The following is a 110817-nucleotide window of genomic DNA, read 5'->3' as shown; positions in this document are numbered from 1 at the left end:
TGGCCGGCGGTGAATGCCCGCTACCATGAGCGCATCAAGCCGCTGCTCGCCGAGATCCTCGACTTCTACGCCCGTATCGACGCCCCCCTGACGGCGTCACAGCAGGCGCGCCTCGAGTCGCTCCATGCCCGTACCCTGCGCATGGTCGAGGCGGTGCGCTTCGGCGAGGTGCTGCAACGCAGCCTGCTGCGTCATGCGGCACCGGCCAGCCCGTTACGCGAGGCACACGACGACCTGCGCCTGGCGCTGGCCGAGGGCCTCAACCGGCTGGCCAGTGACCCCGAGGCCCGGGACATCACCACGCCACTCGACGAGGTACGCCGCCACTGGCAGCAGGAACTCGCCGAGCGGCTGCGCGAGCATCGCCTCGATCCCTGGCACGCCTCCTCCCTGATGAACGACCTCCACCAGGCGAGCCGGCTGATGGCCGCCCTGGTCGGCCCTCCCCCGCCCGCCTGACGAACCGTGCGGATTTCCGCACATTCCATTGCTGGTCGAGTGCGGGGTTCCAGCCATCATCCGCCTGCCGCCTTTAGACCTTCGTCGAGAACGAATTCTGCAATACATTGATATTAAGCGGCTTTCAGATGCCTGGCCCACACCTTGCTATATTTACTGGTGTTGAATGCATCACCTTGTCTGGTTCCAGGCAGGCTTCGGCGACAGCTGCCACAATGACCTGGCGACTTGCCCATCGCCTGCCGATCGGATGAATAACCACAACCGCAACGGGAGATACGCCATGCGTAATGTCACCACCACTGCACTCGCCGGCACCCTGGCCGGCGCCCTGCTGGTCGCCGCGGCCTCGGCCCACGCCGACCGTTCCGAGTGGCCGGAGAACTTCACCGTGGGCACCGCCAGCCAGGGGGGGACCTACTTCGTGTACGGCTCCGGCTGGGCCAACCTGATCGCCGACGAGCTGGACCTGTCCGGCGGCGGCGAGGTCACCGGCGGCCCGACCCAGAACCTGGCACTGGTGCACAGCGGCGACGTGGCCTTCGGCCTGACCACCATGGGTCCGGCCTCCGACGCGGTGAAGGGCGAGAGCCCGCTGGCCCCGGGCGTGCCCATGGACAACGTCTGTGCGCTCTTCCCGATGTACGAGACCCCGTTCTCCATCACCGCCCTGTCCAGCACCGGCATCACCTCCATTTCCGACATCCCCGATGGCGCCCGCATCGGCTTCGGCCCGGCGGCCTCCACGTCCGATACCTACTTCCCGGCGATCCTCGAAGAGCTGGGGGTGGACTTCGATCGCCGCAACGGTGGCTGGACCGATCTCGGCGGCCAGCTGCAGGACGGCCTGCTCGACGTCATCGCCTTCGCGGCCGGCATCCCGATTCCTGCCGTCAGCCAGCTCGAGGTGCAGACCGACGTGAACATCATCGAGTTCACCGAGGAGGAACAGGCCAAGGTCCTCGAGAACTTCCCGGTCGCCCCCTTCCAGATCCCGGCCAGCACCTACACCACCCTGGAGGAGGATGCCCGTGCCGTCTCCATGTGGAACTTCGCCATCGCCCGCTGCGACCTGCCGGAAGACTTCGTCTACGAAGTGACCAAGGTCACCATGGAGAACAACGACAAGATGCGTAACGTGCATCGCAGTGCCGAGACCACCATCCCGGAGAACGTGGTACACAACAGCGTCCTGCCCTTCCACCCGGGCGCCGCACGCTGGTACGAGGAGAACGGCCACGAGATCGACGCGTCCCTGATCAAGTAAGCCGCCGCACGCTCCTGCCATCATGCCCCGTACCGGCCCGCCCGGTGCGGGGCATGCTCAGCTTCCCACCGCTTCACACTCAAGGGTGCATCCCCCATGAGCAACACACCCGACACCCGCCCAGGTGGCGAGGATGAACTCCACGACAAGGCGCCAGAGACCATCGCCGACGGCGTCGACGAGGAGGTCGTCGAGTCCAACCGGCGCATGTACACCCACTGGCGGTGGCTGCTGTTCGCCGCCCTGGCCATCGCCTACTCCAGCTTCCATCTGATCTCGCTCAACGTCTATCCGATGGAGACCTGGTCGTTTCGCATCGTGCATATCGCCGGTGCCCTGATTCTCGGCTACGGCCTCTATACCGGCGCGCGCTTCGCCGAACCGCACGAGGCCCGCCCGGCCGGCCGCTGGCTCTCCCTCGCCAGCTATGCCCTGCTGCTGCCGGCACTCTATGCCCTGCTCCAGGTCTTCCTGATGCAGCGCGAGATGAGCGGGGGGGCCATGCGCATCGACCCCGCCGTCGAGACCTGGCACTTCGGCTATCCGCTGATCTTCGCCACCGCCGCGGCCATCGTCATCTCCTGGTTCCATCGCCAGGCTCGCGAGCGGCTCTGCCCGGCCGACCTGGTGCTGATGGTCGCCGCCCTGGCCAGTGCCGGCTACCTGCTGGTGATGTACAACAGCCCGCTGCGCGCCTCCACCGGCACGGCCTTCGCGCCCATCGGCATCTCCTGGGCGGCCATCGCCGGCTCACTGCTGATCCTCGAGCTGACGCGCCGCGTGGCGGGCCTCGCACTGGTGGTGATCTCCGCGATCTTCCTGATCTACGTCTTCGCCGGACCGCTGCTGCCCGGCTTCCTCGGCTATCCGGGCCTGTCGCTGAACCGGTTCTTCAGCCAGGTATACACCGATGCCGGGATCCTCGGCCCGACCACTGCGGTGTCGTCGACCTACATCATCCTCTTCATCATCTTCGCCGCCTTCCTGCAGGCCTCCAAGGTGGGTGACTACTTCGTCAACTTCGCCTTCGCCGCGGCCGGCCGCGCCCGGGGCGGCCCCGCCAAGGTGTCGATCTTCGCCTCGGGGCTGATGGGCATGATCAACGGCACCAGTGCCGGCAACGTGGTCTCCACCGGCTCGCTGACCATCCCGCTGATGAAGAAGGTGGGCTATCCCGCCAGGAGCGCCGGGGCCATCGAGGCTGCCGCCTCCACCGGCGGCCAGATCATGCCGCCGATCATGGGCGCCGGCGCCTTCATCATGGCCGAGATCACCGGAATTCCCTACACCGAGATCGCGGTAGCGGCCCTGATTCCCGCCATTCTCTACTTCGCCTCGGTCTACTTCATGGTGGACTTCGAGGCGGCCCGCAAGGGCATGCGCGGCATGCGCAAGGAGGAGATCCCGCTGTTCTCGAAGCTGGTCAAGCAGGTCTACCTGTTCGCGCCGATCATCATCCTGATCGCGGCCCTGTTCATGGGCTACTCGGTGATCCGTGCCGGCACCCTGGCCACCGCCTCGGCCGCCGTGGTGAGCTGGTTCTCGCCTAACAAGATGGGCATTGCGGCGATCCTCCGGGCCCTGCAGCTGGCCGGCACCATGGCCATCCAGATCATCGCGGTCTGTGCCTGCGCCGGCCTGATCGTCGGCGTCATCTCGCTGACCGGGGTCGGCGCGCGCTTCTCGTCGCTGCTGCTGGGCCTGGCCGGCGTCAGCCAGCTGCTGGCCCTGTTCTTCGCCATGTGCATCTCGATCCTGCTCGGCATGGGCATGCCCACCACCGCGGCCTACGCCGTGGCCGCCTCGGTGGTCGCCCCGGGCCTGATCAATATCGGCATCCAGCCGCTGGTGGCACACTTCTTCGTGTTCTACTTCGCGGTGGTGTCGGCGATCACGCCGCCGGTGGCGCTGGCCTCCTATGCCGCGGCGGGCATCTCCGGTGCCAACGCCATGCAGACATCTGTGACCTCCTTCAAGGTCGGGCTGGCGGCCTTCATCGTCCCCTTCATGTTCTTCTACAGCCCGGCGATGCTGATGGAAGGCACCTGGATACAGATCCTGCGCGTGGGCGTGACCGCCACCCTGGGCATCGTGCTGCTGGCCGCCACCGTCCAGGCCTGGTTCTTCGGGCCGGTCAAGGCGTGGATGCGCCTGGTGATGCTCACCGGTGCCATGTTCATGATCTACGGCGGCATCTACACCGACATCGCGGGACTGGCCATCGGCGGGGGGCTGTTCATGCTGCAGCGCGGCTCCCATGGCGGTGGAGCGAAACCGGTCGCCTCCGGCTGACCTCACGGCAACACCGATGCAGCAGCAGAAGGGCTCCGCCGATGGCGGAGCCCTTCTGTTCATGGCATGCCCGGCGGCGTGTCAGCCGGTGATATTGTCGAGGACCCTCAGGGTCGGCCTGGCCTGGTTGAGGCCGGCGCAAAGAGGGAAGTGCAGCCGGGCTGCACACCCGGCCATGCCCGGTTCAACCGCAGATATTATCCAGCACCTTCAGGGTCGGCCTGGCCTGATTGAGGGTATAGAAATGCAGGCCCGGGGCACCGCCATCGAGCAGCCGCTGGCACAGCCGCGACACGACCTCCTCGCCGAAGTCGGCGATGGCCTCGCTGTCGTCGCCGTAGGCCTCGAGCTGCTTGCGGATCCAGCGCGGGATCTCGGCACCGCAGGCATCGGAGAAGCGTGCCAGCTTGGTGTAGTTGGTGATCGGCATGATGCCCGGCACGATCGGCGCCTCGACACCCAGGGCACGGGCGCGCTCCACGAAGTGGAAATAGGCGTCGGCACTGAAGAAGTACTGGGTGATGGCGAGGTCGGCCCCGGCCTTCATCTTGCGCGCGAAGTTCACGAGGTCATGCTCGAAGCTCGGCGCCTGGGGGTGCGACTCCGGATAGGCGGCCACGGCGATCTCGAAGTGGTCGCCGGTCTCCTCGCGGATGAATTCGACCAGCTCGTTGGCGTAGCGCAGCTCGCCGATCCCCCCCATGCCCGAGGGCAGGTCGCCGCGCAGGGCCACCAGGCGGTCGATGCCCTCCTCCCGGTAGCGGGCGAGCAGCTCGCGCAGCCGCGCCTTCTCGCTGCCGATGCACGACAGGTGCGGGGCGGTGGTGATGCCCGACTGGCGAACGGCCTGCACGGTATGCAGGGTACGGTCCTGGGTGGAACCGCCCGCCCCGTAGGTGACCGAGAAGAATCGAGGCCGCCGCTCGGCCAGGGCATCCCGCACCCCCATCAGCTTGTCGCGCCCCGCCTCGGTATTGGGCGGAAAGAACTCGAAGCTGATGCCCAGTGGATGCTGCTGTGTGCTCATCGATTCAACCCTCATCGGCCGCCGGTCTCGGGCGACCCTGCTCTGTCATTGACGTAACCGTATCGGTGATAGGGTCGCATTGTGCCGACCGGGGGCTCCCCCGGCCAATGAAAGTTTCCGGCCGGCTGCATGAATGAAATCGATACAACCGACCGGACGACCCTCAACCGGCCCGGGGCCAGCGCAGCCGCCCGCTGCCGACCAGCATGCCCAGGGTGATCAGCGCCGCGGCCACCGCCAACAGCGGCGAGGCGGAGGCATACCCCGCCGCGATCAGCACCAGGGTCGAGAGCAGCGGCGTGAAGTAGGCCAGCAGGCCCAGCAGGCGCAGGTCGCCATGCTTCACCCCCAGGTCCCAGGTGAAGAAGGCGCTGCCCACCGGCCCCAGGCCCAGACCGATCACCCCCAGCCACCCGATCCCCTGGGGCCAGCGGCTCGGCTCGAAGAGCAGATGGCACAGCCCCGCCAGCAGCGCCGTGGCCAGGCAGAAGCCGCCGACGGCGGCGGTCGGCACGCCACGGGTGGCCCGCGACAGCACCGAATAGCCGCTCCACACGAAGGCGCAGGCGAAGGCCGCGGCGTAGCCCAGCGCGCTGCCGCCGACATCCACGTCGCCGCCGACCAGCAGCGCCGCCCCGGCGAAGCCCAGCAGCGCGCCGACGAGATGAATCGCCTTCAAGCGCTCCCCGGGCAGCAGCGCCACGAGGATCACGATCAGCAGCGGCCACAGGTAGCTGATCAGCCCGGCGTTGGCCGGGGGTGCGTTCTGCTGGGCGACGAAATAGAGCGCGTGGTAGCCGAAGAGCCCGCCCACCCCCAGCGCCCAGATCGCCGGCGGCTGCCGGAGCGGCGCCACCAGCGACTCGCCGCGCAGCCCGAGCCACAGCGCGAAGCAGGCGAAGGCGATGGCGAAGGCCAGGGCGGTGAGCAGGAAGGGGGGCACCGGACCGGCGAGCTGGGTCAGCGTCGCCAGCAGGGCCCAGTTGAGCACGGTGGTGGCGCCGATGAGGGTGGCACGGGAGTCGGGAGCGGGGAGGCTGGCAGCGGTCATGATGGCATCGTACAACAGGCAAGGGAGAGGCCAGCCTGCCAGACGCGGCGCGCCGGCGACTTGTCGAATCCTGATCCCTTGCCTGCCCCCTGACAGCGTGGCCGTCGACAGGCATGATGGGCCTCTTTACATGCGAGATTTGCGATCGTGGAACTCGACCTCGGTGCCACCCTGCTGGGCCCCCTGTGGATGCTGCTGGCCTTCGTCGGCCTGGGCTGGCTCTGTGCGCGACGCCTGGCCATCGACCCGCGGCCCATCGCCACCCTGCTGATCTACATCATCGCCCCGCTGACCTTCTTTCGCGGCCTGACCCTGGGAGGCCCCACGCCGGGATACCTGCTGCTGACCCTGGGGCTGTTCCTGGTGGCCAGCCTGATCGCCATCACGGTCAGCCGCCTGGCGCAGCCCTTCTTCCCCGCCCAGGAGGCCGCGGTACTGGCGTTTTCCGCCGGCACCGGCAACACCGGCTACTTCGGGCTGCCCATCGCCATGGTGCTGCTGCCGCCGGAGGGCGTGACCCAGTACCTGTTCTGCCTGCTCGGCATCACCCTCTACGAATTCACGGTGGGCTACTACCTGAGTGCCCGGGGGCAGTTCTCGGTGCGCCAGAGCCTGGCCAAGATCGCCCGCCTGCCGCTCGTCTATGCCTTCCTGGCGGCGCTGCTGGTCAGCGGCCTGGGGCTCGCGGTACCGGCGGCGGTGATGGCGGGCCTCGACGTCTTCCCCTCGACCTACACCCTGCTGGGCATGATGATCATCGGCATGACGCTGGGCCGGGTCTCCATCCGGGAGTTCGACATGCGCTTCATCGGCGCCTGCGTGGTCGTGCGCTACGGCCTGTGGCCGCTGCTCGCCGGCGTCGCGGTGCTCGCCCTGCAGGCCACCCTGGGCATCTCCGAAACGCTGGCCCTGGCGCTGTTGCTGGTCGGCGTGGTGCCGATGGCCGCCAATGTGGTGGTGGTGGCCATGGAACTCGCGATCCGCCCGGAGAAGGGCGCCATCGCCGTGCTCCTGACCACCCTGGCCGCCCCCCTGCTGATACCGCTCTACCTGGCGGGGCTGCTGTGGCTCACCGGCCTGCAATGAAGGCGGCGCCACTGGCGGGGCGAGACGCCATGCCGCGTACGGAAGACCCGAGAGAAGTGCGCCGCGTCGGCGAAACCGCAGGCCAGGGCGATCTCGGTGAGGCTGGCGCTCGACTCGCGCATCCGTTCCCGCGCCAGCCGCAGGCGCCGCGCCACCAGCCAGGCATGCGGTGACTGGCCGGTGAGCGCACGGAACTGGCGGGCGAAGGCGGCCTCCGCCAGGTGACAGCGGTTCGCCCAGTCACGCACCCGCCATGGCCTGGCCAGGTCGGCCTCGATCTCGGGCAGCAGCCGCAACAGTCGCAGCCGCGGCTCGTGCACGCACGCTGCCGCCTCCCCCAGCACCTCGCTCAGCCAACCCGCCAGCGCCGGGACGTCGCGGGCCCCGAGCCCCACCCCCCGGGCCGCCAGCGCCGCCGGCAAGCGCCGCGGCCGGCCCTCGAACAGCGCCTCCAGCCGCAGCGCCTCGCACCAGGCCACCGGCAGGTCCAGCACCAGGGTGGCGTTGTCTCGCGGCGCCAGGTAGTGATGCTCGTCGCCCGCCGCGACCGGCGCCAGCACCCCCGGCTCGACCCGCACGCCACGACCGCCCGCCTCGAGCTCCACGCAGCCTTCCAGACCCAGCAGGAGCTGGTGAAAGGCGTGGCGATCGGTGAGCGCGCGGTCGGGGTAGGCACGCGTCTCGATGACGGGGCGGGCCACGCTCATGGGGCAAACCTCTGATGATCGGCCGAACACGAATATCACGGGCGCCGGATGACACCCACGGCCTTATTCTGGCACAGCTCACCGACGGAGGCGCCTCCTCGCAGACCTGTCGACGGATCCGCCTCGAGTGCAAGCTGACAGCGATAGTCCCGGGCCCACCTTGCAGCTCATCTGGGTGCGACTAGCCTGAAGGTGAACCCACGGGGGAGGAATCGACCATGCGACGGCGATCCTTGTTGCTGGCTGTCCTGGGCGCCCTGCTGCTGGTCATCTCGCCGGCACAGGCCCACCACGGCTGGACCGGTGGCGAGACCATCGAGCTCACCGGCACCATCACCGCGGCGCGCCTGGGCAATCCCCACGGCGAGCTGACCCTCGACGTGGAGGGCGAGCCGTGGACGGTGGAGGTGGGCCAGCCCTGGCGCAATGCGCGGGCCGGCCTGGCGGACGGCGACCTCGCCGAAGGCGTCGAGCTACGCGTCTCGGGCGAGCACGCCGGCGAACGGCTGATGAAGGCCGAGCAGCTGTGGATCGGTGACGCCCACTACGTGCTCTATCCCGGGCGCATCTGAGACCCGCGGGTGGAAGAGCTGCTGGCCCGGCTGGCCGACACCCCGCTCGCCGACTGGATGCGACTGTCACGCTGGGGCTATGCCGGCGTCAATGCGCTGCATGTGCTGGGCATCGCCCTGCTGGTGGGCGCCATCGTACCCCTCGACCTGCGCCTGCTCGGGTGGCGGCGCCGGCTGTCGCTGAAGACGCTGGGGCAAGCGCTGCAGCCGGTGGCCGTCACCGGGTTGCTGCTGGCGCTCGGCACGGGCGCACTGCTGTTCCTCGCCGATCCCACCGGCTATGCCGCCACGCCGCTGTTCCTTCTCAAGCTGGCCCTGATCGGCCTGGCTATCGCCAATGCGCTCGCCCTCAACCTGGGCCCGGGGCTGGCCGGCGCCGCGCCCCGGCGGCTGCGCCTCGCCGGGGCGCTATCGCTGGGGCTGTGGATCGCCGCCCTGATGAGCGGCCGTTTCCTCGCCTTCGTCTAATCCCGAGAATAGTCCCTAGTAGCGGTAGCTGTCGGGCTTGAAGGGCCCTTCCGGCGACAGGCCGGTGTACTCGGCCTGGGCCGCGGTCATGCGGGTGATCACCCCGCCGAAGCCCTCGACCATGTAGCGGGCCACCTCCTCGTCGAGATGACGCGGCAGCACGGTGACCGCCAGCGCCTCGCGCTTCTCGTCGCCGGGCAGTTCGGCGAAGCGCCTCTCGAAGAGGTGGAGCTGCGCCAGCACCTGGTTGGCGAAGGAGCCGTCCATGACCCGCGAGGGATGGCCGGTGGCATTGCCCAGGTTCACCAGGCGCCCCTCGGAGAGCAGGATCAGGTAGTCGTCGCTGTCGGGATCGAAGTCGCCCGGAGTGCTGTCGCGGTAGATCTTGTGCACCTGCGGCTTGACCTCCTCCCAGTGCCACCGGCGGCGCATGTGGGCGGTATCGATCTCGCTGTCGAAGTGGCCGATGTTGCACACCACCGCGCCCTTCTTCAGCGCCTCGAGCATGGCGGCGTCGCAGGCGTGGATATTGCCGGTGGCGGTGACCACCAGGTCGATCCTGCCGAGCAGGGCACGGTCGACGCCCTGCGCCCCGCGGTTGATGCCGTCGACATAGGGCGAGACCACCTCGAAGCCGTCCATGCAGGCCTGCATGGCGCAGATCGGGTCGATCTCGGCGATCCTGACGATCATGCCCTCCTGGCGCAGCGAGGCCGCCGAGCCCTTCCCCACGTCGCCATAGCCCACCACCAGCGCCTGCTTGCCGGCCAGCAGGTGGTCCAGGCCGCGCTTGATGGCGTCACTGAGCGAGTGGCGGCAGCCGTACTTGTTGTCGTTCTTCGACTTGGTCACGGCATCGTTGACGTTGATCGCCGGCACCCTGAGGGTGCCGTCGCGCAGCATCTCCTGCAGGCGATGCACCCCGGTGGTGGTCTCCTCGGAGATACCGTGCACGGCATCGAGCAGTTCGGGGCGCTTGTCGTGCAGCAGTGCCGTCAGGTCACCGCCGTCGTCGAGTACCAGGTTGGGCGTCCAGCCATCGGGGCCCTCCACCGTCTGCTCGATGCACCACCAGAACTCCTCCTCCGTCTCGCCCTTCCAGGCGAACACCGGGATGCCCGCCGCGGCGATGGCGGCCGCCGCATGGTCCTGGGTGGAGAAGATGTTGCACGACGACCAGCGCACCGTCGCGCCCAGGTCGACCAGGGTCTCGATCAGCACCGCGGTCTGGATGGTCATGTGGATGCAGCCGGCGATGCGCGCGCCGGCCAGCGGCCGCTGCTCGCGGTACTTTTCGCGGATCCTCATCAGCGCCGGCATCTCGGTCTCGGCGATGCGGATCTCGCGTCGGCCCCAATCGGCCAGGGAGATATCGGCCACCTTGTAGTCCCGGGCCTGCACGGCGGATACGGCGGACTGGCTCATGCGTCACCTCTTCTCCAAGCGAAAAGCGAGACCTTCACTATAGGCAGGGAGCCAGAGCGCGACAATCAACGCGCAAACCCCTCGACACCGGCCTCGCCCAGCCGCCCCGCCAGCCGCTGCACCTCGGGATGGGCGAAGAAGTCGGCCAGTGCCGCGGCCCGTTCCGGCCCCACTCCCGGCAGCGCGAGCCAGTCCGCCTCGCGGCGCTCGGCCAGCCCGGCCCAGTGCGCGTCCTCCCCGGCCCCGACCCCGGGCGGCGGGCCGAGGGCCGCCAGCCAGTCGGCGAAGGCGCGCCGCCGCGCCGCGTGGAAGGCCGCAAGCAGCTGCTCGGCCCGGGTCTCGCCGATGCCCGGCACCTCGACCAGCGTCGTGGCGTCCAGCGCCATCCAGGCCAGCAGGTCATCGAGCAGCCCGGCATCCAGCAGCCCTTGCCAGGTGGCGGGGCCGACCCCCGGCAGGTCGAGCCCCTGCCGACCGGCGAGCCAGGCCAGTCGCTCGAGGAACTGCCCTTCGCAGCCCGGGGTCGGTCGCCAGCAGCTGAGCGCATGGAACGCCTCCTCGTCGGGCGGCGTCACCCCTGGGCGCTCCGCCCCCCGCCATACCACCCCGTCGAGGCGCGGGATGGTCAGCCCCGCCAGGACGATGGCCACCCGGTCGCCGGGACGGATGTCGAGCGCCCGCCAGCGCGGGAGCGACCCCACGCTCACCCGACGGATGACGCGGTCGTCCAGCCGGACGGGGACCAGGTGCAGCAGAGGGGTGATGCGGCCGGTGCGGCCGATGCGGAATTCGACACCACGCACCTCCGCCAGGGCCTCTCGGGGAGGATGCTTCCAGGCCACCGCCCAGTCGGGAGGCTCGGCTCGCCACTCGCTGCCGGCCGGGCGGCTCCCCTGGCGCAGTACCACCCCGTCGGTGGCAAAGGGCAGCGGCTCCCGGTACCAGGCCTCCCGCCACCGTTCGACCTCGTCGAGCGTGGCGACCGGCCGGGTCAGCGTGGCGCTGTCGGCGAATCCCATGCCGGCCAGGCCCTCGAGCCGCTCGACCATGGACGCCGGGCCGGTCGGCCAGTCCCAGACGAAGAGCCCGATGCGGGCGGCGTCGGCGTCGCCGAGGGCGTGGCGGGCCAGCAGCCCGGCCACCTCGCCGCGAGCACCGGCACCCCCCTGCTCGGCCTGCACATGGTCCTCCAGCCGCAGGTAGAGCTCGCCCTGCAGCACCAGCGAGCCGCTGGCTTCCAGGCGCTCGGGCACGGCAGGCATCCGCCGTACCCGGGCGGTCCAGTCCTGGCCATGATGGCCATTGCCGCGACTGATCGCCCTGGCCAGTCGCCCCTCCTCGTAGACCAGGGTCACCGCCACCCCGTCCACCTTGGGCTGGACCCAGGCATCGTCGCGACGCACCAGCCAGGCCCCCACTTCCCGGGCATCGGCGAGCTTGGCCAGGCCCGTCTGGGGCACCGGATGAGCGACCTCGCCGGCCGCCCGGGGCGGCGAGGGCCGCTCCCGGGCGGTCGGCACCCCATCGGGAAAGCAGCGGCGCCAGAGGTCGAAGCGGCCTCGGGCCTGATCATAGAGATCATCGCTGACCAGTGACTCCCCGCGGCGGTAGTAGGCGTCGTCCCACTCGGCCAGCCGCTGCTCCAGCGCAGCCAGCTCGCGTTCGGCGCGTGGCGCCGGCCAGTCGGGGCAGGTATCGGCTCGCGACGGCGTGGCGGCCAGCACGGCGACCAGCCACCAGCCGGCGAGGATCACCAGGGTTGGCATGGCGGACATCCTTGAACGGGCGATGCCCTGACCATAGCAACAGGCCCCGCGCGGCGAAGCCGGCGGGGCCTGTCATCTGCTGTAGGCGATCGCCTACAGTCCCGCGGCCTGGCGCAGGGCCTGGGCCCTGTCGACCTTCTCCCAGGGAAAGGCGGTGAAGGTCTCGGACTGCTCCTGCCCCTGGTTGTCGGTCCAGGTGTAGGTGGTCTCGAAGGGCTCGCGGCCGAAGTGGCCATAGGCCGCGGTCAGCTGGTACATGGGGTGCAGCAGGTCGAGCATGCGGGTGATGGCGTTGGGCCGCAGGTCGAAGTGCTCGCGCACCAGCTCGATGATGCGCTCGTCATCGACCCGGCCGGTGCCGAAGGTGTTGATCGAGACCGAGGTGGGCTCGGCCACGCCGATGGCGTAGGAGACCTGGATCTCGCACTTGTCGGCCAGCCCCGCCGCGACGATGTTCTTGGCCACGTAGCGCCCGGCATAGGCCGCGCTGCGGTCGACCTTGGAGGGGTCCTTGCCGGAGAAGGCGCCGCCGCCGTGGCGCGCCATGCCGCCGTAGGTGTCGACGATGATCTTGCGCCCGGTCAGGCCGCAGTCGCCCACCGGGCCGCCGATGACGAACTTGCCGGTGGGGTTGATGTGGTAGCGGGTCGACTCGGTGAGCCACGCCTCGGGAATCACCTGCTCGATGATCTCGCGCCTGACCATCAAGCGCAGCTCCTCCTGGTCGATGCCCGGGTCATGCTGGGTGGAGAGCACCACGGCATCCACGCCGCAGGGCTTGCCGGCCTCGTCGTAGCGGAAGGTGACCTGGCTCTTGGCGTCCGGGCGCAGCCAGGGCAGCAGGCCGTGCTTGCGCAACTCCGCCTGGCGCTCCACCAGCCGGTGGGCGTAGTGGATCGGTGCCGGCATGAAGGAGTCGGTCTCGTTGGTGGCGTAGCCGAACATCAGCCCCTGGTCGCCGGCCCCCTGGTCCTCGGGCTTGGCCCGGTCCACGCCCTGGGCGATGTCCATGCTCTGCTTGCCGATCAGGTTGAGCACGCCACAGGTCTCGCCGTCGAAGCCGACTTCCGAGGAGGTATAGCCGATGTCGAGGATCACCCGGCGCACCAGCTCCTCGAGATCGACCCAGGCCGAGGTGCTGATCTCGCCGGCGACGATCGCCACGCCGGTCTTGACCAGCGTCTCGCAGGCCACCCGGGCCTGCTTGTCACGGGCGATGATGGCATCCAGCACCGCATCGGAGATCTGGTCGGCGATCTTGTCCGGATGGCCCTCGGAAACGGACTCGGAAGTGAACAGGGAGTATTCGCTCATGGCGTCCTCGACCCTTTTGTAACGGCAATAGGCAGTCGCGAAGTCTACACCCTACCTTTATCTGCTGACAGCCGCCATTTGATGCCGACCGCCAAGTCGGCGACAATAGGCGCCCGATTCGACCGCGCCGCTCCATCCCGCGGCGTCACCCAGCCAGAGCGCCCGCCCGGCCAGCCACCCTGGCCCGGCTGCGCCATTGCATAATCTGCCGCAGGCGAGGAGCTACCCATGCCGTCCCGTTTCGAACTGGCCAATGCCATTCGCGCCCTCTCCATGGATGCCGTCCAGAAGGCCAAGTCCGGCCATCCCGGCGCGCCCATGGGCATGGCCGATATCGCCGAGGTACTGTGGAACGACTACCTGAAGCACAACCCGGCCGATCCGAAATGGCCCGACCGTGACCGCTTCGTGCTCTCCAACGGCCACGGCTCCATGCTGCTCTACTCGCTCCTGCACCTGACCGGCTACGACCTCGACCTCGAGCAGCTGCAGAACTTCCGCCAGCTCCACTCCAAGACCGCCGGTCACCCGGAATTCGGCTATGCCCCGGGCGTGGAGACCACCACCGGCCCCCTGGGCCAGGGCCTGGCCAACGCCGTGGGCATGGCGCTCGCCGAGAAGACCCTGGCGGCCCAGTTCAACCGCCCCGGCCACACCATCGTCGATCATTACACCTGGTGCTTCGTCGGCGACGGCTGCCTGATGGAGGGCATCTCCCACGAGGTCGCCTCGCTGGCCGGCACCCAGCAGCTGGGCAAGCTGATCACCTTCTATGACGACAACGGCATCTCCATCGACGGCGAGGTCGAGGGCTGGTTCACCGACGACACCGCCAAGCGCTTCGAGGCCTACGGCTGGCACGTGGTGCCCAATGTCGACGGCCACGACCCCGCGGCGGTCCAGGCCGCCATCGAGCTGGCACGCCAGCACGACGACAAGCCCAGCCTGATCATCTGCAAGACGGTGATCGGCTTCGGCGCCCCCAACAAGCAGGGCAAGGAGGAGTGCCACGGCGCCCCCCTGGGCGAGGACGAGGTGGCCGCGGCCCGCGAGCGGCTCGACTGGCCCCACGCGCCCTTCCACGTTCCCGAGGAGATCTACCGCGGCTGGGACGCCGAGGAACAGGGCCAGGCCCGCCAGGCCGAGTGGCAGGCGCGCTTCGACCGCTACGCCGAGGCCCACCCCGAGCTGGCCCGCGAGTTCCAGCGCCGCGTCCAGTGCAAGCTGCCCGCCGAGCTCCCCACCGAGCGGCTGGTCGAGCAGGCCCAGCAGCAGGGCGAGAGCATCGCCAGCCGCAAGGCCTCCCTGGCCTGCCTCAACGCGATCGGCCCGCAGCTGCCCGAGCTGCTCGGCGGCAGCGCCGACCTGGCGCCCTCCAACCTGACCTTCTGGAACGGCGCCAAGGCGATCAGCGCGGCCGAACCCGGCGGCAACTACCTGCACTACGGGGTACGCGAGTTCGGCATGGGCGCCATCATGAACGGCATCGTCCTGCACGGCGGCTTCATCCCCTACGGCGCCACCTTCCTGATCTTCATGGAGTACATGCGCAACGCCGTGCGCATGGCGGCACTGATGGGCAAGCGGGCCATCTATGTCTTCACCCATGACTCCATCGGCCTGGGCGAGGATGGCCCCACCCACCAGCCGATCGAGCAGCTCACCACCCTGCGTTCGACGCCGAACCTCTGCACCTGGCGCCCCTGTGATGCGGTGGAGACCGCCGCCGCCTGGGATGCCGCCCTCAAGCGCAACTCCGGCCCCACCGCCCTGGTGCTGTCACGCCAGAACCTGCCGCACCAGGAACGCACCAAGCCGCAGCTGGCCGAGATCCAGCGCGGCGCCTACGTGCTCAAGGACTGCGACGGCACGCCCGAGCTGATCCTGATCGCCACCGGCTCCGAGGTGGCCCTGGCCATGGACGCCGCCGCCGAGCTGGAGCAGGGCGGCCGTGCGGTTCGCGTGGTCTCCATGCCCTCGACCTACCGTTTCAACGGCCAGGACGCCGACTACCGCGAGCGCGTGCTGCCCCGGGCGGTGACCAAGCGGCTGGCCATCGAGGCCGGCCATGCCGACTACTGGTACAAGTACGTGGGCCTCGACGGCCGCGTGATCGGCATGACCACCTACGGCGAGTCCGCCCCTGCCGGCGACCTGTTCAAGCACTTCGGCTTCACCGTGGACAACGTGGTACGCCAGGCGAAGGAACTGCTCGACGCCTGATCCGGCAGGCCTCCCACGAAATGGACGGGCACGGCCACTTGGCCGTGCCCTTTTTCATGCGCGACGGAAAGGCGTCACCGGGGCCTTCGCCCTCGTCAGGCGATGGTGACGTCCCGGGACAGGTAGACGTCCTGGATGGCATTGAGCAGCTCGACGCCCTCGGCCATGGGCTTCTGGAAGGCCTTGCGGCCGGAGATCAACCCCATGCCGCCGGCGCGCTTGTTGATCACCGCGGTGCGCACCGCCTCCCCCAGGTCCGAGGCCCCCTTGGAGCCACCCCCGGAGTTGATCAGGCCGGCACGCCCCATGTAGCAGTTGGCCACCTGGTAGCGGGCCAGGTCCACGGGATGCGCCGAGGTCAGGGTGTCGTAGACCCGGTCGTGGGTGTGGCCGAAGCCGATGTCGCGATAGCCGCCATTGGTCTCGGGCAGCTTCTGCTTGACGATATCCGCCTTGAGGGTGGCGGCCATGTGGTTGGCCTGGCCGGTCAGGTCGGCCGCCACGTGGTAGTCGGTGCCCTCGTGCTTGAAGGCCGGGTTGCGCAGGTAGGCCCAGAGCACCGTGACCATGCCCAGCTCGTGAGCCCGCTCGAAGGCCTCGCTGATCTCCATGATCTGGCGGCGGCTCTCCGCCGAGCCGAAGTAGATGGTCGCGCCCACGGCCACGCCGCCCATGTCGAAGGCCTGCTCGACCTGGGCGAACAGGGTCTGGTCGTACACCGCCGGGTAGGTCAGGGTCTCGTTGTGGTTGAGCTTGACGATCATCGGGATCCTGTGGGCATAGCGGCGCGCCACCGAAGCCAGCCCGCCCAGGGTCGAGGCCACGGCGTTGCAGCCTCCCTCGATGGCCAGCTCGACGATGTTGGCGGGGTCGAAGTAGATCGGGTTGGGGCCGAAGGAGGCACCGGCCGAGTGCTCGATGCCCTGGTCCACCGGCAGGATGCTGAGGTAGCCGGTGCCGGCCAGCCGGCCGTGGTCGAACAGCGCCTGCATGTTGCGCAGCACGCTGGGGCGACGGTCGCTCGCCGCCATCACCCGGTCGATGAAGTCCCCGCCCGGCAGGTGCAACTGCTCGCGGGGGATGCCGCTACAGGTGTGACTCAGCAGGCCCTCGGCCTCGTCACCCAGCAACTTGGCTATATCGGTCATGTCGTTCCTCTCCTTGGGTCATCGAAGACGCTATTCCCAGCGTAGTGCAGGACCCTACCGAAGAGGTTGCCGACTTGGCAAATGCAGCGCGCCCACCCGCATGGGGTGGGCGCTCTGCGGTCAGCGGTCGCTCAGGCCGCCTGCACCTCGATGCGGCGCCGGCGGTGGGTCTCCTTCTTCGGCAGCACCAGGTGCACCACGCCGTTGTCGATGCGCGCCTGGATCGCATCGGTATCGATCTCGCGGCTCAGGGTGAATTGGCGCACGAAGCGCTGGGCACGCACCTCGGCATAGATGGCCGCGAGCCCCTCGGGCATCTCGATACGCACTTCGCCCTCGAGGCTGAGCACGCCATTGTCCACCTCGATGCTCAGTGAGTCGCGTGTCACCCCGGGCATGTCGGCGACGATATGCAGGGCATTGCCCCCCTCGAAGATATCCACCGGCGGCATCAGGGCCTCGGACCGTTGCTCATGGCTTGCCGGTTCCCGGAGGGATTCATCACGCTTGGCGACGTCGTTCATGGCGGTTCACCTCCTCTCTGTTGACCGGGTAGCGTCGGCTCACGCCGCCTGGATCTCGATGCGACGCGGCTTGAGTTCTTCGCGCTTGGGCAGCAGCACCTCGCAGACACCGTTGCGGAAGTGCGCCTCAGCCCGATCGATGTCCAGGCCATCCGGCAGGGCCAGCGACCGGCGGAACTCGCCGCGGTAGCGCTCGCGACGGAAGCGGGTATGCCGCTCCTCGCCTTCCGCCTCGGGCACCACGGGCTCGCGTTTGCCGGTCACGGTCAGCACATTGTCCTGGATGCTGACCTCCAGCTCGGCTGCCGAGAGGCCGGCGGCAAACACATAGACGCGCACCGCGTCGTCGGTACGCCCCACGTTGATCATGGGGAAGCTGCCGCGGGGTACCGAACGGATGTCCGCCGCCCCGGGCTCGGGGAAGAACTCGTCCATCAGCTGCCGGAACCAGTCGACACCCTGGGGACGGGAAGACTCTAAGCTACTGAAATCTCTGAACATATCGAACACCTCCTGTATCAGCCGAATAGCAGGGGCGCCAGGTCGGGGCTGACAAGGCCCCCGTAAACTGCAAAATAGGAGCGCTCGCTGGCGTTTCAAGACCCCCGCGGGCACTTTTTCCACCCGACTCACAAGGACACCTATGCCGGCTCTGCGCGGGTTTCTCTGGCTGGTGGGGTTTCTGCTGCTCGGCGAGACCCTGGTGGGGCTGCTGCACCTGCCGCTCTCCGCCGGCGTGGCGGGAATGCTCGCCATGACGCTGTGGCTGATGCTGCGCGGGCGGGTCGGCGAGGAGATCCAGGCCGCCAGCCAGCCGCTGATCAACGTGCTGGCGATGCTGATCATGCCGGGGGTGGTGGGGGTGTTCTTCATCGCCGAGCGATTCGCCGGCCAGTGGCTCGCGGTGGGCGTGGCCCTGGTGCTCGGCACCCTGCTCAGCGTGGCGACCACGCTCTGGCTGATGCGGCGCTTCATGCCCGCGGAGCGCCACGATGATTGATGCCCTCTCGCCGCTACGCGAGCAGCTGCTGGCGACCCCGATGCTGGCCATCGCCCTGACCCTGGCTGCCTTCCTGGCCGGCAACCGGCTGTTCCTGCGCCTCGACCGACCGAGCTGGTGCCCGGCGGTGCTGATCGCTGCCATGCTGCTGGCGGCCGTGCTGGCACTCGCCGGCATCGACTATGACGACTACCGCCGGGGCGCCGGCTGGCTGATGCTGCTGCTTGGACCGGCCACGGTGGCCCTCGCTGTCCCGCTCTACCAGCAGCTGCCGCGCATCCGCGAACTCTGGTTTCCGATTCTCTGCACCCTTCCCCCGGCCGCCATGCTGGCCGCCTTCTACTCGGTGGCCCTGGCCTGGCTGCTCGGGGCGGCACCGGAGGTGCTCGCCTCGCTGGCGCCGAAATCGGTCACCGCCCCCATCGCCATCGGCATCACCGAACAGCTCGGCGGCGTGATCCCGCTGATGATGGGCGGCCTGCTGATCACCGGGGTGATGGCCACCGCCTTCGTCGGCCTGCTGGCCAGGCTGACGGGGATCAGCGATCCGCGGGTGCTGGGCTTCGTGCTGGGCGTCAACGGCCACGTGATCGGCACCGTGCGCGCCTTCGAGCTCGGTCCCACCGCGGGCGCCTTCGCCTCGCTGGGCATGAGCCTGACCGGCATCTTCAGCGCCCTCTTCCTGCCGCTGGCCTGGCGGCTGGTGGGCCTCTAGAGCAGACGACCGGGGCACAAGTGCGCTAGAATCGCGGGTTCGTGTTCGACCATCCCGGGAGCTCCAGGCACCAACATGGCCCATCGCATCGCCATCAACGGTTACGGCCGCATCGGCCAGTGCGTGCTCCGCGCCCTCGTCGAACGCGACGAATCGGAATTCGAGGTGGTGGCGATCAACGAGCTCTCCGACCTGGCCACCATCGCCTACCTGACCCGCTACGACACCACCCATGGCCGCTTCCCCGGCCGCGTGGCGATCGAGGGCGACGACCTGGTGGTCGACGGCAAGGTGATCCGGCTGCTCTCCGAGCCGTCTCCCGAGTCGCTGCCCTGGGCCGAGCTCGGCATCGACCTGGTCATGGAGTGCTCCGGCAGCTTCAAGGACCGCGCCACCGCCGAGCGGCACCTGGCGGCAGGGGCGGGGCGCCTGCTGTTCTCCCAGCCGGCGGAGAGCGACGTCGATGCCACCATCGTCAGCGGCATCAACGACCACGAGCTCGAGCCTGGCCATCGCATCGTCTCGGCGGCCTCCTGCACCACCAACTGCCTGGTGCCGGTGCTCACCGTGCTCGACGAGGCACTGGGCATCGAGCACGGCGTGACCACCACGGTCCACTCGGCGATGAACGACCAGCCGGTGATCGACGCCTACCACCAGACCGACCTGCGCCTGACCCGCTCGGCGATGCACTCCATCGTGCCGGTGGACACCGGCCTGGCCCGCGGCATCAACCGCCTGATGCCGCACCTGGCCGGGCGCTTCGAGTGCCTGCACATGCGCGTGCCGACCATCAACGTCTCGGCCATGGACCTGTCGATCTGCGTCCGCCGCGATACCAGTGCCGCCGAGGTCAATGCCCTGCTGCGAGCCGCGAGCCGCGAACGACTGGCGGGCCTGCTCGGCTACACCGAGGAGCCCATGGCCTCCATCGACTTCAACCACGACCCGCGCTCCGGTATCGTGGACGCCACCCAGACCCGGGTGGCGGGAGGCCGCCTGATCAAGCTGCTGTGCTGGTTCGACAACGAGTGGGGCTTCGCCAACCGCATGCTCGATGTCGCCCGGCGCCTGGCCACCCTGCCCCCGGCACCACCCGACACCCCCGACAGATGACGTCCCTTCGGCTATCCCCAGACGAGGAACCTGCTTCCATGAACGTGCGCAAGATGACCGACCTCGACCTCAGTGGCCAGCGCGTGCTGATCCGCGAGGACCTGAACGTGCCCGTCAAGCACGGCAAGGTGACCAGTGACGCCCGCCTGCGGGCCAGCCTGCCCACCATCCAGGCCGCCATGGAGGCCGGTGCCAGGGTGATGCTGATGAGCCACCTGGGCCGTCCCACCGAGGGCGAGCCCGCCGAGGAGTTCTCCCTGGCGCCGGTGGCCGAGCATCTCGGCGAGCTGCTCGGCCGTCCGGTCACCCTGATCAGCGACTACCTGGGCGCCGCCCTGGACCTGGCCGACGGCGAGGTGGTCCTGCTCGAGAACGTGCGCTTCAACAAGGGCGAGAAGAAGGACGACGAGACCCTCGCCAGGCAGTACGCCGCGCTCTGCGACATCTACGTCATGGATGCCTTCGGCACCGCCCACCGCGCCCAGGCCTCCACCCACGGCGTGGCGCGCTTCGCCCCCACCGCCTGTGCCGGCCCGCTGCTGGCCGCCGAGCTCGACGCCCTGGAGAAGGCCCTGGCCACCCCGGCACGTCCCATGGCCGCCATCGTCGGCGGTTCCAAGGTCTCCACCAAGCTCGAGGTGCTCAATGCACTCTCGGAGAAGTGCGACCAGCTGATCGTCGGCGGCGGCATCGCCAACACCTTCATCGCCGCTGCCGGGCACAATGTCGGCAAGTCGCTGCACGAGGCCGACCTGATCGACAAGGCCCGGGAGCTGATGGGACGCGTCGAGATCCCGCTGCCCAGCGACGTGGTGGTGGCCACCGAGTTCTCCGAATCGGCGGAGGCCGTGGTCAAGCCGGTGGACCAGGTGGGCGATGACGAGATGATCCTGGACATCGGTCCCGAGACCGCTGCCCGCCTGGGCGGCCTGCTCAAGGACGCCGGTACCATCCTGTGGAACGGCCCGGTGGGCGTCTTCGAGATCGACCAGTTCGGCCGCGGCACCGAGGCCCTCTCGAAGGCCATCGCCGAGAGCAACGGCTTCTCCATCGCCGGCGGCGGCGACACCCTGGCGGCCATCGACAAGTACGGCATCGCCGACCGGGTCTCCTACATCTCCACCGGCGGCGGCGCCTTCCTCGAGTACGTGGAAGGCAAGACCCTGCCGGCGGTGCAGGCCCTGGAAGACGCCGCCGCGCGCTGAGCCCCCTACGGATACCCCCTTGTCGGCGCGCCCCCTGCGGTCGCGCCGCAACCGAATCGACAGATCGCACAGACAGGTGACTTCATGGCACTGATCAGCATGCGCCAGATGCTGGACCACGCCGCCGAGCGCGGCTATGGCATCCCGGCCTTCAACGTCAACAACCTCGAGCAGATGCGCGCCATCATGGAAGCCGCGGATCGAACCGACTCCCCGGTGATCGTCCAGGCCTCCGCCGGCGCCCGCAAGTACGCCGGCGCCCCCTTCCTGCGCCACCTGATCCTGGCCGCCGTGGAGGAGTTCCCGCACATCCCGGTGGTGATGCACCAGGACCACGGCACCAGCCCCGCGGTGTGCCAGCGCTCCATCCAGTTGGGCTTCTCCTCGGTGATGATGGACGGCTCCCTCGGCGAGGACGGCAAGACGCCCATGGACTACGCCTACAACGTCGACGTCACCCGGCGCACCGTGGAGATGGCCCACGCCTGCGGCGTCTCCGTGGAGGGCGAGCTGGGCTGCCTGGGCAGCCTGGAGACCGGCATGGCCGGCGAGGAGGACGGCATCGGCGCCGAGGGCAAGCTGGACATGGAGCAGCTGCTCACCGACCCGGAGGAGGCCGCCGATTTCGTCGAGGCCACCGGCGTCGACGCCCTGGCCATCGCCATCGGCACCAGCCACGGCGCCTACAAGTTCACCAAGCCGCCCACCGGCGACACCCTCTCCATCCGGCGCATCAAGGAGATCCACGCCCGCATCCCCGACACCCACCTGGTGATGCACGGCTCCTCCTCGGTGCCCCAGGAGTGGCTGGAAATCATCAACGAGTTCGGCGGCAAGATCCCCGAGACCTACGGCGTGCCGGTCGAGGAGATCGTCGAGGGCATCAAGCATGGCGTGCGCAAGGTCAACATCGACACCGACCTGCGCCTGGCCTCCACCGGCGCCGTGCGTCGCTTCCTGGCCCACAACCCCGCCGAGTTCGACCCGCGCAAGTTCCTCAAGGAGACCGTCTCCGCCATGCGCGACGTCTGCATCGCCCGCTACGAGGCCTTCGGCACCGCCGGCAACGCCAGCCGCATCAAGCCGATCAGCCTGGAGGCCATGGTCGGCCGCTACGAGAGTGGCGAGCTGGCCCCCAAGGTGAAGTGACCCCGGCACCGACGGACGGCATCGGGGCGGCCCATCGGGCCGCCCTTTTCCCTGGCAGGCTGCTAGGCTTGGAAGCTGCCAACCTCGATCAGGAAGGAGCCCAGATGACCAAGCGTATCGTCGCCTATCGGCGGATCAAGCCCCACCACCTCGAGGCCCTGCGTCGCGATTTCCATGTGGATCACTTCGCCGAGCTCGACTCCGCCGACGACCCGGCCTTTCGCCAGGCCATGGCCGAAGCCCACGGGCTGATCGGTGCCGGGATCGGCGTCACTCCTGCGCTGCTCGATGCTTCCCCGCAGCTGGAGGCCATCGCCACCATCTCGGTGGGCTACGACAACTACCCGGTGGAGGAACTGACCCGCCGCGGTATCCTGCTCTGCAACACCCCCGACGTGCTCACCGAGACCACCGCGGACACCGGCTTCCTGCTAATCATGGCCGCGGCTCGCCGGGCGATCGAGCTGGCCGAGCTGGTCAAGCGAGGTGACTGGCAGGCGAGCATCGACGAGCGGCACTTCGGCTGCGACGTCCATGGCAAGACCCTGGGCATGATCGGCTTCGGCCGCATCGGCGCCGCCGTGGCCCGCCGCGGAGCACTGGGCTTCGGCATGCAGGTCCTCTACGCCAACGCCTCGCCCAAGCCGGCGCTGGAGGCCGAATTCGGCGCCCAGCGGCGCGAGCTGGACGAGTTGCTCGCCGAGTCGGACTTCGTCTGCGTGACGGTGCCACTCACCGCCGAGACCGAGCACCTGATCGGCGCCCACGAGTTCTCGCAGATGAAGCCCTCGGCGATCTTCGTCAATATCGCCCGCGGCAAGGTGGTCGATGAATCGGCGCTGATCGCCGCGCTGGAGAAGGGGCAGATACGCGCCGCCGGGCTCGATGTCTTCGAGCAGGAGCCGCTGTCGCCGGAGTCGCCCCTGCCGCACATGACCAACGTGGTGGCCCTGCCGCACATCGGTTCGGCAACCCACGAGACACGCGATGCCATGGCGCAACGGGCCGTCGACAACATCACCCTGGCACTCAAGGGCGAACACCCCGTCAGCCTGGTCAATGAGGCGGCCTGGGCGAAGCGCCGAGGCTGAGGCGCGAAGTACCGAAAAAAGCCGCCTCCGGCAGAGCCGGAGGCGGTCGAGGTCGCTGACGCCACAGGCGTCAACCGATGGGAGAATCCACCGCCCTTCCCTGGGCAGCCTCAGGGATTACCAGCCCTGATCGTCATCCTCCTCCTCTTCCCACTCTTCCTCTTCATTCTCCTCCTCGTACTCGAACTCCTCTTCCTCGTTCTCGTACTCGGTGGTGGTATCCAGGCCAGCATCCGCTTCGGTATTACCGCCAGCATCCGGCGCCGTCTCTTCCTGAGGAACGCCTTCCTGCTCCTCTTCCTCATGGAAGTCGGCAAAGGCCAGCGGGCTGGCAGCCAGGCCGAAAGTGATACCGACGATACCGAGTTTCTTGAGGAATTCCTTGGACATCATGTTCGCACCTCCAATGGAGTCTGAACTTGAGTTTCCTTGTGAAGCCAGGGGCTTCTCGAGTCATGCCGGCGAGGCCTGATGGCCGGGTCTCTTCCGGCATGTCCTGCTCGCCCTGACGGTTGCAGGGAGCGGGCCAAGGTGCGGCCAGGATCCAACATAAACCCTATAAATCAGCAATTTATGCATTGCAAGGATATCCGGGATGCCAGCCGGGCACCCCCGCAGGAGTGGCGATATCTGGCACATGGGACTCGTGGGCACAGCCAGGCGGATGCGTTTCGACCACCCGCCGGACGCCGTCCTGCGGCTTGCCGAGGGCATCCGGCCATACTAGGATGGGAACGTTCCCATCGGGCTTCATCACCCCCATGCCGACCACGCCACCACGACATGCCACCATCCTCGAGGTCGCCAGGATCGCCGGCGTCTCCAAGACCAGTGTGTCGCGCTACTTCGGTGGCGAACGCGAACGCCTCTCCGGGGCACTGCAGGAGCGCATCGCCGCGGCGGCCCGGCACCTCGGCTATCGTCCCAACCAGATGGCGCGCGGTCTCAAGGGGGGGCACTCACGGCTGATCGGCATGCTGGTGGCGGATATCCGCAACCCCTTCTCGGTGGCCGTGATGCACGGCGTGGAGCAGGCCTGTCGCGCCCGGGGATTCTCGCTGATGGTCTGCAATACCGACAACGACCCTTCCCAGGAGCGCGACCACCTGGCGCTGCTCGCCGCCTACCGGGTCGAGGGACTGGTGGTCAACGCCGCCGGCAGCCCCGACCGCGAACTCCAGGCCCTGGTCGATCAGGGCACCCCGCTGGTGCTGCTCGATCGCGAGCTGGGTGAGGTCGAGGCTGAGGTGGTGGGGCTCGACAATGCCAGGGCCATCGACATGGCACTCGACCACCTGGGAAGCCAGGGCTACGGGGAGCTGCTCTACATCAGCCAGCCGCCGGAACAGGTCAGCTCGCGCCGACGACGCCTCGAGCGATTCCGGCAGGGGCTGGCCGGGCGAGGCCTGGCGGGCGAGGCGCTCTGCCTGGAGCCGGAAGCTTGCAATGGGGCCCTGAGCGAGGGCATCGCCACCTTCCTCGCCCGGCCGGGCCGCACTCCCCGGGCGCTGCTGTGCGCCAACGGCAATGTCACCCTCGCGGTCACCCGAGCGCTCCAGGGGCTCGGCATCCGCCTCGGCGAGACCGGGCTGCTCGGCATCGACGAACTCGACTGGTGCGAGCTGGTCGGCCCCGGCATCAGCACCCTGGCCCAACCCACGGCCATGATCGGCCAGGCCGCAGTCGACCGACTGTTGCACCGCCCTGACGAGGCCGGCGAGATGCCGCCACGCCACCTCCACTTTCAAGCGAGCCTGATCCCTCGCGGCTCGACACGCCTCCCGTCCCAGGAGCGATCATGAACATCACCACGACATCCCCCGAGATTCTCGCCTTCGGCGAGGCCATGACCCTGTTCATTGCCGAGAGCCCCGGCGAGCTGGCCGGGGTCGAGCATTTCCAGCGACGCATCGCCGGCGCCGATACCAACGTGGCCATCGGCCTGGCCCGCCTCGGCTTCCGCGTCGGCTGGCTGAGCCGGGTCGGCACGGACGGCTTCGGCACCTATATCCGCCGCACCCTGGAGGCCGAGGGCCTCGACTGCCGCCACCTGCACAGCGACCCCGCGCACCCTACCGGCCTGGTGTTCAAGGAGCGTGCCGAGGAAGGCGCCGATCCCCGGGTCGAGTACTTCCGACAGGGCAGCGCCGCCAGCCACCTCTCGCCGGCCGATGCCGACGATGTCGACTTCTCGGCGCTGCGCCACCTGCATGCCACCGGCATTCCCCCGGCGCTCTCGACGAGTTGTCGCGAGCTCACCGAGACGATGCTCGAGCGCGCCCGGGCGGCGCGAGCCAGCCTCTCCTTCGATCCCAACCTGCGCCCCAGCCTGTGGCCGAGCGAGACCGAGATGCGCGAGACGCTGAACGCCATGGCAGCCAGGGCCGACTGGGTGCTGCCGGGACTCGCCGAGGGCCGCCTGCTGACCGGCCTCGATACGCCCCACGACATTGCCGGCTTCTACCTGGACCACGGCGCACGCGCCGTGGTCATCAAGCTCGGCCCGGAGGGCAGCTACTATCGGGGAAGCCTCGCCGGTCGCGAGGAGAGCTTCACCGTCCCCGGCTTCGCGGTGCCCGAAGTCATCGACACCGTGGGCGCCGGCGACGGCTTCGCGGTCGGCGTGGTCAGCGCCCTGCTCGACGGCCTCTCGCCCCGGGCCGCCGTGCGCCGCGGCAACCTGATCGGCGCCCAGGCGGTGCAGGTGCTCGGCGACATGGAGGGCCTGCCGGGTCGCGCCCGGCTGAACGAGCTCGAAGGCTCCCTCCCTCCCCTCACCTCATGAAGGAGTTCCCATGACCCCACCGCTCTGCCTGCTCTTCGACTCCGACGGCACCCTGGTCGACAGCGAGATCCTGCTCGCCGAGGTGATGGGCGAGATCCTGCCGGCCTTCGGCCTGCCCTTCTCCGCCCGGCAGTACATGGAGGAGTTCCGCGGGGTGCGCTTCCGGAGCATCGTCGAGACCCTGGAGGCGCGGCATGCCGCCCTGGTCGACGGGCGCTTCCCGGTGATGGAGAGCGAGATGCGCGAGCGGATGGAGGCTCGCATGCGCGCCGAGCTCCGGCCCATCGCCGGCATGTCGGCAGCGCTCGACGCCCTGGCCGCCCACCCCAAGGCGGTGGTCTCCAACGGCCCGGAGCGCAAGATCCGCTGTGCCATGGAGAGCACCGGCCTGGCGCCGCACTTCGGCGACAACCTGTTCAGCGCCTACACCCTGAACGTCTGGAAGCCCGACCCGGAACTCTACCGCCAGGCCGCCGCCGCCATGGGCCAGGCCCCCGAACGCTGCGTGGTGATCGACGACGCCGCCGTGGGCGTCGCCGCCGGGCTCGCCGCCGGCATGCACGTCGTGCACCTCAACCACTTCCCCGAGGAGGAGGCGACTCCCGACGGCGCCATCGCCATCCGCCACGCCAGCGAGCTACCGGCGGTGGTGGCCCGGTTGGCCGCCATCCCGGCCTGACCGGCGATGCGCCGTGCATGGGCAATGCATTCGACCTTGGTCGCACCTTGCAGAACCGCGGAAATGTAGCAATACTGTTCGGAAACAGCGTTCGTAAAGATATGTCGCTCAGACGTTCAAGGAATCCCGGGACCTGCCGATATACAGAACACTGTTCGTACTAGCCCATGACCTGCGCGAGACGTCCGGCGATGGCACATACCCTCTGTCTGCTCTTCGATTGTGACGGCACCCTGGTCGACAGCGAGCCGCTGCTGGCCGCCGAGATGGCCAATGCCCTGAGTGCCGTCGGCCTGCCCTTCCTCGCCAGCGACTACATGGGCGAATTCCGCGGCACCCGTTTCCGCCATATCGTCGCCGAGTTGCAGAGCCGCCATGGCCAGGTCGATCCCGACCATCTCGAGACCATGGAAGGCGAGATGCGCCGCAACCTGATGCGTCGCCTGGAGACGGAGCTGCTGCCGGTCCCCGGTGCCCCCGAGGCACTCGCCGCCCTGGCCGCTTACCCCATGGCGGTGGTGTCCAATGGCCCGGAGCTCAAGATCCGCACCTCGTTGACGAGCAGCGGCCTCGCCGAGTGTTTCGACGATCGCCTGTTCAGCGGCTACACCGCCCGGTGCTGGAAGCCCGACCCCTGCCTCTTCCTCCATGCCGCCAGCATGATGGGGCACGCCCCCGAGGACTGCGTGGCCATCGACGACGCCATCGTCGGTGTCAGGGCCGCACTGGCGGCCGGCATGACGGTGATCCATCTCAACCGCTATCCGGATGCGGAAGAGACACCGGAAGGCGCCATCATGATCAGCAGCATGTTCCAGCTGCCCACCATCATCGCCCGACTGGTCAAGGCCCGGAGCATGGCCGTCTCCGCCTCCTGACTCCCGGCACGCCATGCAAGCCGGCCCCGCAGACGCTATCATCGGCTCGACACTCTCCACTTGAAGGAGCCCGCCATGGCCTCCCTGCAGGACCAGCTCAGCGGCCTGGTGTATTCCACCGAGCATGGCGACATCTGCCCCGATTGCCATCATCCCCTGGACGACTGCCGCTGTGCAGAGCAGGCCGACGCCGCCCGCCTGGCCGAACTCGACGGCATCGTGCGCATTCGCCGCGAGACCAGCGGCCGCAAGGGCAAGGGGGTGACCACCGTCTCGGGCGTGCCGCTGGTGGAGTCCGAGCTCAAGGCACTGGCCAAGACACTGAAGAAGCGCTGTGGCACCGGCGGGTCGCTCAAGGAGGGGGTCATCGAGATCCAGGGGGACCACCGCGAGGTGCTCAGGGCGGAACTGGAGCGCCGCGGCTTTTCCGTGAAGCTGGCCGGCGGCTGAGGAGCCCATCATGCAGCATCCACCACGACCGCCCCTGGGGCGCGTCATCGCCCTGGGGCTGCTGGCCGTGCTCAGCCTCGCGGGCTGTACCGGCACCCCCGACTTCGAGCAGCTGCGTGCCGAGGTGATCCCCGAAACCCCGCTGTCTCCGGGGCCCGACGCCGAGCTGAGGGTACGCCTGGAGGCCACCGACGGCAGCGGCACCCTGGCCGAGACCCGCACCACCGGGCCGGGGAGCTCCCCCTGGGCGGTGGTGCTCCGGGTCGATCGCCGCGCCCTGGAGCGGGCCGGCACCGCACAACTGCATGCCGAGCTGCGCGAGGCGGGTCGGGTGACCCATGCCAGCCCGGAGCCGGTGCCTCCCGCCGGGGGCGTCATCGAACTGCCGCTGGCACCCCGCCGCTGAGCGCCGCCACCAGTGTCGCCAGCCCCTCGTCGGCGGGCGCCTCGACCTTGAGGGCGTAGAGATCATCGGCCCGGGTCCGTCCCAGGTTGAGGCAGACGATCGGCTTGCCGGCCCGGGACGCGGCCCGGGCGAAGCGGAATCCCGAATAGACCATCAGCGACGACCCCACCACCAGCAGGGCATCGCTGGCCTCCAGGAGCCCATGGGCGGCCGCCACCGTCGCCTTCGGCACGCTGTCGCCGAAGAACACCACGTCCGGCTTCCAGATGCCATCGCCGCAGCGCTCGCAGTTCGGCACCCGGAAGCCGGAGAAGTCCCGCTCCAGGTCGGCATCGCCGTCCGGTCCGGCCCGGGTTCCCGTGGTCGCCCAGTGCGGATTGCCGCGCTCCAGTTCGTCATGCAGGGCGTGGCGCATGCGCCGGGCACCGCAGCCCATGCAGCGCACCAGGTCGGCCCGCCCGTGCAGGTCGATCACCCGCCGCGAGCCCGCCGACTGGTGCAGGCCATCGACGTTCTGGGTGATCACGCCCTCCACCAGGCCCATCGCCTCGAGCCGGGCGAGGGCCCGGTGAGCCTCGTTCGGCCGGGCCTCGCTGAGGGCTCGAAAGCCCACCAGGGCGCGTGCCCAGTAGCGCTGGCGTGCCGAGTGGCTGGTCATGAACTGCTGGTGCTGCATCGGTGGCGGCCGTTTCCAGTCACCGCGCGCGTCGCGGTAGTCGGGGATGCCGCTGGCGGTGCTGATGCCGGCCCCGGTCAGCACCGCCAGGCGCGGATGCGCCGCCACGAAGGCCGCCAGGGCCCGGGTATCGGCTGACATCATCGCGGGGGAAGGCTGCTGCATCGAAAGGCCCTGCACTGGCGGTTGAAGCACTCCGGGAGGCCGCCGGGCCCGACCCGAGACGCGCCCGACAGCCTATCAGCATGGCCCTGAGGGGACGAGGTTGTCTAGAATGGGGGCTCTCCCCCCAGGGTAAGGAACCCCGATGGCCTGGCTGGAATACCTGCTGCCCCTGATCTTCCTCTTCCCTCTCGCCGCCACGGCGGTGATCGTGCTGGCGCTGCGCAACCTGCATGACGCCCGGGTGCGCTCCCCCTTCGATGCCCATACCCTGCGCGAGCCGGGCCAGGCCCTGCGTGATCGCCTGGACAGTGCCTTCGCCGGGCTCTTCCTGAACGGCGCGCTCGGGCCCATCGTCACCCTGGCGCCGCTGGTCTACGGCATGGGGCGGATGCTCTTCGCCGACCGGCAGTACTGGGTCGAGTGGGCCCTCTACGGGGCACTGAGCACCGTGCTGGTGCTGGTGTTCTGCCTGCTGCTGATCCGCGACTTCCAGCGTATCCGGCGGATCAAGCTGGGGCTGGCGTGCGAACTGGCGGTGGGCCAGGCACTCGAGGCGCTGATCCGCCCCGAGGCCCACCCCTATTACGTCTTCCATGACGTGCCCACCGACAGCTACACCATCGACCATGTGGCGGTCACGCCCCACGGCGTCTTCGTGGTCGAGACCCGCGCCCGCACCCGCCCCTTCACGCCCGACGGCAAGGAGATCAATGTGGTCAGCGTGGAGCGGGAACGCCTGCGCTTCCCCGGCTGGAGCGAGCGCAAGCCACTGCTGAAGACCCGCCAGGCCACTCGCTGGCTGTCCGCCTGGCTGCAGAAGCGTACCGGCAGGAAGGTGGCGGTGATGGGCGTGCTGACGCTGCCCGGCTGGGACATCGACACCAGCGAGGCGGCGAGTGACCTGATGGTGATCAGCGGCGATGATCTCGCCGCCCGGATCACCCGCACCCACCTGGGCGAGATCGACGACAGCACCCACGACGCCGTGATCGCCGCCCTGCTGGAGCGGGCCGCCCGGCTCGACGAACGCCAGTTGCAAGCCCCCTCGATCTGAGCCCGGCCACCGCCATGCGTCAGTCGAAGGTGGCGATCCGCACCCGGGTCGCGCAGCGGCCGCGGTCCTGGCGCACCAGGCTGCCCGCGGCCGGAAAGTCCTCCAGCCGCGCCGTCGCGATGCCGATCCGTACCTCGGTCAGCAGCCGATTGCCGCGCCCGCGACACTCCAGCCGCAGCGCCCGGCCGCTGCCCTCGCCGAAGGCGGCCTCGAAGGCACCGATCAGGTCGTTGCGGCTCACCTCGCCGCCCTGGTTGAGCGCCACGAAGGCGCTCTCGTTGACCCTCTCGACCAGGGCCACGGAGGCGGCGAAATAGTCCACCTCGTGCAGGTCCAGGCAGGCGGCATGCTTGGCGTACTGGTAGCGGTCGAGGCAGCTGGCGCGCCCCGGCATGGCCGCGTCCAGCGACTCGCCGAGCGTCTCGGGAAGGCCGAAGGGCGGATGGGCGCGACAGAAGCTCCCGTCGGCACGCGGCCGTTCCAGGAAGCAACCCTCCTGCCACCAGCGACGCCGGTCCACCCCCCGGGCAGCGAACCGCTCGGGCAGCGAGGGCCAGAGACCATGCAACACGAACCCCTGCTCGGCGCCCCGCCGCAGCTCGGGCTCCCGGCACTCCCGGGGAGGCGAGCGCCGGCTCTCGCAGAAACCGGGGTGCCAGGTCAACGCCAGGGTATAGTGCGCGAACCCCTCGCCCTGCAGCCGGCTCAGCGGCTCGTCGGCCGCGGCGGTCGCCGCCAGCAGCAGGACGACCACTCCGGCGAGCAGGTGCCTCATCCAGCCCGGTCGCATGCGCTCAGTCTCCCCTCAGGCGCCCGCCCATCTCCTGGGCCAGGTCCACGGCGTAGTGGTCGGTCATGCCACCAATGAAGTCGAGCATCCGCCGATAGCTGGCGTAGAGCGACCAGGAGGGGCGCGGGGTGTTCTCGCCGATCAGCGCCAGCACCCGCTGGTGCTTGAAGGTGGAGCGACCGTGGTGGTGCAGTTCATGGGCCGCGCCGATGAAGGCCTCCAGGAGAATGCCCAGCGTCGTGTAGGCACCGATCTCCAGCTTGGCCTTGCGCTCGTTCTGGAAGATCCGCTCACGGGCCAGCTGCTTGGCCGCCTTCACCCCCCAACCCAGGTCCGGGTGGCAGAGTTCCAGCAGGTCCTGCTGCAGGGTACCGCTGCGCAGCGCGCCCTCATGCTGGACGAAGACCGCGCCCACGTCGTTCACCGCCCGCTCCATCGCCGCCCCGCGCAGCGCGGCGATACGCCGCCGCTGGGAGACCCCGCCGCGCAGCATCTCGTCATAGCCGGACGGCTCGCCGCCGGCGATCTGGGTCAGCACCTCGGCCACCTCGTCGAAACGCAGGATGCCCATCTCCAGGCCATCCTCCAGGTCGAGCAGGGCGTAGCAGATGTCGTCGGCGGCCTCCACCAGCCAGGCCAGGGGGTGCCGACACCAGCGCCCGTCGCCACGGGGCAGCAGCCCCAGCCGCTCGGCCACCTCGCCCAGCAGCTCCCGCTCGCTCTGGTAGCAGCCGAACTTGCCCGCCGCTCCGCCGTGCTCCACGGTCCAGGGGTACTTGAGCAGGGTGCCCAGGGTGGCCGTGGTCAGGCGCATGCCGCCGCGGAACTGGTTGTACTCGATCTGGGTGACGATGCGGAATCCCTGGGCATTGCCCTCGTAGGTCAGCAGATCCTCGCGCTCCCGCTCGGAGAGTCCCTCGAGCAGGCCGCTGCCATCGCCCGCGGCACGGCTGAACCAGTCGCGGATGGCGTACTCGCCGGCATGGCCGAAGGGCGGGTTGCCGATGTCGTGCCCCAGGCAGGCAGCCTGGACGATCACCCCCAGGTCCGCCGGGGTGATCCAGTCGGGCAAGCGCTCGCGCAGCAGCTCACCGACGATCATCCCCAGCGAGCGGCCCACGCAGCCCACTTCCAGGGAGTGGGTCAGGCGGGTGTGGATATGGTCGTTGTCGGTCAGGGGATGCACCTGGGTCTTGCGGCCCAGGCGGCGGAAGGAGCCGGAGAAGACGATCCGGTCATGGTCCTTGTGAAAGGGGCTGCGGCCGATCTCGTCGCGGCCGCCCCCGGGGCGCTCGTCGCGCCTGTCGTGCAGCCGGCTCGGGTCCAGCAGCCGCTCCCAGCTCATCTGCGTCATGGGCAAGCTCTCCTTGAGAACCCCATTCTGGCAGCCGATGGCCCCGCCGCCCAGCCCTGGCGCACGGTACTGGCCCAGCCCCCCGGTTGTCATGGCACCAAATAAGGACTAAATTCAGTTCACTCCCACGCGCGAAGCACGAACGCCATGAAATACTCAGAGAACATCAAGCCGATCAGCTATCTGAAGGCCCACGCCGCCGAGATTTCCCGCTCGCTCAACGAGTTGCGCGAGCCCATGGTGATCACCCAGAACGGCGAAGCCAGGTTGGTCGTGCAGGACATCCGGAGCTATGAGCAGACCCAGGAAACCCTGGCACTGCTGAAGCTCCTGGCGCTGGGTAACCAGGAGGTCGAGCAGGGCAAGACGCTGGATGCCGCCGAGGGCTTCCAGCGACTGCGCCGCGGGGATCGCTAGCCGTGGCGCTGCGGGTCGAGCTCACGGCCTCGGCCTTCGAGGACCTTCGCGAACTCCACGACTTTATCGCCGAAGACTCGCCCCCTGCGGCCGAGCAGCTGCTCGCCGCCATCGAGGCGCGCATCATGTCGCTGGGGCAGTATCCCGAACGCGGCAGTCACCCCCGCGAACTGCTGGAGCTTGGCATCCGCGACTACCGCCAGGTCATCGAGCCACCGGTGCGGATCCTCTACCGGCGGCTCGATGACCGCGTGGTGGTCTATCTGATCGCGGACAGCCGCCGCGACATGCAACGCCTGCTGGCTCGCCGACTGCTCGGATAAGCCCTACGCGTCACTCCCCCTCGGCCAGCGCCGGCAATAGCGTCTTCAATTTGCGCGTCAGGGTGTTGCGCCCCCAGCCCAGCAGCTCGGCGGCCTCGCCCTTGCGGCCGCCGGTGTGCTTGAGCGCGGTCTCGATGAGGATCCGCTCGAAATCGGGAACCGCCTCCTCGAGCAGGTGGGTATGGCCGGCGGCCAGCGCCCGGTCGGCCCAGTCGCGGAAGGCCGTGCGCCAGTCACCGTTGCCGCCCTCGCCGGCGTTGCCGTTGCGCAGTTCCGGCGGCAGGTCCTCGATCAGCACCTCGCGGCCCGAGGCCATGACGGTGAGCCAGCGACAGGTATTCTCGAGCTGGCGCACGTTGCCCGGCCAGGGCAGGCGGGTCAGGTGCGCCTCGGCCTCGGCGGTCAGCACCTTGACGTCGGTGGCGAGCTCCTTGGCCGCCTCGGCCAGGAAGTGGCGGGTCAGCCGCGGGATGTCCTCGCGCCGCTCGGCCAGCTTCGGCAGGTGCACCCGGATCACGTTGAGGCGGTGGAAGAGGTCTTCGCGGAAGCGCCCGTCGTCCACCAGGGTCTCCAGGTTCTGGTGGGTGGCGGCGATGATGCGCACGTCTACCTTCACCGGCGTGTGGCCGCCGACCCGGTAGAACTCCCCGTCGGCCAGCACCCGCAGCAGCCGCGTCTGGGTCTCGGCGGGCATGTCGCCGATCTCGTCGAGGAACAGGGTACCGCCGTTGGCCTGCTCGAAACGCCCCTGGCGCTGGGCGGTGGCGCCGGTGAAGGCGCCCTTCTCGTGGCCGAACAGCTCGGACTCGATCAGGTCCCGGGGGATCGCCGCCATGTTCAGGGCGATGAAGGGGTGGCCGGCCCGCGGGCTGTGCTGATGCAGGGCACGGGCGACGCGCTCCTTGCCGGTCCCCGACTCGCCGTTGATCAGCACCGTGATGTGCGAATGCGACAGCCGGCCGATGGCCCGGAACACCTCCTGCATCGCCGGCGCCTCGCCGATGATCTCGGCGTCGAGCCCCTCGGGCACGCTGACCGGGCGCTTGCGCTCGCGGGCATGGGCCACGGCACGCCGCACCAGGGCCAGCGCCTCATCGACATCGAAGGGCTTGGGCAGGTACTCGAAGGCCCCGCCCTGGTAGGAAGCCACGGCGCTCTCGAGGTCGGAGTGGGCGGTCATCACGATGACCGGCAGGTCGGGGTGGGCGTCGCGCACCCGCGACATCAGGTCCAGGCCGTCGATGCCCGGCATGCGGATATCGGTGACCAGCACGTCGGGCGGATCGTCGAGCAGCCGGCCGAGGGCGGTATCGGCGCGCTCGATGCACTCGACCTCCAGGTCGGGCTGGGCCAGGGCACGCTCCAGCACCCAGCGAATGGCGCGATCGTCGTCGACGATCACGACACGTGCGACATCAGTCATGGCGCTTCTCCAGCGGAATCAGCAGTCGGAATTCGGTACGGCCGGGGGAGGAGTCACACTCGATCAGCCCCTGGTGCTGGTGCAGGATCGACTGGGCGATGGACAGGCCCAGTCCGCTGCCGTCGGCCCGCCCCGAGACCATCGGGTAGAACAGCGTCTCGCGCAGCGCCTCGGGAACCCCCGGCCCGTTGTCGATGATCGCCACCTCGCAGACCAGCCGGTGGCGCTCGGCCCCCAGGGTGAACTGGCGGCGGGCCCGGGTGCGCAGCACCAGCCGCGGCTCGGCGATGTCGGCCTCGGTCATCGCCTCCACGGCATTGCGCGCGACGTTGAGCACCGCCTGGATCATCTGTGACTCGTCACCGGACAGGTCCGGCAGGCTGGGATCGTAGTCGCGCTCGATATGCACCCCCGGCCGCTCGACGATCAGCAGCGAGCGCACACGCTCCAGCACCTTGTGGATGTTCAGCGGCTCATGACGGATCACCCGGTTGGGGCCCAGCATCGAATCGACCAGGTCGCGCAGGCGGTCGACCTCCTCGACGATGATCCGGGTGAACTCCTTGAGCCCGGGGTCGTCGAGGTCTCGCTCGAGCAGCTGGGCGGCACCACGGATGCCGCCCAGGGGATTCTTGACCTCGTGGGCCAGCCCGCGGGCCAGCACCTTGATGGTCTCCTGGCGGGTCAGCAACGCCTCCTCGCGGGAGATGCGCATCAGGCGGTCACGCGGCTCGATCTCCAGCAGCAGCTCATCGGCGCTGAGCGGCGAGACCGTGTAGTCCACCGTGAGCGCATCGCCGGTGGCGATCACCAGTCGCGCCTCTCGCTGGGTGAAGGGGTGGAACTCGTCGCGGGCCTTGCCCAGCACCTCACCCAGACCGTCCGCGCTGCTCACCACGGCTGTCAGCTCGAGACCCTCGACCCGGCTCAGGCTCACGGCCAGCAGCGCCTCGGCCGAGGGGTTCATCCAGCACAGGCGCAACTCGCCGTCCAGCAGCAGCACCGCCGTGGTCAGGTGTTCCATCAAGCGTTGATACATCGGGCCTTCTCGAATCATGGCGTTGTCCCGCTCACCGTCCGTGGAGGGGCTGTGATCTCTCGTCTCGCCGCCCCGTCCGGACATGGCAAGGCGTACTGCCGATAACGTTGCAAGAAGCGCGCCAGCACCACGCGAAGCGCCCTGGCGCCGTTTCGGTGCCTGTCTGCACGCCTGTAGTGCACCACAATAGTGCACGCCGGAATGCGGTGCACGTCGGTCACCCATGGCGACGAGCGAATGCACCAGCAAGGGGAGAGGCCGGTGGAGTGGCCGCACGGCTCAAGGATGAGGGGACTCGAAGCGCCGTTCCGGGTCGGCATGGCGGAACCCGCGCCGTTCGAATCGACGCCCGTCGAACTCGTCACGGGTGGGTGCGCGGCGCTCGAGGCGACGCCTCTCGCGGCGTCGCTCCGCCCGGTCGAGGGACTGGAACTCGAGGTCGACGCTGCGGCGGATACGCTCGGCGCGATCCATGGGATCAAGGGCCCTGTCGTCACGCGATGCTTCACGACAGGGCCTCGGGCTGCCGTCCGGGCACAGCGGCGGATATGCCCGGCGAGGGGGCAGCTAATCGGGCCGGTTGGGGTTCTGGGGCAGGTTCACGCTGGCCCGCTGCACGTAGAGGGTCACCGGCGAGGTGCGATGACGGACCTCGCCATTGGCATCGAGCAGTTCGGCCTGCAGCACACGCTCGCCACGGTCCAGGTTGGTGAGCATGAAGGCGCTGGTGTGCATGGCCGACTGGCTGACCCGGCCATCCAGCAGCAGCCGGACCCGATGGTCCTCACGCAGCTCCGGCTCGATGCCGAGTTCCACCTGGATGTTGCCGGCATGGCCGGTCTCCAGCGTCTCCTCATGGGCCGGCGCCAGGATCCGGAAGCTGTCGTAGGGCATGAAGGGCTGTCCCGGCGAGGCCACCGGGGCGCGGCCCTCGTCCCGGGGCGGGGCTGCCCGCACCTCCTCCCGGGAGGGCACCACGGTGAGGGGGGCGAGCTCGACCTCCTCGCCGCCACGCTCCGGGTTGTCGGTGAAGACCACGTTGCCCTGGGCGTCGGTGGTGCGATAGATGGTCTGCGCCTGGGCCACCAGGCTCACCGAGAGCCCCAGCGCCAGCACTGCGAGTGCCTTGTTCATACGGATTCCCCTGCATCGTGGCCGGCCTGGCGGCACGGCCTGTCATTTGGCATCCCGAACCTGTCCCTTGGATAGTGTACATAAGAAAGGGGTTCCGCCATGGCGGAACCCCTTCTGCGTTCAACGAGCCGGCGCCGCTACCGATCCACGGCGCGGCGGGCGCCATCAGCAGCTGTAGTACATGTCGAACTCGATCGGATGGGTGGTCATGCGGATGCGCTCCACATCCTCCATCTTGAGTTCGATGTAGGCATCGATCATGTCATCGGTGAACACCCCGCCTTCGGTCAGGAAGGCGCGATCCTGGTCCAGGGCCTCCAGGGCCTGGTCGAGGCTGTGGGCCACGGTGGGCACGGCCTTGCCCTCTTCCGGCGGCAGGTCGTACAGGTTCTTGTCCATGGCGTCGCCGGGGTGGATCTTGTTCTTGATGCCGTCGATGCCGGCCATCAGCATCGCCGCGAAGCACAGGTAGGGGTTGGCGGTCGGGTCCGGGAAGCGAAGCTCGACACGCTTGCCCTTGGGGCTGGCGGTGTAGGGGATGCGGATGGAGGCGGAGCGGTTGCGGGCCGAGTAGGCCAGCATCACCGGCGCCTCGAAGCCCGGCACCAGGCGCTTGTAGGAGTTGGTGGAGGCGTTGGCGAAGGCGTTCAGGGCACGCGCGTGCTTGATGATGCCGCCGATGTAGTAGAGCGCCATCTCGGAGAGGCCCGCATATTCGTCACCGGCGAACTGGTTGACGCCCTCCTTCCAGAAGGACTGGTGCACGTGCATGCCGCTGCCGTTGTCGCCGACCAGCGGCTTGGGCATGAAGGTGGCGGTCTTGCCGTAGGCGTGGGCCACGTTGTGGATCACGTACTTGAGTTCCTGAACCTCGTCGGCCTTCTTCACCAGGGTGTTGAACTTGACGCCGATCTCGTTCTGGCCGGCGTTGGCCACCTCGTGGTGATGCACCTCGACGCTCTGGCCGATGGCCTCCAGGGTGTTGCACATGGCACCGCGGATGTCGTGGAAGCTGTCCACCGGGGGCACCGGGAAGTAGCCGCCCTTGACGCGCGGACGGTGGGCCAGGTTACCGCCCTCGATGGGCCGATCGGTGGACCAGGCGCCCTCCTCGGAGGTGATCTTGTACATGGAGCCCTCGATGTCGGACTTCCAGTGCACCTCGTCGAAGATGAAGAACTCGGGCTCCGGGCCGAAGAAGGCGGTGTCGCCCAGGCCGGTGGACTGCAGGTAGGCCTCGGCGCGCTTGGCGATGGAGCGCGGGTCACGCTCGTAGCCCTGCATGGTGGCCGGCTCGATGATGTCGCAGCGCAGCACCAGGGTGGCATCCTCGGTGAAGGGATCGAGGTAGGCGGTACCGTCCTCCGGGCGCAGGATCATGTCCGACTCGTTGATGCCTTTCCAGCCGGAGATGGAGGAGCCATCGAACATCTGGCCGTTCTCGAAAAATTCCTCGTCGACGTCACGGGCGGGGATGGTGACGTGCTGCTCCTTGCCGCGGGTGTCGGTGAAGCGCAGGTCGACCCACTTGACGTCGTTTTCTTCAATCAGGGCGAGAGTCTTGGCAGACATGATGTCCTCCACTGTGAGCTTGGCTCGGTACGTTTGGATGATGATCCGCTGGCGCTGGCTGGTTCCAGCAAATGTTGTAGCACGCGGCAGGCTGGCTGCCCACGGCCACCATGCACGAGCATGGCGCTGCCCAATACAATGCAGGCAGCGTGCCAGAGTTGCACCACCATGACGTGACAAAGACACAACAGAATGATTTTACTTGCATTTTCCAATCATAAAGGGAGGGGAGCCTGCACCATGGCGGCCGTGACTCCTTCCCGGGAGCCACTTGGCGCCCCGCACTCGCACGCGCCTGGTGCATGACGATGCCGTGATGCACCAGGCTGGGGCATAAATGAGATCAACCCCCCCTGAGGGAACGACTCATGCCACGGCAGGGCAGATGTCCTGCCCTCGCTCCATGAATATCATCCTGGAAACGCATTGAAACGCTAAACAACCAAAAGCTACACTCTTTTACATCACGGCACCGGTCTGGGACCCCCCTCCCGCGATTCGCTCCGGCGCCATACCCTGGTGTCCATCGGAGCGCGCCCGAGCATGTTCACCTGCAGCATTTTCCTCGATGCCCGCTCGACGGGGGCCGGACTCCCCCGGCGCCTGGCGGTGCTGCGAGAGCAGCTGCAGCGCCGGGACATCCGTAGCGAGCTGCTGCTGGTCGACGATACCGGTGATACGCGCCTGCCCGGACTGGCCCGCCGTTTCGACGCCCGCCTCTTCCCCTGCTCGGGCGAGCCCCTGGGCAGTCGCCTCAATGCCGCGGTGGCAAACAGCCAGGGGAAGCTCCTGGTCTTTCCCGCCCCGTCCCATCCCCTGCCCGGAGACTGGCTGGCCTGTGTCGCCAAGCCGCCCGAGCACCGCGGCTGGGATGCCTTGGTCCTGCCTTCGCGCCCCCGACACCCCCTGCTTCGCCTGTGGCAACGGCTGTCACGCTCGCCTCCCGCCGATGGCCTGTGCGTGGCACGCGAGTGGTTCGATCGCATCGGGGGATTCGACCCTGCCCTGGGCGCCGCGGCCCTGCCCGAACTGCTGGAGCGACTGCATGCCTGCCAGGCCCGGGTGCAGGCCCGGGCCGTGCGACCCCGGCGCTGCCCGGGGTGACCGCCAGGCCCCCGCCGCCGCCTCCTGGAAACGTCCGGGGGCTTCGCGAACCGGCGAGAGCTGACCCTTGCCCGCCAGCCTGCGAAGCGTGAGATTCTGCGATACTGGAAGGTAGCCTTGCGTACCGCACGCCTCGCGGCAGATCGCCACGGGCCACGACACACCACGACAGCCAGGGGGATGACCATGAAAGCGCTGGTCAAGCGGGAGGCCGCACCGGGCCTGTGGCTGGAAGAGGTTCCGGAGCCGGACATCGGCATCAATGACGTGCTGATCCGGGTGAAGCGTACCGCCATCTGCGGCACCGACGTGCACATCTACAACTGGGACAGCTGGGCGCAGCAGACCATCCCCGTGCCCATGGTGGTCGGCCACGAGTTCGTCGGCGAGATCGTCGCGATCGGCTCCAACGTCAACGACTTCCATCCGGGGCAAGTCGTCTCCGGCGAGGGCCACGTGGTCTGCGGCCGCTGCCGCAACTGCCTGGCGGGACGTCGCCACCTCTGCGCCCATACCAGCGGTATCGGCGTGAACCGCCCCGGCGCCTTCGCCGAGTACGTGGCCCTGCCCATGTCCAACGTCTGGGAGCACAGGCCGGGCATCGACCTCGACGTGGCGGCACTGTTCGACCCGCTGGGCAATGCCGTGCATACCGCCCTGCAGTACGACCTGCTCGGCGAGGACGTGCTGATCACCGGCGCCGGTCCCATCGGCGCCATGGCCGCCGCGGTGTGCCGCCACGCCGGGGCGCGCCACGTGGTGGTCACCGACCTCAACCCGGGGCGCCTGGCACTCGCCAGGCGCCTGGGCGCCACCCGCACGGTCGACGCGCGCCACGAGAAGCTCCCCGACGTGCAGCGTGAACTGGGGCTCAGCGAGGGCTTCGACGTGGGCCTCGAGATGTCCGGCAGCCCTGCCGCCTTCCGCGACATGCTGGCCAACATGTGCCACGGCGGCAAGGTGGCGATGCTCGGCATCCCCACCGAGGAGATCGCCATCGACTGGAACACCGTGATCTTCAACATGCTGACCCTCAAGGGCATCTACGGGCGCGAGATGTACGAGACCTGGTACAAGATGTCGGTGATGGTCGACTCCGGGCTCGACATCTCGCCGGTGATCACCCATCGCCTGCCCCACACCGAGTTCCAGCGGGGCTTCGATGCCATGCTGGTCGGGGAGGCGAGCAAGGTCGTTCTGAACTGGGAGTGACGTGATGTACGGGGACTTTCAACACCACCTGCGCCGCGAGCTCGACGCCATCGAGTCGGCCGGCCTGACCAAGCACGAGCGCCTGCTGACTTCGCCGCAGGGCACCCATGTGGCGATCGAACGGGGGCGCGAGGTGCTCAACCTCTGTGCCAACAACTACCTGGGCCTGGCCCAGCACCCGGCGGTGAATGCCGCCGCCAGGGAAGGGCTCGAGCGATGGGGCTACGGCATGGCCTCGGTGCGCTTCATCTGCGGCACCCAGACCCTGCACAAGCAGCTGGAGCAGCGGCTGAGCGAGTTCCTGGGCACCGAGGACACCATCCTCTACCCCTCCTGCTTCGATGCCAACGGCGGGCTGTTCGAGACACTGCTGGGGGCCGAGGACGCCGTCATCTCCGACGAGCTCAACCACGCCAGCATCATCGACGGCATCCGGCTCAGCAAGGCCAGGCGCTATCGCTACCGCAACCGCGACATGGCTGACCTCGAGGCCCAGCTGCAGGCCGCCGACCGCGACGGCGCCCGCTTCAAGCTGATCACCTCCGACGGCGTCTTCTCCATGGACGGCTACATCGCCCCGCTCGACGCGATCTGCGACCTGGCCGAGCGCCACGGGGCACTCGTGCACTTCGACGACTGCCATGCCACCGGCGTCCTCGGTGCCGGGGGGCGCGGCACCCACGAGCGCCTGGGCTGCATGGACCGTGTCGACATCACCACCGGCACCCTGGGCAAGGCACTGGGCGGCGCCAGCGGCGGCTACACCAGCGGTCGCCGCGAGGTGATCGAGCTGCTGCGCCAGCGCTCGCGCCCCTACCTGTTCTCCAACACCGTCGCCCCGCCGGTGGTGGCCGGGGCCCTGGAGGCACTAGAGCTGGCCGGCGGGTCCACCGGACTGCGCACCCGGCTCGAGGAGAACACCGCCTTCTTCCGCGCCGGCCTCGAGCGGCTGGGCTTCACGCTGCTGCCCGGCGAGCACCCCATCGTGCCGGTGATGCTGGACGATGCCGCCCTCGCCGGCCGGTTCGCCGAGGCCTTGCTCGAGGAGGGCGTCTACGTCACCGCCTTCTCCTATCCCGTGGTGCCGAAGGGCAAGGCCCGCATCCGCACCCAGATGTCGGCGGCGTTCGAGCGCGACGACCTGGAACTCGCCCTGGACGCCTTCGGCCGGGTCAAGCAGCGGCTGGCCATCGGCCAGGCCTGAAACGTCGCCCGCGTGTCGGCCCCGCACGGGCCGACGGGGCCGATCGTCCCGACAACGAGACCATCCCGGCCTTCTCCAAGCCACTGAATTCCCGCATCGGGCCCGTCGTATCGTGAGATAACCGCTGACAATGCTGGCAGGGGCCACCGCCCTGCCCCTATAATGCGTCCCCACTTTTTCCCAGCAGGATCGCGTCGTGATCGAGAAACTTCGCAACATTGCCATCATCGCCCACGTCGACCACGGCAAGACCACCCTGGTCGACAAGCTCCTCAGCCAGTCCGGCACCCTGGACCGCAAGGCCGAGGGGCAGGAGCGCATCATGGACTCCAATGACCAGGAGAAGGAACGCGGCATCACCATCCTGGCGAAGAACACCGCGATCCGCTGGCAGGCCCCCGATGGCCAGGACTACCACATCAACATCGTCGATACCCCGGGGCACGCCGACTTCGGTGGCGAGGTCGAGCGCGTGATGTCGATGGTCGATTCGGTACTGCTGCTGGTCGACGCCGTCGACGGCCCCATGCCGCAGACCCGCTTCGTCACCCAGAAGGCCTTCGACCAGGGCCTCAAGCCCATCGTGGTGGTCAACAAGATCGACCGTCCCGGCGCGCGCCCCGACTGGGTCATCGACCAGATCTTCGATTTGTTCGACAACCTCGGCGCCACCGACGAGCAGCTCGACTTCCCGATCATCTACTGCTCGGCCCTCAACGGCATCGCCGGCCCCGAGCCGGAGGCGCTGGCCGAGGACATGACCCCCATGTTCCAGGCCATCGTCGACATCGTCGACCCCCCCAAGGTGGAGCTCGACGGCCCCTTCCAGATGCAGATCTCGGCACTGGACTACAACAGCTACGTCGGCGTCATCGGCCTGGGCCGCATCAAGCGCGGCGCGGTCAGCCCCAACCAGCAGGTGGTGGTCGTGAGCACCGACGGGACCACCCGCAAGGGCAAGGTCGGCCAGGTGATGACCCACCTGGGGCTGGAGCGCGTGCAGACCGACAAGGCCAGTGCCGGCGACATCATCTGCATCACCGGCATCGACGACCTGGCGATCTCCGACACCCTGTGCGACCCGGCCGCCGTCGAGGCGCTGCCGCCGCTGTCGGTGGACGAGCCCACCGTCTCCATGACCTTCCAGGTCAACGACTCGCCCTTCGCCGGCAAGGACGGCAAGTTCGTCACCAGCCGCAACATCAAGGATCGCCTCGAGCAGGAGCTGATCCACAACGTGGCGCTGCGCGTCGAGCAGGGCGACTCCCCGGAGAAGTTCAAGGTCTCCGGCCGCGGCGAGCTGCACCTCTCGGTACTGATCGAGACCATGCGTCGCGAGGGCTTCGAGCTGGCGGTGGGCCGCCCCGAGGTGATCATCCGCGAGATCGACGGCGTCAAGCAGGAGCCGTACGAGGAGGTGATCATCGACTGCGAGGAGCAGCACCAGGGCGCCATCATGGAGGAGCTCGGCTACCGCAAGGGCGAGCTGACCAACATGAACCCCGACGGCAAGGGCCGCGTGCGCCTGGACTTCATGATTCCCGCCCGGGGCCTGATCGGCTTCCGCGGCCAGTTCATGACCCTGACCTCCGGCACCGGCATCCTCACCAGCCGCTTCGACCACTACGGCCCGCTCAAGCCCGACGCCTCCATCGAGCGTCGCAACGGCGTGCTGGTCTCCATGGTCCCCGGCAAGGCCCTGGCCTATGCCCTCTACGCCCTGCAGGAGCGCGGCAAGCTGATCATCGACCACGGCACCGAGGTCTACGAGGGCATGCTGGTGGGCATCAACAACCGCGCCAACGACATGGTGGTCAATCCCACCAAGGGCAAGAAGCTCGACAACATGCGCGCCTCGGGCAACGACGAGAACATCGTGCTGACCCCGCCGGTGAAGTTCACCCTGGAGCAGGCGATCGAGTTCCTCGACGACGACGAGCTGGTGGAGATCACCCCCAACCATATCCGCCTGCGCAAGAAGCACCTCACCGAGAACGAGCGCAAGCGCGCCAGCAAGAAGTAAGCCTTCGCACCGCCGAGAAGCCCGCCGCCAGGTGGGCTTCTCGCTTTCGCGGCCAGCTCGATCGGCTTGGCATTCCCGTGCGCTCGGCTAGGCTCAGTGGAGCGGGACACCATGACCACCCCGCGCATCACGGGAGGGCTGCACCATGCACAAGCATGTGGACTGGGACGACCCCGGCACCGACAGCGTCATGCACCACTTCGAGCGGGATCCCTCGGGTCACTCGGACCCGGGGCCCGGCGACGTTCTCTCGGCCCGTCACGAGGGCGCCATCGTGCGGGTCAGGGTCGAGGCCTACGTGGAGGGCACCAGCATCGGCGAGGTCGTGGCGCTGATCTCGGCCGACAACGGCCGACGCAAGAAATCCCACGGCAAGCTCGCCCTGGGCGACACCGTGCGCCTGCCCGACGCCAGCCGCGCCCTGGAGCCCCAGCCCGGCGCCGGCGAGGACGACGACGAGCCGGCCTGATCCCCCGGCGCGATACCATAGGGCATCCTAAACGCATCCTAAACGATGGCCCACTAGCCAGGCGGCAGGCAAATGTCGCAAAGTTGGCGCCATTGACTCGATCTACCCGAGACTCGATGCGCTGGTCCAAGAGACCAGGCCAGGGCCCACGAGGCCCGACAGAGACCATCCGGAACCCCCATGAGCACGCACAACGTCTGGACACACAAGGGCACCTTCCTGCTGGCCGCCGTCGGCTCGGCGGTCGGCCTGGGCAACCTGTGGCGCTTTCCCTACCTCACCGGCGAGAACGGCGGCGGTGCCTTCATCCTGGTCTACGCCCTGACCATCTTCGCCGTCGGCATCCCGATCCTGATCGCCGAGACCATGCTCGGACGCAACAGCCGCCAGAGCCCGATCATGGGCATGCGCCACCTGACCCGCACCCACAACACCTCGCGGGCCTGGGAATCGATCGGCTGGCTGGGCGCCTCCTCGGCCTTCCTGATCCTGAGCTTCTACTCGGTGATCGCCGGCTGGGCGATCCACTACACCTGGCAGATGCTCACCGGCTCCCTGGCCGGTGCCGATGCCGAGACCATCGGCGCCGGCTTCGACGCCCTGCTCGCCTCGCCGGCCCTGCTCACCCTCTACCACACCCTGTTCATCATCGCCTCGGGGCTGATCGTCGGCATGGGCATCCACAAGGGCATCGAGAGCAGCCTGCGCATCCTCATGCCGGCGCTGTTCGTGATCCTGCTCCTGGTGCTCTTCTACGGCATCAGCAATGGCAACTTCGCCGCCGCCGCCAGCTTCCTGTTCACCTTCAACCTCGCCGACCTCAGCCTCGAGGGCTGGTTGCAGGCCATGGGCCAGTCCTTCTTCACCCTGAGCCTCGGCATGGGCGCGATCATGGCCTATGGCGCCTACATGTCCAGCGATGCCTCGCTGACCCGCACCGCCATCGCCATCGCCATCGTCGACACCGCGGTGGCCATGGTGGCGGGCCTGGCCATCTTCTCGCTGGTGTTCGGCGCCGACCTGAGCCCGGGCCAGGGCCCCGGCCTGATGTTCGTCACCCTGCCGCTGGCCTTCGCCGAGATGCCCTTCGGCGCCCTGGTCGGCGGGGTCTTCTTCATCCTGGTGCTGGGGGCCGCCATCAGCTCGTCGATCTCGCTGATCGAGCCGGTGGCCGCCTTCCTGGTCGAGCGCTTCGACCTGACCCGCCCCCAGGCCGTCACCCTCATGGTGACGGCCAGCTGGGCGCTGGGGTTGCTCACCGTGGTCAGCTTCAACATCTACGCCGAAGGCACCCTCTTCCATGCCCTGTTCGGCCGCAGCGCCTTCGACGTCATCGAACTGCTGACCAACATCTTCATGCCGCTGGGCGGCCTGCTGATCGCGCTGTTCGCCGGCTGGGCCCTGACCCACTCCGAGGTGATGAAGGAGATGCGCACCAATGAAACCTGGTTCGGCATCTGGCGCTTCCTGGTGCGCTTCGTGGCCCCGGCCGCCGTGGCCTTCGTCTTCCTGCGCAGCATCCCGCAGGTCGAGGGCTACCTGATCCCGGCCATCGGCGCGCTGGTGATCGTCGGCGCCTTCGCCGCCGGGCGCACCTTCCTGGTCGAGGACAGCCAGGAGCAGTGACCCTCGGCACGGCCCCGCGAGGGAGGCCCTCGACACGCACGCCCGGGCAGCACCGGGCCTCGCTACCCAACAACAACGGAACGGGACATGGCAGCCATCATCGACGTTCGACACGTCCACAAGGCATTCGGTGGCCTCAAGGTCATCAACGACTGCTCGATCCAGGTCGAGGAGGGCTCGATCACCGGGCTCATCGGCCCCAACGGGGCCGGCAAGTCCACCCTCTTCAACATCATCGCCGGCGCCCTGCCGCTGGACAGCGGCCAGGTCCTGCTCGACGGTGAGGAGATCACCAACCGCCCGGCCAACGAACTCTTCCACAAGGGACTCCTGCGCACCTTCCAGATCGCCCACGAGTTCTCCCAGATGACCGCGCTGGAGAACCTCATGATGGTGCCGCCGCACCAGGCCGGCGAGAGCCTGTTCGATGCCTGGTTCAAGCCCTCGCTGGTGTCGCTGCAGGAGGCCGAGGTACGCCGCAAGGCGCTCGAGGTGATCGATTTCATCGGCCTGCACCACGTGCGCAACGAACTGGCCGGCAACCTCTCCGGCGGGCAGAAGAAGCTCCTCGAGCTCGGCCGCACCATGATGACCGATGCCCGGGTGGTGCTGCTCGACGAGATCGCCGCCGGGGTCAACCGCACCCTGCTGGGCGACCTGGTCGGCAATATCGAACGCCTCAACCGCGAGCTCGGCTACACCTTCCTGGTCATCGAGCACGACATGGACATGATCGCGCGGCTCTGCGACCCGGTGATCGTGCTGGCCCAGGGCAGCGTGATGGTCGAGGGCACCATCGAGGAGATCCAGAACAACCCCCGGGTGATCGAGGCCTACTTCGGCTCCAACGTCGCTTGAGGGGCGCCGGCGCCGCCTGACGGCGCCCCGATAACAAGAACACCGTCATTACGCAGGGAACCACCGATGCCATTACTCGAAGCACGCGACGTGCACGGCGGCTACGGCGGCATGAACATCCTCAACGGGGTGGACATGGCCATCGAGGCCGACGAGATCGGCGTGATCGTCGGCCCCAACGGGGCCGGCAAGTCGACCATGCTCAAGGCCGTATTCGGCCTGCTCACCGTCAACCAGGGCGAGATCCTGCTGCGCGGCGAGCCGATCCACAACCTGCCCCCCAACAAGCTGGTGCAGAAGGGCATGGGCTTCATCCCCCAGGAGAAGAACGTCTTCCCGAGCCTGACGGTGAAGGAGAACCTGGAGATGGGGGCCTTCCTCAAGCCCCAGAACGTCAAGCGCATGCTGGCGCAGGTCTACGAGTTCTTCCCGCCGCTCTACGACAAGCGCCACCAGCCCGCCGGCGAGCTCTCCGGCGGCCAGCGCCAGATGGTCGCCATGGGGCGGGCGCTGATGGCCGAGCCCAGCCTGCTGCTGCTCGACGAGCCCACCGCCGGCCTCTCGCCGCTCTACATGAACGAGATCTTCGAGCGAGTGAAGCAGATCAACGCCGCCGGCGTCGGCATCCTGATGGTGGAGCAGAACGCCAAGCAGGCACTGGCCATCGCCGACAAGGGCTTCGTGCTGGCCGCCGGCCAGAACCGCTTCACCGACACCGGCGCCGCGCTGCTGGCCGACCCCGAGGTCGCCAGAAGCTTCCTGGGCGGCTGAGCCCCTCGCACTCGCGCCCTCTAGGGACAACCCGCGGAGAACACGTCTTGAACGAACTGGTCTTCTTCATCAACAACGTGGTGGTGGCCGGCAGCGTGACCGGCTCGATCTACGCCATCGGCGCCGTCGGCGTGACGCTGATCTTCAGCATCATGCGCTTCGCCCATTTCGCCCACGCCGACATGATGACCTTCGGTGCCTTCATGGTGCTTCTGCTCACGGCCGCCTTCCCCGGCGCGGGCAGCGCCGTGGGGCTGCCCACCGCCATCGTCATGCTGCCGCTGGCCATGGCGCTCACCGCCGCCCTCGCGGTCGGTATCGACCGCGCCTTCTACAAGCCGCTGCGCGCCCACGGGGTCAAGCCCATCGTCATGGTCATCGGCTCGCTGGGCGTGACCCTGATGCTGCAGGGGCTCATCCGGCTGTTCGCCGGCACCGGCGGCCAGAGCCTCTACATCGGCGAGCGCAAGGAGATCTACCGGCTCGAGCTGCCCTTCGAGGCCGTCACCCGCCCGGTGATCGTCACCGAGCCGCAGGTCATCCTCTTCGTGCTGACCATCGCCGCGGTGGTCGGGCTGCACCTCTTCCTCAGCCGCTCGCGGCTGGGCAAGGCGATGCGCGCCATGTCCGACAACCCCGATCTGGCCCAGGCCTCGGGCATCAATACCACCACCATCGTGGCGGTGACCTGGATGATCGCCGGGGGCCTGGCTGCCATCGCCGGCACCCTGCTGTCGCTGGATGTCACCTTCAAGCCGGACCTGAGCTTCTTCCTGCTGCTGCCGATCTTCGCCGCGGCCATCGTCGGCGGCGTGGGCCACCCCTACGGCGCCATCGCCGGTGGCTTCGTGGTGGGCTTCGCCGAGACGCTCGCGGTGTTCAACTGGTCGGTGCTGCTGCGACCGCTGCAGGCGCACTTCCCCGAGTGGCTGGAACTGCCGCGCAACCTGGCCTTCGTCGGCACCGAGTACAAGATCGTGGTGCCCTTCTTCATCCTGGTCGCCATCCTGGTGTGGCGCCCCACCGGACTCTTCAAGGGCAAGGTGATCTGATGAACACGACACGCACCGACACCGTTGCCACCCCACGCCGCTTCCCGCTGCGCGAGGTGGTGCTGTTCGCCGCCCTGCTGGTGGCCGTGCTCGGCGTCTACGCCGTGATGGGTGCCGCCTACAGCACCCGCATGCTGGTCGAGGCCTCCTGCTACGCCATCCTGGCCCTGGGCCTGACCATCCAGTGGGGCTACGCCGGCCAGTTCAACGCCGGGGTGATGGGCTTCGTCGCCCTGGGCGGCTTCGCCGCCATGTTCTTCAGCGTGCCGATCAACGAGGCCTTCTGGGGCACCGAGCTGCCCGGCGAACTGGGCATCGCGCTGCTCTACCTGATCGGGGCCGTCCTGCTCGTCTTCGGCGCGACCCGGCTCGATCGCCTGGGGGTCCCCCGCAGGCTGCGCACGGTGATCGCCGTGGTGCTGGCGGTGGTGCTGTATCTGGCGGTCATCAGCATGCTGCGCGGCGTCACCGGCGAGATCGAGTCCCGGGCCGGCTTCATCGGCGGCCTGGGCCTGCCGGCCTGGACCGGCTGGATCGTCGGCGGGGCGCTGGCCGGTGGCGTCGGCTACTTCATCGGCCACATCTGCCTGGGGCTGCGCAGCGACTACCTCGCCATCGCCACCCTCGGCATCGCCGAGATCATCAAGGCCTTCCTCAAGAACTCCGACTGGCTGACCCGCGGCACCGCCACCGTCTCGCCACTGCCCTGGCCGACCCCGGGCCCCGCCGAACTGGGTTTCACCCTGAGCCGGGCCCTCTACCTCTCGGTCACGGCGGTGATGATCGCGGCGATCTTCTTCCTGCTGCACCGCGCCTACCATGCCCCCTGGGGCCGCATGATCCGCGCCATCCGCGACAACGAGGTCTCCGCCGCGGCCATGGGCAAGGACATCAACAGGCGGCGCCTGGAGATCTTCGTGCTGGGCTGTGTGCTGATGGGCATCGGCGGGGCGGCGCTCGGCAGCTTCAACAGCATGTTCGACCCCCAGGGCTACCTGCCGCTCAACCACACCTTCCTGGTGCTGGTGATGGTGATCCTCGGCGGCCCGGGCAACAACCTGGGCACCATCTTCGGCGCCGTGGCGGTCTACGTCATCTGGATCATGTCCGAACCGCTGGCGCTGTTCCTGATGCAGCTGGCAGTGAGCTTCGGCGAAGGGGCCTTCGGCTGGGATGCGCCCGGCAACCTGGAGAGTCGCGCCCTGCAGGCCCGGGTATTCGTGATCGGCCTGCTGATCACCCTGGTGCTGCGCTTCGCCCCCAAGGGATTGCTGCCCGAGAAGGTGAAACACCACAGCTGACGGCGACTCGAGCGAGCCCTCCGGCACACGACAAGGCCCCGGCAGCTGAGCTGCCGGGGCCTTTCTCCCTGGTGCCTGCTCGGCGGGTCTCGCCGATCAGAGGTCCACGAAGCCCTTGCTGACGAAACGGCCATCCTCGACGACCATCTCGACCACCACGCCCGGCACGTCACCGTTCTCGTCGAACTCGTGGCTGCCGGACGCGCCCTCGTAGTTGATCTCGGTGCCGGCGGCGATCAGCTCCACGGCCTTCTCCCACTCACCCGGGAGGATCACTTCGCCGGGGGCGCTGGAGACGCTGCGCAGGGCCTGGGAGAGCCCCTCGCGCTCGGCGGAGCCATTCTGCTCGATGGCCAGGGCCAGCAGGAAGGCGGCGTCATAGGCCTGGGCGGCGAACACCGCACTCGGGTCGAAGCCGGCCGCTTCCGCCGCCTCGTTGAAGATGTCGGTGCCCGGCAGATCGGGGCTGCCCGGACGGGTGGCGATCATGCCATCGAGCACGTCAGCGCCCACCGCCTCGACCAGGCTGTCACCGACCATGCCGTCGGCCCCCACGTAGGTGGTGAACATGCCGCTCTCGTAGGCCTGGCGCAGCACCGTCTGGCCGGAGGTATCGGCATAGGCCAGCACCACCAGGTTCTCGACGCCGGTGGCCGACAGCGAGCCCAGCTCGGAGCGGTAGTCGGCGCGGTTGTCCTCATGGGCCAGGTTCTCGGCCACCAGGCCGCCACCGGCCTCGTAGGCGGCGGTGAAGGCGTCCGCCAGGCCGCGGCCGTAGTCGTTGTTGACGTAGGTCACCGCGGCCTCGTCGATGCCCTTCTCCAGCAGCAGCTTGGCCAGCATCTCGCCCTGGAAGGCATCGGAGGGCACGGTGCGGAACACCAGGTCATTGTCGTCCAGCTCGCTCACCGCGGGGGCGGTGGAGGCCGGCGAGACCATCACCACCCCGCCGGGAATGGCGGCGTTGTTGGCCGCGGCGATGGTGGCACCGGTACACAGGGCCCCGACGATGGCGGTGACCTGCTCGGAGTTGACCATGCGGTCCGCCGCGTTGGACGCCGCCGAGGCATCGCTGCAGGTGGTGTCGCCGCTGGGAATCACCAGCTCCTGGCCCCCCAGGATGCCGCCCTGCTCGTTGACCTGCTGCACCGCCAGCTGGGCGCCGTCGAAGATCGGCGGTGTAAGGCTCTCGATCCCCCCGGTGAAGCCGCCCAGGAAACCGATCTTGACCTCGGCCTGGGCCGCTCCGGTCAGGGCCAGGGCGGAGGCCGCCACGGCCATCGACAGTACGCTCTTCTTCATGGTTGTTGTTCCCCTTCGTCATGACAGCGTGCACCCTGGAAATCGCAGTGCGTGCACGTTTCAGGTTGCGTATCGTTCACGACCTAAATCTGGAAGGAGCGAGCCCAAAACACAAGCCCCCACTGCCAACGTTAGGCATCGCCGATACGCCGGCAACCGCCTGAACGACCGTGCCATTTCACGGTCATGGAGAACCTTCCGCCCCTTCAACGCTGACGGGCAACCGGCCGCTCCGGATGCCTATAATGTAGGGCAGGATCCCTACGCCCCTGACAGGAGTCTTCCCGATGCACCCCCTGACCGCTTCCACCGTGCTGCTCGCCACCCTCGGCCTGGCCACCAGCGCCAGCGCCTTCACCCCCGCCGGCAACGACCTGGTCTACGATGTCGGCGACGAGACCTTCGAGGGTTACCTGGTCACCGCCGAGGGTGAGGCTCGGGGCACCGTACTGATCATCCACGACTGGGACGGCCTGGACGACTACGAGCGCCGCCGGGCCGACCTGCTGGCCGAACGGGGCTATGACGCCTTCGCCCTCGACCTCTACGGCCAGGGCAACCGCCCCGCCGAGCTCGAGGCCCGCAAGGCCGAGACCCAGCGCCTCTACGAGAATCGTGCACGCATGCGCCGCCTGACGCTCGGCGGCCTGGCCGAGGCCCGTGCCCAGGGCGCGGCGGAACCGGCGGTGGTGATGGGCTACTGCTTCGGCGGTGCCGTGGCGCTGGAGCTGGCCCGCTCCGGCCAGGCCAGCAATGTGGAAGGCTACGCCAGCTTCCATGGCGGCCTGACCACCCCGGAGGGCCAGCAGTGGCGCGGGGATGCCGGCCCGGTCCTGATCGCCCACGGCGGTGCCGACCAGTCCATCTCGCTGGACGACGTCGCCACCCTGGGCAAGGAGCTCGAGGCCGCCGGCACCCCCTACGAGATCCAGGTCTACTCCGGCGCCCCCCATGGCTTCACCGTGTTCGGCAGCGAGAGCTACCAGGAGCGTGCCGACGAGAAGTCCTGGGCCGCCTTCCTCGAGCTGCTCGACGAGGCCCTGTAGCCATGCGCATCACCGAGCTCTCCGGATCCCGGCACGAGATCGGCGAGACCCACGGCCTGGCCCATGCCCGGCTCATCCATCGCAGCATCGAGGTCTACGACAGGCTGTTTCTCGATTTCGTCGGCATCCGCTGGAAGGAAGCCCGGCAGGAAGCCGGGCGTTTCGCCGCCATGATCAATCGCGGCTTTCCCGAGATCCTCGACGAGATGGCGGGCATCGCCCGTGGTGCCGGCGTCGACCTCGACGATATCCTGACGCTCAATTGCCGCAGCGAGATCTCGCTGACCCGGGCCAGCGGCGGCTGTTCCGCCTTCGCCCTGCAGCGGGAAGGCTGCCAGTGGCTGGCCCAGAACTGGGACTGGCGCACCGACCAGCTGCATAACGTCGTGGTGCTCAAGATCGCCGGCGAGGGCAGCGCCCCGCTGGTCAGCATCGGCGAGGCCGGCATGGTGGCCAAGATCGGCATGAATGCCCACGGCATCGGCGTCTGCCTCAATGCCATCCGCTCCCGCACCTGCGGCGAGGGGCTGCCGATCCACGTCGCCCTGCGCAAGATCCTGGAAAGCCCCGACATGGAGCGCGCCATCGGCGTGGCCACCCGCGACCGGGTCTGCTCCCCCGCCCACTTCCTGATCGCCGGCGCTCAGGTCGGCAACGAGGGGGGCCAGGCCACCGGGCTCGAGGTCCATCCCGGAGAGCCCGGCCGGCTCGAGGCCGCGGGCGGCGTGGTCACCCACACCAACCACCTCTATGCCCGGGCGGCCACCTGCCAGGTCGAGGACTTCCCGCGTCCCGACTCCCGGCCCCGACTGGCCCGCCTGGACGCCCTGCTGGGCGAGCGGCTGGCCACCGATGCCGAGGTGGACGAGGCCGCCCTGTTCGACATCCTCAGCGACCATCACGGTGCCCCGCTGTCGATCTGTCGTCACTTCAACCCCGCGCAGCCGCCCGAGGAGCGCATGGAGACGCTGTTTTCCGTGGTGATGAACCTCACCGAGCGGCGCCTCGTCCTGCGCCACGGCAAGCCCTGCGAGACGCGGGACGCGCTGGTGGTGACACTTTGACGCAGGTCAACCACGGCCCTCCGGGCGCAGCTATCCTGACATTGTGATGAGAATGCTTCTCATCGATGATCAGGAGATCCCACATGAAGAAACTGGCCTTGACCGCCTTGCTTACCGCCATGATGGCCCTCCCGGCCCTCGCCGAGGAGAAGCCCGGCGAGCACTTCGAGGGGGAGCCTTCCGACACCCTGGCCGAGGCAGTGGCCAACTTCTCGAAGTACAACCAGGAGCTTGCCGACCTGCTCGCCAGGGATGAGCTGACCATGCGCGAGATCGGTGAGATCCACGTCCTCACCTACACCCTGGAGAATGCCCTGGAGAAGATCAGCGAGGAGGTGGAGGAGATGGCCGAGGTACTGGAAGAGGTCCACCTCGGGTCGGAGACCGGCAACGTCGAGCGCGTCCGTACCAACGGCGAGATCTATCTCGAATCCGCCCGCACGCTGATCCCCTGATCGCCCTTCCGCCAACCGCAACGCCGCGGGCGGGCCGGGTCACCCAGCCCGCCCGCGTGCTGTCCCGGCGCCGGCGCTACCCGGCCAGCGCCTCCTCCACCAGTCCCCGCGCCTCGGGGGCCATGGGCAGGCCCAGCGCCAGCTCGTGGGCCCGTGGCGACATCTTCCTCCAGGTCTTCTGCACGATGCGGATCAGGTGGTCATGTTCCACCTGCTTCGAGAAGTCGGCGAAGTAGTTCTCCAGGAACACCAGGCAGGCACAGTCCTCCACCGCCTGGGTGCCCTCGTCGCGCCCCAGGCCCTGCTTGCGGATCATCGCCGCCACCCGCTCGGCCTGCTCCGCCGCGTAGCCGGCCTCCTGCATCAGCCTCGCGGTGGTCTCGCCGGCGCGCTTGCCCTGGTCGCGCCGCCAGGTGAGGTAGCCAACCCGCCCCTCGGGGTAGTCGCCGCGCGGCACCTGCCAGCGCTGCAGGTGCTGCGCCCGCACCGCCAGCTGCACCAGCTCGTCCGGCGCCTCCACCAACTGCTCGAGCCAGGCGCTCATCCGCCGGCCATGCCACAGCTCCAGCGGCAGCGACTCGCCCTCGACCTCGACACGGCGCGGGTCCTCCGCGTGCAGGGCATCGATGGCGGCGAGGGTCTTGGCGAAGGGGGTGTCGGGGGTCATGGCACGGTTCCTTGCGATGGATGAGGCTTGCCCGAAGGGTAACAGGAAGCTAGCCGAAGAAGGCCAGGGTGCGGACCTCGATACTCTCGCGCGGCGGGGCACCCGGCGGCGTACGGGGGTCCTGGAAGGCGGTATGGGGGGTGAAGCGGGCACGGCCGTCGCGACGCGAGTCGTAACCCTTGATCAGCAGGGCTTCGTCACGCCGCATGTCGGGAAAGTAGTACCAGCGCTGGCGGGGGTTGTAGGCCAGGTGGTAGATCTCGCCGATGCGATCCGGATAGACCAGGTCGGTGGCCAGCAGGTCGCCGGGATCGAGCGTCGTGGCGTCCAGCAAGGCCAGCGGCGAGCGCTGCACCGGCCCGCGTATCGGGCGCCACAGGTTGATCTGGGCCACCGGCACCGCCTCCAGCGCGGCGGCCTCGTCCCTGCCCAGCACGTCGCGGATACGCTCGGGCCCCGAGTGCTCGGTGTAGTCATTGTGCACCCGGCTGGCCGGGCCGCGGATATCCCGCTGCTCGGCATCGCTGCGTCGGGTGTGATCGAAGATGACCACCCGGCTCGCGCCGGTCAGCGCCTTGATCAGGGCCTCGACCTCGGCATAGTAGGCGGTTTCGACCGACGCATCGTCGTAGAGGTCGTCGACCGCCGTCTCCTGCCGATGCAGCTCGAACCCCTGCCTGTCCAGGGACAAGCCATCCGCCAGCGGACGGCCATCGTGCAGCGTGACCTCCCGCGCCTCCTCCTCGGCGAAGTAGTGCGGCTCGCTGTCACCGGTCAGCGCCTCGGTGTGCACGTAGGGCTTCGCATCGCGCTTGACCAGATAATTGAGTGTCGCGGTGACGCTGGCGGGCATGTCGGTCGTGCGCTGCATGGACTGCCTCCGGGTTGGCCGCATCCGGCGGGGTATCACCGTGGCGGCGCGGTTGCTTGCCTGTCGGCTCCTTCCCTTTCAGGTATATGGCTTCCAGCGGGCGCTTTCAAATGCGTCCAGAGGTGAATGGCACGGGCGGGACACTCGCTGCAAGATCAGCATGCCGCGGGGCCTCTGGCGCTGGACGGCCAGCTCCGGGAGGCCCTAGGGGGTCAGACCCCGGCGGCGTAGAATCCGCTCGCAAGGCGCGCCATGACGGGCTTCGTGACTTGGCTGGGGTCTGACCCCATAGGGGCAACCTCGGCGCCTTCTTCGGCGAACATGCCTCCATCGTCGAGACATTCATGGCTGGCCATCAGCTCAAGCCCCGCGCCTGCGGGGATCGGGCCTTCGACAGCGGCCTCGGCGAGTTCCCGACCGGTTGAGCCCCGCGCCTGCGGGGATCGGCTCTACAGCGTCGAGACCCCCGACGACGAGCGCGGTTGAGCCCCGCGCCTGCGGGGATCGGCCGAGCGCGGTTACCTGCTGGTGTTCAAGGCGCGGTTGAGCCCCGCGCCTGCGGGGATCGGGAATACGCGAAGCTGGTCGAGTGCCATGACGGCGGTTGAGCCCCGCGCCTGCGGGGATCGGGTGCGGCCATTCGAGTTTGCCTGCGACGCCACCGGTTGAGCCCCGCGCCTGCGGGGATCGGCGCACGCTCTAGCAGTTCGCGGTCTGTCATGACGGTTGAGCCCCGCGCCTGCGGGGATCGGGTGCAGAGCCATGTCGATTACCCCGGCATCGACGGTTGAGCCCCGCGCCTGCGGGGATCGGATCGCCGGGCTACCCATCGAGCCCGGGGACGCCGGTTGAGCCCCGCGCCTGCGGGGATCGGGGTGAGGCACAGAGGTTTCTGGCCCAGGCCGGCGGTTGAGCCCCGCGCCTGCGGGGATCGGGCGGCACCGATACCACCATCCTCCAGTATTTCCGGTTGAGCCCCGCGCCTGCGGGGATCGGGCCCAGCCCTCGTTGTCGCGAGGGGGTATCTCCGGTTGAGCCCCGCGCCTGCGGGGATCGGACACACATTCAGACTATCCCCCCACCGCGGTCCGGTTGAGCCCCGCGCCTGCGGGGATCGGGTTATGCTCGGGGATGCGGACGCCGCTGGAGCCGGTTGAGCCCCGCGCCTGCGGGGATCGGCCGGTATTCGGCAGCTTGCAGGAAGTCGAGGACGGTTGAGCCCCGCGCCTGCGGGGATCGGTATTACGGTTCCGCATCCTCTATCGCCAATCGCGGTTGAGCCCCGCGCCTGCGGGGATCGGGGTGTAGTCGTAGTCGATGTAGAGCTTTCCGGCGGTTGAGCCCCGCGCCTGCGGGGATCGGGAGCGCCTCAAAGACTGGATAGGCGTTAAGGACGGTTGAGCCCCGCGCCTGCGGGGATCGGCAAAGCCTACCGAAAGCTGCCCTTCGCTAATGCGGTTGAGCCCCGCGCCTGCGGGGATCGGGTCCCTGCCGTCTAACTCTGAGAGTGTGGCGACGGTTGAGCCCCGCGCCTGCGGGGATCGGCCGGTATTCGGCAGCTTGCAGGAAGTAGAGGACGGTTGAGCCCCGCGCCTGCGGGGATCGGCACCAGGGGCAGGTGCAGAAATACATGATCGACGGTTGAGCCCCGCGCCTGCGGGGATCGGCTTATCGCGTGCGTATCTACGATCCATTATCCCGGTTGAGCCCCGCGCCTGCGGGGATCGGCTCGCCTGGCTCGCCATCCTTGGCGAAAACGACGGTTGAGCCCCGCGCCTGCGGGGATCGGGATGCCTTCAAGAAGTTGGTCATCTCATTGAGCGGTTGAGCCCCGCGCCTGCGGGGATCGGACCTTCCGCTTGCTGTCCATCAGCTTCTCCACCGGTTGAGCCCCGCGCCTGCGGGGATCGGGATGGGCTCCCGCTCCCGGGCGGCCTCGGTTTCGGTTGAGCCCCGCGCCTGCGGGGATCGGGTGAGCAGCACCGCCAATCCCACGAAGGCGGCCGGTTGAGCCCCGCGCCTGCGGGGATCGGTCCCACGCCTGGCCGCGGTGCAGCCGCTCGGGCGGTTGAGCCCCGCGCCTGCGGGGATCGGGCTTCACTCAACGCTGGAGCCATTCGCCAGGGCGGTTGAGCCCCGCGCCTGCGGGGATCGGCCTGATTCTTTCTGCCTGATTCATAAAGATAGCGGTTGAGCCCCGCGCCTGCGGGGATCGGTTTATCCCCTTGTGCCGCATGGCGGCCCTGATTGGTTGAGCCCCGCGCCTGCGGGGATCGGTCGTGCCAGTGGGGGTTGAGCGCCTTGAGCATCGGTTGAGCCCCGCGCCTGCGGGGATCGGTCACCATGGGCAGCATCCGCCGGCTGGGACAGCGGTTGAGCCCCGCGCCTGCGGGGATCGGGCGACAGCATATTTGGTGGTGTCGATGTCCGACGGTTGAGCCCCGCGCCTGCGGGGATCGGTTGGAATCCTGGCTGCACAAGAACCGTGCTGGCGGTTGAGCCCCGCGCCTGCGGGGATCGGGTGCCGAAGGCGTCGCGCTGGATCAGGGTGAGCGGTTGAGCCCCGCGCCTGCGGGGATCGGGACGTGATACTGCATGTACTGCCCTGGCCAGGCGGTTGAGCCCCGCGCCTGCGGGGATCGGGCCGCCAGGTTCTGCACGGTGGGGCTCATGCGCGGTTGAGCCCCGCGCCTGCGGGGATCGGTGTGTTGTCGTTCCGATCGCCTCGAAGGCGTCCGGTTGAGCCCCGCGCCTGCGGGGATCGGCAGCCCGAGCCTGCCGCTTGGCAGCGCGCCTGCGGTTGAGCCCCGCGCCTGCGGGGATCGGCCGCCTATGCCGAGGGCTTCAGCAAGGACAGCCGGTTGAGCCCCGCGCCTGCGGGGATCGGGCTGCAGAGTCTGTCGTGGTGGGGGAGATCGACGGTTGAGCCCCGCGCCTGCGGGGATCGGCGCTGGGTGGCCATGGTCAGGCGGCCGTTGTACGGTTGAGCCCCGCGCCTGCGGGGATCGGCTTTGTCGGTCATGCGCTCAGGTACTCCCCGGCGGTTGAGCCCCGCGCCTGCGGGGATCGGACCCGGTTTCAGGCGGCCGCAGGCGTTCAGGGCGGTTGAGCCCCGCGCCTGCGGGGATCGGAGCGAACGGACAGGGGAAGCTTATGCAGTAAGCGGTTGAGCCCCGCGCCTGCGGGGATCGGATAGTTGCGCCAGCTCATCGCCGCGCCCTCCCCGGTTGAGCCCCGCGCCTGCGGGGATCGGTTGACGAAATGCACCGCCATGAGGCGCGGCCCCGGTTGAGCCCCGCGCCTGCGGGGATCGGGGCCCAAACGCAGCGGGCATGGATGCGTGGGTCGGTTGAGCCCCGCGCCTGCGGGGATCGGGGTCGGCTGTACCCTCTCGCCCCGTCAGCAACCGGTTGAGCCCCGCGCCTGCGGGGATCGGAGGGGGGTACACCAAGCGACACGGGGCGAAGGCGGTTGAGCCCCGCGCCTGCGGGGATCGGTCGCGCAAGTGGATCGAGCAGATGGCCAAGAACGGTTGAGCCCCGCGCCTGCGGGGATCGGACGGGAGGCGGCAGCGGCGGCCGGGGTGGCGGCGGTTGAGCCCCGCGCCTGCGGGGATCGGCTGCTGCTGAATGGGCTGAATCGCGCCATTGACGGTTGAGCCCCGCGCCTGCGGGGATCGGATCAGGTCCAAGTCTACCGGTTGGTCCGTGTCCGGTTGAGCCCCGCGCCTGCGGGGATCGGCTCCACGGAAGCCCACGCAGCCGGTGACCTGACGGTTGAGCCCCGCGCCTGCGGGGATCGGCTGTAAGCCCTGACAGCCCCTGGAGACAGGGGCGGTTGAGCCCCGCGCCTGCGGGGATCGGCTCAGGCCGATCTGTAGCCTGGTCGCCACTGTCGGTTGAGCCCCGCGCCTGCGGGGATCGGGACCTATGACGAATGGCTCAGGGTGCCGAGCCCGGTTGAGCCCCGCGCCTGCGGGGATCGGATTCGTTCTGATTGAGTGCTCATGTAAGCAATCGGTTGAGCCCCGCGCCTGCGGGGATCGGATATGCGCCTGCTGGTCATCGCCGCCCTACTCCGGTTGAGCCCCGCGCCTGCGGGGATCGGCCTCGCCGCTTCATCGCCTCATCCCGGGCATCCGGTTGAGCCCCGCGCCTGCGGGGATCGGCGCCAGCAGGCGCTCGACCGCATCATGATCGGCGGTTGAGCCCCGCGCCTGCGGGGATCGGGTGCTGTCCGGAGGCGCCATCGAGCACAAGCGCGGTTGAGCCCCGCGCCTGCGGGGATCGGTCGGGAGAGCGCCAACGAGCCTCGCTCGATGCCGGTTGAGCCCCGCGCCTGCGGGGATCGGGCCAGCGGCCAGCAGGTGGCGGCCCCGGAGGGCGGTTGAGCCCCGCGCCTGCGGGGATCGGTTCGTGCCCAGCAGCCGGACCCTGGTGGTGGTCGGTTGAGCCCCGCGCCTGCGGGGATCGGTTTGAGGAAGCACGCCAACTGAAGGGTGAGGACGGTTGAGCCCCGCGCCTGCGGGGATCGGATCATCTTTGCTTTACATTTTGCTCGACGATACGGTTGAGCCCCGCGCCTGCGGGGATCGGACAAGGCGCTTCACGCACTCATCAACGTCTTCCGGTTGAGCCCCGCGCCTGCGGGGATCGGGTTCTTTGTTATCACGAGGATGAGAGTTTTAGCGGTTGAGCCCCGCGCCTGCGGGGATCGGGTTGATCGGTTGGAGGGTAAGGAATGATCCAGCGGTTGAGCCCCGCGCCTGCGGGGATCGGACCAGTCGGTAGTGCTCGATTCCGTGACCGCTCGGTTGAGCCCCGCGCCTGCGGGGATCGGAGTCGGAGCATGCGAACGACATGGAGAACGCGCGGTTGAGCCCCGCGCCTGCGGGGATCGGAGCTTTGCTTCTCACGAGTATGCGTGGACCAGCGGTTGAGCCCCGCGCCTGCGGGGATCGGACTATGGCGGATTCGATTTTGTAGGCATCGAGCGGTTGAGCCCCGCGCCTGCGGGGATCGGTCTAATTGTAGCCACTTGTTTACAAAGAAGAAAATCGCCAGCGGAATTTCCACCGGCGATTTTGCTTACTTTTTAACCAGATCACATTGTTAAAGATCCTGAAAAATCAATCGGTTGACTGAGGCGGCAGAAAACGCACCAGCCGTAGACCGTCATGATCAATCGGCTCGCGGCGATTCTCGCCATAGGTCTGGAATGCGAAGCCGGACTCATGGTTGCTGGCCCAGGCCATGGCGACATTGCCCTCCTCGGCCAAGGCATTGATCTGCTCCCAGATCATCTCGCGTACGCGCTTGGTGACATCACCGACGTAGACGCCGGCACGAATCTCCAGCAGCCAGACGGCGAGTCGGCCGCGAAGGCGCGGCGGCACCGCTTCGGTCACTACGACCAACATCGCCATATCACTTGCTCCGATGCCCTTGGTCGCCGACAGATTCCGGCTCGGGAATGGCCGGCGGCATGGCCTCAGGTGCCGGTGGAGGCGGGTCGATCTCGCCAGCCGCCAGCACCTCCTCGATCATCGGGATCAACCGCTGCAGCAGTTTCGTCTGCTTGAAGGCGTCTCGACAGGCGATACGCACCTCGCGTTCCGGCGTTACCGGGCTACGTGCTGCTACCCGAAAGGCCGCCGGCACCACCGTTTCGAACTTGACGATATCCGCGATATCGTAAACAAAGCTCTGCGGCTTGCCGGTGTGGAGAAAGCCAATGGCCGGCGCATAGCCCGCCGCCAGGATCGCCGCCTCGGTGATTCCGTACAGGCACGCCGTCGCAGCGGACAGGCACTGGTTGGCCACATCCGAGGCATCCCACTTGGCCGGGTCATAACGCCTGCCATGCCATTTGACGCCATATTGCCTGGCAAGCAGCTGGTAGGTCTTGCGGACCCGAGCGCCTTCCATGCCGCGGAGCTGATCGACACTACGTCGCGAGGGCGGAGGCTCACCAAATCGCAGCTCGAACATCTTGCGCACAACCTTCAGGCGTAGGCTGTCATCCAGCGCCAGCTGTGCCTGATAGAGCAGCTTGTCGGACCGCGCACCACCAGGCTGACCGGCGCTATAGAGCCGTACGCCCGCGTCGCCAACCCAGATCAACAGGGTGCCCACGGTTGCCGCCAACTTGACGGCCGCATGGGAAACCCGGGTGCCGGGTTCCAGCAACAGGCAGGCGACCGAGCCCACCGGGATATGCATACGCTCGCCATTGACCTCGTCGATGACGACAAAGGCGCCGTCACGCACATCGATCTGCCCCATGCCGACGAAGATCATCGACATGCGATCCTTCTCGGGGATCGGCTTGAGCGGAATAAAGCCCATACTGGCCTCCCTGCCTGTGAGGTGTCGCTAAGGCCGGCGAACCAACATCAGCCCACAGCCGAAGGCCTTGGCTCGCCCAACGCCCTGAGCCAGCGTTTCGATCAACCGGCCCGGGTCGGTGACCTCCAGCAGGCCTTCATAGTCGACGCTGGAAAAGCGGATAGGGCGGCCCTTGTCCTTCGGCAGAGCATGCTGACGATAGGCTCCCACTTCGGGTTCGACCGGCAAACGGAAGCCCCAGGACTCCACGCGTGTTACCAGCCACTCACGAGCGGCATGATCCATCGCCTCGGTGCAGGCATTACTGGTCCGCGCCCTGCCGGCCTCGAAGGGGTACTTGGCCGCCATCAGCACATCGGCACGCTGTCCCCGCTTGCCCGACACCGACTTCGCCACGGTGGGGTTGGCCCGCAGGCGAAAGGCGAGCCGATCCCCGACTTCCAGCGCCGGGGAGAACGGCTTGCACTGCGCCTCGAGCAGTCCGGAAATGGTCATCGGCTCGCGATCGGACAGCACGTAGAACAACGGCAGTCCGCGCGTTGCACCTCCGCCCTCGGATTCATCCATTTCCTGGCGGAACAGGAACGGCCGCTGGCCTTGATGCTCTGGGAACAACTGCCAGAGCAGCTGGTGGGCGGCGTAGGCTCCACCGCCCATGATCTCGAACAAGGCCCCCCGAGAGAGGCCATTGAGATCGACACGTACGCGTGAAAGATACATCAGCCGTCCTCCCTTGCCTGCACGATGCGCCGGTATTCAGCACGCGGCCCGAACTGCCAACGACGGCGATTGAGCGGCACATCCCAGACCTCGCTGGACTCCACGCCATGACCGTCACCATCCAGGGCCTTGGCATCACCTTCCCAGGCGTAGACCACGCTGTCCGGCAGTCTCAGGGCCCTATGCTCATCTCCCTCATCCTTTCCGAATAGCGGGGGAAAGCCGGCATCCAGGGCGTCCCGCAGCCGGGAGAACGACGCCCGGCGCGGCGCCAGCGGCGCCGCCGGCGGGCACGCCTTGCGCCCGAGGTAGAGCGTGAAGCATGGCATCTTGAGCGCCTCCTCCAGGTCCTCAAGCGTCAACTCCGCCTGGGGCGTCAGCCAGACAGCGATAGTCCACAGGCCATCGCAACGATAGTCGCGGCTGGAGAGGATGGTATGGATGACCTTACGCGGGGCGCTCAATTCATCCCGCCGGGTGCGGTAGGTCACCCTGGATTGCGATGCCGGCACCTGTACGGTGTGGTAGTCGCGCAGCAGGCTGCCGGGAGAGCGCTGCTTGATGGCGATACCGACGCTGTCGCGCAGCTGGCGCTGCCCTTCGTCGTCATCCCGGCGCACGCCCAGCGCCGCACCGAGCAACCCGATGATGGCACTGCGCCCAGGGTAAGTGGCGGAAGGGCGCGACTCGCCCACTGCCGCCTCACCCCAGCTGGCGAGCGGCGCATAGAGTCGAAAGACCAGATACTCCGTCATGACGACTCCTTACTGCTCGTTGGTCAGGAAGTCGAGCAGCGAAGTCAATCCGCCTTGCGTGACAGAGCCTTCCAACTTCGACTTCTCGTAATCCACTTCAGCAGCCACTACGAAACGCTGACCAGCTCCCGGGCCATAAGCTTCATCGAACTTGTTGACTTGACGTTCAAGCCGAGAAATCGCCTCCATGGCCTGATGCTCACCTTGAACCGGGCGCAGGAACGCGACAGATAGCGAACGCGGCTGCTGGTCCCCCTTCTCGGCCAGTACATAGCTGGCGTGAGCACGGGAGCCGAAGCTGTTCTGCTTGCCCTTGGGCGAAGTCTTCACGGCGGCTTCCACCAGGGCCGCGATGGCACGGTCCGCCAGGGCATCATCACCCTTGAGGTTCTCGATCAGTTGCCGGCGATCGATACACACATAGCCGTAGAACAGGCCCGCACCGAAACCGGCCTCCCCGACGTGCGCCGCACCGCGATGCTCGTCGCCGGTATTGAGGTCATCCACCGCCGTGAAATAGTCGTCCTCGACCTCGGCGGCATGCACGGTGATCGCATGGGCGACCTGACAGGCAGCCTCGACGTTGAAGGCCGGTGACGCCGCCAGCATGCGACCGAACAGTGCGATGTCCACGGCGGCCGGCTTGTGGCGGAGCAGGTCGAGATCCTCCTTGTCCGGCGCTCGATTCTCGTCGGCAAGCTTCTCTACCAGCGCATCGACCGCTGCCTGCTCCTCGGGACCGATGTGAACCAGTTGACTGGTTTCCAGCTCACCCTTGGCGACATCGCCGAAGACCTTGGCGATCTCCGTGGCCCAGGCTTGGGCATCTTTCTCTTTCACCTCTTTTTCCTGCAGGCGCTTGGCGGCCTGGATCCCGACTTGCTTGGTGCGCATGCCGCGGTGCTGACCCACGGCTTCTTCGAACAGCGCCGAGGTCCGCCAGGTCCGCTTGAGGCTCTGCGACGACACGCGCAATCGCTTGGCGCCACCCATGATGGCGGTCTTGGGGCGCCCCAGGTCGTCGCGGTTGAGGTTGGCGGGCGGATAGGCGGTCAGCAGGTGCAGCTGGATGAAATGGCTCATGTGCATTACTCCCTGTCGTCGTTGACGAATCACTCGTTATCTTGCCGATAGCCGGCCGTGGCACCGAAGTAGTCATTGGCCCAGAGGAAGCCCAGTCGCCGGGTGGGTTGCGGCGAAATCCCTCCCTGATATTCACGCCACCACAGCGCGATGTTGTCGGCCAGGTGCACGACGCTGACACCGCGCTTGTCGATCAGCGCCAGCGCACGGCGCAGGCGCTGTACCAGTTCCTCCGGGGTACGCGATGTCATCAGCTGCTGGAAGCGAAGCTCGCTCATATACGGCTTGCCGGTTTCACGCTTCTGCTGTCCGAGGCGCGCACCCAACGGCATCTTGGCCGCGTCCTCGCGGAGCTCGGTCACCACCAGCGCGATACAGGCCCATGCCTGCAATCGCTGGTCCCGCTGTCTTTCCGTCTGATCCTCCTTCGCAGGTAACAAGCTCCAGAGGTGGCGGAAGGCCTCCGTCAGCATCGCCGCCTCGATGGTGTCGCAGCGTCGTAGTGTCGCCCGCATGCCCTTGGGCCAGGGCGGGGCCTCGGTATGGCCCTTCAACGCTTCCGCGGACAACGTCAGGCGCTGCCACCAACGCCGCAGGGCATCGGCTTCCCTGCGCTCGATGGCATAGGGTCGCTCGGGTACGCGCGGCGGGGCCTCCGCTGCGGGTGCGAGTTCCGTTTCACTCATGACACGCCCTCTTCGGTGGTTGCCGGCTCGGCGACCAAGGCGAAGCCGCCGGTCTCGGCAAATTGACGAATGGCCTTGCTGCCCTTGCTGCGCCCGGCCAGGAAACTCTGCAACTGACGCCGAGCCGCGGTCGCACGCTGCAGGTCCACGGCCTCCAGTGCACCGCTCAGCGCCTGTTCCTCGAACAGTGCCATCCCCTCGCGCTTCAGCGTGCGGTACCACCGCTCGGCCACATCGGGAGGCAGGCGCGGCGCGTCGTCTGCCTTTGCCAGCGTCTGCTGGAAACCGTGTAATGCATGAAAGAAGGCGCCGCGTGTGGCGTCGTAGAGGGCCAGATCGATATGGCTCATGTCGCCCTTGGCTTCGGAGGGACGGTCGAACCAGGCATTCTTGACCTGGGTACGCACCATCCAGGCGATCTGACGGGCCAGGTCGGTGAAGCGCTGTACCCAGGCACGCAGCCGCTCCTGCTGCGCGGGAGGCACGGCCACCAGCGGCATCTCGACGCTGTACCAGCCGCGGGGCTTCATGTTGTCCATGTCATAGCCGAAGGCCCACAGTCGGGCATGCTTGAGCAGCACGGCGATCTCCTCACCGAAACGGCGCTCCTCGTCGACGGCTCGCACCTTTTCCGAGACATAGTCCTGCACCACCAAGGCGGGCAGCGCGCCGCTGGTGTCGGCATCCTGCAGCACCAGGTTCGACCAGTGCTGGTAGCCCAGCCCTCCTGGCTGCCCCTTGGTGGACAGCGGTGGTTCATTGGGCTTCTTGGGGTCGCGACGGTAAGGCGTCATCGGGTGCAGCCAGGGCCCATCGTAGTTGGCGCCTTGCTTCTTGGCGCGGATTCGACCCACAGAGCGAGTCGCTTCGCGCCCACAGATGTCGCAGCGACACGGGCCGTCCTCGAACAACAGGCGGAAGCGGCGCGGCATCGACCAATAGGGGTGCAGCGAATGCATGCCTTCGGGCAGGACTTCCGTGCCCTTCTTGTCGCTGACCCGGGTCGGCGACATCCACAGGAACAGGGTGTCGTCATCGGTACGCGGCACCTGCCACGCCTGCCCGGACCGCGTCAGCGCCCTGGATGTCACGACGTTCAGCCACAGCCGGGACCATAGGTTGGCATCGGGCGATTCGGGCAGCACCAGGGTGGTCAGTGGTCCGCCGCCTCGCAGGCCGACGCGAATGCCGGCCCCACCGGCGGGAGCATTGATCTGCATGGTGAACAGGGCCAGGGCGGCACAGTCCGCGCACATCGCCTCGACACGCCCACGCTTGACGAAAAAGTCGGTGTTGTTCTTGATGCCGTTCGCGCCTGGCGCATCGATCAGCAGGCCGCTGACCGTGCCGTCCTTGACGTCGTCGAGCGGGTCGAGGTCCTGCATGAAGCGCGGGCCGTCACCATCCAGCTCGAAGGCATCGGCAAGGGACGCGAAGGCGGCCTCCAGCTCTTCAATGCTGGGCGGCTCGATAAAGCGGTCCAGCCAGTCGCCGTGATCCTGCGGCGGCAGCGCGGTCTGCAACAGGCCGATCAGGAACTGATAGGCGGCGCCCTGGAAATCGGCTCGTGGCAGGGCGAGGTCAATCATGTCGGGATCTGCCACCGCGATGGGTGGCCGGTAGATAACGTTTCCTTCCCTGTTACGGAAAGGCAGCCATGGATCGTTAAGCAGATTCACATCCGTCCCCCTGGTTATCTGTGTTCGGTGAAAACCTCACCCCCCACTGGGCGTCATAGGCGCAATCGCTATCGGCCTCGACCAGCCAGGGCCGGGTGAAGCGCAACGCCTTGTGGTGCTCCTGCAAGGCTTCCCACTTGGCCTGGAAACTGGCCGGCAAGTCCGCGAGCTTCTCCGCCTGGCTCTGGCGCAGCTTGACCTGGCTGAGCATGGCGGCGTGGCGCTCGCCCTCGGCCCACAGCGCCAGTTCGCCATCGACCGTGCATCTGAGCAGCACGACGTTGAGCGTCGGTTCGTCGACCAGACGCGTACCGATCTCCAGCTCCTCCTGCCACTGATCGGCCTCGGGATGACGAAGATAGCCCTGCTCGAGTGACAGGGCGTTGAAGTTGGCCATCGAGACAGCCACGCGTTTCATGCCGTGCTGCTCGATACGCGAATCCTGAAGGTCATCCGGTACCAGGTCGGCGACCCGGCCGTACACGCTCTCGATCAGGGTCCGCGCCTCATCGGGCATGCGAACCGCCCCGAGCTCGCGCAGCACGCGCTGGGTCAGCCAGAGCAGAGACGTATCGCGGTAGACCGCTTGGGTGCCCGGCAGGGTGCGCTTCAGCCACTGAGCATCCGGTGAGTCGCTCCACTCCGGCGCCAGGATGGCGAGCACGGGGGCGCGACGCGGGCCACGCACATGACGCTGCAGGCGCCCGGCGCGCTGAATCAGTAGATCGATGGGAGCCAAGTCGCTGACCATATGATCAACATCGCAATCCAGGGATTCCTGGAAGACCTGCGTACTGATCAGCACCTGGCCGCGACGTTGGTCGGGAGTGGAGACCTTGCCCAGTCGCGCGATGACGTCCGACTCGATGCGTTGGCGATCGGTCATCGCGAAGCGGCTATGGAACAGCAGGCAGCGCTCGGGATCGGAATGGCGCTGGCGTAGCTGTTCATAGGCGCGAATGGCATCGTCCACGGTATTGCGCACCCAGGCGACGCACTCCCCCGCCTCTACCGCCGCCATCACGATGTCGAGCGCCTGCTCCTCCGTGGTCAGCCAGTCGACGCCCACCTCTCGAACGACTTCGGGGCGTGTCGCCAGAGGGGTTTCTCGCTCCAGGTCATGGCCGACCTGGGTCATCAGCGGGAATGCCTCTTCCTGCAGAGCGACCGGGGACTGCCCCAACCCCTCACGCCACGCTGTGGTCAGGGATTCGCGCATGGCCAACGGCATGGTCGCGGTCAGCAGGATGGCACTGCCACCCTGGCGCGCGTGATACGCCAGCAGCTGATGGAGCAGGGTCTGCATGTAATGATCGTAGGCATGCACCTCATCGACGATCAGTACCTTGCGAGCCAGGCCGTACAATCTCAGTGACTGATGCCGAAACGGCAGCAGCCCCATCAGCGCCTGATCGATGGTGCCGACTCCGACATCGGCGAGCAGTGACTTCTTGCGCGAATCGGCCAGCCAACGGTTGCAGTGCGTCGTCGCCGTCATGTCATCGGTGGCGTAGTTCCAATCTTCCGGCTGCTCCACCGCTACCGACTTCACGAAGGTATCATTCAGTTCGCGAGCGCCATGGGCCAGCACGAAGGAAGGACGAGACGCCGCAGCATAGAAACGTTGATGCAGATCCCCCAATCGCTCATACATGGCGTTGGAGGTCGCCATGGTCGGCAATGCGAAGTAGAGGCCCTCGCCATGACCGGCCGCCAGCAGGCGCTGGGTGAGGATACAAGCCGCCTCGGTCTTGCCGGCGCCGGTCACGTCCTCGAGGACGAACAGTTGGGGACCATCGCCAATGGGGAGGGCCTCGGCCTCCCGCTGCAGCGGGGTCGGCGTGACCGACTGGCCGCCAAACCAGCTGGCAAGGCCAGCATAGGGCACCGGTTCGGGAGGGTGCGCGAATCCACTCTCCTCCAGCGCTCGCTCGGCCCGCTCAAGCGCCAGTGGCCAGTATTCGCCCAGCGGCATCGCGCCCTGACAATAAGAAAAGTGGTCGCGATTCGACCCCAGCCAGTCACTGAGGGTGGCCCAGCCGGCGATCGTCCAGCTCATCACCTGGAAGGCCTCGCGCCACTCAGGGGAGACCAACTGCCCGCATGGCCAATCGAGACCGATCAGGTCAGCCCAGTCGGCGATGAACTGACGCGCCGCCTCGATATCCGAGGCGCTGTCGTCATGCCCGAAGAACTCCGTCGGCTCCAGCCGACCGGCTTCCACCGGCTGGCCATGGTGCCCGAACATCGGGGACAGGATGACTCTCAGCGTCTCGCTGAGCTGACGACGCGTCCTGCGGTCGAGGTCTCGATCGGGCCAGCGCAAGGTACCGTCCTGCAGCCACTCGATCCAGAATGCCTGCCACAGCAAGGCCCCCAGCCGGTCATGGCGTTCGGTATAGGCCATCCGCTCGATCGGGGAGGCCAGCGCGACCCCCTCGGGACAGGCCACCCCCTGGAAGGCGCGGGAAAACTTGCCAAGATCGTGCAAGCCGAGCAGGAAAACGAGGAATGGCCGAAGCGCTTCAGGAGACATCACCAGTTGGCTGGCCAGACGCTGGGCCAGGGGACGCCGCGGATCGAGCAGATGCCACCCCACGGCTGCCACATCCAGGCTGTGGAAAGGCAACAAGTGGCAGCTATCGCCCCCATCGGCCGGTTTCGCCTTGCCCCAGTATAGGTAATACGACATCCCTGCCCCCCGGCCCCATTGCGTCTCCAAGTCCATACAAGCATTCTTAACTCGACTGTGCCATGCCTGAGCATTCATCCACCATATTCTTCAGCCCGGTCATGATTCCGGCCGTCGATGGATCTTGACCGGTCTCCACCCACGGATAGGCCATGACTACCTGCACACCACCTCCCTGGGACACCCTGGCCCGCTACCGGCTGATCGAGATCCTGGCGCTGTGGGAGGGAAGGGTGGCGTCTTCGCACATCGGCCAGGCGTTCGGCATCGGGCGCCAGCAGGCTCAGAAGGTGCTCAAGCGTTATCGGGAACTGGTGCCCGCGAACCTGCTGTATGACGAGTCGCGCAAGGGATTCCTGCCCGCCGAGGGCTTTTCGCCACACTTCACCTTCGGCCGGGTCGAGGAGTACCTACATCTGCTGGGTTCGGGTCAGGGGCTGGACTCACCCTTCACCGGTCTCGGGCTGGGTGCGGCGGATACCGAGTCGTTGCCTCTCCCCAGCCGCCGGGTGTCACCGCAAGTGGTACGCGAACTGGTCAAGGCATCTCGACTGGGGCAACGGCTGGAAGTGACCTATGCGTCATTTTCCAGCCCGGAGGGGGAGGAACGCATCATCGTGCCGCACACCCTGGTGTTCGCCGCCGGGCGCTGGCATGTTCGGGCATTCTGCGAAAAGCATCTTGCCTACCGGGACTTCGTGTTGAGCCGCTTCCGGGGAGTACCGGAGCCCTGTGGAGAGATGCTGGGGGCTCATGGCGGCGTGCATGACGAGCAGTGGCACACCCAGGTGGCGGTCAGGTTGATCCCCGACCGGCGGTTGCCCGATACCGAGCGTGAGCTCCTCGCCATGGACTACGGCATGGCGGATGGCGAGCTGTTGCTGCATTGCCGAGGTCCGCTGGTGCTCTACGCCCTGCGGGAACTCGGAGTGAACCCGCATCACAGCGAACCCGACCCACGCGCCCAGCAGATCGAGATCGCCAACCGCGAGGCGCTGGCCACCTGGATCCGCTGGGATTGATTCTGGGGCCAGTCCACGAGTGTCTCGATGATAGCGGCACGTTCGCCGATAAAGCACCGAGGCCTGCCCCCTGGAGCCCGGAAAATCCCCACGTTTTTCTCGACGTTGGCAGCTTTTTCGCCGAAAAAAGCGCCGAGACTGCCCCTATGGGGTCAGACCCCAGCCAAGTCACGAAGCCCGTCAAGGTGCGCCTTGCAAGCGGAATCCACGCCGCCGGGGGCTGACCCCATAGCGACTCCCAGCGCTGGCCGCCCTGTCAGCGACCCACACCTAACATTATGATAATTCAGGAATATTCCTGGAAACCCGTCGCGGGATGCAAGGCAGCATCCCCTCACCCCACCTTCGCCTCGGCATCCAGGCTTTGCGCCGTCTGGTCCACCCGGCGCAGCCAGGCGAGGAGCACGGCGCCCAGGGCGACGAAGCCGCCGGCCAGCCACAGGCCGGTGTCGTAGTGGCCGGTGGCCTCGGCGAGCATGCCGGTGAGCGCCGGGGCGACGATCTGCGCGGCGCCGTAGGCGAGCGTCATGCGCCCCATCAGCCGCGCCGGGCTCTGCGGGTAGAGCCGGCCGGCCATGGTCAGCACCAGGCTCACGCAACCCAGGAAGGTGCCGCCGTAGAGCACGGCGCTGAGCAGCACGCCGGCGAGGCTGTCGGTCAGTGCCGGCAGCACGATGCCCACCACCTGCAGGGCCATGGCGGTGATCAGCGCGCCGAGATAGCCCATCCAGCGGGCCACCAGGTCCCACAGCATCACCGCGGGGGCGGCGGCCAGCCCCACCAGGGCAAAGGCCCAGTTGCCGGCGCCGGCCAGCAGCGGCTCGCGCTCGACGATCGCCACGATGAAGGTGGCGCTGATCACGTAGCCGTAGCCGGCGCAGAAGTAGGCGGCGAGCATCAGCCGCATGAAGGTGCGCGAGGGCGGGGCGGCCTGCCGATGACGGTGGCCGCTACCCTCGCTCGGCTTCGCGGGGCGCGGCATCCAGAGCCAGGCGGGCACCAGCAGCACCGCGGCCAGCGCCGTGAATCCCCACCACTGGGCCTGCCAGCCCAGCGGGACGCGCAGCATCAGCTCCACCGCCAGGGCGGCGACCAGTATGCCCAGCCCCAGGCCGGCGAAGTGGATGCCCAGCTCACCGCGCTGACGGTGCTGAATCAGCCAGTGCAGGATCAGCCCCGAGGCCAGCAGCATCGCCCCGCTGCTGGAGAAGCCGGCCACGAAGCGCATGCTCGCCCACAGCCAGAAACTGTCGGCCAGCGCCATGCCGGCGGTGGAGAGCACCGCCAGCAGCAGGGTGAGGCGGTAGAGGCTGTCCTTGAGGCGGATGCTGTGGATGGAGGCCGCCACCAGCGCGCCGAGCATGTAGCCGGCGTAGTTGAGGGCGGCCACCCAGCCGCCCTGGGCATCGCTCAGCCAGGTCTGCTGCTGCATCACCGGCAGCAGCGGCGTATAGGCGAAACGCGCCACGCCGATGCAGAGGAGCTGGCTGAACACCCCGGCCAGCAGCACCCGGTAGCGCGGGGAAACAGAACGAGGGGAAGGCATCCGGGCGGATGATGACGAGGGCATGGCCAAGCCGGGGCTCCTGGGTCCGTGTTGTTGTCGACGAGCGGCATCGGGGAGCACAGCATACCCGCAGGACGTTGGCCGCGTCCGACAGGCAGCTGTTATTCTTTGGTGATATTGCCTTATGAGATCGAGGAACCCTTCATGTGGGACGAGCGCTACCGCACGGACGACTATGTCTACGGCATCGAGCCCAACGACTTCCTGCGCGACCATGCCGGGCGGATCGGCGAGCCGCCCAGGCGGGTGCTCTGCCTGGCGGACGGCGAGGGGGGCAACGGCGTCTACCTGGCCGGGCTCGGCCACTGGGTCACCTCGGTGGACGCCTCCTCGGTGGGCCTGCGCAAGGCCGCCCGGCTTGCCGAGCAGAAGGACGTGGTGCTGACCACCCTGCACGCCGACCTCACCACCCACGAGTTCGAACCCGAGTCCTTCGATGCGGTGGTGTCGATCTTCTGCCACGTGCCGGCCGCGGGTCGCCCCCACCTGCACCGCCAGGTGATCCGGGCGCTCAAGCCCGGCGGCGTGCTGATCCTCGAGGCCTACACCCCGGACCAGGTGCCCCGCGACACCGGCGGACCGGACACCCCGGACCGCACCCCCACCGCTGCCGAGCTGAACCGGGCCTTCGCCGAACTCGAGATCGAGCTCAGCCGCGAGTGCGAGCGCGAGGTGGTGGAGGGCCGCGGCCACACCGGCCCGGGCGCCGTGGTGCAGTTCATCGCCCGCAAACGCTGAGAACAAGGAACCCCAACATGACGCTCCTTTCCCGACTCCAGGCCCTCGGCTCGCCCGCCATCGGCCTGGGCTGCATGAACCTCTCCCACGGCTACGGCCAGCCGGTGCCCGAGGCCGAGACGCTGAAGGCCCTCGATGCCGCCTTCGACATGGGCTACCGCCACTTCGACACCGCCACCCTCTACGGCGCCACCGCCAACGAGCGGCTGGTGGGCAAGGCCCTGGCGGGCCAGCGCGACGAGATCCTGCTGGCCAGCAAGTGCGGCATGGCCTTCGACCCCGAACTCGGCCGCAAGGTGATCGACGGGCGACCCGAGACGCTCCGGCAGCAGTGCGAGGCGAGCCTCGCGCGCCTGCAGACCGACCATATCGACCTTTACTACCTGCACCGCTGGGACCGGACGGTGCCCATCGAGGAGAGCGTGGGCGCGCTGGCCCGGCTGGTGGCGGAGGGCAAGATCGGCGCCATCGGGCTCTCCGAGGTCTCCGCGGCCACCCTGCGCCGCGCCCGCACCGAGCACCCCATCGCCGCGGTGCAGTCGGAATACTCGCTGTGGACCCGCAACCCGGAGATCGCGGTGCTCGAGGCGTGCCGCGAGGCGGACACCGCCTTCGTGGCCTTCAGCCCCCTGGGCCGGGGCTTCCTGGCCGGGGCGATCCAGGCCGACACCCCGCTGGCGGAGGGCGACGTGCGGCGCGGCATGCCGCGCTTCAGTGCCGAGAACCTGCCCCGCAACCTGGCGCAGCTGGCCGAGCTCCAGGCCGTGGCGAAGGAACTCGAGGTCACCAGCGGCCAGCTGGCGCTGGCCTGGCTGCGGGCCAAGGGCGACGACATCCTGCCGATCCCCGGCACCCGCTCGGCGGCCCACATGGGCGAGAACCTGGGCGCCGACGGCCTGCGCCTGGCGCCGGCCACCGTGGCCCGGCTGGACGCCATGCTGACCCCGGACCGGGTGGCGGGCGAGCGCTACGGCGAGGCCCTGCAGAAGGAAATCGATACCGAGGCGTTTGGTTGATCGAAAAACGCCCCCGCGTCGGCTCCAGGCGCCAGGGGCGGGGGCATGCGGGCGGGGCCTCGCCGCGCGGGCCGGGCGGGTCGGTGGCCCCGTGTCAGTTATGGTCGACCAGCCCCGACTCACCGGCCATGCCGGCACAGTGGGCACAGCAGAAGATCGTGTCGCCGTGCTGGACGCCGTGCCCGACCACCCGGCAGCCGCACTGCACGCATGTCGGCGCCAGCTTGTGGATGGCGCATTCGAAGGAGTCGAAATCGAAGTTTTCACCACCCTTGCTGACCGTGAAAGTGTTTTCGTACTGATTGCCGCAAGTGGCACAGGTACCCATGACACACCTCCTGCATTCAACGCGTGAACTATCACCAGAGTCGCCTGCCCCGATCGCGCACAGGGGGCGGCGTGTCCGCCCCGTAGCGATGCGTCCTCGGGCCAGGCAGCAGGCAGGGCGATGTCCGATGCAGCGGCCTCCCCTGCTCACCCTCAAGCCTAGTGGACACCCGGCCAGGCAGCGATCCCCTTCGAGGGCTGGCGTGCCGTAACGTGCCTGCCCGCCGTTCCTCGGGATCGCCGGGCCCCGCAGGGAGCTCCCTCACAGCACTGCCGCCACCTCCTCGAACGCCAGCCGCGGTGCCCGGGGGCGGTTCGCCTGCGGGTCGGCGACCCCGAGGTTGGCCAGGAAATTGGCCCGCCAGCGGCCGTCGGGGAAGAATTCGGCGTCGACCGCCGCGGCGTCGAAGCCGCTCATCGGCCCCACGTCCAGGCCCAGGGCGCGGGCGGCGAGGATCAGGTAGGCCCCCTGCAGGGTGGCGTTGCGCCAGGCGGTCTCGCTGGCCTTCTCCGGGTTGGCGGCGAAGCGCTCGCGGGCATTGGGCGAGTGGGGGTACTGGGTCGGCAGGTGCTCGTAGAAGCGGGTGTCGGTGGCCACGATCACCGTCGCGGGGGCCTGATGGCTCTTGTCGCGGTTGCCTTCGGAGAGCGCCGGCAGCAATCGGGACTTGGCCTCGTCACTGGTGATGAAGAGATAGCGTGCGGGCTGGCAGTTCATCGAGGTGGGGCCCCACTTGAGCAGGTCGTGGAGCCGACGCCAGGTGGCCGGGTCCACGGCTTCATCGAGGAAGCCGTGGGCGGTGTGCGCCTCTCGAAAGAGGGTATCGAGGGCGTGGTCGTCGAGGGACGGGCGCATGAAATCCTCCTCGTGGCTGCGCCCCTCGACTCTACGACATCGACCGTGAACGGTCACGGCCACCGCCGGCTCACAGCGCCTCGTCGCCCTCCAGCGGGAAGTCCAGGTCCTCCAGCCGCCCGGTCACGGCGGTGGCGATATTGGCCAGGTGGGACGCCACACGCTTGTAGTGGCGCGCCAGCAGGGAGTAGGCCACGGCCTCGTGGAACGCGATCTGCCCCTCCTCGCGCAGCAGCGCCTCGATGAGAGCGTCGCAGTCACGGCGAACGTCCCGCGTCGCGGTCAGCACCCGCTGGGCCTGCTCCTCGTCGGAGTCCCGGGTGGCCTCGATCAGCTTGCCGAACAGGCCACCCAGCTGCTCGGCCATGCCGTCCAGCGGCTCCTGGTAGCGGGGCACATGGAAGCCTTCGGTGTAGAAGGCGCCTACCTCGAACACGTTCTTGCAGTAGTCGCCGATCCGCTCGGCGTCCTTGCCGACGCTCATCAGCGCCAGGCAGATGGCGACATCGTGACCGGGGTTGACGGTGAGGTGGCGCAGCACCTTGCGCCGGATGGAGCGCTCCAGCTCGTTGATGGCCTGGTCGCGGTCGTAGAGCGGCTGGCGCACGTCTTCCGCCGGCACCGTGCTGTTGAGCACCTCGTTGGCACGGGCGAACATCCAGGCGCCGTGCTCCAGCATCAGGGTCAGGTCCTCGAACGCCTGGTCGAGGGTCTTCTCGGAGGTCAGGGCGCTGTAGAGCTGTCGAAACATGGGGGAACCTCCCGGTTGGCCGCGCTCAGCGCAGGCTCATGAACAGTTCGGTGACGGTAATGCCGACCAGCGGCACCACCAGGAATACGCCGATCAGGAAGAGGAAGGCGTAACGGATCTGCTGGCCGGCCAGGCGGCCGTACCAGGTGGCGATACGCAGCGGAATGACGCGCAACGGCCACCAGATGGCGGTACCGGTCAGGTTGAAGATGACATGGAAGAGCGCCACCGTCATCGCCGCGGCGACGGGGTTGGCGGTGGCGGCCAGCACGCTGGTCACGGTGGTGCCCAGGTTGGCCCCCATCATGAACGGAAGCACCCGGCGCAGGCGCACCACCCCGGCCCCGGCCAGGGGCACCATCAGGCTGCTGGTGATGGAGCTGGACTGCACCAGCACGGTGGAGACCACCCCTACGCCATAGGCGCGTGCATCGGTGCGAAAGAAGTAGGTGCGGAACAGGCCGTCCATGTGGCGCAGCAGGGCGCCGCGAAGGTTCTGCACCATGAACACCAGCGCCGTGAACATCAGCAGCAGGCCGAGGCCCGCCATGAAGAGCCCCGCGGCCGCGACGCTGGGCATCAGGGCGGTACCCAGCCAGTCGGCGGCGTCGACGATGGGCGCGGTGATCACCTTGACGGGGCTGCTGGGCTTGGCGACTTCCTCCAGGCCGATGAGGTCGGCCAGCCAGCCGGCCAGGCGGGTGAAGAGGCCGTGCCCGCCCTCGTGGAAGATGCCGGTGAGCCACTCGATGGGGAAGACCACCAGCACGGTGAGGATATTGAAGAAGTCGTGCATCATCGCCGCGGTGAAGGAGCGGCGGAAGTTGCGCTTGATGCGCACGTTGGCCAGGGCCACGATCACCCCGGTCACCGCGGTGCCGATATTGGCGCCCATGATGGCGAACACCGCGGTGCCCAGGGTCATCTCGCCGCTGGCCACCAGGGTGACGATCAGCGCCGAGGTGAACGAGGAGCTCTGCACCACCATGGTGACCAGCACGCCGGCCATCAGGGCGATGAAGGGGTTCGCGCCGTAGGCGAAGGCGCGGGTCAGCAGGTCGCTGTCGCTACCGAAGGTGCCCAGGCCGGAGCCCAGCACATTGAGGGCGGCCAGGAAGAGGTAGAGGCACAGGCCGGCATAGAGACCACGCAACCAGGCGGGCGTCTCATGGCGTGGCTGCCGGGCGAGCGCCCGGTCGTCGGGGGAAGGGGAGAGCTCGGTTCTCGACATAAGAAGCCTGTTGGGTGGCGGCACGGTCGTTGTGACAGTTGCATGACGGTTTCATGTCAGTGCGCGCACGGTAACGCCCGAACATGACAATCTGGTTACAGGGCAGCGACTCTCCACGATACCGGTGGCTTACGGCTCACGGAAGGTGGCCGATGCCTCGTGCCGCCCGGGCAGCCTCGCGGTGCTACCCTTGGAGAATCCTGCCCGCCACCCGGAGACCGCCATGTCCCCCACTCGCCTGCTTGCCTGCCTGCTGGCCCTGCTGCTGAGCCTGCCCGCCGCCTCGACCCTGGCCCAGACACCCGAGCAGGAGTGGCAGGCCTACGAGGACGCCCTGGCCAGGGGCGAGCGTCATGCCAACCTCTGGCAGGCGGGCTGGACCGGGGTCTATGCCACCAGCCTGGCGGTGAACGCCTGGCAGGCCAGCGAGGCGAGCGACCGCGACGACCGCTACGACGCCCGGGTCGGGGTGGTGAAGTCCGCCCTGGCGCTGGGCGGCATGTTCCTGGACCGCCAGCCGCACCCCCGGGCCCATCGGGAGCTGCGTGACGGCGGGAGCGATATCGAGAGCGCCCGCCGGCTGCTCCGGGCCGTGGCCGAGGAGGAGCGCCGACGGCGCAGCCTGGAGGCCCGCCTCGGCTCACTGGCGGTGAACACCGCGGCGGGGCTGCTGATCGCCGTGGGCGATGGCCGCGAGCGCGACGGGGCGATCAACTTCGCCACCGGCATGCTGGTCAGCGAGCTGCAGTTGCAGACCCAGCCGCGCCAGGCCACGGCGGCGGTGAACCGTTTCCAGCCGGCGCGGGTGTCGATCGGTGATATCCACCTCGAGGGCGAATACGCCTTCCTGGTGGGGCCCAATCAGCTGGGGCTGGCGCTGCGCTACTGAGCCGGCCGGTACGGATCGCATCGTGAGGCGCTGGATGGCGAATGAAATGTTATGATATAACATGTCTTATACTGCCCTCGGGATACGCCGATGCTCGATACCCTGCTGTGGTGGCTCGCCTCGCCGCTGGACTATGGCTTCATGCGGCGCGCCCTGGCCGCCTCCATCGCCCTGTCGCTGACCGCTCCCGTCATCGGCGTGCTGCTGACCCTGCGCGGCCTGAGCCTGATGGGCGAGGCGCTGTCGCATGCGATTCTTCCCGGCGTGGCCGTGAGTTTCCTGCTGGCGGGCTTCTCGCTGCCGCTGATGATGCTCGGCGGCCTCGCCGCCGGCCTGGTCACGGTCGCCGTGGCCGGCGGCATCTCCACCCTCAGCGGGCTGCGAGAGGACGCCGCCATGGCCAGCCTGTTCCTGGTCGCCATGGCGGCCGGGGTGATGGTGATGTCGCTGTCGGGGTCGCCGCTGGATCTCGGCCATGTCCTGTTCGGTTCGATCCTGGCCGTGGATACTCCCACCCTGATGCTGGTGGCCCTGGCCGGCAGTGCCGTGCTGGTCACCGTGGCCATTGCCTTCCGGGCCCTGGTGGTGGAGTGCCTCGACCCGACCTTCCTCACTCTGCAGGGCCGGCACGCAGGATGGTTTCATGCCCTGTTCATGGGCCTGGTGGTATCGACCCTGGTGGTCGGCTTCCAGACCCTGGGCACCCTGATGGCCGCCGGGCTGATGCTCCTGCCGGCGGCCGCGGCCCGCTACTGGAGCCGACGGCTCGAGGGCATGATCGCCGTTGCCGTGGGCATGGCACTGGCATCCAGCGTGATCGGCCTGCTGGGCTCCTATCACCTGGAACTGCCCACCGGCCCCTGTATCATCCTGCTGGCCGGCATGGGCTACCTGGCCTCGCTGCTGGCCGGCTCCCGGGGCGGGCTGCTGCAGCGCCGGGAGCCGGCACGCCTGCCTGCCGACGCCACCCTTCCACGACACCGGGGCCGTCCATGACGCCCGTGGCGATCCAGGGCGTCAGGAAACGCGGGAGGTTGCGCTCACCGCGACGAAACGAGTGGCGGGAGGGCGATTTCGGGGCTGCGATCCCGCCTCGCGTTTGTTATGTTATATCTTAATCTCGATACCCGGAGTCGTCGTGTCATGGCACACCGCTCGCACACCCATCGGCACCGCCCCGAGGGGCCCTGTCATTTCTCCCTGATGTCGCTGTCCGCCACGCGCCGGCTGCTGCTGGTGACGGTACCGCTCGCCCTGCTGTGGCTGACGGTGTCCTGGGCGGCGGGCTGGTGGTCCTGATGTCGCCGGCGGCCCCGACCCGACTGCGGCTGCACGACCTGCAGCTGGCCCAGGGCAACCGTACCGTGCTCGAACATGTGGAGGGCAGCTTCCGCGACGGTGCCATCACCGCCCTGGTGGGCGCCAACGGCACCGGCAAGAGCACCCTGATCCAGGGCATCATGGGGATGCTCAAGCCGATCACCGGCCGTGTCGAGTGCACGGTGCCCCGGGAGCGGCGCGCCTGGCTGCCGCAGCAGCTGGCCCTGGACCTGACCTTTCCCATGAGCGTGGAAGAGCTGGTGATGACCGGCAGTTGGCCCAGTCACGGGGCGCTGAAGGGTTACTGTGCGGCGCACTACCGTCGTGGCCGGGAGATCATGGCGCGGCTGGGCATCTCCCATCTGGCCCACCGGCCGCTGGGAGAGCTCTCCGGGGGCCAGCGCCAGCGGGCGCTGATCGGCCGCACGCTGATGCAGGAAGCCGAGCTGCTGCTGCTCGACGAACCCTTCGCCAACGTCGATGCCGAAACCGTCGACGTGCTGATGACCGTGCTGCGCGACATGGCCCGGGCCGGCGCCACCATCATCGTGGTGCTGCACGACATGGATCAGCTCGCCCGCCTGGCCGACGAGGTGGTACTCCTCGGCGGGGGACATGTGCAGTGGTCCTCGCCCGACGCCATCCTCCAGACCCAGGTGCCGTTCGCGGCGGCCGCCTCGCTGTCGAGCGCCACCCAGGGAGTGGGCACATGCTAGCGCTGCTCAACGAGTGGGTGATCGCTCCCTTCGACTACGGCTTCATGCGGCGCGCCCTGGTGGCCGGCCTCGCCCTCTCCCTGGCCGCCCCGCCCATGGGCGTGTTCCTGGTGCTGCGCGGCATGAGCCTGATCGGTGACGCCATGGCCCACGCCATCCTGCCGGGGGTGGCACTGGGCTTCCTGCTGGCCGGCTTCTCGTTGCCGATCATGAGCCTCGGCGGCGTGCTCTCCGGGCTGCTGGTGGCGGTGCTGGCGGGCAGCGTGTCGCAGATGACCGGCCAGCGCGAGGACGCCGCCATGGCCAGCTTCTTCCTGATCTCGCTGGCCGCGGGGGTGATGCTGGTCTCGCTGGGCGGCAGCAGCGTCGACCTCACCCATGTGCTGTTCGGCTCGATCCTCGCCGTGAACAGCACCGCCCTGATCCTGATCGCCGCCATCAGCAGCCTGATCGTGGTGACCCTGGCAAGCATCTTCCGCGCCCTGGTGGTGGAGTGCCTCGACCCGCTCTTCCTGCGCGGCCAGGGCGTGCACGGCGGCCTGGTCCACGGCATCTTCCTCGGCCTGGTGGTACTCAACCTCACCGCCGGCTTCCAGACCCTGGGCACCTTGATGGCCGTGGGCCTGATGATGCTGCCGGCCACCGCCGCACGTTTCTGGAGCAAGCGCCTGGAGGGGCTGATCGGCGTCGCCATCGGCATCGCCATGGTCGCCAGCAGCGGCGGCCTGCTGCTCTCCTACCACCTCAGCATTCCCTCCGGCCCGGCGATCATCCTGCTGGCCGGCGCCGGCTACATGTTCTCCGCCCTGTTCGGGCGCCATCACAGCCTGCTGGCTCGCCTGCGCCGCCAGGCCGCGCCACTGGGCGCGCCCGAAGCCCACTGATCCCTTATCAACTCCCCACAAGGAGCCCCTGCAATGTTGCGTACCCTCAGACCCTCCGCCCTGGTGATAGGCACGTCCGCCATGCTGGCACTGCCGGCCGCCTTCGCTGCCGAACGCATCCAGGTGGTCGCCAGCTTCAGCATCCTCGCCGACATGGTCCAGAACGTCGGCGGCGAGCATGTCGAGGTGACTTCGCTGGTGGGCCCCGACAGCGACACCCACGTCTTCTCGCCCAGCCCCAGCGATGCCCGGTCGCTGGCCGATGCCGACCTGGTGGTGTTCAACGGCCTGCAGTTCGAGGGCTGGATGGAGCGGCTGATCGACTCCAGCGACTATGCCGGCCCGCTGGTCACTGCCACCGATGGCGTCGACCTGCTGGACTACCATGGCCACGAGCATGACCGCGCCCACGGCCACGACGACCACGGCCACGACGACCACGGCCACGACGACCCCGGCCATGACGACCACGGCCACGACGACCACGGCCATGACGACCACGGCCACGACGACCACGGCCATGACGACCACGAGCATGACGAGCATGGGGATGAGGGCCATGACGATCACGCCCACGGCGACCAGGACCCCCACGCCTGGCAGGACCTGGCCATGGGGCAGGTCTACGTGGTCAATATCCGCGATGGCCTGATCGAGGCCGATCCGGCCAACGAGATGAGCTACCGCGACAACGCCGAGCGCTACATCAACGAACTCGAGGCCACCGAGGCCGAGGTCCGTGAACTGCTCACCGAGATCCCCTCGTCCACCAGCGTGATCACCGGCCACGACTCCTTCGGCTACTTCTCCAGCGCCTACGGAGTGCGCTTCCTCTCGCCGGTGGGGCTCTCCTCGGAGGCCGAACCCAGTGCCGCCGACATGGCACGCCTGATCGACGTGATCCGCGAGCAGAACGTCCAGGCGCTGTTCCACGAGAACATGACCAGCCCGGCGATCATCAACCAGCTCGCCGAGGAGACCGGCCTGCCCATTGCCGGCACCCTCTACGCCGACGCCCTGGCCGCCGAGGGCGAGGCCAGCACCTACCTGGGCATGATGCGCCACAACGCCAGGGTCCTGAATGACGCCCTGGCCCAGCCGGGCCACGACGATCACGGCGATGACGACGACGATCACGGCCACGACCATAGCCACTGATCCTCGTCGCTGACGGCGGTTTCCGGCGCCACCTTCGGGTGGCGCCGTTTTTATGGGACCATCTGGACACCGGTTGCCCAGGATGCCTTCCTCATGCTCGAGTTCCGCCAGGTTCACAAGGCCTACCCCACTCCCCAGGGCCCGCTTGAGGTGCTGGCCGGGGTCGACCTGACCCTGAACGCCGGCGCGAGCCTGGCGCTGATGGGCGAATCGGGCAGCGGCAAGTCGACCCTGCTGCACCTGGCCGCGGGGCTCGACCTCCCCGATGCCGGCGAGGTACGCCTCGCCGGCCACCCACTCTCGACGCTTGCCGAACCCGCCCGGGCCCGGCTGCGGCGCGAGACCCTCGGGCTGGTGTTCCAGCAGTTCCATCTGGTGCCGAGCCTGAACGTCGCCGACAACCTGCGCCTGCAGGCGCGCCTGGCCGGCCGCGAAGAGGCCGCCTGGTCAGCCGAGCTGATCGCGCGGCTGGGCCTGGCCGGGCTCGAGAAACGCTATCCGGAGCAGCTCTCCGGCGGCCAGCAGCAGCGCCTGGCCATCGGCCGCGCCCTGGCCTCGCGTCCCGCCCTGCTGCTCGCCGACGAGCCCACCGGCAACCTCGACGAGACCACCGCGGGCGAGGTGCTCGAACTGCTGCTGGCGCTGGTGCGCGACGCCGGCAGCGCGCTGCTGGTGGTGACCCACAGCCCGCGGGTGGCGGCACCGCTCGACCGCTGCCTGCGCCTGTCCCATGGCCGGGTAGATGACGCCTCGAGTGAGCGACATGGCCCGGCGTGACTGGATGTTTCGTGCGGGCGTGCTCATCGCCGCGGCGATGAGCATGACCCTGGTCTGGCTGGTGCTGGGGCAGCTGGGCATGCCCGACGCCCTGTCGCCCGACGCCCTGTCGCGGTGGTTGAACGGCCGCGGCGCACTGGGGCCGCTGCTGCTGGTGGCCCTCATGGTGCTGACGGTGGTGGTCGGCCCCCTGCCCACCCTGCCGGTCACCGCCGCCTCGGGGCTGGCATTCGGCATCCTTCCCGGGGCCCTGCTCTCGGTGACCGGCGCCCTGTGCGGGGCTCTGATCGCCTTCTCTCTTGCCCGGCTGCTGGGACGTGACCTGCTGCGCGAACGGTACCGGAACAACCCGCTGTTCGGTGCACAAGGTTCGCAGCGGCTGCTGTTCATCACGGTGCTGCTCACCCGCCTGATTCCCATCTTCTCCTTCGCCCTGATCAGCTACGCCGCCGGCGTGACCGCCATCGCGGCATGGCGTTTCGCCCTGGCCTCGGTGATCGGCATGCTGCCGATGACCCTGGTGTTCGCCAGCCTCGGCCATACCTTCGAGCTGCATCCCCTGCTCAGCACCACGGCGGCCATCACGATCCTTGCCGCCATGGCCCTGCTGCCCTGGTACCTGAGCCGCCACCGCCATTCGCGGCTGGCCAGGTGGCTGCACCTCGACTGATCCTCCGCCGGGCGCGACCGCTCGGCGGCGGGTGACAGGGAGTCGAGCGTGCGCGGCGCCTGCCACTCCCCGCCTCGCCGCTTCTGTGAGACGATGCCGGCACGAGGGGCCACCAGGCCCCGGTCGATTCTCACCCTCGTGCCCCCGATGCTCACCACCCTGGCCACCCTGCTCTCCCACTACCGCCGCCATCCCGGCCAGCTGGCCATGCTGCTGCTGGGCCTGTGGGTGGCCAGCGCCCTGTGGAGCAGCGTGCAGGCGATCAACGCCTCGGCCCGCGACAGCTACGCCCGCGCCGAGGCGCTCTTCTCCACCGGGCTGGACCGTCTCGAACGCCGCGACGGCGAACCGCTGACCCGCGACGACTTCCTGGCCCTGCGCCGGGCCGGGCTGCCGGTGTCGCCGCTGCTGGAGGGCGAGCTGGAGGCCCCCGACGGCACCCGACTGACGGTGATCGGCATCGACCCGCTGACCCAGCCCGGCGACAGCGCCTTCGCCGGCGGCCGCCTGGTGTCGAGCCAGGGCGGGCTCACCGCCTTTCTCACGCCGCCGTGGCAGACCCGCCTGGCCCCCGACACCCTGCCGGCCCTGGGGGTTGCGGCCCGCGATGCCGAGGGCGCCACCCCCGTCCTCGACGGCCGGTGGCTGCCGCCCCTGGCCCTGGCATCGGCGCTGCCGCCCGATACCCTGGTGATGGATATCGCCGCCGCCGCGGCCCTGCTCGACGCCGGCGAGACGCTGACGCGCCTGGTCACCGCCGCCGACGCCCTGGCCGAGGCGCCGGACGGCCTGGCGCTGACCCGGGCGACCACCCTGGTCTCGCCGGGCCAGCTCACCGAGAGCTTCCACCTCAACCTCACCGCCATGGCGCTGCTGGCCCTGGTGGTGGGGCTGTTCATCGTCCAGGCGGCGCTCGGCCTGGCCCTGGAGCAGCGCCTCGGCATGCTGCGCACCCTGCGGGCGCTGGGCGTGCCCGGCCGCCGCCTGGTCGGCCTGCTGCTGCTCGAGCTGGTGCTGCTGGGGCTCGTCGGCGCCCTGGCCGGCATCGTCAGCGGCGTGTGGCTGGCCCGGGCGCTGCTGCCGGACGTCGCCGCCACCCTCGACAGCCTCTACGGCGCCGGGGTGGCGGCCGAGCTGCAGTTGCCCTGGCACTACTGGCTCGGCGGGCTGGCCGTGACCCTCGGCGGCCTGCTGCTGGCCGGCAGCGGCGTGCTGTGGCGGGCCGCCCGGCTCGGCGTGCTGGGCCTCGGCCAGGCCCAGGCCTGGCGCACGGGCTTCCATCGTCAGCTGCGGCTGATGGCCACCAGCGGCGCCGCCTGCGGCCTGGTCGGGCTGGTGCTGTGGGCCTGGCTCGTGCGCCAGCCGCCCGGCGAGGGGCTGCTGGCCGGCTTCGGCCTGATGGCCATGCTGCTGCTCGCCAGTGCGCTCTGGCTGCCGCCGCTGCTGGCGCTGGGCCTCGCCGGGCTCGCGCACCTCTCCCGGCGACGAGCCCTGCTCCAGTGGGGCCTGGCCGACCTGCAGCTGCAGCTGCCGCGCCTGGCGCTGGCGATGATGGCGCTGCTGATCGCGCTCTCCGCCAACCTGGGGGTGAGCAGCATGGTGGGCGGTTTCCGCCTGACCTTCCTCGACTGGCTGGACCAGCGCCTGGTGGCGGACCTCTACCTGCGCCCGCCGGCGGGGCGGTACGACGAGATCCACGCCTGGCTCGCCGACCGGCCGGAGGTCGACGAGCTGCTGGCGACCCGGCGCACCGAGGCCACCCTGCTCGATGCCATCGCCGTCGATGGCCCCCGCCCCCTCAACCTGCCGGTGAGCCTCTACGGCATCACCCCGGGCGAGCGGCTCGTGCCGAGCTGGCCGCTGCTGGCGACCCTCGAAGGACGCGAGGCGGCCTGGCAAGCCTTCCGCGCGGGCGAGCAGGCCTTCATCAACGAGCAGCTGGCCATCGGCCAGCAACTGGCGCCGGGCGACCGGCTGGTGCTCGACGCCCCTGGCCTTCACGAGAACCACCGCGAGACACTGACCGTGGCCGCCATCTACCCGGACTACGGCAACCCCCGCGGCGAGGTACTGCTGGCCACGCCGCGCCTCGCCGAGCACTACCGGGCACCGCCGGGCTCGGTGGGCATCGTGCTGCACGCCGACGCCGACGAGGCGGCCTTGCGCGGCGCCCTCACCGACCGCTTCGGCCCCGACAGCGACACCCTGCTCGACCAGCGCGAGGTGAAACGCTTCTCCACCGACATCTTCGAGCGCACCTTCACCATCACCCGGGCATTGAGCATCCTGACCCTGGGCGTGGCGGCGCTCGCCCTGCTCGCCAGCCTGCTGGCCCAGGCCCGGGAGCGCCGGCGTCAGCTGGCACCGCTCTGGGCGCTGGGCGTGCCCCGGGGACGCCTGATGGGCAGCCAGCTCGCCCAGCTGGGCGGGATGGCGCTGGTCACCGGGGGCCTGGCGGTGCCCCTGGGGATCGCCGTCACCGCGGGACTGGTCAAGGTGATCAACGTGGCCGCCTTCGGCTGGCGCCTGCCGCTGTTCCTGTTTCCCGGCGAGATCCTGGTGACCCTGGCCACCGCCGTGGCGGTGGCCCTGCTGGCCACCGCGCTGCCGGTACTGGCGCTGTGGCGCATCCCGCCTCGCGCCCTGCTGGCCGAGGAGGAAGCGACATGAAGGCCGGACGCTGGCTGCCGGGCCTGCTGGCCGCGCTGGTGCTCGCCGGCTGCGAGGGCGAGCCGCCGCCGGGCGAGACGGCCGGTTTCGCCGGGCTGGGCGAGACTGCCGAAGGCTTCGTGCAGGCGAGCCCCGAGCGGACGCTGCACTTCCCCAAGGATCACGGCCCCCACCCCGATACCCGCATCGAGTGGTGGTACCTGACCGCCAACCTGCGCGACGAGACCGGCGAGCCACTGGGCCTGCAGTGGACCCTGTTCCGCCAGGCGCTGACGCCCCCCGCCTCCCGGCCGGCCCCCGGCCCCTGGGCCGCCGACCAGCTGTGGATGGCGCACATGGCGGTCTCCCGGGGCGTGACCCACCGGGTCGCCGAGCGCTTCGCCCGCAGCCACTCGGCGCGGGACGACGGCCAGGCCGGGGCACGGGCCGCGCCCTTTGCCGCCTGGCTCGACGACTGGCGACTCGAGAGCCGGGTCGAGGCCCCCCACGCCGATACCTTCGAACGGCTGACCCTGACGGCCCAACAGGACGACGAGCACGGCGGCTTCGGCTACCGGCTCGCGCTCACCGCCGAGGGGCCGCTGGTGCAACACGGCGAGACCGGCTTCAGCCAGAAGGCCGCCGACGGCCAGGGCTCGATGTACTACAGCCAGCCCTTCTGGCGCATCGAGGGGGAGGTGACGCTCGACGGCGAGACGCGTGAGGTGAGCGGCCGCGGCTGGCTCGACCGCGAGTGGAGCAGCCAGCTGCTGGGGCCGGAGCAGGCGGGCTGGGACTGGTTCTCGCTGCACCTGGCCAGCGGCCACAAGCTGATGGCCTTCCAGCTGCGTGGCGGCGGCGAGGATGGCGGCAACTACCGTTCCGGTACCTGGATCACCCCAGCCGGCGAGCCCCGCGCCCTGGCCCCGGACGAGCTGGCCCTGACGCCGCTGGCGACGAGCCGGGTCGCCGGCCGCGCAGTGCCGACCCGCTGGCGGCTCGAGCTGCCGGCACAGGGCCTCGACCTGGTGGTGGAGGCCCCTCACAGCGAACGCTGGATGGCCACCTCGGTGGCCTACTGGGAGGGCGAGGTGGTCGTGCGCGACCGCGACAGCGACGAGGCCCTGGGCGAGGGCTATCTGGAGATGACGGGGTACTGACCGATGAACCTGCTGGATGCCATGACCGCCTTCGTTCGGGTCGCCGAGCTGGGCAGCTATACCCGCGCCGCCGAGGCGCTGGACCTGTCGCGCACCCGCGTCTCGCGCCAGGTGATGGATCTGGAGGAGCACCTGGGGGTGCGCCTGCTGCAGCGCACGACGCGTCGCCTCCACCTCACCGAGGCCGGCGAGCGCTACCTGGCCCGGGCCCTGGGCATCCTGCAGGCATTGGAGGAGGCCGAAACCGAGGTCGGCCGCGGCGCCAGCGAGATCCGCGGCCGACTGCGGGTCAACGGCCCGATGAGCTTCGGCACCCGCTACCTGGCCCCACTGGTGGCCCGCTTCATGGTGGAACACCCGGCCCTCGAGGTGCGCCTCGACCTCAACGACCGCCGGGTCGACCTGCTCGAGGAGGGCTACGACCTGGCGATCCGCATCGGCAGCCTGCCCGACTCCAGCCTGGTGGCCCGCCGCCTGACCCGCTGCCGCCTGCTGCTGTGTGCCTCGCCCGGCTACCTGGCCGAGCATGGCGAGCCGTGCGACCTGGCGGAGCTGGAGCGTCACCGCTGCCTGCGCTACCGCTCCGGCCACAGCGGCACCGACTGGCAGTTCGGCGGCAGCGACCTCAGCGTGCGGGGCCCGCTGGAGAGCAACAACGGCGACGTGCTGACCCAGGCCGCCGAGGCCGGGCTCGGCATCGTCCAGCAGCCGAGCTTCCTGGTCACCGAGAGCGTTCGCAGCGGCCGCCTGGTGCCGATCCTGTCCCATGAACCCCAGGTGACCCTGGACATCCACGGGCTCTACCCCGCCCGCCGCCACCTGCCGGCCAAGGTCGAGCACTTCCTCGAGCTGCTGGCCGAGGCCTGGGGGGAGCCGCCTCATTGGGAACGGGAACTGGGGTTGGGGCTGGAATAAGGGGGAGCAGCGGCGGTAGCCGGCGCCAGCGACTGCCCCATATATCGCAACAGTCATTTGCGAATCCCGCAGATTATCTCCGCGCAGGTGTCGAGTAGAGTGACAACCATCAACGCACACAACTCTCCCCTACAACATCCCCGACGGAGATCATCACCATGACCACTCAAGCCATCACCCAAGCCCGCTCTCAAACCCAGGCCACCAGCCTGCAGCCTCATGCCATCGCCCTGCTGCGCATCGCGCTCGGCGTCATGACCCTGGCCCACGGCCTGATGAAGGTGTTCGTCTTCACCATTCCCGGCACCGTCGGCTACTTCGAATCGATCGGCTTCCCGGGCTTCCTGGCCTACCTGACCATCCTGGCCGAGGTCGGTGGCGGCCTGGCGCTGATCCTCGGGATCTACACCCGCTGGATCAGCCTGGCGCTGGTACCGGTACTGCTCGGCGCCGCCTGGGTCCACCTGGGCAACGGCTGGGTGTTCTCCAACGAAGGCGGCGGCTGGGAGTTCCCGGTGTTCTGGGCCATCGCCCTGCTGGTGCAGGCCGGCCTCGGCAGCGGTAGCCTGACCCTGAGCCGCCGCTTCGCCTGAGCCACTCGGGTCACCCTGCGCCTGCCCATCCGGGGCAGGCGTACCCCGTCCACAGGAGTCTCCCCATGCTGCCCAGCCTCTTCATCTCCCACGGCTCCCCCATGCTGGCCCTGACGCCAGGGCCGGCCCACGACTTCCTGCGCGACCTGGGCCACCGCTACCGCCCCGCGGCCATCGTGGTGGTCTCGGCCCACTGGGCGACCCGGGGCCTCGCCGTCAGCACCAGCGCCCACCCCGAGACCATCCACGACTTCGGCGGCTTTCCGCGGGAACTCTACGAGTGCCAGTACCCCGCCCCCGGCGAGCCAGAGCTGGCCAGGCGCCTGGCCCGTGAGCTCAACGCCGTGCCGGCGGCGCGCGGCCTCGACCACGGCGCCTGGGTGCCGCTGTCGCTGCTGTTCCCCGAGGCGGACATCCCGGTGGTGTCGCTGTCGTTGCCCACCACCTGGTCCAGTGCCGAGCTGGTCGAACTGGGCGAGAAGCTCGCCGCGCTATTTCGAACGAAGGAGGGCGACGAGAACGTGCTGGTGATCGGCTCGGGCAGCCTGACCCATAACCTGAGCGAGATGCAGGAGCAGGGCACGCCGATGCCGCCCTGGGTGGGAGAGTTCGTCGACTGGGTACACGAGAAGCTGACCACCGCCGACCGCGAGGCCCTGCTCGCCTGGGAGCAGGGCCCCCACGCCCTGAAGAACCACCCCACCCCCGAGCACTTCCAGCCGCTGCTGGTGGCCATGGGCGCCGGGGGCCGGGCCCAGCGCCTGCACCACAGCATCGAGCACGGCGTGCTGGCGATGGATGTCTACGCCTTCGCCTGACCCAGGGCCTCGCTGGTGAGGCAGGGAGACGAGCGAACGCCTACATTGAAGGTGATATGCCCCTGAAACCGGAACGAGTCGAGGGTTGACCATGACTGCTATCGACATGAGCCTGGGTGACCACATCACCCTCAAGCAACTGTCCCATGCGCTGTCCCACGGCCTCTCGCCCATCGTCGAGGTCGAATCCCAGGACGGCATCTACATCGTGCGCCTGCACCATGCCAACGGGGTGTCGGAACTGTCGGACGCCGAGGGCAACACCTGCACCTTCCTCGGCACCGGCGAGATCCAGGACCTGCTGGGCGACATGGGCCTGACCCACGGTGTGCTGACCTGGGCCGACCAGTGTGGCGACGAGATGATCGGCGTGCCGGGCCATGCCCTGACCCCGGACGAGATGCTCACCTACGGCACGCGTATCGCCTTCCGCTCGTGACCGCCACAGGCTAATGTAGGCGCATGACCATCAGCGAGCGGTACCGTTGGATGCTTCACATGCCCTGCGCCCCCCGTCGCGCCGCCCACCCGCGGCGCCCCTTTCACGCTCCGGCCCTGCGCCTGCTGGCGGCAGGCATGGCGCTGCTGATGCTGGCCGGGTGCGCCGGCCGCGAGCTGGCCACCCGTGACGCCGCCCCCGACGAGGGCCTCTCCCTCGAGCGTGCACTGATCCTCGCCTCCGCCGAGCAGGCCCTCGGCACGCCCTATCGCCCGGGGGGCAACACCCCCGAAGCCCTGGACTGCTCCGGCCTGGTCGAGCTGGTCTATCGCAGCGCCGGCATCGCGGTGCCGCGTACCGCCGACGACCAGTACCGCGAACTGCCGCAGGTGCGTCAGGCCCGCCCGGGGGACCTGCTGTTCTTCGACACCGCCGGACGCGGCAAGGCCAGCCACGTGGGCATCTACCGCGGCGACGGCCAGATGATCCACGCCCCGGGCCGCGGCCGCCGGGTGGAAACGGCACCGGTGGAGATCGCCTACTGGCAGGAGCGCTTCCTCGGCGCGGCCGGTGCGGCTCCCTGAGCCGGCCTACCCACCTTACCGGTCCGGCGGGCCGATTTCCGCCAGCGGAGCGGCAGGCAGCCAGACCCGCACCGCCAGCCCCCCCAGCCGCGAGCGGTCCAGGCTCAGCCGGCCGCCGTGGAGGGCGACCAGGTCGGCGACGATGGCCAGGCCCAGGCCGCTGCCGGAGCACACCTCATCGAGCCGAGCCCCCCGGGCCATGGCCTGATGGCGCTGCGCCTCGCTCATGCCCGGGCCATCATCCTCGACCTCGAGCCAGCTGCCGCCTGCCTCGCTGCGACCGCCGAGGATGACCCGGCTGGTGGCCCAGCGCAGGGCGTTCTCGAGCAGGTTGCCGATCAGCTCCTGGAGATCCTGGGGATCCATGCGCACCATCATCTCCTCCGGCAGCGCGGGGCTCAGGCGGATACCGCGTCGCTCGGCCATCCGGCCCAGCCCCTCCAGCACCGGCGCCAGCACCTCGAGGCAGCGGCTCGGCCGATGCAGCCCGGTGTCGCCCGCGGCGGAGGCCCTCGCCAGGTGGTGGCGCACGGCCTCGTCGATGCGCCTGAGCTCGGCCTTCATGCGCTCGCGCTGCGGCTCGTCGAGACCGTCGGCCTGGGTGGTCAACACGCTCACCGGCGTCTTCAGCGCGTGGGCCAGGTTGCCGGCGGCGTGGCGGGCACGCTCCATCAGCCGCCGATCCCGCGCCAGTACGGCGTTGATGGCGCCGGCCAGCCGCGACAGCTCGCCGGGTAGCCGGGTATCCAGCCGCTCGGCCTCGCCGTTCTCGACGTCGCGCAGGTTGGCCTGCAGCCTTCGCAACGGCGCCAGGGCCCAGCGCACCTGGGCGGCCAGCGCGGCCAGCAGCAGCAGGGCCAGCCCCAGCAGCGAGAGCACCAGCAGGCGGGAGAAGCGCGCCAGCTCCGCATCCAGTCCCTCCCGAGAGACCGCCACACCGACGTGCAGCGGCACTTCGAGAGGGGCGAGGCGGATATCACGCTCGATCAGGCGCAGGACCACGCCCCTGGGGCCCGTGGCATCGCGCACCTCCGGGCCGGAGGCGGGCTGGACCGGCAGCCGCTGGTCCCACAGCGAGCGCGACACCAGCACCCGATCGGCGCCGTCGCTGATCTGCCAGTACCAGCCGGAGAAGACCTGCTCGAAGCGCGGGTCGCCCAGCGAGCGCTCGTGCAGCAGCCGCTGCTCTACCTCGTCATAGCGCACTCCGGCGACCACCACGTTGAGCAGTGCCTCGAGGCGCTCGTCGAAGGCGGCGGTGGTGGAGGCTCGGAAATGGTGGGCGAGCCCCAGGCCCGCCAGGGGCAGCGAGATCAGGATGACCAGCAGGGCGGCCACCAGCAGGCGGGTGGCAAGGGAGGCCCGCGCCAGGGAGGGCAGGCGACGCCGGCTCATGGGGTGCCGTCACCTCCCGTCAGCCGGTAGCCCTGACCGCGCAGGGTCTGGATATGCCCGGCGCCGAGCTTGCGTCGCAGACGGCTGACCTGGACATCGATGACGTTGGAGTCGGGCTCGTGGTCGCGGTCATAGACATGCTCGGCCAGCTCGCTGCGGCTGACCACCCGCGGGGCGGCATGGGCCAGGTAGGCGAGCAGCCGCGCCTCCTGGGCGGTGAGGCTCACCGGGCAGCCGGCACGGGTCACGCTGCCGGTGTGGGTATCGAAGGCCAGGTCACCGATGCGCAGCACCGGATGGGCGTGGCCGTGGCTGCGCCGCACCAGGGCGCGCAGTCGAAACAGCACCTCGGCGGTCTCGAAGGGCTTGGTGACGTAGTCGTCGGCGCCCGCCGAGAACCCCGCCGCCTTGTCGGCCCACCGGGTGCGAGCGGTGAGCACGAGCACGGGCAGCTCGATGCCGTCCTCGCGCCACTGGCCCAGCCAGCGGGTGCCGTCACCATCGGGCAGCCCCAGGTCGAGGATCACGGCATCGTAGACCTCGGTGCGCACCAGGAAGTCGGCCTCGCTGCCGCTGGCCGCCCGCTCCACCAGCACCCCGCCCCCGGCCAGCGCCTCGGCCAACGCCTCGGCCAGGGCACCATCATCCTCCACCAGCAGCACCTTCATGGGCGGCGCCTCATGTCATCGATGCCGACCCCCTCGATGCCGATGATCTCGCCGCTGGCGGCATCGAACTCGAACTCCACCCGCTGGCCCCGGAGGCCGAGCATCTCGACCTCATAGACCAGTCGACCCTCCTCGCGCTCCAGCTCCACCTCCAGCACCTGCCCCTCATAGTGCACCTCCAGCCAGTCGAGGATGGTGGTCATGGGCACCAGCTCGCCGCGACTCACGCGCTCATGCAGGTCCTGCCAGTCGTCGTCACCCTCCGCCAGGGGCGGCAGGCAGGCCAGGGCGAGCACGAGCGCCAGGGCGGCGACGCGGCGACCCTGGCGGAACGGGCGGGCAAACAGCAGGCGTAGCATCATGAGCAGAGCTTGCCACTCGGAAGATGAATGCAGCATGAACGAGGCGGTCAGCTCCCGGCAAGGTCGCGGGTGGTACAAGGGTGGCGTACCCGACCGCGGTACCCATCACGAGGAGTGCTACCCATGACCATCAAGATGCTGATCGCCGGTTCCCTCACCGCCCTGGCGCTGGGCGCCACCGCCGCCCAGGCCGATGACACCCTGCCTGTAGGCAGCCTCGACGCCGTACTCGAGCGAGGCGCCGCCTACGGCTTCACCCACTACCTGGAGATCGAGGCCAAGGAGCGCGGCCAGGTGGAGATCGAGGGCTGGCTCGACGACGAGTGGCAGGCCGAGGTGCGGCTCTCGCTGGAGAGCGGCGAACTCTTCAAGGAGTCGCGCAAGCGGAAGGATGACAGCCCCTGGGGCATGAGCGAGGCCGAGGTGCGCCTGGCCATGGAGGTCGCCGTGGCCGAAGGCATGGTCGAGTTCGAGGAGGTCGAGATCAAGCGCGACGACCTGATCGAGATCGAGGGGCGCGACGAGGACGGCCGCGAGCTCGAGGTGACCACCCGCCAGGGCGCGGAGGAAGCGGAGAGGGTCGAGCGTGACTGAGCGCCCTTGCGTTTGCGAATGGTGGCAGGCGATGCGGTTCGGGGCCAGGGCCCCGAACCGCATGCCGCTCAGGTCATGCGCTGCAGGGTGCGGTCGGCGAATAGCCACTGGTGGGCCAGGACAGCCAGCAGATGCCCGCCGATCACCAGCCACAGCAGGTTGGCGAGCACCTCGTGCCCCTCCTCGAAGGCCTCCTCCAGCCACTCGACCTCCGCGCCGGCAGGAATCAGCGGCAGGCCGAAGAAGGCCACCCCGTGGCCGCTGCCCCAGGCCGCCAGCAGGCCGGTCACGGGGATGGCCACCAGCAGGCCATAGAGGGCCAGGTGGCCCAGCCAGGCCGCCCGCCGCAAGTGGGCGGGGGGTGCCAGGCGCCCACGGTTGACCCATCGCCAGGCCAGGCGGAAGGCCAGCAGACCCAGCAGCAGCAGGCCTGTGCTCTTGTGCAGGCCCATGGCGGTGCCCTTGCTCAGGGCCTCCATCCACCAGTCGCTGGCCAGCATCAGCAGCACCAGCGGTGCCATGGCCCAGTGGACCAGTCGGGAGACGACGCCGTAGCGCTGTTCGGAATCGAGCCAGTTCATCGTGATCACTCCTCTGTGGGTAACGTGACCCTTGTACGACGCGGCACCTGACGACAGGCTGACAGGCCCGTTCATGCGTCATTCATCTCCGCCCCCGCCCGCCGAGGGAGTGACACTCGGCCCCTGCCCGAAGGAAACCCCAGCCGCTTAAGCCTTCGTTAAGCTGCCGGGACCAGGGTATCGGTGACACGTCATGGAGACGCCCCGATGCCTGACCCGAGACGCCTGCCCTGCCTGCAGGCCGCAGCCACCCCGCCGACGCTGCACTGGCAGGAGGCCCTTCACTGGACGGAGCGCCGGCGCCTGGCGCACCTGATCCGCCGCCGCTTCGCCGAGGAGCATGGCGCCGCCATCAACCAGCTGCTGCCGCGTCTGTTCGGCCTGTGGCAGGGCGACTGGCCCCAGGCCGCGGTGGGGGTCCGCTCGGCGGCCTGCGGCCCGCTGTTCCAGGAGCGCTATCTGGACGTCTGCGCCGAGCGCCTGCTGGCCGAGCGCTTCGCCCGCCCCGTCGCCCGTCACCAGGTCGCCGAGATCGGCAACCTGGCGAGCCGCCGCCCCGGCCTGCAGCGCCCGCTCTTCCTGCACCTGGTGGACCAGCTCGGCCGCGAGGGCATCGGCTGGCTGCTGTTCACCGCCACCCCCGAGGTGGCCAACGGCATTCGCCGGCTGGGCCTCACCCTCGAGCCGGTGATGGTCGCCGACCCGACGCGACTCGGCGAAGACCGGGCCCGCTGGGGGCGCTACTACGAGCGCCACCCCTGGGTAATGGCCGGCGACCTGCGCCGCGCCCATCGGGAGCTGCGCGAGCGGGGGCTGCTGCCCGTGCCCCTTCCCCGTCCGGCAGAGGTGGCCCATGCACACCTCGCCTGAGGCCTTCCTCGCACGGCTGGTCCGCCATGCCGTCGAGCGGCCGGCCGGCATCGCGCTGGAGGACGTCCACCACCGGGTCACCTTCGCCGAGCTGCCAGGCGAGATCGAGACCCGCCGGCGACGCCTGCATGCTACCGACGCCCGGCGGATTGCCCTGGCCCTGGACAACGGCATCGACTGGGCGCTGTGGGACCTGGCGCTGCTCCAGGACGAGCGGGTGGCGGTGCCGGTGCCCGCCTTCTTCAGCGATGCCCAGCGCCGCCATCTGGTAGACGCCGCCGGGCTCGACGCCTGGATCGGCCCCGGCGGCGAGGCCCATGGCTTCCGGCGCAGCAGCGACCCGGCCATCGCCACCCGGCGTGTCGTCTCGCCCCCGGCCCTGCATCCCGGCACCACGCGCATCACCTTCACCTCCGGCACCAGCAGCAGCCCCAAGGGGGTCTGCCTCGACGCCACGGCGCCCCTCACGGTGGCCACCAGCATCGCCGAGGTGGTGGCGCCGCTGGCCATAGAGCGTCATCTGGCGATGCTGCCGCTCTCCACCCTGCTGGAGAACATCGGCGGCCTCTACGTGCCGCTGTGGCTGGGGGCCGGCACCTGCCTCCCCGGGGTCGCCACCCTGGGCTGGCAAGGTGCCAGCGGTTTCGCCCCCCACCAGGCACTGGCGGCGATCGAGGCCTTCCGCCCCCATAGCCTGATCCTGGTTCCCCAGCTGCTCCAGGCGCTGGTCGATCTCACGCCCCGGGCGCCGGCCGACCTGCGCTTCGTCGCCGTGGGGGGTGCTCGGGTGGCGCCCACCCTGCTGGATCGCACCCGGCGGGGTGGCTGGCCGGTGTTCGAGGGCTACGGCCTCTCGGAGTGCGCCTCGGTGGTGTGCCTCAATCGTCCCGGCGAGCCCGCCCGTGGCGTCGGTCGGCCGCTTCCGCATGCCGAGGTACGCGTCGACAAGGAGGGCGAGGTGTGGGTCCGCGGCGCCACCCAGCTCGGCTATCTGGGCGAACCGACTCCCGCCTCGTCCTGGCACGCCAGCGGCGATCTCGGCCACTGGGCCGGCGACGCCCTGGTGCTGAAGGGCCGCCGCCGCGAGGTCTTCATCACCGCCTACGGCCGCAATGTCGACCCCCAGTGGGTGGAAGGCGAGCTGTGCGCCCGGCCCGACATCGCCCAGGCGCTGGTCCACGGCGAGGCGTTGCCCACCAACCGCGCGCTGCTGGTGCCCGCCTCGCCCGAGGTCGACGACGCCCGACTGGCCGACACGGTGGCCGAGGTCAACGCCGGCCTGCCCGACTACGCCCGGATCCACGAATGGCGACGCTGCGCCCCCTTCACCCCTCACAACCACCAGCTGACGGCCAACGGCCGCCTGCGTCGCGATGTCATCCTCGCCGCCCATGGCGACTGGCTGAGTGTCCCGACCGATATCCCCCAAGGAGGAGTTCTTTCATGAGTGCCTATCGACGACTTCAGGAAGCCACCCGCGCCGAGCGCGACTGGCTGCTGGCCACTCCGCTGCTCGTTCGCGCCCTGGCCGGCGAGGTGAGCCGGGAGGAGTACCTGGCCTTTCTCGGCCAGGCCTACCACCACGTGCGCTTCACGGTGCCGCTGATGATGGCTTGCGGTGCGCGGCTGCCCGAGCGGTTGGGGTGGCTCAGAAGCGCCCTGGTCGAGTACATCGAGGAGGAGCACGGCCACGAACAGTGGATCCTCGACGATATCCGGGCCGCCGGCGGCGACCCCGAGGCGGCCGCCACCCTGGCGCCAGACCCCGCCACCCGGCTGATGGTGGCCGCCGTGCGCGACACGATCGAGCACGGCAACCCCGTGGGCTTCCTCGGCATGGTGCAGGTGCTGGAGGGCACCAGCACGGCGCTGGCCACCCTGGCCGCCGAGAGCCTGCAGGCGAGCCTGGAGCTCCCCGACGAGGCAGTGCGCTACCTCACCTCCCACGGCAGCCTGGACATCGGCCACCTGGCCTTCTTCGAGGGGCTGGTGAACCGCCTGGAGGAGGACGACCTGGCGGCGGTGATCGACGCCGCCCGCATGGTCTACTGCCTCTACGGTGCCATGTTCCGCGGCATCGAGGCCCGCTGCAGCGGCGGCAGCACCGCCCGGGAGCTCGCCCATGCGCTGGTCTAGGTTCTGGTCCCGCAGCCCCACCCTGCCGGAGGGCGGCTGGCCCGCCCAGCGGATCCTGCTGATCGGAGCGAGCGGCGGCATCGGCCAGGCGCTGGTGGACGAATTCACCGCCGCCGGGGCACGCCTGCTTATCAGCGGCCGCCGCACCGAGGTCCTGACGGCCCTGGCGCAGCGCCACCCGGAACAGGTGACAGCGCTGACCGCCGACCTGACCCGCCCCGAGGAGCGTCGACGGCTGGCCGCGGCGGCCCGTGAGCTTGGCTGCAACATGCTGGTCAATGCCGCCGGGGTGAACCGGGTCGGGCTGTTCGAGGCGTGCAGCGACGACGAGATCGAGCGACTGATCAGCACCAACCTGACCGCTCCCCTGCAACTGACCCGGGCGCTCCTGCCGGTCCTGCTGGAGGCCAAGCACGGCTGGGTGGTCAACCTCGGCTCGACCTTCGGCATCATCGGCTACCCCGGCCAGGTCGGCTACTGCGCCACCAAGTTCGCCCTGCGCGGCTTCAGCCAGGCATTGCGCCGGGAACTGGCCGATACCCGCATTCACGTGCTGCATGTCGCGCCCCGGGCCACCCACACCGCCATGAATGCCCCCGAAGTGGTGGCGATGAATCGAGAACTGGGCAATGCCATGGATCCCCCCGCCCGGGTGGCGCTCGAAGTGCGTCGCGCCATCGAGCGAGGTCGCGAGGAGACCCAGCTGGGCAGGCCCGAGCGACTCTTCACTCGACTCAACGGCCTGGTGCCGATGCTGGTGGACCGAGCCCTGAAACGCCAGTTGCCGATCATCCGCCGCTTCGTCGGCACGCCCCGGGAGGAGCTGTCATGACACCCACCACCAGAAGGAGACCCGCCATGCTGCGGCGGGTCATGGGACGCCAACTGGCCGTGGCGCTGCTGGCTGCCACCCTGGCCGGGCTGCCCACCGTGCTGCCGGCCATGGAGGCCGCCGTGGCGGAGGAACTCGCCCGAGTGCAGGACCGCTGGGCCGAGATCCGCTACCAGCTGCCCGAGGGGCAGCAGGCGAGGGCCTACGCGGCACTGGCGGCCGATGTCGATCGGCTGCTGGCCGAGCACCCCGGCACCGCCGAACTGCAGGTGTGGGCCGGCATCGTGCGTGCCACCCAGGCCGGCGCCAGCGGTGGCCTGGGGGCGCTCCGGCTGGTCAAGCAGGCTCGCGCCGACCTGGAGGCGGCCCTGGCGCTGGATCCCATGGCCCTGCAGGGCTCGGCCTATACCAGCCTCGGGGCGCTCTACTATCAGGTCCCCGGCTGGCCGATCGCCTTCGGTGATGACGCCAAGGCCGAGTGGCATCTTCGCCGGGCGCTGTCGATCGACCCCGATGGACTCGACAGCCTCTACTTCTGGGGTGACTATCTGCATGAGCAGGGCCGCGACGCCGAGGCGCGCCGGGCACTGGAGAAGGCACTGCAGGCCGCTCCGCGTCCCGGCCGGGCGCTCGCCGACGCCGGCCGTCGCGAAGAGATTCGCCGCCTGCTCGCCCAGCTGAAGGAGTGAACCTGACACGCTATGCGCATACTGCTGGTGGAAGACGATCCCAGCCTGGCAGCGGGCATCCGCCTGGCACTGAAGCCGGAACACTACACCGTCGACCTGCTGTCCGACGGCCGCATGGCCCTGGCCGCCCTGAAGGGCGAAGAGCCCTTCGATGCGGTGATCCTCGACCTGGGGCTGCCCGGGCTCGACGGCCTCGAGTTGCTCGAGGCGGTCCGGCGGCGCGGCAACCGTGTGCCGGTGCTGGTGCTGACCGCCCGGGACGCCGTCGACGACCGCATCCGGGGGCTGGATGCCGGCGCCGATGACTACCTGGTCAAGCCCTTCGAGGTGGCCGAACTCAAGGCACGCCTGCGCGCCCTGCTGCGCCGCAGCCAGGGGCTGGCCAGCAACGTGATGGAGGTGCGCGGCATCCGGCTCGAGCCCGGCACCCGAAGCGTCAGCTACCACGGCGAGCCGGTGACGCTATCGCGCCGCGAGTTCACCCTGCTCCAGGAGTTCATGGGTCACCCGGGGCGGGTCTTCACTCGCGATACCCTGACCCGGCTGGTCTACGGCTGGGACGAGGAGGTCGAAAGCAACGCCATCGAGGTTCACGTGCATCACCTGCGCCGCAAGCTGTTTCCCGGCCTGATCCGAACGGTGCGCGGCATCGGTTACGTGATGGACCGCACCACCCGTGAGGCTGAAGCGTGACGTCCATCCGCCGTCGCACCCTGGGCCTGGTGCTGCTGGTCTTCGGGATCAGCATGCTGACCATCGGGCTGGTCAGCTACCGCTACGCTGCCCACGAGATCGAGGAGCTCTATGACGCCAGCCTGGCCCAGAACGCCCGCCTGCTGGAGGGGCTGATCCAGGCGCCACTGCCAGCCGACCAGCGCGATGTCATGCTGGCCAGCCTGGAGAGCGCCCTGCTGCGTGCCGAGGAGTCTGACAAGCGCCTGGCCGGCCACCGCTACGAGAGCAAGCTGGCCTTCCAGGTCTGGCAGGACGACACCCTGCTGCTGCGCTCGGCCAGCGCCCCGGTGGCGCCGCTCACGGCGCTGGCCGCGGGCTACGAGAACACCAGCCTGGAGGGACACGGCTGGCGGGTCTACGCCCTGAGCCATCCGGAGCGGCCGCTACGCGTGCTGGTGGGGGAGCGTGAGGACGTCCGCGGCGAACTGGTGACCCTCATCGCCCTGCGCACCCTGCTGCCCGACCTGCTCGGGCTGCCGATACTGGCCCTGCTGCTGTGGTGGGCCATTGGCTGGGGGCTCAAGCCACTCTCGCGGATGGCCGAGCAGGTTCGCCGTCGCGACCCGCACAACCTGCAGCCGCTGGTGATGAGCCCCCTGCCCCGCGAGCTGGACACCATCGTCGGCGCCCTGAACCGGCTGCTGGAACGCATCCGTGCCCTGAGGGTGCGCGAGAAACGCTTCATCGCCGATGCCGCCCACGAGTTGCGCACCCCGCTGGCGGTGCTCGACCTGCATGCCCAGAACGCCCTGGCCGCCAAGGACCCGGCCGACCGCCGCGAGGCCCTGGAGGAGTTGCGCAGCGGCGTGGCCCGGGCCACGCGCCTGGTCACCCAGCTGCTCACCCTGGCGCGCCTGGACCCCGAGGAGGAATCCCGCGATGCCACCGACAGCGACCTGTTGCAGGAGGTGCGCGAGGCCCTGGCCAAGCTGTCGCCACTGGCCACCGACCGGGACATCGAGCTGCTACTGGACGCCGACGAGACGGCGGACTGGCACCTGCGGGTCGAGTCCGGTGCCATCGACACCCTGATCCAGAATCTGGTGAGCAACGCCCTCCAGCACTCGCCGCCGGGAAGCACCATCCATGTGGCCCTCGCAGCAGGGGGCGAGCAGCTGACCCTGTCCGTCGACGACCAGGGCCCCGGCATTCCTGCCGAGGAGCGCGAGCAGGTGATCGAGCGTTTCCATCGAGCCGGGCCGGGCGCCGGTGCCGGGCTGGGGCTCTCCATCGTCGTCCGGCTCCTGCAGCGCCACGGCGGGCGACTGGCACTGGACGACGCCCCCGGCGGCGGCCTGCGCGCCGTGGCCATGCTGCCGCGACGGAAGGCGCGCCACTGACGCCGGATCGTCATCTCTTCTTAAGCCATCCTTAAGCTTCACCCGGGACGATGGTGCCGATACGCGGCGCCCCTGCGCGCCGTTCTCGAATCCGACACCATAGGCATTCCCATGAAGCCGCTGCATAGACTGCTGGCGAGCCGCCTGATCAAGCTCGTTGCCAACCTGCTCAAGCTCGCGTGCTACGCCTTCCACTTCGTCTTTCCCGACAAGCGCTTCACCCTGCCGGCCAGGGCCGCCCCCTGGATCCGGCGCCGGCATCCGACCGCCATTCCCCGCATCCTCTGGCAGACCAACTTCACCGACCGCGTGACCCTGCCGGTCTACCTGAACTACCTGTTCAACCGCCTCATGGCGCCCGGCTTCGAGTATCGCTTCATGATCACCGAGGCCCGCGCCGACTTCATCAGGCAGCACTACTCCGGACAGACTTTCAGAAACTATTCCCGGCTGCAGATCGGCGCCGCCCAGGCGGACTTCTGGCGTGTCCTGGTGCTGCAGGCCCATGGCGGCGTCTACCTGGATATCGACGCCCACCTGACGTGGCCCCTGGGCCGCCTGCTCGGGCCCGACCGATCGTCGCTGTTCCTCCGCACCAAGCGCGACACCCTCAACAACTTCTTCATCGCCAGCAGGCCCCACACCCCCGAGCTGGAGGCCGTGATCCAGGCGATCGACACCAATATCGAGGAGAACACGATCCGGGGTGTCTTCGACATGACCGGGCCCGGCGTCTTCAATCGGGTGCTGGACATCCACCGCCTGGACACCGTGCTCTATCGCTACGCCTGTACCCAGGGCAGCTTCACCAACGAGCACTTCCAGTACATCGACAAGCCACAGGGAAAATGGAACCGGGAGCAGAAGCGCGTCGCGGTGGTGAGGGAGGAGGCGGCCTGAGCTCGGCGGCTTTACAGGAGCATGGCCGGCATGGATAGTGGGAAGCCTACGACAGGGGCGCCGCGGCGATACCGCGCAGCGGCTGAGACGCACCCTTGGAACCTGACCCGGATAATGCCGGCGTAGGGAGTCGTGCAGCCTCGGTTCTCCCGCCTGCACCTCCCTCGCCTGGAGGTGAACGATGCGCCTTGATCTCTCGCTCTACCTGGTCACCGACCCCGGTCTCTGTGATGGCCATGGGCTGGTGGAGACCGTCGTCGCCGCCGTGCGCGGGGGCGTGACGCTGGTACAGCTGCGCGACAAGCACGCTTCCGATGCCGAGTTGATCGACCAGGCCCGCCGCCTCAAGGTCGCCCTGGCCGGCAGCGGCGTGCCACTGATCATCAACGACCGCCTCGAGGTGGCCCTGGCCGCCGAGGCCGACGGCCTGCACCTGGGCCAGGACGACGGCGACGTGGCCGCCGCCCGCACCGCCCTGGGCGAGCGGGCACTGCTCGGGCTCTCGGTGCAGACCCACGAACAACTCGCCCGCCTCGACCCGGGCCCGCTCGACTACCTCGGCCTGGGGCCGGTCTTCGCCACCCACAGCAAGCACGACCACGCCAGCCCGCTGGGCGTCGACGGCCTGACCTCGCTGGTCGCCGCCAGCCCCCTGCCCGCGGTCGCCATCGGCGGGCTCAAGGCCGAACACGCCGGCGCCGTGCGGTCATCGGGGGCCCGGGGCCTGGCGGTGATCTCGGCGATCTGCGGCCAGCCCGACCCGGAAGCCGCGGCGCGGGCCTTCTTCACCCGCCGCTGATCGCGCTCAGGAGGAGGGGCGGCGCTTCAGGGTCGTGCGGCGGTCGTGGTAGGCGATCGCCAGGCCACTGCCGATGATCAGCAGGCTGCCGACGAAGACCCACAGATCCGGCATCTCCCCCCAGAACCACCAGCCCAGCAGCACTGCCCAGAGCATGGCGGTGTAGTCGAAGGGAGCGGCGATGGCCGCCGGCGCGAAACGGAACGCCAGGGTGATGAAGGCGGTGGCGCCGATACCGGCGATCCCCGAGCCGAGAAACCCCAGCCAGTGCCAGGCGTGTGGCGTCTGCCACACCCAGGGCAGCAGCAACGCGGTGATGCCGAACGGCACCAGAGTCATGTAGAAGACCATGGCCCAGAGGTGTTCGCGCCCACCGTAGCGCCGCGCGGTGATCATCATCAACGCATAGAAGACCGCCGCGCCCAGCAGCGCCAGCGCCCCGGGATGGAAGGCGTCACCGCCCGGGCGCACCACCACCAGCACCCCGACGAATCCCACCAGCGAGGCCGCCAGCACCGGCGGGTCGATCCGCTCGCCGAGCAGCGGCACCGACAGCAGCGTGACGAACAGCGGGGCGACGAAGGCGATGGCCGTGGCCTCGGCCAGCGGCAGCAGGGTCAGGCCGAGCACGAAGCAGACCATGGTGCCGGTGTAGATCAGACCGCGCACCAGATGCATGACGGGGCGCCGCGTACGCAGCTTGCGCAGCCCGCCACCGAAGTGCGCCAGCAGCGCGATCAGCGGAAGCGACACCAGGGTCCGGAAGAAGATGATCTGCAGCGGTGAATGCACCTCGCCCAGCCACTTGGCGATGGCGTCGCCGAGCGCCAGGCAGAACACACCCGCACACATGAACAGGATACCCTTCAACGACCCTGACATCGCCACCTCCCAGCAGCCGGTCCCCGCCTGGCCCAAAAAACCACCCCGCCGGTCCAGAAGACCGGCGGGGCGAGATCATGACGACAGGCTAGGAGGTTAGCAGACAAACGGCAACCACCGGGTCGCCGACAGCCATGCCCATGACGCTGGCGAGGATGCCGACCCCATGTCGTCTCCGGGTATTGTCCGAGAGCACGTTTGTTATGTTATATAGTAACCTTTATCTTCTACCGAGGAGAAGCTCGCCATGGCCGCCCCGCTTCCCATGACACCGGACGATCCGCTTCCCCTAGCCCCGGCCTACCCGCACTGGGCCTGCGGAGACGACATCGGTGTGCTGCCGCGCATCTTCGAGGACGGCATCACGCTCGCCGTCATGGAGCGCACCCTTCCGCAGCCCCTGCGTGACAGCGTGGCGGCTCAGCTGACGCCCGATGCCCGCCTGGACTGGCGCTGGCGGGGGGCTCCCGGTGAATCCATGCGAGCCGACCTGCAGCGGCACCTGCCGGCTCCCGACCGGAGCGCGGCCCTGCTGGATGATATCGGCACCATCGCCAGTGCCCTGGCGTTCCTGTTCGACACCGAGACCATCGGCATCCGCCTGCGCCTCCTCGACGAGGCCATGTGTCCGCGCTTCCACGTCGACAACCTGGCGGTACGCCTGGTGACCACCTACGCCGGCCCCGGCAGCGAGTGGCTGCCCGAGCACGCCGTCGATCGTGCCGGCCTGGGTGCGCCCCGCGCCGACAAGCCGGAGATCGTCACCGACCCCGCCGCGATCGGGCGGCTCGGTGCCGGTGACCTGGCGCTGCTCAAGGGCGACGGCTGGATCGGCAACGAGGGCCGTGGCCTGGTGCATCGCAGCCCACGGCCGGCTCCGGGCGAGAGGCGCCTGCTGCTGGCCCTGGATCCGGGATGAGCCGCCCTGGCCAGTCGATCGAACCGACACCCACGACACCGCCTTCAACGACATCCCCACCGAGGAAGTCTGCAAGATGCGACTCCCCCGCTCCCTGCTCGCCGGCCTCGCCCTGGCCTTGAGCTCCACCGTCGCCCTGGCCGATGCCCGCAGCCTGGATATCGTCGCCCCCTGGGAGATCACCAGTGCCGACCCCTCCACCTCGGGCTACGTGTTCGGCCGCATGCGGGTCGCCGAGACCCTGGTCGACACCGACGCCGACGGCCAGCTCGCACCGGGGCTGGCGGCGTCCTGGCAGCCCAGTGAAGACAGCCTGACCTGGCGCTTCACCCTCCGTGACGGCGTCGTCTTTCATGATGGCTCGCCGGTCACCGCCGAGGCGGTTGCCGAGAGCCTCGAGCACGCCCTGGCCAAGCCGGGCATGCTCGACTCGGCGCCGATCGCCGCCATCACCGCCGAAGGCGACGCGGTGGTGATCCGCCTGGAGAACGCCTTCGCGCCGCTGCCGGCGCTTCTCGCCCACTCCACCACCCTGATCCTCGCCCCTGCCGCCTACGATGACGCGGGTAGCGTCGAGCGCATGATCGGAACCGGCCCCTATCGGGTCGAGTCCCTGGCGCCCCCCCAGCGGCTCACGGTGAGCCGCTTCGACGACTACTGGGGCGAGGCGCCCGACATCGAACGGGCCAGCTACCTGGCGGTGGGCCGCGGCGAGACCCGCGCACTGATGGCCGAGAGCCGCGATGCCGACATCGTCTTCACCCTCGACCCGGCCAGCCAGGCGCGGCTGGCCCGCCACGACCGGCTCGCGCTGCACGCCGAGCCGCTGCCGCGCACCATCGTGCTCAAGGTCAACGCCGGGCACCGCTTCCTCGACGACGACCGCGCCCGACGCGCGCTGAGCCTGGCCATCGATCGCCCCGGCATCGCCGCCGGCCTGCTGCGCAACCCGGAAGCCGCCGCCGCCGAACTGTTCCCGGAGAGCCTGGGGCCCTGGCACTTTGGTTTAAACACCGATGGGGGCCTCAACGCCGGCGAGGCCCAGGACATCGAACAGGCTCGCGAACTGCTGGCCGAGCTGGGCTGGGAGGCGAACGGCCACGGCACCCTCGAGCGCGACGGCGAGCCGTTCCGCCTCACCCTGCGCACCTTCTCCGACCGTCCGGAGCTGCCGCTGGTGGCCACCGCCCTGCAGGACCAGTGGCGCGAGCTGGGCGTGGTGCTCGAGGTGGCGGTGGGCAACGCCAGCGAGATCCCCTCCGGCCACCGCGACGGCAGCCTCGAGCTGGGCCTGATGGCGCGCAACTACGGTCTGGTGCCCAACCCGCTCGGCACCCTGCTCGACGACTTCGGCAGCGATCCGGACGCCATGGGCGGCGACTGGGGCGCCATGGGCTGGCGCGACGACGATCTGGCTGCCTGGCTCGACACCCTGCGCCACGAGGCCGACCCCGACGCCCGCAGCGAACTGGCGACCCGGGTCGCCAGGCGCCTGCACGAGGCGATGCCGGTCATCCCCGTCGCCTGGTACCAGCAGACCGCCGCGGTGAACGGCGAGCTGGAGGGCTTCTCCATCGACCCCCTGGAGCGTAGCTACCGCATCGACGAGCTGAGGTGGAGCGAATGAGCCAGGCGTTGACGTCACGGATGACCCCGCGCTGGACGGCGGGCCTGCGCGGCCTGCTGCTGCAGCGGCTGTTCCAGGCCGGGCTGGTGGCGTGGATGGTCGGCACCCTGACCTTCGTGCTGACCCGCACCCTGCCCGGCGACATGGCCTACCGCATCGCCGCCGGGCGTTACGGCCATGACATGGTCAACACCGCCGCCGCCGAGGCGGTACGCGCCGAGCTGGCCCTGGACCAGCCGGCCCTGAGTGCCTACTTCGGCTGGCTATGGGACCTGGTGCAGTTCGACCTGGGCCGTTCGCTGGTCAGCGGCGCACCGGTGGTGCACGAGCTGTGGCATCAGCTCGGCCACTCCCTGGGGCTGGCGGTGGCCGCGGTGCTGCTGTCGCTGCTGCTCGGGCCGCCGCTGGGCCTGGCCGCCGGCCTCAGGCCCCGCGGCGCCCTGGACCGCATCAGCGAAGTCGCCGCCAGCGTGCTGCGCGCCCTGCCCCCCTTCGCCGTGGGCCTGCTGCTGATCCTGCTGTTCTCGGTGACGCTGGGCTGGCTGCCCGCCGCCGGCCACGGCCGCACCGCCCACAGCGTGCTGCCGGCGCTGACCCTGGCGCTCGCCCTGGCGGCGGTCTCCAGCCGGGTGGCGCGCAACGCCATGGCCGACGTCTCCCAGTCGGCTTACTACGCCTTCTCGCGCACCAAGGGGCTCAGCGACCGGCTGAGCTTCCTGCGCCACGGCCTGCGCAACGCCGCGGTACCGGTGATCGCCTACCTCGGCGTGCAGTTCGTCTACCTGATCGAGGGGGTGGTGGTGGTCGAGACGCTGTTCGCCTGGCCCGGCATCGGCCACGCCCTGGTGCACGCCATCGTCGCCCGCGACGTGCCGATGATCCAGGGCACCGCGCTGGTCATGGGGCTGCTGTTCGTGGCACTCAACACCCTGGTGGATATCGTCTGTCACCTGCTCGATCCCCGGAGGCGCCAGGCATGACGACCCTCGCTCTTCGCTTGCGCGCCCTGCCCCTGCCGGCGCTCGGCCCCCGCCAGCGCCTGGGGGCGGCGCTGCTGGCGCTGCTGCTGGCCTTCGCCTGGCTGGTGCCGTGGCTCTTCGACGCCGACCCGGCCCGCCAGCAACTGACCCGCATCCTGCAGCTGCCCACGCTGGCCGAACCGCTGGGCACCGACCACCTGGGCCGCAGCCTGCTGGCCCGCCTCGCCGCCGCCATCCGCCTCTCCTTCGGCATGGCGCTGCTCAGCGTGGCCACCGCCGCGGTGCCCGGCGTGCTGCTCGGCGTGATCGCCGGCTGGCGCGGCGGCAGGCTCGACCGCGTGCTGGGCAGCCTGGCCGACGCCTGCCTGGCGCTGCCCGGGCTGCTGCTGGTGCTGCTGCTGGTGGCCATCGCCCCGGGCAACTTCTGGGCGCTCTATGTCGGTATCTCGCTGGTGCTGTGGATCGAGTACTTCCGCCTGGTCCGCGCCCGCACCCGGGTGCTGGTGACCTCACCGCAGCTCGAGGCGAGCCGCCTGCTCGGCTTCGGCCCGCTCTACCTGTTCCGCCGCCACCTGTGGCCGGAACTGGCGCCCCAGGTGCTGACCCTGGCCGCCTTCGGCGCCGCCAGCGCGATCCTGGCCATGGCCGCGCTCGGGTTCGTCAGCGTCGGCCTGCGCCCACCCACCGCCGAACTGGGGCTGATGATGATCGAGCTGCTGCCCTACTACCACGAGGCGCCCTGGGCCATGGCCCAGCCGATCCTGGTGCTGTTCGTGCTGGTGATGAGCCTCAATCTGCTGGCCGGGAGGGACCCCCGATGAACGCACCCCTGCTGAAGGTCGACGACCTGGCGATCCACGGCGATGGCGTGACCATCGCCCCGGTCTCGCTCAGCCTGGCCCCGGGCGAGCGCCTCACCCTGCTCGGCGAGACCGGCTCCGGCAAGAGCCTGATCGCCCAGGCGATCATGGGCACCCTGCCCCGCGGCCTCGCCGCCCGCGGCCGGCTGACGATCGACGGCGAGGCCTTCGAGGCCGCCGACGGCCGCTCGCGCCGCCCGCTGTGGGGCCACCGCCTGGCGCTGCTGCCCCAGGAGCCCTGGCACGCCCTGGATCCGACCATGCGGGCCGTGCATCAGGTCACCGAGAGCCACCGCCATGTGGCCGGTCGCCGCAGGCATGAAGCGCGCCGGGCGGCCGAGGCCGACCTGGCCGAGCTGGGACTGGCAGAGGCCGGCCACAAGCTGCCCGGCGAGCTCTCCGGCGGCATGGCGCAGCGAGTGGCGTTCGCCGCCGCCAGCGCTGGCGGCGCGACCATGGTGATCGCCGACGAGCCAACCAAGGGCCTCGACGCGCCGCGCCGCGACGCCGTGGTCGAGCTGCTGGCGCGTACGCCGGAACGGGGCGGGGCCCTGTTGACCATCACCCACGACATCGACGTCGCCCGGCGCCTCGGCGGCGAGGTAGCGATCCTGCGCCAGGGCCGGGTGGTCGAACGCGGCCCGGCCGCGCAGGTGCTCGGCGATCCTCGAACGGACTACGGCCAGCGCCTGCTGGCCGCCGAACCGGCGCGCTGGCCGGCACCGCCGCCACTCGCCTCCCGCCGCGAGGGATCCGTGGTCGCGGCCACCGCACTGGCCAAGGCCCGCGGCGGTCGCGAGCTGTTCCGCGACCTCTCGCTGGCCATACACCCCGGCGAGATCGTCGGTGTCGTCGGTCCGTCGGGCTGCGGCAAGAGCACCCTGGGGGATATGCTGCTGGGGTTGACCCCGGCCGACCGGGGCGAGATCCGGCGCGCCCCCGGCAGCTCCCGATTCGGTTACCAGAAGCTCTACCAGGACCCACCGGCGGCCTTCTCGCCGCACTGGCGGCTTTCACGCCTGCTCGACGACCTGGTGCGCCGCCATCGCCTGGATCGCCGCTCCATCCCCCCCTGGATGGAACGCCTGGGTCTCGACGAGCGGCTGCTGGCGCGCCGCCCCGGGGAGATCTCCGGCGGCGAGTTGCAGCGCTTCGCCATCCTGCGGGTGCTGCTGCTCGAGCCCTGCTTCCTGTTCGCCGACGAACCTACCTCGCGGCTCGACCCCATCACCCAGCGCGAGACCCTCGCACTGCTGGTGGAGCTGGCCCGGGAACGCCACTGTGGCGTGATGCTGGTCAGCCACGATCCGGCACTGGTCGAACGGATGTGCGACCGTCAGCTGTCACTGGTCAACGAGGCGGCGGAGAAGAGCCGCCGAAGGGGCACCGCTCGTCCAGAGCCGGTTTCCTCCCCCTCATAGCCACTCCATGGCAAGCAGTGCATACGGCGGCCATTTATTGGCCGCTTTTTTCTCGCTGGCCCCGGAAGGCCAGGCCAGATATTGCCCGCCGGGCAACTCCTTGCCTGATCCGGGCAGCTTCTTGCCTAATTCTATTTAGCTTCTCGTCGAGAAAGAACCGCAACCTTTTGATAGGCAATATATTTTCCCATCTTGGCACGCCACCTGCTCTAACAGAGTGTCCATCGGACATTCTCTTACCTCGTCAAGGAGCAGACTCATGCCGACACCTTGCTATATCAGCATCGAAGGCCAGACCCAGGGCAACATCACCGCCGGGGCCTTCACCCCCGACTCCGTGGGTAACATCTACGTCGAGGGCCACGAGGACGAGATGCTGGTCCAGGAGTTCAAGCATGTCGTCACCGTGCCCACCGACCCGCAGTCCGGCCAGCCCTCCGGCCAGCGCGCCCACAAGCCGTTCGTCTTCACCGTGGCCCTGAACAAGGCCGTGCCGCTGATGTACAACGCCCTGGCTTCCGGCGAGATGCTGCCCAACGTCGAGCTGAAGTGGTACCGCACCTCCGTCGAGGGCAAGCAGGAGCACTTCTTCACCACCAAGCTGACCGACGCCACCATCGTCGACATCAACCTGCGCATGCCCCATGCCCAGGACATCACCAAGGCCGAGTTCACCCAGCTGATGGACGTCTCCCTGGCCTACCGCAAGATCGACTGGGAGCACACCGTCGCCGGCACCTCCGGCTCCGACGACTGGCGCGCCCCGATCGAGGGCTGAGGCCCGTCGTGATGCCTCGCCCGGCCAGCGCTCGCAGCCTGGCGGGGCATCCCGCGTGTCGCGACGCCTGCACTTGCTCGCCGAGTGCTGACATCGCCGCATGTCAGACATCACCGACATCCCCTGTCAGCCTTCGCCCTTGCAGGCCGCTGCCCCCTTGCCATGCCGCGACGCCCACGTAACCTGCCGGGCAATGGCGTGGCGCGACAGTATCTTCCAGGAGGGAAGCCCAGATGGCCAACGCAACCGGACTGCAGTTCACCCTGGCCCTCGCCGGGGCCATTGAGCCCGACCTGGCGGTGGTCGACTTCACGCTGACCGAGACCCTCTCGGCACCCTTCGCGCTGGTCGTCAATCTCGCCAGCCGCGACGGCGACCTCTCGCCCGAGACCTTCCTCGACCGCGAGCTGACCCTGACGATCTGGCAGGACGGCACGCCGTTGCGCCGCATCCACGGTATCGCCACCGAGTTCGGCCGCGGCGACCGCGGCCACCGCCGCACCCGCTACACGCTGACCCTCCAGCCGGCGCTGTGGCGCCTCGGCCTGCGCCACAACTCGCGGATCTTCCAGAAGGTCTCGCCGCTGACCATCATCAACACCCTGTGCGAGGAGCGCGGCCTCACCGACGTC

108 protein-coding genes, 1 pseudogene, 1 CRISPR repeat array and 1 riboswitch (1 of these 111 only partly in view) are annotated in these 110817 nt (G+C 69.0%); of the genes and pseudogenes, 70 read left to right on the top strand and 39 right to left on the bottom strand.

Annotation, left to right across the window (positions count from 1 at the left end; all coding sequences use genetic code 11):
• From ACOMD9_RS12340 to ACOMD9_RS12330, 3 genes are all read left to right on the top strand, one after another.
• Positions 1-459: the end of a Na/Pi cotransporter family protein gene (locus ACOMD9_RS12340; protein ID WP_421415273.1), read on the top strand. The gene continues 1260 nt to the left of window position 1, outside the view; 459 of the gene's 1719 nt are visible here — the last part of the coding sequence; the start codon falls outside the window, past its left edge; its stop codon occupies positions 457-459.
• A 283-nt stretch (positions 460-742) separates the two neighbouring features.
• Positions 743-1726: a TAXI family TRAP transporter solute-binding subunit gene (locus tag ACOMD9_RS12335; RefSeq protein WP_421415271.1), complete on the top strand. Its 984-nt coding sequence runs from the start codon at positions 743-745 to the stop codon at positions 1724-1726.
• Between the two features lie 96 nt (positions 1727-1822).
• Positions 1823-4018, top strand: a complete 2196-nt coding sequence (locus ACOMD9_RS12330; RefSeq protein ID WP_421415270.1) for a TRAP transporter permease — start codon at positions 1823-1825, stop codon at positions 4016-4018.
• Between the two features lie 184 nt (positions 4019-4202).
• Here the strand turns inward: ACOMD9_RS12330 and metF are convergent, their stop codons facing one another.
• A complete protein-coding gene (gene metF, locus ACOMD9_RS12325; protein WP_421415268.1) occupies positions 4203-5045 on the bottom strand; it encodes a methylenetetrahydrofolate reductase [NAD(P)H] in 843 nt (280 codons plus the stop codon).
• A 163-nt stretch (positions 5046-5208) separates the two neighbouring features.
• A complete protein-coding gene (gene yddG, locus ACOMD9_RS12320) occupies positions 5209-6096 on the bottom strand; it encodes an aromatic amino acid exporter YddG (RefSeq protein ID WP_421415266.1) in 888 nt (295 codons plus the stop codon).
• Positions 6097-6285: 189 nt separating this feature from the next.
• Here yddG and ACOMD9_RS12315 point away from each other — a divergent pair, with 189 nt between their 5' ends.
• Positions 6286-7182, top strand: a complete 897-nt coding sequence (locus tag ACOMD9_RS12315) for an AEC family transporter (RefSeq protein ID WP_421415300.1) — start codon at positions 6286-6288, stop codon at positions 7180-7182.
• Here ACOMD9_RS12315 and ACOMD9_RS12310 read toward each other — a convergent pair.
• Entirely contained in the window at positions 7143-7889 is a 747-nt protein-coding gene (locus ACOMD9_RS12310; RefSeq protein ID WP_421415264.1) for a helix-turn-helix transcriptional regulator, read from the bottom strand. The two genes, ACOMD9_RS12315 and ACOMD9_RS12310, sit on opposite strands and share 40 nt — an antisense overlap.
• A gap of 218 nt (positions 7890-8107) precedes the next feature.
• On the opposite strand from ACOMD9_RS12310, the gene ACOMD9_RS12305 reads away from it, so the two are divergent.
• Complete coding sequence (locus ACOMD9_RS12305; RefSeq protein ID WP_421415262.1) at positions 8108-8461, top strand: DUF6152 family protein; 354 nt, start codon at positions 8108-8110, stop codon at positions 8459-8461.
• A gap of 9 nt (positions 8462-8470) precedes the next feature.
• Entirely contained in the window at positions 8471-8929 is a 459-nt protein-coding gene (locus ACOMD9_RS12300; RefSeq protein ID WP_421415261.1) for a hypothetical protein, read from the top strand.
• Between the two features lie 15 nt (positions 8930-8944).
• Here ACOMD9_RS12300 and ahcY read toward each other — a convergent pair whose 3' ends face one another.
• From ahcY to metK, 3 genes are all read right to left on the bottom strand, one after another.
• Positions 8945-10354 (bottom strand): adenosylhomocysteinase, encoded by a 1410-nt coding sequence (gene ahcY, locus ACOMD9_RS12295; protein ID WP_421415260.1) that lies wholly within the window; start codon positions 10352-10354, stop codon positions 8945-8947.
• Between the two features lie 65 nt (positions 10355-10419).
• Positions 10420-12120 carry an NAD-dependent DNA ligase LigB gene (gene ligB / locus ACOMD9_RS12290; RefSeq protein WP_421415259.1) on the bottom strand — a complete coding sequence of 567 codons (1701 nt, stop codon included), beginning with the start codon at positions 12118-12120 and terminating at the stop codon, positions 10420-10422.
• Positions 12121-12213: 93 nt separating this feature from the next.
• The gene (gene metK, locus ACOMD9_RS12285) at positions 12214-13434 is read right to left on the bottom strand and encodes a methionine adenosyltransferase (protein WP_421415258.1); all 1221 of its coding nucleotides are present in this window, start codon (positions 13432-13434) and stop codon (positions 12214-12216) included.
• A gap of 228 nt (positions 13435-13662) precedes the next feature.
• Between metK and tkt the strand changes: the two genes are divergently transcribed.
• Complete coding sequence (gene tkt, locus ACOMD9_RS12280) at positions 13663-15657, top strand: transketolase (RefSeq protein ID WP_421415256.1); 1995 nt, start codon at positions 13663-13665, stop codon at positions 15655-15657.
• A gap of 95 nt (positions 15658-15752) precedes the next feature.
• On the opposite strand, the gene ACOMD9_RS12275 is transcribed toward tkt, so the two are convergent.
• The 3 genes from ACOMD9_RS12275 to ACOMD9_RS12265 all read right to left on the bottom strand — a co-directional run bounded on the left by ACOMD9_RS12275 (position 15753) and on the right by ACOMD9_RS12265 (position 17830).
• On the bottom strand, positions 15753-16805 hold the full coding sequence (locus ACOMD9_RS12275; RefSeq protein WP_421415254.1) for a class I fructose-bisphosphate aldolase: 1053 nt from the start codon (positions 16803-16805) through the stop codon (positions 15753-15755).
• A 131-nt stretch (positions 16806-16936) separates the two neighbouring features.
• On the bottom strand, positions 16937-17329 hold the full coding sequence (locus ACOMD9_RS12270) for an Hsp20/alpha crystallin family protein (RefSeq protein WP_421415252.1): 393 nt from the start codon (positions 17327-17329) through the stop codon (positions 16937-16939).
• 39 nt (positions 17330-17368) lie between these two features.
• Entirely contained in the window at positions 17369-17830 is a 462-nt protein-coding gene (locus ACOMD9_RS12265; RefSeq protein ID WP_421415251.1) for an Hsp20/alpha crystallin family protein, read from the bottom strand.
• 142 nt (positions 17831-17972) lie between these two features.
• On the opposite strand from ACOMD9_RS12265, the gene ACOMD9_RS12260 reads away from it, so the two are divergent.
• The 6 genes from ACOMD9_RS12260 (at position 17973) to ACOMD9_RS12235 (ending at position 23605) form a co-directional block, all read left to right on the top strand.
• On the top strand, positions 17973-18329 hold the full coding sequence (locus tag ACOMD9_RS12260; RefSeq protein ID WP_421415250.1) for a CidA/LrgA family protein: 357 nt from the start codon (positions 17973-17975) through the stop codon (positions 18327-18329).
• Entirely contained in the window at positions 18322-19044 is a 723-nt protein-coding gene (locus ACOMD9_RS12255) for an LrgB family protein (RefSeq protein ID WP_421415249.1), read from the top strand. Before ACOMD9_RS12260 ends, ACOMD9_RS12255 begins: the two co-directional genes overlap by 8 nt.
• Positions 19045-19119: 75 nt before the next feature.
• Positions 19120-20160: a type I glyceraldehyde-3-phosphate dehydrogenase gene (locus ACOMD9_RS12250; RefSeq protein WP_421415248.1), complete on the top strand. Its 1041-nt coding sequence runs from the start codon at positions 19120-19122 to the stop codon at positions 20158-20160.
• A 38-nt stretch (positions 20161-20198) separates the two neighbouring features.
• Complete coding sequence (locus ACOMD9_RS12245; RefSeq protein ID WP_421415247.1) at positions 20199-21365, top strand: phosphoglycerate kinase; 1167 nt, start codon at positions 20199-20201, stop codon at positions 21363-21365.
• An 84-nt stretch (positions 21366-21449) separates the two neighbouring features.
• Positions 21450-22514, top strand: a complete 1065-nt coding sequence (gene fba, locus ACOMD9_RS12240) for a class II fructose-bisphosphate aldolase (protein WP_421415246.1) — start codon at positions 21450-21452, stop codon at positions 22512-22514.
• 104 nt (positions 22515-22618) lie between these two features.
• The gene (locus tag ACOMD9_RS12235; RefSeq protein WP_421415244.1) at positions 22619-23605 is read left to right on the top strand and encodes a 2-hydroxyacid dehydrogenase; all 987 of its coding nucleotides are present in this window, start codon (positions 22619-22621) and stop codon (positions 23603-23605) included.
• A gap of 117 nt (positions 23606-23722) precedes the next feature.
• Here the strand turns inward: ACOMD9_RS12235 and ACOMD9_RS12230 are convergent, their stop codons facing one another.
• The gene (locus ACOMD9_RS12230; RefSeq protein WP_421415243.1) at positions 23723-23998 is read right to left on the bottom strand and encodes a hypothetical protein; all 276 of its coding nucleotides are present in this window, start codon (positions 23996-23998) and stop codon (positions 23723-23725) included.
• Between the two features lie 335 nt (positions 23999-24333).
• On the opposite strand from ACOMD9_RS12230, the gene ACOMD9_RS12225 reads away from it, so the two are divergent.
• The 6 genes from ACOMD9_RS12225 to ACOMD9_RS12200 all read left to right on the top strand — a co-directional run bounded on the left by ACOMD9_RS12225 (position 24334) and on the right by ACOMD9_RS12200 (position 28803).
• The gene (locus ACOMD9_RS12225) at positions 24334-25407 is read left to right on the top strand and encodes a LacI family DNA-binding transcriptional regulator (RefSeq protein ID WP_421415241.1); all 1074 of its coding nucleotides are present in this window, start codon (positions 24334-24336) and stop codon (positions 25405-25407) included.
• Entirely contained in the window at positions 25404-26390 is a 987-nt protein-coding gene (locus ACOMD9_RS12220; RefSeq protein WP_421415239.1) for a sugar kinase, read from the top strand. The genes ACOMD9_RS12225 and ACOMD9_RS12220 overlap by 4 nt, the downstream gene beginning before the upstream one ends.
• Positions 26391-26400: 10 nt before the next feature.
• Positions 26401-27069, top strand: coding sequence for an HAD-IA family hydrolase (locus ACOMD9_RS12215; protein WP_421415237.1), 669 nt, complete (start codon positions 26401-26403; stop codon positions 27067-27069).
• A 191-nt stretch (positions 27070-27260) separates the two neighbouring features.
• Positions 27261-27947, top strand: a complete 687-nt coding sequence (locus tag ACOMD9_RS12210) for an HAD family hydrolase (RefSeq protein WP_421415234.1) — start codon at positions 27261-27263, stop codon at positions 27945-27947.
• Positions 27948-28022: 75 nt separating this feature from the next.
• The gene (locus ACOMD9_RS12205) at positions 28023-28397 is read left to right on the top strand and encodes a translation initiation factor Sui1 (RefSeq protein WP_421415232.1); all 375 of its coding nucleotides are present in this window, start codon (positions 28023-28025) and stop codon (positions 28395-28397) included.
• A 10-nt stretch (positions 28398-28407) separates the two neighbouring features.
• A complete protein-coding gene (locus tag ACOMD9_RS12200; RefSeq protein WP_421415229.1) occupies positions 28408-28803 on the top strand; it encodes a hypothetical protein in 396 nt (131 codons plus the stop codon).
• Here the strand turns inward: ACOMD9_RS12200 and ACOMD9_RS12195 are convergent.
• Positions 28772-29644 (bottom strand): NAD-dependent protein deacetylase, encoded by an 873-nt coding sequence (locus tag ACOMD9_RS12195; RefSeq protein WP_421415228.1) that lies wholly within the window; start codon positions 29642-29644, stop codon positions 28772-28774. The two genes, ACOMD9_RS12200 and ACOMD9_RS12195, sit on opposite strands and share 32 nt — an antisense overlap.
• Before the next feature lie 142 nt (positions 29645-29786).
• Between ACOMD9_RS12195 and ACOMD9_RS12190 the strand changes: the two genes are divergently transcribed.
• Positions 29787-30698, top strand: a complete 912-nt coding sequence (locus tag ACOMD9_RS12190; RefSeq protein WP_421415226.1) for a nuclease-related domain-containing protein — start codon at positions 29787-29789, stop codon at positions 30696-30698.
• A gap of 19 nt (positions 30699-30717) precedes the next feature.
• Here the strand turns inward: ACOMD9_RS12190 and ACOMD9_RS12185 are convergent, their stop codons facing one another.
• The gene (locus ACOMD9_RS12185) at positions 30718-31488 is read right to left on the bottom strand and encodes a ribonuclease T2 family protein (RefSeq protein ID WP_421415224.1); all 771 of its coding nucleotides are present in this window, start codon (positions 31486-31488) and stop codon (positions 30718-30720) included.
• Positions 31489-31492: 4 nt separating this feature from the next.
• Positions 31493-32842 carry a deoxyguanosinetriphosphate triphosphohydrolase gene (locus ACOMD9_RS12180; RefSeq protein WP_421415221.1) on the bottom strand — a complete coding sequence of 450 codons (1350 nt, stop codon included), beginning with the start codon at positions 32840-32842 and terminating at the stop codon, positions 31493-31495.
• Positions 32843-32989: 147 nt separating this feature from the next.
• Between ACOMD9_RS12180 and ACOMD9_RS12175 the strand changes: the two genes are divergently transcribed.
• A complete protein-coding gene (locus ACOMD9_RS12175; RefSeq protein ID WP_421415219.1) occupies positions 32990-33259 on the top strand; it encodes a type II toxin-antitoxin system Phd/YefM family antitoxin in 270 nt (89 codons plus the stop codon).
• A gap of 2 nt (positions 33260-33261) precedes the next feature.
• On the top strand, positions 33262-33582 hold the full coding sequence (locus ACOMD9_RS12170; protein WP_421415217.1) for a type II toxin-antitoxin system RelE/ParE family toxin: 321 nt from the start codon (positions 33262-33264) through the stop codon (positions 33580-33582).
• A 10-nt stretch (positions 33583-33592) separates the two neighbouring features.
• Here the strand turns inward: ACOMD9_RS12170 and ntrC are convergent, their stop codons facing one another.
• The 5 genes from ntrC to glnA form a co-directional block, all read right to left on the bottom strand.
• Entirely contained in the window at positions 33593-35005 is a 1413-nt protein-coding gene (gene ntrC / locus ACOMD9_RS12165; RefSeq protein WP_421415214.1) for a nitrogen regulation protein NR(I), read from the bottom strand.
• Positions 34998-36044, bottom strand: coding sequence for a nitrogen regulation protein NR(II) (glnL, locus tag ACOMD9_RS12160; RefSeq protein WP_421415212.1), 1047 nt, complete (start codon positions 36042-36044; stop codon positions 34998-35000). The genes ntrC and glnL overlap by 8 nt, the downstream gene beginning before the upstream one ends.
• 279 nt (positions 36045-36323) lie before the next feature.
• Positions 36324-36518: a hypothetical protein gene (locus tag ACOMD9_RS12155; RefSeq protein WP_421415209.1), complete on the bottom strand. Its 195-nt coding sequence runs from the start codon at positions 36516-36518 to the stop codon at positions 36324-36326.
• A gap of 93 nt (positions 36519-36611) precedes the next feature.
• Positions 36612-37178, bottom strand: a complete 567-nt coding sequence (locus tag ACOMD9_RS12150) for a DUF4124 domain-containing protein (RefSeq protein ID WP_421415207.1) — start codon at positions 37176-37178, stop codon at positions 36612-36614.
• A gap of 165 nt (positions 37179-37343) precedes the next feature.
• Positions 37344-38750 carry a glutamate--ammonia ligase gene (gene glnA, locus ACOMD9_RS12145; RefSeq protein WP_421415204.1) on the bottom strand — a complete coding sequence of 469 codons (1407 nt, stop codon included), beginning with the start codon at positions 38748-38750 and terminating at the stop codon, positions 37344-37346.
• A gap of 543 nt (positions 38751-39293) precedes the next feature.
• On the opposite strand from glnA, the gene ACOMD9_RS12140 reads away from it, so the two are divergent.
• From ACOMD9_RS12140 to ACOMD9_RS12095, 10 genes are all read left to right on the top strand, one after another.
• Positions 39294-39854: a glycosyltransferase family protein gene (locus ACOMD9_RS12140; protein ID WP_421415202.1), complete on the top strand. Its 561-nt coding sequence runs from the start codon at positions 39294-39296 to the stop codon at positions 39852-39854.
• A gap of 186 nt (positions 39855-40040) precedes the next feature.
• Entirely contained in the window at positions 40041-41066 is a 1026-nt protein-coding gene (tdh, locus tag ACOMD9_RS12135) for an L-threonine 3-dehydrogenase (protein WP_421415200.1), read from the top strand.
• Positions 41067-41070: 4 nt separating this feature from the next.
• Positions 41071-42270 carry a glycine C-acetyltransferase gene (gene kbl / locus ACOMD9_RS12130; RefSeq protein ID WP_421415198.1) on the top strand — a complete coding sequence of 400 codons (1200 nt, stop codon included), beginning with the start codon at positions 41071-41073 and terminating at the stop codon, positions 42268-42270.
• 196 nt (positions 42271-42466) lie between these two features.
• Positions 42467-44293 (top strand): translational GTPase TypA, encoded by a 1827-nt coding sequence (gene typA / locus ACOMD9_RS12125; protein WP_421415196.1) that lies wholly within the window; start codon positions 42467-42469, stop codon positions 44291-44293.
• Between the two features lie 145 nt (positions 44294-44438).
• Entirely contained in the window at positions 44439-44762 is a 324-nt protein-coding gene (locus tag ACOMD9_RS12120) for a hypothetical protein (RefSeq protein ID WP_421415194.1), read from the top strand.
• Between the two features lie 180 nt (positions 44763-44942).
• On the top strand, positions 44943-46388 hold the full coding sequence (locus ACOMD9_RS12115) for a sodium-dependent transporter (RefSeq protein ID WP_421415192.1): 1446 nt from the start codon (positions 44943-44945) through the stop codon (positions 46386-46388).
• Positions 46389-46475: 87 nt separating this feature from the next.
• Positions 46476-47246: an ABC transporter ATP-binding protein gene (locus tag ACOMD9_RS12110; protein WP_421415190.1), complete on the top strand. Its 771-nt coding sequence runs from the start codon at positions 46476-46478 to the stop codon at positions 47244-47246.
• A gap of 66 nt (positions 47247-47312) precedes the next feature.
• Positions 47313-48017 (top strand): ABC transporter ATP-binding protein, encoded by a 705-nt coding sequence (locus tag ACOMD9_RS12105; protein WP_421415188.1) that lies wholly within the window; start codon positions 47313-47315, stop codon positions 48015-48017.
• 47 nt (positions 48018-48064) lie between these two features.
• Entirely contained in the window at positions 48065-49069 is a 1005-nt protein-coding gene (locus ACOMD9_RS12100) for a branched-chain amino acid ABC transporter permease (protein ID WP_421415186.1), read from the top strand.
• Positions 49069-50370, top strand: a complete 1302-nt coding sequence (locus ACOMD9_RS12095) for a branched-chain amino acid ABC transporter permease (protein ID WP_421415184.1) — start codon at positions 49069-49071, stop codon at positions 50368-50370. Before ACOMD9_RS12100 ends, ACOMD9_RS12095 begins: the two co-directional genes overlap by 1 nt.
• Before the next feature lie 96 nt (positions 50371-50466).
• On the opposite strand, the gene ACOMD9_RS12090 is transcribed toward ACOMD9_RS12095, so the two are convergent.
• A complete protein-coding gene (locus tag ACOMD9_RS12090) occupies positions 50467-51672 on the bottom strand; it encodes an ABC transporter substrate-binding protein (protein WP_421415181.1) in 1206 nt (401 codons plus the stop codon).
• Between the two features lie 287 nt (positions 51673-51959).
• On the opposite strand from ACOMD9_RS12090, the gene ACOMD9_RS12085 reads away from it, so the two are divergent.
• From ACOMD9_RS12085 to ACOMD9_RS12075, 3 genes are all read left to right on the top strand, one after another.
• Positions 51960-52718 carry a dienelactone hydrolase family protein gene (locus ACOMD9_RS12085; protein WP_421415179.1) on the top strand — a complete coding sequence of 253 codons (759 nt, stop codon included), beginning with the start codon at positions 51960-51962 and terminating at the stop codon, positions 52716-52718.
• A gap of 2 nt (positions 52719-52720) precedes the next feature.
• Positions 52721-53782, top strand: a complete 1062-nt coding sequence (locus ACOMD9_RS12080; RefSeq protein ID WP_421415177.1) for a C45 family autoproteolytic acyltransferase/hydolase — start codon at positions 52721-52723, stop codon at positions 53780-53782.
• An 83-nt stretch (positions 53783-53865) separates the two neighbouring features.
• A complete protein-coding gene (locus ACOMD9_RS12075) occupies positions 53866-54237 on the top strand; it encodes a DUF6746 family protein (RefSeq protein WP_421415175.1) in 372 nt (123 codons plus the stop codon).
• A gap of 76 nt (positions 54238-54313) precedes the next feature.
• Here the strand turns inward: ACOMD9_RS12075 and ACOMD9_RS12070 are convergent, their stop codons facing one another.
• The 10 genes from ACOMD9_RS12070 to cas3 form a co-directional block, all read right to left on the bottom strand.
• A complete protein-coding gene (locus tag ACOMD9_RS12070; RefSeq protein WP_421415173.1) occupies positions 54314-54904 on the bottom strand; it encodes a DUF4202 domain-containing protein in 591 nt (196 codons plus the stop codon).
• A 49-nt stretch (positions 54905-54953) separates the two neighbouring features.
• Positions 54954-55775, bottom strand: a complete 822-nt coding sequence (locus tag ACOMD9_RS12065) for a CmcJ/NvfI family oxidoreductase (protein ID WP_421415172.1) — start codon at positions 55773-55775, stop codon at positions 54954-54956.
• Between the two features lie 357 nt (positions 55776-56132).
• A CRISPR array of direct repeats spans positions 56133-60797; the repeat unit is 29 nt; unit sequence CGGTTGAGCCCCGCGCCTGCGGGGATCGG.
• Positions 60798-60903: 106 nt separating this feature from the next.
• On the bottom strand, positions 60904-61200 hold the full coding sequence (gene cas2e / locus ACOMD9_RS12060) for a type I-E CRISPR-associated endoribonuclease Cas2e (protein ID WP_421415169.1): 297 nt from the start codon (positions 61198-61200) through the stop codon (positions 60904-60906).
• Position 61201: 1 nt separating this feature from the next.
• Entirely contained in the window at positions 61202-62122 is a 921-nt protein-coding gene (gene cas1e / locus ACOMD9_RS12055; protein WP_421415166.1) for a type I-E CRISPR-associated endonuclease Cas1e, read from the bottom strand.
• 27 nt (positions 62123-62149) lie between these two features.
• Positions 62150-62842, bottom strand: coding sequence for a type I-E CRISPR-associated protein Cas6/Cse3/CasE (cas6e, locus tag ACOMD9_RS12050; RefSeq protein WP_421415164.1), 693 nt, complete (start codon positions 62840-62842; stop codon positions 62150-62152).
• Entirely contained in the window at positions 62842-63597 is a 756-nt protein-coding gene (gene cas5e, locus ACOMD9_RS12045) for a type I-E CRISPR-associated protein Cas5/CasD (RefSeq protein ID WP_421415162.1), read from the bottom strand. The genes cas6e and cas5e overlap by 1 nt, the downstream gene beginning before the upstream one ends.
• A 9-nt stretch (positions 63598-63606) precedes the next feature.
• Positions 63607-64680 carry a type I-E CRISPR-associated protein Cas7/Cse4/CasC gene (cas7e, locus tag ACOMD9_RS12040; protein ID WP_421415160.1) on the bottom strand — a complete coding sequence of 358 codons (1074 nt, stop codon included), beginning with the start codon at positions 64678-64680 and terminating at the stop codon, positions 63607-63609.
• Between the two features lie 29 nt (positions 64681-64709).
• Complete coding sequence (gene casB / locus ACOMD9_RS12035) at positions 64710-65366, bottom strand: type I-E CRISPR-associated protein Cse2/CasB (protein WP_421415158.1); 657 nt, start codon at positions 65364-65366, stop codon at positions 64710-64712.
• The gene (casA, locus tag ACOMD9_RS12030; RefSeq protein ID WP_421415157.1) at positions 65363-67045 is read right to left on the bottom strand and encodes a type I-E CRISPR-associated protein Cse1/CasA; all 1683 of its coding nucleotides are present in this window, start codon (positions 67043-67045) and stop codon (positions 65363-65365) included. The genes casB and casA overlap by 4 nt, the downstream gene beginning before the upstream one ends.
• Positions 67032-69773, bottom strand: a complete 2742-nt coding sequence (gene cas3, locus ACOMD9_RS12025; protein WP_421415156.1) for a CRISPR-associated helicase Cas3' — start codon at positions 69771-69773, stop codon at positions 67032-67034. Before cas3 ends, casA begins: the two co-directional genes overlap by 14 nt.
• Before the next feature lie 116 nt (positions 69774-69889).
• Between cas3 and ACOMD9_RS12020 the strand changes: the two genes are divergently transcribed.
• The gene (locus ACOMD9_RS12020) at positions 69890-70759 is read left to right on the top strand and encodes a WYL domain-containing transcriptional regulator (protein WP_421415154.1); all 870 of its coding nucleotides are present in this window, start codon (positions 69890-69892) and stop codon (positions 70757-70759) included.
• 334 nt (positions 70760-71093) lie between these two features.
• Here the strand turns inward: ACOMD9_RS12020 and ACOMD9_RS12015 are convergent, their stop codons facing one another.
• Positions 71094-72329, bottom strand: coding sequence for a YbfB/YjiJ family MFS transporter (locus ACOMD9_RS12015; RefSeq protein WP_421415298.1), 1236 nt, complete (start codon positions 72327-72329; stop codon positions 71094-71096).
• 141 nt (positions 72330-72470) lie between these two features.
• Here ACOMD9_RS12015 and ACOMD9_RS12010 point away from each other — a divergent pair, with 141 nt between their 5' ends.
• Both ACOMD9_RS12010 and ACOMD9_RS12005 read left to right on the top strand, forming a co-directional pair.
• Positions 72471-73064: a class I SAM-dependent methyltransferase gene (locus tag ACOMD9_RS12010; RefSeq protein WP_421415152.1), complete on the top strand. Its 594-nt coding sequence runs from the start codon at positions 72471-72473 to the stop codon at positions 73062-73064.
• Between the two features lie 17 nt (positions 73065-73081).
• On the top strand, positions 73082-74080 hold the full coding sequence (locus ACOMD9_RS12005; protein ID WP_421415149.1) for an aldo/keto reductase: 999 nt from the start codon (positions 73082-73084) through the stop codon (positions 74078-74080).
• Between the two features lie 94 nt (positions 74081-74174).
• On the opposite strand, the gene ACOMD9_RS12000 is transcribed toward ACOMD9_RS12005, so the two are convergent.
• The 4 genes from ACOMD9_RS12000 to ACOMD9_RS11985 all read right to left on the bottom strand — a co-directional run bounded on the left by ACOMD9_RS12000 (position 74175) and on the right by ACOMD9_RS11985 (position 77245).
• Entirely contained in the window at positions 74175-74408 is a 234-nt protein-coding gene (locus tag ACOMD9_RS12000) for a hypothetical protein (RefSeq protein WP_421415147.1), read from the bottom strand.
• Between the two features lie 261 nt (positions 74409-74669).
• On the bottom strand, positions 74670-75263 hold the full coding sequence (locus ACOMD9_RS11995) for a malonic semialdehyde reductase (RefSeq protein WP_421415146.1): 594 nt from the start codon (positions 75261-75263) through the stop codon (positions 74670-74672).
• A 70-nt stretch (positions 75264-75333) separates the two neighbouring features.
• The gene (locus ACOMD9_RS11990; RefSeq protein WP_421415144.1) at positions 75334-76014 is read right to left on the bottom strand and encodes a phosphate signaling complex PhoU family protein; all 681 of its coding nucleotides are present in this window, start codon (positions 76012-76014) and stop codon (positions 75334-75336) included.
• A 25-nt stretch (positions 76015-76039) separates the two neighbouring features.
• Positions 76040-77245: a Na/Pi symporter gene (locus ACOMD9_RS11985; RefSeq protein WP_421415141.1), complete on the bottom strand. Its 1206-nt coding sequence runs from the start codon at positions 77243-77245 to the stop codon at positions 76040-76042.
• A gap of 223 nt (positions 77246-77468) precedes the next feature.
• Between ACOMD9_RS11985 and ACOMD9_RS11980 the strand changes: the two genes are divergently transcribed.
• From ACOMD9_RS11980 to ACOMD9_RS11910, 15 genes and pseudogenes are all read left to right on the top strand, one after another.
• Entirely contained in the window at positions 77469-78134 is a 666-nt protein-coding gene (locus tag ACOMD9_RS11980; protein WP_421415140.1) for a hypothetical protein, read from the top strand.
• A 90-nt stretch (positions 78135-78224) separates the two neighbouring features.
• The gene (locus ACOMD9_RS11975) at positions 78225-79130 is read left to right on the top strand and encodes a metal ABC transporter permease (protein WP_421415137.1); all 906 of its coding nucleotides are present in this window, start codon (positions 78225-78227) and stop codon (positions 79128-79130) included.
• A 147-nt stretch (positions 79131-79277) separates the two neighbouring features.
• The gene (locus ACOMD9_RS11970; protein ID WP_421415134.1) at positions 79278-79433 is read left to right on the top strand and encodes a hypothetical protein; all 156 of its coding nucleotides are present in this window, start codon (positions 79278-79280) and stop codon (positions 79431-79433) included.
• The gene (locus ACOMD9_RS11965; RefSeq protein WP_421415132.1) at positions 79433-80170 is read left to right on the top strand and encodes a metal ABC transporter ATP-binding protein; all 738 of its coding nucleotides are present in this window, start codon (positions 79433-79435) and stop codon (positions 80168-80170) included. Before ACOMD9_RS11970 ends, ACOMD9_RS11965 begins: the two co-directional genes overlap by 1 nt.
• Positions 80164-81054, top strand: coding sequence for a metal ABC transporter permease (locus ACOMD9_RS11960; RefSeq protein WP_421415129.1), 891 nt, complete (start codon positions 80164-80166; stop codon positions 81052-81054). The genes ACOMD9_RS11965 and ACOMD9_RS11960 overlap by 7 nt, the downstream gene beginning before the upstream one ends.
• Before the next feature lie 33 nt (positions 81055-81087).
• Positions 81088-82212: a metal ABC transporter solute-binding protein, Zn/Mn family gene (locus ACOMD9_RS11955; protein ID WP_421415127.1), complete on the top strand. Its 1125-nt coding sequence runs from the start codon at positions 81088-81090 to the stop codon at positions 82210-82212.
• Positions 82213-82305: 93 nt separating this feature from the next.
• Positions 82306-82815, top strand: a pseudogene (locus tag ACOMD9_RS11950) (ABC transporter ATP-binding protein); the annotation flags it as partial.
• 160 nt (positions 82816-82975) lie between these two features.
• Positions 82976-83659 carry a TVP38/TMEM64 family protein gene (locus ACOMD9_RS11945; protein ID WP_421415126.1) on the top strand — a complete coding sequence of 228 codons (684 nt, stop codon included), beginning with the start codon at positions 82976-82978 and terminating at the stop codon, positions 83657-83659.
• Positions 83660-83806: 147 nt separating this feature from the next.
• The gene (locus ACOMD9_RS11940; RefSeq protein ID WP_421415123.1) at positions 83807-86329 is read left to right on the top strand and encodes an FtsX-like permease family protein; all 2523 of its coding nucleotides are present in this window, start codon (positions 83807-83809) and stop codon (positions 86327-86329) included.
• Positions 86326-87468, top strand: coding sequence for a lipocalin-like domain-containing protein (locus ACOMD9_RS11935; protein ID WP_421415121.1), 1143 nt, complete (start codon positions 86326-86328; stop codon positions 87466-87468). The genes ACOMD9_RS11940 and ACOMD9_RS11935 overlap by 4 nt, the downstream gene beginning before the upstream one ends.
• A 3-nt stretch (positions 87469-87471) precedes the next feature.
• Positions 87472-88383 (top strand): LysR family transcriptional regulator, encoded by a 912-nt coding sequence (locus ACOMD9_RS11930; RefSeq protein ID WP_421415119.1) that lies wholly within the window; start codon positions 87472-87474, stop codon positions 88381-88383.
• 158 nt (positions 88384-88541) lie between these two features.
• A complete protein-coding gene (locus tag ACOMD9_RS11925) occupies positions 88542-88976 on the top strand; it encodes a DoxX family protein (protein WP_421415118.1) in 435 nt (144 codons plus the stop codon).
• A 65-nt stretch (positions 88977-89041) separates the two neighbouring features.
• On the top strand, positions 89042-89794 hold the full coding sequence (locus ACOMD9_RS11920) for a DODA-type extradiol aromatic ring-opening family dioxygenase (protein ID WP_421415115.1): 753 nt from the start codon (positions 89042-89044) through the stop codon (positions 89792-89794).
• A 91-nt stretch (positions 89795-89885) separates the two neighbouring features.
• Entirely contained in the window at positions 89886-90233 is a 348-nt protein-coding gene (locus ACOMD9_RS11915) for a hypothetical protein (RefSeq protein ID WP_421415112.1), read from the top strand.
• A 59-nt stretch (positions 90234-90292) separates the two neighbouring features.
• A complete protein-coding gene (locus ACOMD9_RS11910; RefSeq protein ID WP_421415110.1) occupies positions 90293-90817 on the top strand; it encodes a C40 family peptidase in 525 nt (174 codons plus the stop codon).
• A gap of 15 nt (positions 90818-90832) precedes the next feature.
• Here the strand turns inward: ACOMD9_RS11910 and ACOMD9_RS11905 are convergent, their stop codons facing one another.
• The 3 genes from ACOMD9_RS11905 to ACOMD9_RS11895 are packed head-to-tail and all read right to left on the bottom strand — an operon-like array spanning position 90833 to position 93242.
• On the bottom strand, positions 90833-92212 hold the full coding sequence (locus tag ACOMD9_RS11905; RefSeq protein ID WP_421415107.1) for a sensor histidine kinase: 1380 nt from the start codon (positions 92210-92212) through the stop codon (positions 90833-90835).
• Positions 92209-92880 carry a response regulator transcription factor gene (locus ACOMD9_RS11900; protein WP_421415105.1) on the bottom strand — a complete coding sequence of 224 codons (672 nt, stop codon included), beginning with the start codon at positions 92878-92880 and terminating at the stop codon, positions 92209-92211. The genes ACOMD9_RS11905 and ACOMD9_RS11900 overlap by 4 nt, the downstream gene beginning before the upstream one ends.
• Positions 92877-93242, bottom strand: a complete 366-nt coding sequence (locus ACOMD9_RS11895; RefSeq protein ID WP_421415103.1) for a PepSY domain-containing protein — start codon at positions 93240-93242, stop codon at positions 92877-92879. The genes ACOMD9_RS11900 and ACOMD9_RS11895 overlap by 4 nt, the downstream gene beginning before the upstream one ends.
• 123 nt (positions 93243-93365) lie before the next feature.
• Between ACOMD9_RS11895 and ACOMD9_RS11890 the strand changes: the two genes are divergently transcribed.
• Positions 93366-93836 carry a PepSY domain-containing protein gene (locus tag ACOMD9_RS11890; RefSeq protein ID WP_421415100.1) on the top strand — a complete coding sequence of 157 codons (471 nt, stop codon included), beginning with the start codon at positions 93366-93368 and terminating at the stop codon, positions 93834-93836.
• A 68-nt stretch (positions 93837-93904) separates the two neighbouring features.
• On the opposite strand, the gene ACOMD9_RS11885 is transcribed toward ACOMD9_RS11890, so the two are convergent.
• Positions 93905-94417, bottom strand: a complete 513-nt coding sequence (locus ACOMD9_RS11885) for a cytochrome b (protein WP_421415097.1) — start codon at positions 94415-94417, stop codon at positions 93905-93907.
• Positions 94418-94624: 207 nt separating this feature from the next.
• Here ACOMD9_RS11885 and ACOMD9_RS11880 point away from each other — a divergent pair, with 207 nt between their 5' ends.
• The 9 genes from ACOMD9_RS11880 (at position 94625) to thiE (ending at position 102718) form a co-directional block, all read left to right on the top strand.
• Positions 94625-95287 carry a thermostable hemolysin gene (locus ACOMD9_RS11880; RefSeq protein WP_421415094.1) on the top strand — a complete coding sequence of 221 codons (663 nt, stop codon included), beginning with the start codon at positions 94625-94627 and terminating at the stop codon, positions 95285-95287.
• Positions 95271-96734, top strand: a complete 1464-nt coding sequence (locus tag ACOMD9_RS11875) for an AMP-binding protein (RefSeq protein WP_421415091.1) — start codon at positions 95271-95273, stop codon at positions 96732-96734. The genes ACOMD9_RS11880 and ACOMD9_RS11875 overlap by 17 nt, the downstream gene beginning before the upstream one ends.
• Positions 96731-97423 carry a TenA family transcriptional regulator gene (locus ACOMD9_RS11870; protein WP_421415088.1) on the top strand — a complete coding sequence of 231 codons (693 nt, stop codon included), beginning with the start codon at positions 96731-96733 and terminating at the stop codon, positions 97421-97423. The genes ACOMD9_RS11875 and ACOMD9_RS11870 overlap by 4 nt, the downstream gene beginning before the upstream one ends.
• Positions 97410-98255, top strand: a complete 846-nt coding sequence (locus tag ACOMD9_RS11865; protein WP_421415085.1) for an SDR family oxidoreductase — start codon at positions 97410-97412, stop codon at positions 98253-98255. The genes ACOMD9_RS11870 and ACOMD9_RS11865 overlap by 14 nt, the downstream gene beginning before the upstream one ends.
• The gene (locus ACOMD9_RS11860; RefSeq protein WP_421415083.1) at positions 98252-98944 is read left to right on the top strand and encodes a tetratricopeptide repeat protein; all 693 of its coding nucleotides are present in this window, start codon (positions 98252-98254) and stop codon (positions 98942-98944) included. Before ACOMD9_RS11865 ends, ACOMD9_RS11860 begins: the two co-directional genes overlap by 4 nt.
• 12 nt (positions 98945-98956) lie before the next feature.
• The gene (locus ACOMD9_RS11855; RefSeq protein ID WP_421415080.1) at positions 98957-99637 is read left to right on the top strand and encodes a response regulator; all 681 of its coding nucleotides are present in this window, start codon (positions 98957-98959) and stop codon (positions 99635-99637) included.
• Complete coding sequence (locus ACOMD9_RS11850; RefSeq protein ID WP_421415079.1) at positions 99634-101019, top strand: ATP-binding protein; 1386 nt, start codon at positions 99634-99636, stop codon at positions 101017-101019. Before ACOMD9_RS11855 ends, ACOMD9_RS11850 begins: the two co-directional genes overlap by 4 nt.
• A gap of 111 nt (positions 101020-101130) precedes the next feature.
• Positions 101131-101919 (top strand): glycosyltransferase family 32 protein, encoded by a 789-nt coding sequence (locus ACOMD9_RS11845; protein WP_421415077.1) that lies wholly within the window; start codon positions 101131-101133, stop codon positions 101917-101919.
• Between the two features lie 43 nt (positions 101920-101962).
• A riboswitch (TPP riboswitch) is annotated at positions 101963-102065 on the top strand.
• 35 nt (positions 102066-102100) lie between these two features.
• The gene (gene thiE / locus ACOMD9_RS11840) at positions 102101-102718 is read left to right on the top strand and encodes a thiamine phosphate synthase (protein ID WP_421415074.1); all 618 of its coding nucleotides are present in this window, start codon (positions 102101-102103) and stop codon (positions 102716-102718) included.
• Positions 102719-102724: 6 nt separating this feature from the next.
• On the opposite strand, the gene ACOMD9_RS11835 is transcribed toward thiE, so the two are convergent.
• The gene (locus tag ACOMD9_RS11835; RefSeq protein WP_421415071.1) at positions 102725-103600 is read right to left on the bottom strand and encodes a DMT family transporter; all 876 of its coding nucleotides are present in this window, start codon (positions 103598-103600) and stop codon (positions 102725-102727) included.
• A 247-nt stretch (positions 103601-103847) separates the two neighbouring features.
• Here ACOMD9_RS11835 and ACOMD9_RS11830 point away from each other — a divergent pair, with 247 nt between their 5' ends.
• From ACOMD9_RS11830 to ACOMD9_RS11800, 7 genes are all read left to right on the top strand, one after another.
• Positions 103848-104519, top strand: a complete 672-nt coding sequence (locus ACOMD9_RS11830) for a DUF1826 domain-containing protein (RefSeq protein WP_421415068.1) — start codon at positions 103848-103850, stop codon at positions 104517-104519.
• Positions 104520-104595: 76 nt separating this feature from the next.
• A complete protein-coding gene (locus ACOMD9_RS11825) occupies positions 104596-106146 on the top strand; it encodes an ABC transporter substrate-binding protein (protein WP_421415066.1) in 1551 nt (516 codons plus the stop codon).
• Positions 106143-107126, top strand: a complete 984-nt coding sequence (locus ACOMD9_RS11820; RefSeq protein ID WP_421415063.1) for an ABC transporter permease — start codon at positions 106143-106145, stop codon at positions 107124-107126. Before ACOMD9_RS11825 ends, ACOMD9_RS11820 begins: the two co-directional genes overlap by 4 nt.
• Positions 107123-107947 carry an ABC transporter permease gene (locus tag ACOMD9_RS11815; RefSeq protein WP_421415061.1) on the top strand — a complete coding sequence of 275 codons (825 nt, stop codon included), beginning with the start codon at positions 107123-107125 and terminating at the stop codon, positions 107945-107947. Before ACOMD9_RS11820 ends, ACOMD9_RS11815 begins: the two co-directional genes overlap by 4 nt.
• Positions 107944-109407: an ABC transporter ATP-binding protein gene (locus ACOMD9_RS11810; protein ID WP_421415059.1), complete on the top strand. Its 1464-nt coding sequence runs from the start codon at positions 107944-107946 to the stop codon at positions 109405-109407. The genes ACOMD9_RS11815 and ACOMD9_RS11810 overlap by 4 nt, the downstream gene beginning before the upstream one ends.
• A 259-nt stretch (positions 109408-109666) precedes the next feature.
• A complete protein-coding gene (locus ACOMD9_RS11805) occupies positions 109667-110185 on the top strand; it encodes an Hcp family type VI secretion system effector (RefSeq protein WP_421415056.1) in 519 nt (172 codons plus the stop codon).
• 233 nt (positions 110186-110418) lie between these two features.
• Positions 110419-110817, top strand: a 399-nt coding sequence (locus tag ACOMD9_RS11800; RefSeq protein ID WP_421415054.1) for a contractile injection system protein, VgrG/Pvc8 family, incomplete at its 3' end; no start/stop codon positions are given.

Origin of the sequence: Halomonas terrestris (genome assembly GCF_049166755.1) — a bacterium.
In the GTDB taxonomy this organism is placed as follows: domain Bacteria; phylum Pseudomonadota; class Gammaproteobacteria; order Pseudomonadales; family Halomonadaceae; genus Halomonas.
This window is presented reverse-complemented; position numbering and strand designations above follow the sequence as displayed.

What these genes read in the sequence shown, in the direction of transcription:
- ACOMD9_RS12265 (WP_421415251.1), bottom strand. Translation starts at nt 17,830, where the DNA reads ATGTTCAGAGATTTCAGTAGCTTAGAGTCTTCCCGTCCCCAGGGTGTC.
- kbl (WP_421415198.1), top strand. Translation starts at nt 41,071, where the DNA reads ATGTACGGGGACTTTCAACACCACCTGCGCCGCGAGCTCGACGCCATC.
- casB (WP_421415158.1), bottom strand. Translation starts at nt 65,366, where the DNA reads ATGAGTGAAACGGAACTCGCACCCGCAGCGGAGGCCCCGCCGCGCGTA.
- cas5e (WP_421415162.1), bottom strand. Translation starts at nt 63,597, where the DNA reads ATGACGGAGTATCTGGTCTTTCGACTCTATGCGCCGCTCGCCAGCTGG.
- ACOMD9_RS12150 (WP_421415207.1), bottom strand. Translation starts at nt 37,178, where the DNA reads ATGAACAAGGCACTCGCAGTGCTGGCGCTGGGGCTCTCGGTGAGCCTG.
- ntrC (WP_421415214.1), bottom strand. Translation starts at nt 35,005, where the DNA reads ATGACTGATGTCGCACGTGTCGTGATCGTCGACGACGATCGCGCCATT.
- ACOMD9_RS11930 (WP_421415119.1), top strand. Translation starts at nt 87,472, where the DNA reads ATGAACCTGCTGGATGCCATGACCGCCTTCGTTCGGGTCGCCGAGCTG.
- ACOMD9_RS12010 (WP_421415152.1), top strand. Translation starts at nt 72,471, where the DNA reads ATGTGGGACGAGCGCTACCGCACGGACGACTATGTCTACGGCATCGAG.
- ACOMD9_RS12315 (WP_421415300.1), top strand. Translation starts at nt 6,286, where the DNA reads ATGCTGCTGGCCTTCGTCGGCCTGGGCTGGCTCTGTGCGCGACGCCTG.
- ACOMD9_RS12190 (WP_421415226.1), top strand. Translation starts at nt 29,787, where the DNA reads ATGGCCTGGCTGGAATACCTGCTGCCCCTGATCTTCCTCTTCCCTCTC.
- ACOMD9_RS12225 (WP_421415241.1), top strand. Translation starts at nt 24,334, where the DNA reads ATGGGAACGTTCCCATCGGGCTTCATCACCCCCATGCCGACCACGCCA.
- ACOMD9_RS11965 (WP_421415132.1), top strand. Translation starts at nt 79,433, where the DNA reads ATGTCGCCGGCGGCCCCGACCCGACTGCGGCTGCACGACCTGCAGCTG.
- ACOMD9_RS12215 (WP_421415237.1), top strand. Translation starts at nt 26,401, where the DNA reads ATGACCCCACCGCTCTGCCTGCTCTTCGACTCCGACGGCACCCTGGTC.
- ahcY (WP_421415260.1), bottom strand. Translation starts at nt 10,354, where the DNA reads ATGAGCCAGTCCGCCGTATCCGCCGTGCAGGCCCGGGACTACAAGGTG.
- metK (WP_421415258.1), bottom strand. Translation starts at nt 13,434, where the DNA reads ATGAGCGAATACTCCCTGTTCACTTCCGAGTCCGTTTCCGAGGGCCAT.
- cas2e (WP_421415169.1), bottom strand. Translation starts at nt 61,200, where the DNA reads ATGGCGATGTTGGTCGTAGTGACCGAAGCGGTGCCGCCGCGCCTTCGC.
- ACOMD9_RS12255 (WP_421415249.1), top strand. Translation starts at nt 18,322, where the DNA reads ATGATTGATGCCCTCTCGCCGCTACGCGAGCAGCTGCTGGCGACCCCG.
- ACOMD9_RS12075 (WP_421415175.1), top strand. Translation starts at nt 53,866, where the DNA reads ATGAAGAAACTGGCCTTGACCGCCTTGCTTACCGCCATGATGGCCCTC.
- ACOMD9_RS11920 (WP_421415115.1), top strand. Translation starts at nt 89,042, where the DNA reads ATGCTGCCCAGCCTCTTCATCTCCCACGGCTCCCCCATGCTGGCCCTG.
- ACOMD9_RS11985 (WP_421415141.1), bottom strand. Translation starts at nt 77,245, where the DNA reads ATGTCGAGAACCGAGCTCTCCCCTTCCCCCGACGACCGGGCGCTCGCC.
- ACOMD9_RS12085 (WP_421415179.1), top strand. Translation starts at nt 51,960, where the DNA reads ATGCACCCCCTGACCGCTTCCACCGTGCTGCTCGCCACCCTCGGCCTG.
- tdh (WP_421415200.1), top strand. Translation starts at nt 40,041, where the DNA reads ATGAAAGCGCTGGTCAAGCGGGAGGCCGCACCGGGCCTGTGGCTGGAA.
- ACOMD9_RS12310 (WP_421415264.1), bottom strand. Translation starts at nt 7,889, where the DNA reads ATGAGCGTGGCCCGCCCCGTCATCGAGACGCGTGCCTACCCCGACCGC.
- tkt (WP_421415256.1), top strand. Translation starts at nt 13,663, where the DNA reads ATGCCGTCCCGTTTCGAACTGGCCAATGCCATTCGCGCCCTCTCCATG.
- ACOMD9_RS11935 (WP_421415121.1), top strand. Translation starts at nt 86,326, where the DNA reads ATGAAGGCCGGACGCTGGCTGCCGGGCCTGCTGGCCGCGCTGGTGCTC.
- ACOMD9_RS11860 (WP_421415083.1), top strand. Translation starts at nt 98,252, where the DNA reads ATGACACCCACCACCAGAAGGAGACCCGCCATGCTGCGGCGGGTCATG.
- ACOMD9_RS11895 (WP_421415103.1), bottom strand. Translation starts at nt 93,242, where the DNA reads ATGATGCTACGCCTGCTGTTTGCCCGCCCGTTCCGCCAGGGTCGCCGC.
- ACOMD9_RS12275 (WP_421415254.1), bottom strand. Translation starts at nt 16,805, where the DNA reads ATGACCGATATAGCCAAGTTGCTGGGTGACGAGGCCGAGGGCCTGCTG.
- ACOMD9_RS12140 (WP_421415202.1), top strand. Translation starts at nt 39,294, where the DNA reads ATGTTCACCTGCAGCATTTTCCTCGATGCCCGCTCGACGGGGGCCGGA.
- ACOMD9_RS11925 (WP_421415118.1), top strand. Translation starts at nt 88,542, where the DNA reads ATGACCACTCAAGCCATCACCCAAGCCCGCTCTCAAACCCAGGCCACC.
- ACOMD9_RS11845 (WP_421415077.1), top strand. Translation starts at nt 101,131, where the DNA reads ATGAAGCCGCTGCATAGACTGCTGGCGAGCCGCCTGATCAAGCTCGTT.
- ACOMD9_RS12155 (WP_421415209.1), bottom strand. Translation starts at nt 36,518, where the DNA reads ATGGATCGCGCCGAGCGTATCCGCCGCAGCGTCGACCTCGAGTTCCAG.
- ACOMD9_RS11875 (WP_421415091.1), top strand. Translation starts at nt 95,271, where the DNA reads ATGCACACCTCGCCTGAGGCCTTCCTCGCACGGCTGGTCCGCCATGCC.
- ligB (WP_421415259.1), bottom strand. Translation starts at nt 12,120, where the DNA reads ATGCCAACCCTGGTGATCCTCGCCGGCTGGTGGCTGGTCGCCGTGCTG.
- ACOMD9_RS12330 (WP_421415270.1), top strand. Translation starts at nt 1,823, where the DNA reads ATGAGCAACACACCCGACACCCGCCCAGGTGGCGAGGATGAACTCCAC.
- fba (WP_421415246.1), top strand. Translation starts at nt 21,450, where the DNA reads ATGGCACTGATCAGCATGCGCCAGATGCTGGACCACGCCGCCGAGCGC.
- ACOMD9_RS12080 (WP_421415177.1), top strand. Translation starts at nt 52,721, where the DNA reads ATGCGCATCACCGAGCTCTCCGGATCCCGGCACGAGATCGGCGAGACC.
- ACOMD9_RS12065 (WP_421415172.1), bottom strand. Translation starts at nt 55,775, where the DNA reads ATGCAGCGCACGACCGACATGCCCGCCAGCGTCACCGCGACACTCAAT.
- ACOMD9_RS12205 (WP_421415232.1), top strand. Translation starts at nt 28,023, where the DNA reads ATGGCCTCCCTGCAGGACCAGCTCAGCGGCCTGGTGTATTCCACCGAG.
- ACOMD9_RS11810 (WP_421415059.1), top strand. Translation starts at nt 107,944, where the DNA reads ATGAACGCACCCCTGCTGAAGGTCGACGACCTGGCGATCCACGGCGAT.
- ACOMD9_RS12105 (WP_421415188.1), top strand. Translation starts at nt 47,313, where the DNA reads ATGCCATTACTCGAAGCACGCGACGTGCACGGCGGCTACGGCGGCATG.
- ACOMD9_RS12260 (WP_421415250.1), top strand. Translation starts at nt 17,973, where the DNA reads ATGCCGGCTCTGCGCGGGTTTCTCTGGCTGGTGGGGTTTCTGCTGCTC.
- glnL (WP_421415212.1), bottom strand. Translation starts at nt 36,044, where the DNA reads ATGTATCAACGCTTGATGGAACACCTGACCACGGCGGTGCTGCTGCTG.
- ACOMD9_RS12115 (WP_421415192.1), top strand. Translation starts at nt 44,943, where the DNA reads ATGAGCACGCACAACGTCTGGACACACAAGGGCACCTTCCTGCTGGCC.
- cas6e (WP_421415164.1), bottom strand. Translation starts at nt 62,842, where the DNA reads ATGTATCTTTCACGCGTACGTGTCGATCTCAATGGCCTCTCTCGGGGG.
- metF (WP_421415268.1), bottom strand. Translation starts at nt 5,045, where the DNA reads ATGAGCACACAGCAGCATCCACTGGGCATCAGCTTCGAGTTCTTTCCG.
- ACOMD9_RS11835 (WP_421415071.1), bottom strand. Translation starts at nt 103,600, where the DNA reads ATGTCAGGGTCGTTGAAGGGTATCCTGTTCATGTGTGCGGGTGTGTTC.
- ACOMD9_RS11890 (WP_421415100.1), top strand. Translation starts at nt 93,366, where the DNA reads ATGACCATCAAGATGCTGATCGCCGGTTCCCTCACCGCCCTGGCGCTG.
- ACOMD9_RS12230 (WP_421415243.1), bottom strand. Translation starts at nt 23,998, where the DNA reads ATGATGTCCAAGGAATTCCTCAAGAAACTCGGTATCGTCGGTATCACT.
- ACOMD9_RS11910 (WP_421415110.1), top strand. Translation starts at nt 90,293, where the DNA reads ATGCCCTGCGCCCCCCGTCGCGCCGCCCACCCGCGGCGCCCCTTTCAC.
- cas3 (WP_421415156.1), bottom strand. Translation starts at nt 69,773, where the DNA reads ATGGACTTGGAGACGCAATGGGGCCGGGGGGCAGGGATGTCGTATTAC.
- ACOMD9_RS12245 (WP_421415247.1), top strand. Translation starts at nt 20,199, where the DNA reads ATGAACGTGCGCAAGATGACCGACCTCGACCTCAGTGGCCAGCGCGTG.
- cas1e (WP_421415166.1), bottom strand. Translation starts at nt 62,122, where the DNA reads ATGGGCTTTATTCCGCTCAAGCCGATCCCCGAGAAGGATCGCATGTCG.
- ACOMD9_RS11830 (WP_421415068.1), top strand. Translation starts at nt 103,848, where the DNA reads ATGGCCGCCCCGCTTCCCATGACACCGGACGATCCGCTTCCCCTAGCC.
- ACOMD9_RS12005 (WP_421415149.1), top strand. Translation starts at nt 73,082, where the DNA reads ATGACGCTCCTTTCCCGACTCCAGGCCCTCGGCTCGCCCGCCATCGGC.
- ACOMD9_RS12210 (WP_421415234.1), top strand. Translation starts at nt 27,261, where the DNA reads ATGGCACATACCCTCTGTCTGCTCTTCGATTGTGACGGCACCCTGGTC.
- ACOMD9_RS11955 (WP_421415127.1), top strand. Translation starts at nt 81,088, where the DNA reads ATGTTGCGTACCCTCAGACCCTCCGCCCTGGTGATAGGCACGTCCGCC.
- ACOMD9_RS11915 (WP_421415112.1), top strand. Translation starts at nt 89,886, where the DNA reads ATGACTGCTATCGACATGAGCCTGGGTGACCACATCACCCTCAAGCAA.
- ACOMD9_RS12235 (WP_421415244.1), top strand. Translation starts at nt 22,619, where the DNA reads ATGACCAAGCGTATCGTCGCCTATCGGCGGATCAAGCCCCACCACCTC.
- ACOMD9_RS12000 (WP_421415147.1), bottom strand. Translation starts at nt 74,408, where the DNA reads ATGGGTACCTGTGCCACTTGCGGCAATCAGTACGAAAACACTTTCACG.
- ACOMD9_RS11865 (WP_421415085.1), top strand. Translation starts at nt 97,410, where the DNA reads ATGCGCTGGTCTAGGTTCTGGTCCCGCAGCCCCACCCTGCCGGAGGGC.
- cas7e (WP_421415160.1), bottom strand. Translation starts at nt 64,680, where the DNA reads ATGAGCCATTTCATCCAGCTGCACCTGCTGACCGCCTATCCGCCCGCC.
- ACOMD9_RS11820 (WP_421415063.1), top strand. Translation starts at nt 106,143, where the DNA reads ATGAGCCAGGCGTTGACGTCACGGATGACCCCGCGCTGGACGGCGGGC.
- ACOMD9_RS12195 (WP_421415228.1), bottom strand. Translation starts at nt 29,644, where the DNA reads ATGCAGCAGCCTTCCCCCGCGATGATGTCAGCCGATACCCGGGCCCTG.
- ACOMD9_RS12220 (WP_421415239.1), top strand. Translation starts at nt 25,404, where the DNA reads ATGAACATCACCACGACATCCCCCGAGATTCTCGCCTTCGGCGAGGCC.
- ACOMD9_RS12020 (WP_421415154.1), top strand. Translation starts at nt 69,890, where the DNA reads ATGACTACCTGCACACCACCTCCCTGGGACACCCTGGCCCGCTACCGG.
- ACOMD9_RS12120 (WP_421415194.1), top strand. Translation starts at nt 44,439, where the DNA reads ATGCACAAGCATGTGGACTGGGACGACCCCGGCACCGACAGCGTCATG.
- ACOMD9_RS11960 (WP_421415129.1), top strand. Translation starts at nt 80,164, where the DNA reads ATGCTAGCGCTGCTCAACGAGTGGGTGATCGCTCCCTTCGACTACGGC.
- ACOMD9_RS11905 (WP_421415107.1), bottom strand. Translation starts at nt 92,212, where the DNA reads ATGAGCCGGCGTCGCCTGCCCTCCCTGGCGCGGGCCTCCCTTGCCACC.
- yddG (WP_421415266.1), bottom strand. Translation starts at nt 6,096, where the DNA reads ATGACCGCTGCCAGCCTCCCCGCTCCCGACTCCCGTGCCACCCTCATC.
- ACOMD9_RS11885 (WP_421415097.1), bottom strand. Translation starts at nt 94,417, where the DNA reads ATGAACTGGCTCGATTCCGAACAGCGCTACGGCGTCGTCTCCCGACTG.
- ACOMD9_RS11975 (WP_421415137.1), top strand. Translation starts at nt 78,225, where the DNA reads ATGCTCGATACCCTGCTGTGGTGGCTCGCCTCGCCGCTGGACTATGGC.
- ACOMD9_RS11995 (WP_421415146.1), bottom strand. Translation starts at nt 75,263, where the DNA reads ATGCGCCCGTCCCTCGACGACCACGCCCTCGATACCCTCTTTCGAGAG.
- ACOMD9_RS12200 (WP_421415229.1), top strand. Translation starts at nt 28,408, where the DNA reads ATGCAGCATCCACCACGACCGCCCCTGGGGCGCGTCATCGCCCTGGGG.
- ACOMD9_RS11945 (WP_421415126.1), top strand. Translation starts at nt 82,976, where the DNA reads ATGGCCCGGCGTGACTGGATGTTTCGTGCGGGCGTGCTCATCGCCGCG.
- ACOMD9_RS12110 (WP_421415190.1), top strand. Translation starts at nt 46,476, where the DNA reads ATGGCAGCCATCATCGACGTTCGACACGTCCACAAGGCATTCGGTGGC.
- ACOMD9_RS12250 (WP_421415248.1), top strand. Translation starts at nt 19,120, where the DNA reads ATGGCCCATCGCATCGCCATCAACGGTTACGGCCGCATCGGCCAGTGC.
- glnA (WP_421415204.1), bottom strand. Translation starts at nt 38,750, where the DNA reads ATGTCTGCCAAGACTCTCGCCCTGATTGAAGAAAACGACGTCAAGTGG.
- ACOMD9_RS11980 (WP_421415140.1), top strand. Translation starts at nt 77,469, where the DNA reads ATGTCCCCCACTCGCCTGCTTGCCTGCCTGCTGGCCCTGCTGCTGAGC.
- ACOMD9_RS11900 (WP_421415105.1), bottom strand. Translation starts at nt 92,880, where the DNA reads ATGAAGGTGCTGCTGGTGGAGGATGATGGTGCCCTGGCCGAGGCGTTG.
- ACOMD9_RS12095 (WP_421415184.1), top strand. Translation starts at nt 49,069, where the DNA reads ATGAACACGACACGCACCGACACCGTTGCCACCCCACGCCGCTTCCCG.
- ACOMD9_RS12015 (WP_421415298.1), bottom strand. Translation starts at nt 72,329, where the DNA reads ATGCCCTCGTCATCATCCGCCCGGATGCCTTCCCCTCGTTCTGTTTCC.
- ACOMD9_RS12335 (WP_421415271.1), top strand. Translation starts at nt 743, where the DNA reads ATGCGTAATGTCACCACCACTGCACTCGCCGGCACCCTGGCCGGCGCC.
- ACOMD9_RS11855 (WP_421415080.1), top strand. Translation starts at nt 98,957, where the DNA reads ATGCGCATACTGCTGGTGGAAGACGATCCCAGCCTGGCAGCGGGCATC.
- ACOMD9_RS11990 (WP_421415144.1), bottom strand. Translation starts at nt 76,014, where the DNA reads ATGTTTCGACAGCTCTACAGCGCCCTGACCTCCGAGAAGACCCTCGAC.
- ACOMD9_RS11805 (WP_421415056.1), top strand. Translation starts at nt 109,667, where the DNA reads ATGCCGACACCTTGCTATATCAGCATCGAAGGCCAGACCCAGGGCAAC.
- ACOMD9_RS12090 (WP_421415181.1), bottom strand. Translation starts at nt 51,672, where the DNA reads ATGAAGAAGAGCGTACTGTCGATGGCCGTGGCGGCCTCCGCCCTGGCC.
- thiE (WP_421415074.1), top strand. Translation starts at nt 102,101, where the DNA reads ATGCGCCTTGATCTCTCGCTCTACCTGGTCACCGACCCCGGTCTCTGT.
- ACOMD9_RS11815 (WP_421415061.1), top strand. Translation starts at nt 107,123, where the DNA reads ATGACGACCCTCGCTCTTCGCTTGCGCGCCCTGCCCCTGCCGGCGCTC.
- ACOMD9_RS11940 (WP_421415123.1), top strand. Translation starts at nt 83,807, where the DNA reads ATGCTCACCACCCTGGCCACCCTGCTCTCCCACTACCGCCGCCATCCC.
- ACOMD9_RS11870 (WP_421415088.1), top strand. Translation starts at nt 96,731, where the DNA reads ATGAGTGCCTATCGACGACTTCAGGAAGCCACCCGCGCCGAGCGCGAC.
- ACOMD9_RS11970 (WP_421415134.1), top strand. Translation starts at nt 79,278, where the DNA reads ATGGCACACCGCTCGCACACCCATCGGCACCGCCCCGAGGGGCCCTGT.
- ACOMD9_RS12070 (WP_421415173.1), bottom strand. Translation starts at nt 54,904, where the DNA reads ATGACCCCCGACACCCCCTTCGCCAAGACCCTCGCCGCCATCGATGCC.
- ACOMD9_RS11880 (WP_421415094.1), top strand. Translation starts at nt 94,625, where the DNA reads ATGCCTGACCCGAGACGCCTGCCCTGCCTGCAGGCCGCAGCCACCCCG.
- ACOMD9_RS12180 (WP_421415221.1), bottom strand. Translation starts at nt 32,842, where the DNA reads ATGACGCAGATGAGCTGGGAGCGGCTGCTGGACCCGAGCCGGCTGCAC.
- ACOMD9_RS12175 (WP_421415219.1), top strand. Translation starts at nt 32,990, where the DNA reads ATGAAATACTCAGAGAACATCAAGCCGATCAGCTATCTGAAGGCCCAC.
- ACOMD9_RS12305 (WP_421415262.1), top strand. Translation starts at nt 8,108, where the DNA reads ATGCGACGGCGATCCTTGTTGCTGGCTGTCCTGGGCGCCCTGCTGCTG.
- ACOMD9_RS11825 (WP_421415066.1), top strand. Translation starts at nt 104,596, where the DNA reads ATGCGACTCCCCCGCTCCCTGCTCGCCGGCCTCGCCCTGGCCTTGAGC.
- ACOMD9_RS12270 (WP_421415252.1), bottom strand. Translation starts at nt 17,329, where the DNA reads ATGAACGACGTCGCCAAGCGTGATGAATCCCTCCGGGAACCGGCAAGC.
- ACOMD9_RS12185 (WP_421415224.1), bottom strand. Translation starts at nt 31,488, where the DNA reads ATGCGACCGGGCTGGATGAGGCACCTGCTCGCCGGAGTGGTCGTCCTG.